General features: G+C 42.0%; 117 protein-coding genes, 1 pseudogene, 1 riboswitch and 2 other annotated features (2 of these 121 running past the window's edge). Of the genes and pseudogenes, 95 read left to right on the top strand and 23 right to left on the bottom strand.

What is annotated here, in order from left to right; all coding sequences use genetic code 11:
• From FLK61_RS13280 to FLK61_RS13270, 3 genes are all read left to right on the top strand, one after another.
• A protein-coding gene (locus FLK61_RS13280) for a phage holin family protein (RefSeq protein ID WP_176009875.1) crosses the window boundary here: on the top strand, positions 1-46 show its end. 437 nt of this gene lie to the left of the window's left edge; the window shows 46 of its 483 coding nt (coding positions 438-483); the start codon falls outside the window, past its left edge; its stop codon occupies positions 44-46.
• A complete protein-coding gene (locus FLK61_RS13275) occupies positions 43-654 on the top strand; it encodes an N-acetylmuramoyl-L-alanine amidase (RefSeq protein ID WP_176009874.1) in 612 nt (203 codons plus the stop codon). The genes FLK61_RS13280 and FLK61_RS13275 overlap by 4 nt, the downstream gene beginning before the upstream one ends.
• Before the next feature lie 94 nt (positions 655-748).
• Complete coding sequence (locus FLK61_RS13270; protein WP_176009873.1) at positions 749-1,102, top strand: hypothetical protein; 354 nt, start codon at positions 749-751, stop codon at positions 1,100-1,102.
• A gap of 15 nt (positions 1,103-1,117) precedes the next feature.
• Here the strand turns inward: FLK61_RS13270 and FLK61_RS13265 are convergent, their stop codons facing one another.
• Complete coding sequence (locus tag FLK61_RS13265; protein WP_176009872.1) at positions 1,118-1,384, bottom strand: hypothetical protein; 267 nt, start codon at positions 1,382-1,384, stop codon at positions 1,118-1,120.
• Between the two features lie 420 nt (positions 1,385-1,804).
• On the opposite strand from FLK61_RS13265, the gene FLK61_RS13260 reads away from it, so the two are divergent.
• The 12 genes from FLK61_RS13260 (at position 1,805) to hemL (ending at position 17,156) form a co-directional block, all read left to right on the top strand.
• Positions 1,805-2,842 (top strand): tetratricopeptide repeat protein, encoded by a 1,038-nt coding sequence (locus tag FLK61_RS13260; RefSeq protein ID WP_176009871.1) that lies wholly within the window; start codon positions 1,805-1,807, stop codon positions 2,840-2,842.
• A 107-nt stretch (positions 2,843-2,949) separates the two neighbouring features.
• Positions 2,950-4,242: a trigger factor gene (gene tig, locus FLK61_RS13255; protein WP_176009870.1), complete on the top strand. Its 1,293-nt coding sequence runs from the start codon at positions 2,950-2,952 to the stop codon at positions 4,240-4,242.
• 333 nt (positions 4,243-4,575) lie between these two features.
• Positions 4,576-5,847, top strand: coding sequence for an ATP-dependent protease ATP-binding subunit ClpX (gene clpX / locus FLK61_RS13250; protein ID WP_176009869.1), 1,272 nt, complete (start codon positions 4,576-4,578; stop codon positions 5,845-5,847).
• 510 nt (positions 5,848-6,357) lie between these two features.
• Positions 6,358-8,682, top strand: a complete 2,325-nt coding sequence (gene lon, locus FLK61_RS13245) for an endopeptidase La (RefSeq protein ID WP_176009868.1) — start codon at positions 6,358-6,360, stop codon at positions 8,680-8,682.
• Positions 8,679-9,266 (top strand): ribosome biogenesis GTP-binding protein YihA/YsxC, encoded by a 588-nt coding sequence (yihA, locus tag FLK61_RS13240; protein WP_176009867.1) that lies wholly within the window; start codon positions 8,679-8,681, stop codon positions 9,264-9,266. Before lon ends, yihA begins: the two co-directional genes overlap by 4 nt.
• Positions 9,267-9,276: 10 nt before the next feature.
• Positions 9,277-10,011, top strand: a complete 735-nt coding sequence (locus tag FLK61_RS13235) for an amino acid ABC transporter ATP-binding protein (protein ID WP_176009866.1) — start codon at positions 9,277-9,279, stop codon at positions 10,009-10,011.
• Positions 10,012-10,932: 921 nt separating this feature from the next.
• On the top strand, positions 10,933-12,324 hold the full coding sequence (gene hemA, locus FLK61_RS13230) for a glutamyl-tRNA reductase (protein ID WP_176009865.1): 1,392 nt from the start codon (positions 10,933-10,935) through the stop codon (positions 12,322-12,324).
• Positions 12,325-12,336: 12 nt separating this feature from the next.
• Positions 12,337-13,152, top strand: coding sequence for a cytochrome C assembly family protein (locus tag FLK61_RS13225; RefSeq protein WP_249777598.1), 816 nt, complete (start codon positions 12,337-12,339; stop codon positions 13,150-13,152).
• 41 nt (positions 13,153-13,193) lie between these two features.
• Complete coding sequence (gene hemC, locus FLK61_RS13220; protein WP_176009864.1) at positions 13,194-14,126, top strand: hydroxymethylbilane synthase; 933 nt, start codon at positions 13,194-13,196, stop codon at positions 14,124-14,126.
• Positions 14,127-14,139: 13 nt separating this feature from the next.
• The gene (locus tag FLK61_RS13215) at positions 14,140-14,883 is read left to right on the top strand and encodes a uroporphyrinogen-III synthase (protein WP_176009863.1); all 744 of its coding nucleotides are present in this window, start codon (positions 14,140-14,142) and stop codon (positions 14,881-14,883) included.
• Positions 14,876-15,880, top strand: coding sequence for a porphobilinogen synthase (hemB, locus tag FLK61_RS13210; protein ID WP_176009862.1), 1,005 nt, complete (start codon positions 14,876-14,878; stop codon positions 15,878-15,880). The genes FLK61_RS13215 and hemB overlap by 8 nt, the downstream gene beginning before the upstream one ends.
• A complete protein-coding gene (gene hemL / locus FLK61_RS13205) occupies positions 15,873-17,156 on the top strand; it encodes a glutamate-1-semialdehyde 2,1-aminomutase (RefSeq protein ID WP_176009861.1) in 1,284 nt (427 codons plus the stop codon). Before hemB ends, hemL begins: the two co-directional genes overlap by 8 nt.
• A 517-nt stretch (positions 17,157-17,673) precedes the next feature.
• Here the strand turns inward: hemL and FLK61_RS13200 are convergent.
• Genes FLK61_RS13200 through FLK61_RS13190 form a run of 3 tightly spaced genes read right to left on the bottom strand, consistent with a single transcriptional unit; the run spans position 17,674 to position 21,196 of the window.
• Positions 17,674-19,209 carry a DUF4179 domain-containing protein gene (locus FLK61_RS13200; RefSeq protein ID WP_176009860.1) on the bottom strand — a complete coding sequence of 512 codons (1,536 nt, stop codon included), beginning with the start codon at positions 19,207-19,209 and terminating at the stop codon, positions 17,674-17,676.
• Positions 19,210-19,222: 13 nt separating this feature from the next.
• Positions 19,223-20,812 (bottom strand): DUF4179 domain-containing protein, encoded by a 1,590-nt coding sequence (locus FLK61_RS13195; protein WP_176009859.1) that lies wholly within the window; start codon positions 20,810-20,812, stop codon positions 19,223-19,225.
• Positions 20,813-21,196, bottom strand: coding sequence for a hypothetical protein (locus FLK61_RS13190; protein ID WP_176009858.1), 384 nt, complete (start codon positions 21,194-21,196; stop codon positions 20,813-20,815).
• Positions 21,197-21,298: 102 nt separating this feature from the next.
• On the opposite strand from FLK61_RS13190, the gene FLK61_RS13185 reads away from it, so the two are divergent.
• The 3 genes from FLK61_RS13185 (at position 21,299) to FLK61_RS13175 (ending at position 23,799) form a co-directional block, all read left to right on the top strand.
• Positions 21,299-21,766 carry an NUDIX hydrolase gene (locus tag FLK61_RS13185; RefSeq protein WP_176009857.1) on the top strand — a complete coding sequence of 156 codons (468 nt, stop codon included), beginning with the start codon at positions 21,299-21,301 and terminating at the stop codon, positions 21,764-21,766.
• A 66-nt stretch (positions 21,767-21,832) separates the two neighbouring features.
• A complete protein-coding gene (locus tag FLK61_RS13180) occupies positions 21,833-22,828 on the top strand; it encodes a LysM peptidoglycan-binding domain-containing protein (protein ID WP_176009856.1) in 996 nt (331 codons plus the stop codon).
• On the top strand, positions 22,825-23,799 hold the full coding sequence (locus FLK61_RS13175; protein WP_488260116.1) for a hypothetical protein: 975 nt from the start codon (positions 22,825-22,827) through the stop codon (positions 23,797-23,799). The genes FLK61_RS13180 and FLK61_RS13175 overlap by 4 nt, the downstream gene beginning before the upstream one ends.
• Here the strand turns inward: FLK61_RS13175 and FLK61_RS20375 are convergent.
• On the bottom strand, positions 23,741-23,920 hold the full coding sequence (locus FLK61_RS20375; RefSeq protein ID WP_488260115.1) for a hypothetical protein: 180 nt from the start codon (positions 23,918-23,920) through the stop codon (positions 23,741-23,743). The two genes, FLK61_RS13175 and FLK61_RS20375, sit on opposite strands and share 59 nt — an antisense overlap.
• Positions 23,921-24,001: 81 nt before the next feature.
• Positions 24,002-24,244: a binding site (T-box leader), on the top strand.
• A gap of 45 nt (positions 24,245-24,289) precedes the next feature.
• On the opposite strand from FLK61_RS20375, the gene FLK61_RS13170 reads away from it, so the two are divergent.
• The 7 genes from FLK61_RS13170 (at position 24,290) to FLK61_RS13140 (ending at position 32,896) form a co-directional block, all read left to right on the top strand.
• Positions 24,290-26,935 carry a valine--tRNA ligase gene (locus FLK61_RS13170; RefSeq protein ID WP_176009854.1) on the top strand — a complete coding sequence of 882 codons (2,646 nt, stop codon included), beginning with the start codon at positions 24,290-24,292 and terminating at the stop codon, positions 26,933-26,935.
• Positions 26,936-27,453: 518 nt separating this feature from the next.
• Positions 27,454-27,553: riboswitch (purine riboswitch) on the top strand.
• Positions 27,554-27,562: 9 nt separating this feature from the next.
• A complete protein-coding gene (locus FLK61_RS13165; RefSeq protein WP_176009853.1) occupies positions 27,563-28,852 on the top strand; it encodes an NCS2 family permease in 1,290 nt (429 codons plus the stop codon).
• Between the two features lie 666 nt (positions 28,853-29,518).
• On the top strand, positions 29,519-29,866 hold the full coding sequence (locus FLK61_RS13160; RefSeq protein ID WP_176009852.1) for a lmo0954 family membrane protein: 348 nt from the start codon (positions 29,519-29,521) through the stop codon (positions 29,864-29,866).
• 21 nt (positions 29,867-29,887) lie between these two features.
• Positions 29,888-30,499, top strand: a complete 612-nt coding sequence (locus FLK61_RS13155; RefSeq protein WP_176009851.1) for a PspA/IM30 family protein — start codon at positions 29,888-29,890, stop codon at positions 30,497-30,499.
• A 34-nt stretch (positions 30,500-30,533) separates the two neighbouring features.
• Entirely contained in the window at positions 30,534-31,259 is a 726-nt protein-coding gene (gene liaF, locus FLK61_RS13150; RefSeq protein ID WP_176009850.1) for a cell wall-active antibiotics response protein LiaF, read from the top strand.
• Positions 31,256-32,269 (top strand): sensor histidine kinase, encoded by a 1,014-nt coding sequence (locus tag FLK61_RS13145; protein WP_176009849.1) that lies wholly within the window; start codon positions 31,256-31,258, stop codon positions 32,267-32,269. Before liaF ends, FLK61_RS13145 begins: the two co-directional genes overlap by 4 nt.
• A complete protein-coding gene (locus FLK61_RS13140; protein WP_176009848.1) occupies positions 32,270-32,896 on the top strand; it encodes a response regulator in 627 nt (208 codons plus the stop codon).
• On the opposite strand, the gene FLK61_RS13135 is transcribed toward FLK61_RS13140, so the two are convergent.
• The gene (locus FLK61_RS13135) at positions 32,893-33,735 is read right to left on the bottom strand and encodes an ATP-grasp domain-containing protein (RefSeq protein WP_176009847.1); all 843 of its coding nucleotides are present in this window, start codon (positions 33,733-33,735) and stop codon (positions 32,893-32,895) included. The two genes, FLK61_RS13140 and FLK61_RS13135, sit on opposite strands and share 4 nt — an antisense overlap.
• Positions 33,732-34,628 (bottom strand): ATP-grasp domain-containing protein, encoded by an 897-nt coding sequence (locus FLK61_RS13130; RefSeq protein ID WP_176009846.1) that lies wholly within the window; start codon positions 34,626-34,628, stop codon positions 33,732-33,734. Before FLK61_RS13130 ends, FLK61_RS13135 begins: the two co-directional genes overlap by 4 nt.
• Positions 34,629-34,731: 103 nt before the next feature.
• Here FLK61_RS13130 and FLK61_RS13125 point away from each other — a divergent pair, with 103 nt between their 5' ends.
• The 32 genes and pseudogenes from FLK61_RS13125 (at position 34,732) to FLK61_RS12970 (ending at position 66,455) form a co-directional block, all read left to right on the top strand.
• The gene (locus FLK61_RS13125; RefSeq protein WP_176009845.1) at positions 34,732-35,934 is read left to right on the top strand and encodes a bifunctional folylpolyglutamate synthase/dihydrofolate synthase; all 1,203 of its coding nucleotides are present in this window, start codon (positions 34,732-34,734) and stop codon (positions 35,932-35,934) included.
• Positions 35,935-36,074: 140 nt separating this feature from the next.
• Positions 36,075-36,704: a hypothetical protein gene (locus tag FLK61_RS13120; protein WP_176009844.1), complete on the top strand. Its 630-nt coding sequence runs from the start codon at positions 36,075-36,077 to the stop codon at positions 36,702-36,704.
• A gap of 15 nt (positions 36,705-36,719) precedes the next feature.
• Positions 36,720-38,444 carry a VanW family protein gene (locus FLK61_RS13115; RefSeq protein ID WP_176009843.1) on the top strand — a complete coding sequence of 575 codons (1,725 nt, stop codon included), beginning with the start codon at positions 36,720-36,722 and terminating at the stop codon, positions 38,442-38,444.
• A gap of 17 nt (positions 38,445-38,461) precedes the next feature.
• Positions 38,462-40,123, top strand: coding sequence for a GspE/PulE family protein (locus FLK61_RS13110; protein WP_176009842.1), 1,662 nt, complete (start codon positions 38,462-38,464; stop codon positions 40,121-40,123).
• A 19-nt stretch (positions 40,124-40,142) separates the two neighbouring features.
• Positions 40,143-41,168, top strand: a complete 1,026-nt coding sequence (locus tag FLK61_RS13105; protein WP_176009841.1) for a type IV pilus twitching motility protein PilT — start codon at positions 40,143-40,145, stop codon at positions 41,166-41,168.
• A 10-nt stretch (positions 41,169-41,178) separates the two neighbouring features.
• Positions 41,179-42,384 (top strand): type II secretion system F family protein, encoded by a 1,206-nt coding sequence (locus FLK61_RS13100; RefSeq protein WP_176009840.1) that lies wholly within the window; start codon positions 41,179-41,181, stop codon positions 42,382-42,384.
• 193 nt (positions 42,385-42,577) lie between these two features.
• Positions 42,578-43,051, top strand: coding sequence for a prepilin-type N-terminal cleavage/methylation domain-containing protein (locus FLK61_RS13095; protein ID WP_249777597.1), 474 nt, complete (start codon positions 42,578-42,580; stop codon positions 43,049-43,051).
• A 414-nt stretch (positions 43,052-43,465) separates the two neighbouring features.
• Positions 43,466-44,227, top strand: coding sequence for a prepilin peptidase (locus FLK61_RS13090; protein WP_176009839.1), 762 nt, complete (start codon positions 43,466-43,468; stop codon positions 44,225-44,227).
• 21 nt (positions 44,228-44,248) lie between these two features.
• On the top strand, positions 44,249-45,217 hold the full coding sequence (pilM, locus tag FLK61_RS13085) for a type IV pilus biogenesis protein PilM (RefSeq protein ID WP_176009838.1): 969 nt from the start codon (positions 44,249-44,251) through the stop codon (positions 45,215-45,217).
• A 2-nt stretch (positions 45,218-45,219) separates the two neighbouring features.
• Complete coding sequence (locus FLK61_RS13080) at positions 45,220-45,834, top strand: PilN domain-containing protein (RefSeq protein ID WP_176009837.1); 615 nt, start codon at positions 45,220-45,222, stop codon at positions 45,832-45,834.
• A complete protein-coding gene (locus FLK61_RS13075) occupies positions 45,831-46,724 on the top strand; it encodes a hypothetical protein (protein WP_176009836.1) in 894 nt (297 codons plus the stop codon). Before FLK61_RS13080 ends, FLK61_RS13075 begins: the two co-directional genes overlap by 4 nt.
• Positions 46,725-46,842: 118 nt before the next feature.
• Positions 46,843-47,616 (top strand): hypothetical protein, encoded by a 774-nt coding sequence (locus FLK61_RS13070; protein WP_176009835.1) that lies wholly within the window; start codon positions 46,843-46,845, stop codon positions 47,614-47,616.
• Positions 47,617-47,724: 108 nt separating this feature from the next.
• Complete coding sequence (locus FLK61_RS13065) at positions 47,725-48,288, top strand: Maf family protein (protein ID WP_176009834.1); 564 nt, start codon at positions 47,725-47,727, stop codon at positions 48,286-48,288.
• An 18-nt stretch (positions 48,289-48,306) separates the two neighbouring features.
• A complete protein-coding gene (gene radC / locus FLK61_RS13060) occupies positions 48,307-48,888 on the top strand; it encodes a RadC family protein (RefSeq protein ID WP_176009833.1) in 582 nt (193 codons plus the stop codon).
• Positions 48,889-49,286: 398 nt separating this feature from the next.
• The gene (locus FLK61_RS13055; protein WP_176009832.1) at positions 49,287-50,075 is read left to right on the top strand and encodes a hypothetical protein; all 789 of its coding nucleotides are present in this window, start codon (positions 49,287-49,289) and stop codon (positions 50,073-50,075) included.
• Positions 50,076-50,170: 95 nt separating this feature from the next.
• Positions 50,171-50,311 (top strand): annotated as a pseudogene (locus FLK61_RS13050) (JAB domain-containing protein); the annotation flags it as partial.
• A 1,450-nt stretch (positions 50,312-51,761) separates the two neighbouring features.
• Complete coding sequence (locus FLK61_RS13045; RefSeq protein WP_176009831.1) at positions 51,762-52,802, top strand: rod shape-determining protein; 1,041 nt, start codon at positions 51,762-51,764, stop codon at positions 52,800-52,802.
• Positions 52,803-52,815: 13 nt separating this feature from the next.
• Positions 52,816-53,694 (top strand): rod shape-determining protein MreC, encoded by an 879-nt coding sequence (gene mreC / locus FLK61_RS13040; protein WP_176009830.1) that lies wholly within the window; start codon positions 52,816-52,818, stop codon positions 53,692-53,694.
• Positions 53,694-54,215 carry a rod shape-determining protein MreD gene (gene mreD, locus FLK61_RS13035; protein WP_176009829.1) on the top strand — a complete coding sequence of 174 codons (522 nt, stop codon included), beginning with the start codon at positions 53,694-53,696 and terminating at the stop codon, positions 54,213-54,215. Before mreC ends, mreD begins: the two co-directional genes overlap by 1 nt.
• 28 nt (positions 54,216-54,243) lie before the next feature.
• Positions 54,244-54,921, top strand: coding sequence for a septum site-determining protein MinC (gene minC / locus FLK61_RS13030; protein WP_176009828.1), 678 nt, complete (start codon positions 54,244-54,246; stop codon positions 54,919-54,921).
• 80 nt (positions 54,922-55,001) lie between these two features.
• Complete coding sequence (gene minD / locus FLK61_RS13025; protein ID WP_176009827.1) at positions 55,002-55,802, top strand: septum site-determining protein MinD; 801 nt, start codon at positions 55,002-55,004, stop codon at positions 55,800-55,802.
• A gap of 387 nt (positions 55,803-56,189) precedes the next feature.
• Positions 56,190-57,593 (top strand): ABC transporter substrate-binding protein, encoded by a 1,404-nt coding sequence (locus FLK61_RS13020; RefSeq protein ID WP_176009826.1) that lies wholly within the window; start codon positions 56,190-56,192, stop codon positions 57,591-57,593.
• Between the two features lie 80 nt (positions 57,594-57,673).
• Complete coding sequence (locus tag FLK61_RS13015) at positions 57,674-58,663, top strand: LacI family DNA-binding transcriptional regulator (protein WP_176009825.1); 990 nt, start codon at positions 57,674-57,676, stop codon at positions 58,661-58,663.
• Between the two features lie 101 nt (positions 58,664-58,764).
• Positions 58,765-60,096, top strand: a complete 1,332-nt coding sequence (locus tag FLK61_RS13010; RefSeq protein WP_176009824.1) for a carbohydrate ABC transporter permease — start codon at positions 58,765-58,767, stop codon at positions 60,094-60,096.
• Between the two features lie 15 nt (positions 60,097-60,111).
• Positions 60,112-60,933, top strand: a complete 822-nt coding sequence (locus FLK61_RS13005; protein ID WP_176009823.1) for a carbohydrate ABC transporter permease — start codon at positions 60,112-60,114, stop codon at positions 60,931-60,933.
• A gap of 439 nt (positions 60,934-61,372) precedes the next feature.
• A complete protein-coding gene (locus FLK61_RS13000) occupies positions 61,373-62,077 on the top strand; it encodes a M23 family metallopeptidase (RefSeq protein ID WP_176009822.1) in 705 nt (234 codons plus the stop codon).
• Positions 62,078-62,144: 67 nt separating this feature from the next.
• Positions 62,145-62,915, top strand: a complete 771-nt coding sequence (locus FLK61_RS12995; RefSeq protein ID WP_176009821.1) for a M50 family metallopeptidase — start codon at positions 62,145-62,147, stop codon at positions 62,913-62,915.
• A 42-nt stretch (positions 62,916-62,957) separates the two neighbouring features.
• Complete coding sequence (locus tag FLK61_RS12990; RefSeq protein ID WP_176009820.1) at positions 62,958-64,349, top strand: ribonuclease E/G; 1,392 nt, start codon at positions 62,958-62,960, stop codon at positions 64,347-64,349.
• A gap of 54 nt (positions 64,350-64,403) precedes the next feature.
• Positions 64,404-64,477 (top strand) — a sequence feature (ribosomal protein L21 leader region).
• A gap of 13 nt (positions 64,478-64,490) precedes the next feature.
• The gene (gene rplU / locus FLK61_RS12985) at positions 64,491-64,799 is read left to right on the top strand and encodes a 50S ribosomal protein L21 (protein WP_176009819.1); all 309 of its coding nucleotides are present in this window, start codon (positions 64,491-64,493) and stop codon (positions 64,797-64,799) included.
• 10 nt (positions 64,800-64,809) lie between these two features.
• A complete protein-coding gene (locus tag FLK61_RS12980) occupies positions 64,810-65,142 on the top strand; it encodes a ribosomal-processing cysteine protease Prp (RefSeq protein WP_176009818.1) in 333 nt (110 codons plus the stop codon).
• A 17-nt stretch (positions 65,143-65,159) separates the two neighbouring features.
• On the top strand, positions 65,160-65,453 hold the full coding sequence (gene rpmA, locus FLK61_RS12975) for a 50S ribosomal protein L27 (RefSeq protein WP_176009817.1): 294 nt from the start codon (positions 65,160-65,162) through the stop codon (positions 65,451-65,453).
• Positions 65,454-65,723: 270 nt separating this feature from the next.
• Complete coding sequence (locus FLK61_RS12970) at positions 65,724-66,455, top strand: MBL fold metallo-hydrolase (RefSeq protein ID WP_176009816.1); 732 nt, start codon at positions 65,724-65,726, stop codon at positions 66,453-66,455.
• 5 nt (positions 66,456-66,460) lie between these two features.
• Here the strand turns inward: FLK61_RS12970 and FLK61_RS12965 are convergent, their stop codons facing one another.
• Positions 66,461-66,685, bottom strand: a complete 225-nt coding sequence (locus tag FLK61_RS12965; RefSeq protein WP_176009815.1) for a hypothetical protein — start codon at positions 66,683-66,685, stop codon at positions 66,461-66,463.
• A gap of 402 nt (positions 66,686-67,087) precedes the next feature.
• On the opposite strand from FLK61_RS12965, the gene FLK61_RS12960 reads away from it, so the two are divergent.
• From FLK61_RS12960 to FLK61_RS12925, 8 genes are all read left to right on the top strand, one after another.
• Positions 67,088-68,161, top strand: coding sequence for a PstS family phosphate ABC transporter substrate-binding protein (locus tag FLK61_RS12960; RefSeq protein ID WP_249777596.1), 1,074 nt, complete (start codon positions 67,088-67,090; stop codon positions 68,159-68,161).
• A 107-nt stretch (positions 68,162-68,268) separates the two neighbouring features.
• A complete protein-coding gene (pstC, locus tag FLK61_RS12955; RefSeq protein ID WP_176009814.1) occupies positions 68,269-69,189 on the top strand; it encodes a phosphate ABC transporter permease subunit PstC in 921 nt (306 codons plus the stop codon).
• The gene (pstA, locus tag FLK61_RS12950; protein ID WP_176009813.1) at positions 69,189-70,079 is read left to right on the top strand and encodes a phosphate ABC transporter permease PstA; all 891 of its coding nucleotides are present in this window, start codon (positions 69,189-69,191) and stop codon (positions 70,077-70,079) included. Before pstC ends, pstA begins: the two co-directional genes overlap by 1 nt.
• Before the next feature lie 23 nt (positions 70,080-70,102).
• Positions 70,103-70,930 (top strand): phosphate ABC transporter ATP-binding protein PstB, encoded by an 828-nt coding sequence (pstB, locus tag FLK61_RS12945; RefSeq protein WP_176009812.1) that lies wholly within the window; start codon positions 70,103-70,105, stop codon positions 70,928-70,930.
• An 11-nt stretch (positions 70,931-70,941) separates the two neighbouring features.
• A complete protein-coding gene (gene phoU, locus FLK61_RS12940) occupies positions 70,942-71,601 on the top strand; it encodes a phosphate signaling complex protein PhoU (protein WP_176009811.1) in 660 nt (219 codons plus the stop codon).
• A 22-nt stretch (positions 71,602-71,623) separates the two neighbouring features.
• Complete coding sequence (locus FLK61_RS12935; RefSeq protein ID WP_176009810.1) at positions 71,624-72,385, top strand: response regulator transcription factor; 762 nt, start codon at positions 71,624-71,626, stop codon at positions 72,383-72,385.
• A 71-nt stretch (positions 72,386-72,456) separates the two neighbouring features.
• Positions 72,457-72,816: a YisL family protein gene (locus tag FLK61_RS12930; RefSeq protein WP_176009809.1), complete on the top strand. Its 360-nt coding sequence runs from the start codon at positions 72,457-72,459 to the stop codon at positions 72,814-72,816.
• A 98-nt stretch (positions 72,817-72,914) separates the two neighbouring features.
• The gene (locus FLK61_RS12925; RefSeq protein WP_176009808.1) at positions 72,915-74,462 is read left to right on the top strand and encodes a DUF6930 domain-containing protein; all 1,548 of its coding nucleotides are present in this window, start codon (positions 72,915-72,917) and stop codon (positions 74,460-74,462) included.
• Positions 74,463-74,505: 43 nt separating this feature from the next.
• Here the strand turns inward: FLK61_RS12925 and FLK61_RS12920 are convergent, their stop codons facing one another.
• The 4 genes from FLK61_RS12920 to FLK61_RS12905 all read right to left on the bottom strand — a co-directional run bounded on the left by FLK61_RS12920 (position 74,506) and on the right by FLK61_RS12905 (position 77,452).
• A complete protein-coding gene (locus FLK61_RS12920; protein WP_176008054.1) occupies positions 74,506-75,372 on the bottom strand; it encodes an IS3 family transposase in 867 nt (288 codons plus the stop codon).
• Positions 75,336-75,899 carry a helix-turn-helix domain-containing protein gene (locus FLK61_RS12915; RefSeq protein ID WP_176007880.1) on the bottom strand — a complete coding sequence of 188 codons (564 nt, stop codon included), beginning with the start codon at positions 75,897-75,899 and terminating at the stop codon, positions 75,336-75,338. Before FLK61_RS12915 ends, FLK61_RS12920 begins: the two co-directional genes overlap by 37 nt.
• Before the next feature lie 90 nt (positions 75,900-75,989).
• Positions 75,990-77,114: an alanine dehydrogenase gene (ald, locus tag FLK61_RS12910; RefSeq protein ID WP_176009807.1), complete on the bottom strand. Its 1,125-nt coding sequence runs from the start codon at positions 77,112-77,114 to the stop codon at positions 75,990-75,992.
• Positions 77,115-77,248: 134 nt separating this feature from the next.
• Entirely contained in the window at positions 77,249-77,452 is a 204-nt protein-coding gene (locus FLK61_RS12905; protein WP_176009806.1) for a KTSC domain-containing protein, read from the bottom strand.
• A gap of 244 nt (positions 77,453-77,696) precedes the next feature.
• Between FLK61_RS12905 and FLK61_RS12900 the strand changes: the two genes are divergently transcribed.
• The 6 genes from FLK61_RS12900 (at position 77,697) to FLK61_RS12875 (ending at position 85,433) form a co-directional block, all read left to right on the top strand.
• The gene (locus tag FLK61_RS12900; RefSeq protein ID WP_176009805.1) at positions 77,697-79,418 is read left to right on the top strand and encodes a putative bifunctional diguanylate cyclase/phosphodiesterase; all 1,722 of its coding nucleotides are present in this window, start codon (positions 77,697-77,699) and stop codon (positions 79,416-79,418) included.
• Positions 79,419-79,529: 111 nt separating this feature from the next.
• Complete coding sequence (locus FLK61_RS12895) at positions 79,530-79,793, top strand: hypothetical protein (RefSeq protein WP_176009804.1); 264 nt, start codon at positions 79,530-79,532, stop codon at positions 79,791-79,793.
• A 208-nt stretch (positions 79,794-80,001) separates the two neighbouring features.
• Complete coding sequence (locus FLK61_RS12890; RefSeq protein WP_176009803.1) at positions 80,002-80,463, top strand: MarR family winged helix-turn-helix transcriptional regulator; 462 nt, start codon at positions 80,002-80,004, stop codon at positions 80,461-80,463.
• Complete coding sequence (locus tag FLK61_RS12885) at positions 80,450-83,833, top strand: efflux RND transporter permease subunit (RefSeq protein ID WP_176009802.1); 3,384 nt, start codon at positions 80,450-80,452, stop codon at positions 83,831-83,833. The genes FLK61_RS12890 and FLK61_RS12885 overlap by 14 nt, the downstream gene beginning before the upstream one ends.
• Before the next feature lie 599 nt (positions 83,834-84,432).
• The gene (locus tag FLK61_RS12880) at positions 84,433-84,675 is read left to right on the top strand and encodes a hypothetical protein (RefSeq protein WP_176009801.1); all 243 of its coding nucleotides are present in this window, start codon (positions 84,433-84,435) and stop codon (positions 84,673-84,675) included.
• Between the two features lie 119 nt (positions 84,676-84,794).
• Positions 84,795-85,433, top strand: coding sequence for an MreC domain-containing protein (locus FLK61_RS12875; RefSeq protein WP_176009800.1), 639 nt, complete (start codon positions 84,795-84,797; stop codon positions 85,431-85,433).
• Between the two features lie 31 nt (positions 85,434-85,464).
• Here the strand turns inward: FLK61_RS12875 and FLK61_RS12870 are convergent, their stop codons facing one another.
• The 3 genes from FLK61_RS12870 to FLK61_RS12860 form a co-directional block, all read right to left on the bottom strand.
• Positions 85,465-85,620 carry a YvrJ family protein gene (locus tag FLK61_RS12870; RefSeq protein WP_430708757.1) on the bottom strand — a complete coding sequence of 52 codons (156 nt, stop codon included), beginning with the start codon at positions 85,618-85,620 and terminating at the stop codon, positions 85,465-85,467.
• Between the two features lie 66 nt (positions 85,621-85,686).
• Positions 85,687-85,911, bottom strand: coding sequence for a DUF2922 domain-containing protein (locus FLK61_RS12865; RefSeq protein WP_347338964.1), 225 nt, complete (start codon positions 85,909-85,911; stop codon positions 85,687-85,689).
• A gap of 24 nt (positions 85,912-85,935) precedes the next feature.
• Complete coding sequence (locus FLK61_RS12860; RefSeq protein WP_176009799.1) at positions 85,936-86,151, bottom strand: DUF1659 domain-containing protein; 216 nt, start codon at positions 86,149-86,151, stop codon at positions 85,936-85,938.
• Between the two features lie 117 nt (positions 86,152-86,268).
• Between FLK61_RS12860 and FLK61_RS12855 the strand changes: the two genes are divergently transcribed.
• The 3 genes from FLK61_RS12855 (at position 86,269) to arsC (ending at position 87,737) form a co-directional block, all read left to right on the top strand.
• Positions 86,269-86,889: a pyroglutamyl-peptidase I gene (locus tag FLK61_RS12855; RefSeq protein WP_176009798.1), complete on the top strand. Its 621-nt coding sequence runs from the start codon at positions 86,269-86,271 to the stop codon at positions 86,887-86,889.
• Complete coding sequence (locus FLK61_RS12850; RefSeq protein ID WP_176009797.1) at positions 86,886-87,230, top strand: ArsR/SmtB family transcription factor; 345 nt, start codon at positions 86,886-86,888, stop codon at positions 87,228-87,230. The genes FLK61_RS12855 and FLK61_RS12850 overlap by 4 nt, the downstream gene beginning before the upstream one ends.
• 87 nt (positions 87,231-87,317) lie before the next feature.
• Positions 87,318-87,737, top strand: coding sequence for an arsenate reductase (thioredoxin) (gene arsC, locus FLK61_RS12845; protein ID WP_176009796.1), 420 nt, complete (start codon positions 87,318-87,320; stop codon positions 87,735-87,737).
• A 49-nt stretch (positions 87,738-87,786) separates the two neighbouring features.
• Here the strand turns inward: arsC and FLK61_RS12840 are convergent, their stop codons facing one another.
• Both FLK61_RS12840 and FLK61_RS12835 read right to left on the bottom strand, forming a co-directional pair.
• Positions 87,787-88,305, bottom strand: a complete 519-nt coding sequence (locus tag FLK61_RS12840; protein ID WP_176009795.1) for a DUF5673 domain-containing protein — start codon at positions 88,303-88,305, stop codon at positions 87,787-87,789.
• 84 nt (positions 88,306-88,389) lie between these two features.
• On the bottom strand, positions 88,390-88,677 hold the full coding sequence (locus FLK61_RS12835; RefSeq protein WP_176009794.1) for a 4a-hydroxytetrahydrobiopterin dehydratase: 288 nt from the start codon (positions 88,675-88,677) through the stop codon (positions 88,390-88,392).
• 238 nt (positions 88,678-88,915) lie between these two features.
• Between FLK61_RS12835 and FLK61_RS12830 the strand changes: the two genes are divergently transcribed.
• The 3 genes from FLK61_RS12830 to FLK61_RS12820 all read left to right on the top strand — a co-directional run bounded on the left by FLK61_RS12830 (position 88,916) and on the right by FLK61_RS12820 (position 91,451).
• Positions 88,916-89,965 (top strand): EAL domain-containing protein, encoded by a 1,050-nt coding sequence (locus tag FLK61_RS12830; protein ID WP_176009793.1) that lies wholly within the window; start codon positions 88,916-88,918, stop codon positions 89,963-89,965.
• Between the two features lie 62 nt (positions 89,966-90,027).
• The gene (locus FLK61_RS12825; RefSeq protein ID WP_176009792.1) at positions 90,028-90,603 is read left to right on the top strand and encodes an NAD(P)H-dependent oxidoreductase; all 576 of its coding nucleotides are present in this window, start codon (positions 90,028-90,030) and stop codon (positions 90,601-90,603) included.
• Between the two features lie 35 nt (positions 90,604-90,638).
• Positions 90,639-91,451, top strand: a complete 813-nt coding sequence (locus FLK61_RS12820; RefSeq protein WP_176009791.1) for an STAS domain-containing protein — start codon at positions 90,639-90,641, stop codon at positions 91,449-91,451.
• Positions 91,452-91,468: 17 nt separating this feature from the next.
• Here the strand turns inward: FLK61_RS12820 and FLK61_RS12815 are convergent, their stop codons facing one another.
• Together FLK61_RS12815 and FLK61_RS12810 are read right to left on the bottom strand one after the other, a co-directional pair.
• A complete protein-coding gene (locus FLK61_RS12815; RefSeq protein WP_176009790.1) occupies positions 91,469-92,224 on the bottom strand; it encodes a hypothetical protein in 756 nt (251 codons plus the stop codon).
• A 125-nt stretch (positions 92,225-92,349) separates the two neighbouring features.
• Positions 92,350-93,519, bottom strand: coding sequence for a KamA family radical SAM protein (locus FLK61_RS12810; protein ID WP_176009789.1), 1,170 nt, complete (start codon positions 93,517-93,519; stop codon positions 92,350-92,352).
• 172 nt (positions 93,520-93,691) lie between these two features.
• Between FLK61_RS12810 and FLK61_RS12805 the strand changes: the two genes are divergently transcribed.
• Positions 93,692-94,546, top strand: coding sequence for a MurR/RpiR family transcriptional regulator (locus FLK61_RS12805; RefSeq protein WP_176009788.1), 855 nt, complete (start codon positions 93,692-93,694; stop codon positions 94,544-94,546).
• A gap of 42 nt (positions 94,547-94,588) precedes the next feature.
• Here FLK61_RS12805 and FLK61_RS12800 read toward each other — a convergent pair whose 3' ends face one another.
• From FLK61_RS12800 to FLK61_RS12790, 3 genes are all read right to left on the bottom strand, one after another.
• Positions 94,589-96,559 (bottom strand): TRAP transporter permease, encoded by a 1,971-nt coding sequence (locus tag FLK61_RS12800; RefSeq protein ID WP_176009787.1) that lies wholly within the window; start codon positions 96,557-96,559, stop codon positions 94,589-94,591.
• A gap of 218 nt (positions 96,560-96,777) precedes the next feature.
• Positions 96,778-97,845 (bottom strand): TAXI family TRAP transporter solute-binding subunit, encoded by a 1,068-nt coding sequence (locus FLK61_RS12795; protein WP_176009786.1) that lies wholly within the window; start codon positions 97,843-97,845, stop codon positions 96,778-96,780.
• Between the two features lie 331 nt (positions 97,846-98,176).
• Positions 98,177-99,568, bottom strand: coding sequence for an MATE family efflux transporter (locus tag FLK61_RS12790; protein WP_430708755.1), 1,392 nt, complete (start codon positions 99,566-99,568; stop codon positions 98,177-98,179).
• A gap of 109 nt (positions 99,569-99,677) precedes the next feature.
• On the opposite strand from FLK61_RS12790, the gene FLK61_RS12785 reads away from it, so the two are divergent.
• The 17 genes from FLK61_RS12785 (at position 99,678) to FLK61_RS12705 (ending at position 115,287) form a co-directional block, all read left to right on the top strand.
• Positions 99,678-100,550 (top strand): helix-turn-helix domain-containing protein, encoded by an 873-nt coding sequence (locus FLK61_RS12785; RefSeq protein WP_176009784.1) that lies wholly within the window; start codon positions 99,678-99,680, stop codon positions 100,548-100,550.
• Positions 100,551-100,685: 135 nt separating this feature from the next.
• Complete coding sequence (locus FLK61_RS12780; RefSeq protein ID WP_176009783.1) at positions 100,686-102,416, top strand: methyl-accepting chemotaxis protein; 1,731 nt, start codon at positions 100,686-100,688, stop codon at positions 102,414-102,416.
• 299 nt (positions 102,417-102,715) lie between these two features.
• Entirely contained in the window at positions 102,716-104,065 is a 1,350-nt protein-coding gene (locus tag FLK61_RS12775) for a sugar ABC transporter substrate-binding protein (RefSeq protein ID WP_176009782.1), read from the top strand.
• A gap of 64 nt (positions 104,066-104,129) precedes the next feature.
• Positions 104,130-105,440: a sugar ABC transporter permease gene (locus FLK61_RS12770; RefSeq protein WP_176009781.1), complete on the top strand. Its 1,311-nt coding sequence runs from the start codon at positions 104,130-104,132 to the stop codon at positions 105,438-105,440.
• Positions 105,441-105,469: 29 nt separating this feature from the next.
• Positions 105,470-106,312 (top strand): sugar ABC transporter permease, encoded by an 843-nt coding sequence (locus FLK61_RS12765; protein WP_176011238.1) that lies wholly within the window; start codon positions 105,470-105,472, stop codon positions 106,310-106,312.
• 223 nt (positions 106,313-106,535) lie between these two features.
• The gene (locus FLK61_RS12760) at positions 106,536-107,588 is read left to right on the top strand and encodes a LacI family DNA-binding transcriptional regulator (RefSeq protein WP_176009780.1); all 1,053 of its coding nucleotides are present in this window, start codon (positions 106,536-106,538) and stop codon (positions 107,586-107,588) included.
• A gap of 314 nt (positions 107,589-107,902) precedes the next feature.
• Positions 107,903-109,513, top strand: coding sequence for a glutathione ABC transporter substrate-binding protein (locus FLK61_RS12755; RefSeq protein ID WP_347338962.1), 1,611 nt, complete (start codon positions 107,903-107,905; stop codon positions 109,511-109,513).
• Between the two features lie 68 nt (positions 109,514-109,581).
• Entirely contained in the window at positions 109,582-109,962 is a 381-nt protein-coding gene (locus FLK61_RS12750; RefSeq protein ID WP_176009779.1) for a rhodanese-like domain-containing protein, read from the top strand.
• A gap of 328 nt (positions 109,963-110,290) precedes the next feature.
• Complete coding sequence (locus FLK61_RS12745) at positions 110,291-110,434, top strand: lmo0937 family membrane protein (RefSeq protein ID WP_176009778.1); 144 nt, start codon at positions 110,291-110,293, stop codon at positions 110,432-110,434.
• Between the two features lie 35 nt (positions 110,435-110,469).
• Positions 110,470-110,751, top strand: a complete 282-nt coding sequence (locus tag FLK61_RS12740; protein WP_176009777.1) for a hypothetical protein — start codon at positions 110,470-110,472, stop codon at positions 110,749-110,751.
• Positions 110,752-110,897: 146 nt separating this feature from the next.
• Complete coding sequence (gene dhaK, locus FLK61_RS12735; protein WP_176009776.1) at positions 110,898-111,899, top strand: dihydroxyacetone kinase subunit DhaK; 1,002 nt, start codon at positions 110,898-110,900, stop codon at positions 111,897-111,899.
• 2 nt (positions 111,900-111,901) lie between these two features.
• The gene (gene dhaL, locus FLK61_RS12730) at positions 111,902-112,522 is read left to right on the top strand and encodes a dihydroxyacetone kinase subunit DhaL (protein ID WP_176009775.1); all 621 of its coding nucleotides are present in this window, start codon (positions 111,902-111,904) and stop codon (positions 112,520-112,522) included.
• Positions 112,519-112,917 carry a dihydroxyacetone kinase phosphoryl donor subunit DhaM gene (dhaM, locus tag FLK61_RS12725; protein WP_176009774.1) on the top strand — a complete coding sequence of 133 codons (399 nt, stop codon included), beginning with the start codon at positions 112,519-112,521 and terminating at the stop codon, positions 112,915-112,917. Before dhaL ends, dhaM begins: the two co-directional genes overlap by 4 nt.
• 72 nt (positions 112,918-112,989) lie before the next feature.
• On the top strand, positions 112,990-113,547 hold the full coding sequence (locus tag FLK61_RS12720) for a BsuPI-related putative proteinase inhibitor (protein ID WP_176009773.1): 558 nt from the start codon (positions 112,990-112,992) through the stop codon (positions 113,545-113,547).
• Between the two features lie 377 nt (positions 113,548-113,924).
• A complete protein-coding gene (locus tag FLK61_RS12715; RefSeq protein ID WP_176009772.1) occupies positions 113,925-114,194 on the top strand; it encodes a NifU N-terminal domain-containing protein in 270 nt (89 codons plus the stop codon).
• A gap of 78 nt (positions 114,195-114,272) precedes the next feature.
• Positions 114,273-114,983 (top strand): AzlC family ABC transporter permease, encoded by a 711-nt coding sequence (locus FLK61_RS12710; protein ID WP_249777595.1) that lies wholly within the window; start codon positions 114,273-114,275, stop codon positions 114,981-114,983.
• Complete coding sequence (locus tag FLK61_RS12705; protein ID WP_176009770.1) at positions 114,973-115,287, top strand: AzlD domain-containing protein; 315 nt, start codon at positions 114,973-114,975, stop codon at positions 115,285-115,287. The genes FLK61_RS12710 and FLK61_RS12705 overlap by 11 nt, the downstream gene beginning before the upstream one ends.
• Here the strand turns inward: FLK61_RS12705 and FLK61_RS12700 are convergent.
• Positions 115,284-115,343: the 3' portion of a GNAT family N-acetyltransferase gene (locus FLK61_RS12700; RefSeq protein WP_176009769.1), read on the bottom strand. It continues 393 nt past the right edge of the window; the window shows 60 of its 453 coding nt (coding positions 394-453); its start codon lies off the right edge, out of view — the gene reads right to left on this strand; the stop codon is at positions 115,284-115,286. The genes FLK61_RS12705 and FLK61_RS12700 overlap by 4 nt on opposite strands.

Raw genomic sequence — 115,343 nt, 5'->3', positions numbered from 1 at the left:
TGAAAGTAAAGATGAGTCAAAAAAAGATAAGGATGGTGTAGCATGACTAAAACACAGGACATTCGCAGTCGTACACCCAAACGGTCAAGCAGGCGTCAAGAATCTGACGTCACCGTCATTGCTCGTCATCATAGCGCAACGGATGATGGCGACTTCGATACATTTTGGAACTACTGGAAGACTCTCGAATGGATAACAGGAGGCTATCACGAAATTATACTTCGCGATGGAACTGTGCAGATTTGCTATGACGCTAACATGGTCACGAACGGCGTAGGCAATCATAACAGTTATACGTATCATATTTGTTTGGTGGGCAATGGTAGCTTTACAAATGCTCAAGAAAAGGCGTGGCGCGAGCGTTGCCAACTCGCCATGGATAGACTTAAAATCACAGTTAATAATGTCAAAGGTCATAATGAGTTTACTGGTGCTCGAACGGCATGCCCAGGTACAAGCATGGTGAGAGTTAGACAACAATTAAGGGAGGCGTTAACAGTGAGCAATCAACCGACAAACGAACCAAGTCCTTGGGCAAGAAGTGTATGGGTAAAAGCGACGCAAGCAGGTATTGTAGATGGAAAACGACCACAAGAGCCGATGACGCGCCAAGAAATGGCTGCTATGTTAGATCGACTAGGCTTGATAAAATAAAAAAGGGGCAGTGCCCCTTTCATACATAAGTTGATAATTTACAATTGGATAACAACCCCCTCTAGTGTATAGTAATGGTAAAAGGAGTGGGCGCATGAATGTTGATGGAATCAGATCGTTTGCATTTGGGTTAGGTGTAATTATTATGATAGTAGGAGTGTTGGGAGCTATCGGTATAGGCTTCTTTCTATATACAGTGCCTCCCTATAGCGTGGGCGATATGACAATTGACGAGGGAGTTTTACACCCATTGCGCTGGTGGATCGCAGGAGCTTCTTTACTTAGTTCGTTAGTGTTCGGTGCAATACTAATGGGCATTGCTGCTATTATTGCAACCTTACAAGGTGATACAGAAGTAAAAGAAGATCCTTACCAAAAGCCTGATTACAGCCAACTTAAGCATAATGATATAGATTACAACCCTGCATTAGATGACAGTGTTAGATAAAAAAAGAGGGGTATTTTACCCCTTCGTACCTTTATTTCGTTCACTAGATTCACGTTCCCAACGTGCCCGTTTCTCATGACCATATTCTTCTATTAACATTGCTACCTTGCCTGCGTAATCAACCTCTATTTTACCCTTTTCTTCTAAAGACCTCAGCACATTCACTAATTCGTTTCTATTCTTACCTGTATAAATCTCTAGAAATCGAAATGTCGCTTTGCGATCTTTCTGTTGGTACATATTAGTTATGATACGCATTAACTTGCGCTCTGCATCTGTCATAATTAACACCTCGTGTTATAATTCAGTACAGCAAGTTTACATCATATAAAGTCTAAACAACACATTAGATACTAATCTTTCTATACAAATTCTATACAAGAACGGACAAGAACCTTTATATAAAGCTAGTTTCTTCCTTATATATACGTCCTCCTGGGACGCCATACTTAACTTTTAACTCCTTTATTTGAAGGGGTTTTTTTGTTGTTGAAAAACAGATCAGGTTTTTAAAAGAACAAACTATTTAAACGAACCAAACGTACAACGTTTATTTTCCACGAAAATAGTGAATACTATTTTGAGGTGAATTATCATACTATTGGAGGAGGAACTCACGGTAAAACAAGTGTTTGTCTTTCCGAATGTAAATTGATACACTATAGCTAGGTAAATATGTTTACGAAAAAGGTGGGTAGTAGCATGGCGAAACGTGCAGATGATCGCGAGGATAATGTGATTCTTTTTCCTGGTCTTGTCTCGAAGCTAGTAGATAGAGGGATGAGTGCGTTAAAAGAGAAAAAGTATTTTGATGCGTTAACCTACTTTCAACAATCAACAGATCTCGAACCAGAGCATCCGCAGGCTAGGTATGGACTTGTTATCACGAATATTGAGTTAAATCGCCTTCAGGAAGCGCGTCTTCACTGTGAATCCATGCTTAATGAAGGTATCGGAGAATATTATGATATCGTCAAAGTGTATGTCTCTTTATTAATACAAATTGGAGACTATCAGCAGGTGGTTGATATTTTAGAAGGGTTGCTTGAAGAAGACAAGCTTCCATCTTCTATGGCAGAGTCGTTTTTCCATATCCTTTCATTTGCAAGACAAATGACAGAAAATGACGAGCCGATAGTGGAGGAAGATCGTGCAGTTTTTTCAACACCGAAGGAAGATTTGCTTACGATGCTTGAGGACGGTAGCGTCGATCAGCAATGGGGTGCCATTCAGCAGCTGAGTAACTATGAGCTTCAGGATGTCATTGAAGCGTACCGTGTTTTCTTAAAGGGAAAGCAAAACAACCCTGTGTTAAAAAGCTATGTCTTGCAAATGCTTAAAGAGCTTGACGCGGACGAACGAGTAGACGTACATAAGTTTGGTCAGGATTATCAAGTAGATATTGCGACGCTAGAGAACGTCTTCCACGAGGATTTTGGAAAGGCGGTTTTAGATCGGCTCGAAGAAGTGTTAAATCAAAAGAACCCTTCTTTATTAGAGGTTATCCAGCAGGTTTGGTGGCACTATTTGTTTGCGCTTTATCCTAAAAAGCCAGTTCCTGCAGATATTGATAGCTGGGCATGTTCATTACATATAACAGGATTTACAATGCTAGGGTTTGAGGAAGAGGAAGAATCAATAATTGGCGAGTATGATACAGACAAAGAGAGAGTTGCTTACGTAGTTTCTCAATTAAAAGAAGTAGAAGGGGTTATGTTTAGCCCTGGTCTAGATAGCTAATACATAGGTGAAGTATTAAGCGTTGAAATGAAAGATGTCTATGTTATAATATAAGGGTTGTAATCAACTGAACAGAGAAATGATTATTGTTGGAGGGAATAACTAGTATGTCAGTAAACTGGGAAAAACAAGAAGGTAACACAGGTGTCTTGACTGTCGAAGTAGACAGCAAGCGCGTAGACAATGCATTAGATCAAGCGTTCAAAAAGGTAGCGAAGCAGGTTAACGTACCTGGATTCCGTAAGGGGAAGATTCCTCGTCCGATTTTTGAACAACGTTTTGGCGTAGAAGCACTATTCCAAGATGCTTTAGATATCTTGCTTCCACAAGCATATTCAGAAGCTGTAGAAGAAGCAGGAATTGACCCTGTAGATCGTCCAGACATCGATATCGATGATATGGCGAAAGGTCAATCATTAACATTCCGCGCAACTGTTACAGTGAAGCCGGAAGTTGAGCTTGGCGAGTACAAAGGTCTTGAAGTTGAAGCTGCAACTGCAGAAGTTACAGACGAAGAAGTTACGGAAGAAATCACTCGTTTACAAAACGAGCATGCTGACCTAGTAGCAATCGAAGACGGAGAAGTACAAGATGGCGATACAGTCGTTCTTGACTTTGAAGGATTTGTTAACGGTGAAGCTTTCGAAGGTGGACAAGCGGATAACTACTCTCTAGAAATCGGATCTGGATCATTCATTCCAGGATTTGAAGAGCAGCTAGTAGGTGTGAAAGCTGGAGAAGAGAAAGATGTTGAAGTGGAATTCCCTGAAGAATACCACGCTCCAGAATTAGCTGGTAAGCCGGCTACATTCAAAGTGAAGCTACACGACATTAAGCGTAAAGAGCTTCCAGAGCTTGACGATGAGTTTGCAAAAGACGTAAACGAAGAGTATGAGTCATTCGAAGGAATGAAATCAGCACTTCGTGAGCGCCTAGAAAACGACAAGAAGCAAGAAGCGGAAATGAGCATGAAGGACGCTCTTGTTGAAAAAGCAACTGAAAATGCAACGATCGATCTTCCAAAAGCAATGGTAGATACAGAGATTGACAGAATGCTACAAGAGTTTGGTCAGCGTCTACAGTCTCAAGGTATGTCTCTAGACATGTACTACCAATTCGCTCAAACAGACGAAGAAGGCATGAAGGCTCAATTTGCTGATGATGCAGAAAAGCGCGTTCGCATGAACCTAACGCTTGAAGCAATTTCAAACGCAGAGAACCTTGAAGCATCTGAAGAAGATGTAAAAGCAGAGCTTCAAAACATGGCTGACATGTACAAGCGTCCAGTTGAAGAGATTGAGCAACTTCTTGCTATGCAAGGTGGAACAGATACACTTAAAGGTGATCTAAAAGTTCGCAAAGCGATCGACTTCCTTGTAGACAACAGCAAACAAAAATAAGCAGTAGCATAACCATTTGGCAAGGCGCGAATTCGCGCCTTGCTTTATACATAATTTAAACGGATGTCAGGATGGTTGACAGAACGTTTTCTAATCAATTATCCTATATTGAATTCACGCAATAGCTTTTCTTATGAAGATACACATCGTTGTGATACAATTAATGCCAGAAGTAGCCAGAACGACTTTCTTCTATATTAAGAGAAAGAGTTTTTGTTTAAGATGATTAATTTAGATTAGCAAGACGTACAATATAGTTGTAGAAACTAAAAACATATTGCTTGGATATTTTTCATCTGTGTGTTTCAATCATTCAAAGAGGGGTGAACATTTATGTTCAAATTTAACGAAGAAAAAGGACAGCTAAAGTGTTCTTTTTGCGGTAAAACACAAGACCAAGTTCGAAAATTAGTTGCCGGTCCTGGAGTTTATATTTGCGACGAGTGTATTGAGCTATGCACAGAGATCGTGGAAGAAGAGCTAGGGACAGAGGAAGAAGTGGAAATGGAGGACATTCCAAAGCCACAGGAAATCCGTGATATTCTTAATGATTACGTTATCGGTCAGGATCAAGCGAAAAAGACGCTTTCTGTAGCCGTTTACAATCACTATAAGCGTATTAATGCATCTAGCAAAAACGACGAAGTAGAGCTTGCTAAGAGTAACATTTGTCTACTAGGTCCTACAGGAAGCGGTAAAACACTTCTTGCTCAGACGTTAGCTAGAATTCTAAATGTACCATTTGCTATTGCGGATGCAACTTCATTAACAGAGGCTGGTTATGTTGGGGAAGACGTTGAGAACATCCTCCTAAAGCTAATCCAAGCAGCTGATTATGATGTTGAAAAAGCGGAGCGAGGCATCATTTACATTGATGAAATCGATAAGGTAGCACGTAAGTCTGAAAATCCATCTATTACACGTGATGTATCAGGTGAAGGTGTTCAGCAGGCGCTTCTAAAAATTCTTGAAGGTACGCAAGCAAGCGTTCCTCCACAAGGTGGACGTAAGCATCCTCATCAAGAATTTATCCAGATTGATACAACAAATGTTCTCTTCATTGTTGGTGGAGCATTTGACGGAATCGATCAAATTATCAAGCGTCGTCTTGGTAAGAAAGTAATTGGCTTCGGCTCTGACGTACAAAACGGCGAGCTTGAAGAGCACCAATACCTATCGAAGATTTTACCTGAGGATTTACTTCGCTACGGACTAATCCCAGAGTTTATCGGTCGTCTACCAGTTATTGCGAGCCTAGAGTATTTAGATGAAGCTGCTCTTGTTGAAATATTAACGCAGCCTAAAAATGCCTTAGTCAAACAGTATCAGAAGCTTCTTGACTTAGATGATGTAGAACTAGAGTTTACTGATGAAGCACTTCGTGAAGTTGCTAAGTTAGCAATTGAACGTAAAACAGGTGCTCGTGGACTTAGATCCATCATTGAATCCATGATGCTTGATGTTATGTACGAGCTTCCATCTCGTGATGACATTTCTAAGTGTATTATCACTGACGAAACAGTTCGTGATAAAAAGCGTCCGATGCTATTAGATGAACAGGGCGAAGAAATTATCGATAAAGAGGAACCGAAAGAGAGCGCGTAAGTCGCCCTCCTCACTTTCTCTCTGGTGCTGTCCCAATTAAGGTTGGGGCAGCACTTTTTTTTACAGATGGACAAGCTTGACATCTAGATAGTGATGGCCGCGTGTTAAATAGGGTTGATTTGAGGTTAGGTTATGTAAGGTAATAGAGATCGATGTGCCAGACGCAAACGAATATTAGTAAGTGACGCAACAGCTCGTGCAAGTGGCGCTTATGAAGAATCAACTGACGCAAACGATCCTTCAACCGAGGCAAAAACCTCCGATTCGTTCGTGCGAAGCTATACCTAAGTATCCCAGCATTCGAACCGTTCCTTTTTGCATGTATCTCCACCTTTTATCGCTACAACGTTTAGCAACTACCCATCAAGGCAATAGCAATAAGGCGGTGCGTTAGACAACCTAACGTCAAAAGGCTAAAATGGAAGAACAATTAGAAGAAATGATGAAAGAATATTGCATGATTTTCTCCTTAGGAGGAAATACCAAGATATACACGGAGGTGCATTCAAAGTGAGCAAAAAAACAGCAACGAAACTCCCAGTACTCCCACTTCGAGGACTACTAGTATACCCAACAATGGTCCTGCACTTAGACGTTGGCAGGAAAAAATCAGTCAGTGCTCTCGAGAAAGCAATGGTAGAGGATAATCAAATCTTTTTAGTTACGCAAAAAGAGGTATCCACGGAAGAGCCTGAAGAAGCAGATATGTACACAATTGGTACAGTTGCGACAGTTAAGCAAATGCTTAAACTGCCTAACGGTACGATTCGCGTACTTGTGGAAGGATTATACAGAGGCCGAATTGAAAGCTTTCAGCAATCGGAAGAATACGATACTGTTGGCATTGAGAAGATTGATGAGCGTCAGGAAGCGACTGTTGAAGAGCAGGCGTTAATGCGAAATGTGCTAGAGCAGTTTGAACAATATATTCAGCTGTCTAAGAAAATTTCTCAAGAAACTTATGCGACAGTTGCAGATATTAGTGAGCCAGGAAGATTAGCTGATATCGTGGCTTCACACCTACCGCTCAAAATGGTTCAAAAGCAAGAGGTGTTGGAGACATTAACGCTAGAAGAGCGACTAAAGCTCATCTTGCGCACGCTTAGCAATGAGCGCGAAGTGCTTGGTCTTGAGAAGAAAATCGGACAGCGCGTGAAGAAATCGATGGAACGCACGCAAAAAGAGTACTACTTGCGCGAGCAAATGAAGGCGATTCAAAAAGAGCTCGGAGATCGCGAGGGGAAAGAAGGCGAGACCGAAGAGCTTCGTGAGCGCATTTATGATGCAAGTATGCCAGAAGCTATCGAAGAAAAGGCCTTGAAGGAACTACAGCGCTACGAAAAAATGCCGGCTAACGCAGCGGAAAGCTCTGTGATCCGCAACTATATCGATTGGCTCGTGCAACTCCCTTGGAATGATGAGACAGAAGATCTTCACAACATTAAACGTTCCGAAAGCATCTTGAATGAAGATCATTATGGTCTTGAAAAAGTGAAAGAGCGTGTGTTGGAATATCTAGCTGTCCAACAGCTAACAAAAGAGCTGAAGGGTCCTATTTTATGCCTTGCAGGACCTCCTGGAGTGGGGAAGACGTCTCTAGCACGCTCTATTGCTCGCTCACTTGGTCGTAACTTCGTTCGAATGTCATTAGGTGGCGTGAGAGACGAAGCGGAGATTCGAGGACACAGACGCACGTACGTAGGCGCTATGCCAGGTCGAGTTATTCAAGGAATGAAAAAAGCGGGTACTACAAATCCTGTTTTCTTATTAGACGAGATCGATAAAATGGCGAATGATTTCCGCGGAGATCCGTCAGCGGCACTTTTAGAAGTGTTAGATCCAGAGCAAAACAATACGTTTAGCGATCATTTTATCGAAGATCCATATGATTTATCGAAAGTCATGTTTGTCACGACAGCAAATAATATTTCTACCATTCCGGCTCCTTTAAGAGACAGAATGGAGATTATCAACATTAGCGGATATACAGAGGTAGAGAAACTAGAGATCTCCAAAGGCTATTTGTTACCAAAGCAAATTAAGGATCACGGGCTTTCCAAGTCACAGTTGCAAATGCGTGATGACGCCATTCTTGAAGTCGTTAGATACTACACGCGAGAAGCGGGTGTCCGTAATCTGGAGCGCCAGCTTGCGACAGTTGCTCGCAAGGCAGCTAAAATGATTGTTTCGGAAGAGAAGAAGCGAGTAGTTGTTACTCCTAAGAATATTGAATCGATGCTTGGTAAACGTTACTTCCGCTACGGCAAAGCCGAGCTTGAGGACCAAATTGGAGCAGCAACAGGACTTGCTTATACAGTTGCAGGCGGAGATACGTTACAAATCGAAGTCGCGCTTTCACCGGGTGATGGAAAGCTAACTTTAACTGGTAAGCTTGGTGATGTAATGAAAGAATCTGCTCAGGCAGCATTTAGCTACATCAGGTCGAAGTCAGGTGAACTGTCTGTAGCTCCTGATTTTAATAAAAAGCATGACATTCATATTCACGTTCCGGAAGGCGCAACACCTAAGGATGGGCCATCTGCCGGAATTACGATGGCGACTGCCCTCATCTCTGCGTTAACAAACCAGCCAGTGAAGAAAGAAGTAGGCATGACTGGTGAGATTACGTTAAGAGGACGCGTACTTCCAATTGGTGGATTGAAAGAAAAAGCTATGAGTGCTCACCGAGCAGGGTTGACACATATCATCATGCCAAAGGATAATGAAAAGGATCTTGATGATATTCCGGAGAGCGTCAAAAAGGATTTAACGTTCCTTCCTGTCTCTCATCTTGACGAAGTCTTAAAACATGCATTAGTGAGGGATAGTAAATGAAGGTAACAGATGTTGAATTAACAATAAGTGCAGCAAAACCGGATCAATTTCCAAAAGGGCTCTTCCCAGAAGTAGCCCTTTCTGGACGTTCAAACGTAGGGAAATCCTCGTTTATTAATACGCTTTTACAACGAAAAGGGATGGCGAGAACGTCACAGCGACCAGGTAAAACACAAACGTTAAACTACTACTGGATTAATGATCGTTTTCACTTTGTTGATGTACCTGGATATGGCTATGCAAAAGTGTCAAAGTCAGAGCGTGAAGCATGGGGTCGCGTCATGGAGGTATACTTCCAAGAACGTGAGCAACTAAAGGGTGTTGTCCAGTTAGTTGATGTTAGACACAAGCCAACTGAGGACGACGTAATGATGTACGAATGGTTAAAGTACCACGAGCTTCCTGTGATCGTTATAGCAACTAAGGCCGATAAAATCGGTCGGTCAAAATGGGCAGCGCACGTGGACCGTGTTAAAAAAGAGCTTCAAGTAGTAGAGGACGACCCTGTTATTCTCTTTTCCTCTGAAACAGGTTTAGGCAAAGAGAAGGCTTGGTCGGCTATCACGGAGAAGCTATTTAGCTGAGGTGAGCGCAGTGTCTGAGTTAATTACAATTCACAATTTGCACAAATCTTTTGGTGATAATCACGTATTACGAGGCGTGGATTTATCGGTAGAGCGGGGCGAAGTAGTTTGCTTAATTGGGGCCAGCGGCTCTGGTAAAAGTACGCTTTTACGCTGCATTAATTATTTGGAGCAAAAGGATGAAGGTACGATTGAGTTTGAGGGGAAATCTATTCTACCAAAGGCGAAATCGATTAAAGAGCTAAGACAAAAAGTTGGCATGGTGTTTCAGCACTTTCACCTTTTCCCACATAAGACGGTCCTTGAGAATGTCATGGAAGCCCCTGTTCACGTGAAGGGTGTATCTAAAAAAGAGGCAATTGCAGAAGGCAAGCAACTACTTGATAAGGTAGGACTTCAAGATAAATATGAGGCGTATCCTTCTAGTTTATCTGGTGGTCAGCAACAGCGCGTCGCAATAGCGCGAGCACTGGCTATGAAGCCCACACTCATGCTATTTGACGAACCAACATCCGCGCTAGATCCAGAGCTAGTTGGCGAAGTTCTAGATACGATGAAACAATTGGCGAAGGAAGGCATGACGATGATTATTGTCACACATGAAATGGGTTTTGCGCGTGAAGTAGCCAATAAAACCGTGTTTATGCATGATGGTGTCATTATCGAAGGTGGTCCCTCCAAAGAGTTTTTTGCAAATCCAAAAGAGCTACGCACAAAAGAGTTCTTAGGAAAGGTTTTATCTTAATACGTTTTGGGAACACTCTAAGTTAATAGGAGTGTTTCAAAACGCTAAAAGTCTCCTAGTCCATTAACGGCTAGGGGGCTTTTTTTATGGTGGAGTAGTAAAGTGCTAACTAGTTACTTCTAGCTCTTCGATCTTTGATTGCTAAAGTGCTAACTAGTTTCTTTCAGTTTTACTGGCTGTAATTAATAATAGGAGTCAGCTCTTCGAATACCCTACGACATTAGCAGGGTCAGGACCTGAGCCTATTCCTGCTAATTGTCTCCGGGCATTCTACGAGTCTGCCTCCTCAAGAGCTTCTAAATAGAAAGAATTGATTATTTTAAAATCGTTAAAAACTAGCTTTAAACATAATTAATTAGAATAAGTATGAAAGGAGAAAGAGCAATTTTTACATTCTTTAGCTATAATTTTTAATATTAGAAGCTTTATTAAAGCTCTATAATTAAATTTATTTTTTTCATTCTTGTGTTTTTTAAATCAAACAGAGAGCTGGCAGACCCGGAGGACATTCGGAGACAATCCATAGGGGAAAGAGGTTTTTGAGATCCCACAGGAGGCGTCTAGGGTAAGGCGACAGCCGCACCCTGCCGACGAGGAAGCTCAAAGGCCGGCCCTATGGATGTCGTAGAGTGTCCACAGGGCTGACAGCTCGGAGTGCCGATTTAACTAGTTAGCCCTTCATTAAATTCAGCTCGAAGAGCTGAGAGCTAAGGTTTAGATTTTAGCTCTTATATCAACAAAAGAAGATTCCAAAAAGCCCTGTGAATGAAGTCACAAATTATTCAATACTCCATGAGTACATATACTGACAGAGCTTAATTAAAAATGTTATAATGTAATACGAATGATAAATAGGAAACGTGACAGATTCTCAAAATCCGTGTAAAATAAATAACGGTTTTGAATCAGGGGGTGACCTTTATGCATATATTAGTGACAAGCTTAAACTATAAAACAACGCCAGTAGAGATCCGAGAGAACTTTGCGTTCAAAGAGTCGGAATTAGCAGAGGCGTTAGCAGAATTACGTGGCTCTAAGAGCATCTTAGAGTGCGTGCTTATTTCAACATGTAATCGAACAGAGCTGTATGTGGTTGCAGACCAAGTGCATACAGGTCGTTATTATACGAAGTTATTTTTAGAGAATTGGTTTGGTGTGCCTAAAGAAGACTTTAGTCATCATCTTCACGTACGTGAGGACGAGCATGCTATTGAGCACTTGTTCCGTGTAGCCTGTGGACTAGATTCGATGGTGTTAGGTGAGACTCAAATTCTTGGGCAGGTTCGAGATAGCTTCCAGCTTGCACAAGCGCAACAAACGACAGGTACGATATTTAATGAGTTATTCAAGCAGGCTATTACACTTGCGAAACGTGCTCACTCTGAGACGGCAATTGGCGAGAACGCAGTATCTGTTTCCTATGCTGCAGTAGAGCTTGGCAAGAAGATTTTTGGTGATTTCGCAGATAAAAAAGTACTCGTAATGGGTGCTGGTAAAATGAGCGAATTAACGGCTAAAAACTTAACATCTAATGGAATCGCCGATATTACCGTCATGAACCGTACGAAGGAGAGAGCCGAAGAATTAGCCGCTAAATTTAGTGGTCAAGCTCAAGGTATGGACAAGCTACATGATTCACTAATTGAAGCGGATATTATGATCAGCTCGACTGGATCTTCTGATTACATTTTACGTAAAGAAGACGTGAAGCAGCTTATTAAAAAGCGCAAAGGTAGACCATTATTCTTAGTAGATATTGCGGTACCTAGAGACTTAGATCCAGCTTTAGCGGAACTTGATAATATTTATCTTTATGACATTGATGATCTTCAAGGAATCGTTGCAGCTAACTTAGAAGAGCGTAAGCAAGAAGCAGAAAAAATCGAGCTTATGATTGAAGAGGATCTTGTGTCCTTTAGTCATTGGTTAGATACACTTGGTGTTGTTCCTGCGATTACAGCACTTCGTAACAAGGCGACAACAATTCAAGAGCAAACAATGGAGAGCTTAGAGCGAAAGCTATCAAGCCTATCTGAGCGCGAGAAAAAGGTTGTTAGAAAGCACATGAAGAGCATTATTAATCAGCTTTTACGCGATCCGATTACAGCACTCAAAGAGATCCCAGCTGAAGAAAATCCTGAAGAATTACTCGCTTATATGACGAAGGTATTCGGCATTGAAGAGGAAATTAATAGTCAGGAAAAGACGATGTCTTACAATATACAAATCAATAAAGTAGAGCGAGAGTGGAGCATTGAGAAGCGCAAGCTACAGCTAGCAAAACGCGAAGCCGTTGTTTCGCGTTCTGTGTAAAGGAATAGACACGTGATAGATATCTATTTCTTCCTTATGCTAGCGGTTTATGCAACTAGCGTCGGATTCTATTTTATTGGATTTCTTAAAAACAACCAGAAGGTGACGCGTCTTGCCTTCTGGTTGCTTTCTATTGTTTGGGTATCTCAAACTGCGCTACTTGTGCTTCGGACGATCGAATTTGGTCGATTCCCAGTCATGACTGTTTTTGAGGGTATGTTCTTTTACGTTTGGATCCTCGTCTCTATTTCGCTCATTGTTCACTGGATGTATCTATCTGGTCTTTTGCAAGCGTTTATTAATTTACTCGGCTGGGCTTTATTACTCACATACACATTAGCGCCTGAGGGCAATATTTCGACTAGACTCATGGAGCTATTTATATTCGAGCTACTGTTTGTTCACGTGACATTTTTAATTTTATCGTATGCCGTATTCACTATATCCTTTGGTTTTTCGATGCTTTATTTCCTTCAGCACCATTTACTCAAAAGGAAGCTGTGGGGCAAATGGATGGGCAAAATAGGGGATTTATATAAGCTCGAAAAATGGTCGTATCGATTTGCGTTAGTTGGATTCCCTATGTTAGCAGGAGGGCTGATTTTAGGAGTGATATGGTCGTTCCAAACAGTAGGCTACGTTCCGTGGCTCGATAGTAAAGTACTTACGTCTCTACTTGTCCTACTAAGCTATGGATTTTATCTCTTTCAATATATCGTAAATTCACGAAGAGGCTATGGAATGGTTCTCGTCAACATTGCATCATTTTTAGTCGTACTCATCAACTATTTTTTATCAAGTCTATTCACGAACTTTCACATCTGGTAAAAAACACGTTACAATGGATAAGGATTATAAAGGAGGCTACTATGAGGAAAATAGTAATTGGATCAAGACGAAGCAATCTTGCGTTAACACAAACAAAATGGGTGATCAAGAAGCTAGAAGCACTAGGATTACCATATGAATTTGAAATTAAAGAAATCGTCACAAAGGGCGACAAAATATTAGATGTTATGCTTTCTAAAGTTGGTGGCAAGGGTCTGTTTGTGAAAGAGATTGAGCAGGCAATGTACGACGGAGAAATCGACATGGCTGTTCACAGCATGAAGGATTTACCGTCTGTTATTGCGGAAGGCCTTACGATTGGTGCAGTACCAGAGCGTGAGGACCCACGCGACGCGTTTATCTCTAATAGTGGACAACCTTTAGCGGAGCTTCCCGAGGGAGCTATCGTCGGAACAAGCAGTTTACGACGTTCCTCTCAAGTGTTGATGCAGCGTCCAGATATTAAAATTCAGTGGATTCGAGGCAATATCGAGACTCGTTTACGTAAATGTCGCGAAGAGGACTATGATGCGATTATTTTAGCTGCTGCCGGATTATCTCGAGTAGGCTGGGATAGCAGCATCGTATCGGAATTTATGTCTCCAGAGACATCTGTTCCTGCTGTCGGCCAAGGTGCTCTCGGTATCGAATGTCGCGCAGATGATCAAGAGCTACTTGATTTACTTGCTCATATTAATGACGAAAATACAGCAAGAACTGTAGCAGCTGAACGCTCGTTCCTCCATACAGTAGAAGGCGGTTGTCAGGTGCCAATTGCAGGCTATGCAACGCTTAATGATAATAATGACGTGACGCTCACAGCATTAGTTGCTTCTCCGGATGGAAAAGAAGTATATAAAGAAACTATTACGGGTAGTGACCCAGTAGCGATTGGGAAACAAGCAGCAGAAAAAATGCTTTCTGAAGGGGCAAAAGAGCTACTTGATAAGGTGAAAGCGGAACTAGACGAATAGAGGACGTGATGGCATGTCTTTACAAGGTCGGCATGTTTTAAATACACGAGCACGTCATCAAGCAACCACTTTAACGAATAAGCTTGAAAGCTATGGAGCGGTTAGTATCGAAGTACCGCTCATTACAATAAAGCAAGCCTACAACGAGACAGATATTCGAGCAGGGTTATCCTGCGACTGGATTGTGTTTACGAGCGTAAATAGCTACACGTTTTTAATGAAGGCCATGCAGGAGTTTTCTATCCCAAAAGAGTCATTGTCTCAGATGCACATCGCAGCTGTCGGTAAAAAGACGAAGCAGCTGTTAGAAGCAGAGGGGCTACACGTTGCTATTATGCCGAGTGAGTATCATGCAGAGGCACTCGTCTGTGCAATGAAGCCTGCTTTGGGTGATGTATTTTATCCGAGAAGTAAGGTGGCAAGAAAAACGCTCACAGAAGGCTTACGGGCTCAAGGCAAGCTCGTCGTAGAGGCGATTTTATATGAAACTGTGACGAATGAATCTGTTCAGGCAGAGCTCTCTTTGGCATTGCCCAAAATCGATACCGTCATATTTGCAAGCCCTTCTGCTGTAAGAGCCTTCAAGGAGCTTGCAGGCGGAGATGCTCTGCAAGATAAACTAGTTGGCGCGATTGGGCACATTACTGAACAGGCGTTACAGGGAATAGCAGTTAAAGCGCTCGTTACTCCGCATGAATCAACAATAGAATCCTTATTAGAAGAAATACACGTAAAGGTAGGAGATATATGTGACTAAAGCTACTTTTGATCGACATCGTCGACTTCGTTCGTCGGCTCAAATTCGATCTTCTATTAGAGAAAATCATGTCCGTGTTGAGGACTTAATTTACCCGATCTTTGTAAAAGAAGGGGAGAATATTAAAAATGAAGTGGCGTCTATGCCTGGTGTTTACCAGTGGTCATTAGATCGCTTAGAGGAAGAGCTACAAGAGGTTGTTCGTCGTGGCATCTCTTCTATCATTCTTTTTGGCGTACCGAAGGAGAAGGATGACGTTGGTTCAAGCGCTTATTCGGATGAAGGAATTGTCCAACAAGGAATTCGTTTTGTGAAAGAACGATATCCGAATCTTACGGTCATTGCAGATACGTGCCTTTGTCAGTTCACCGACCACGGTCACTGTGGTGTGGTGCATGATGGCGAGATTTTAAATGATCAGTCTTTAGAGCTATTAACGAAAACAGCAGTTTCTCAAGCACAAGCAGGAGCAGATATTATCGCTCCATCTAATATGATGGACGGCTTTGTTGCGGCTATTCGAAAAGGGTTGGACGAAGCTGGCTTTGTTCACACGCCAATCATGAGCTATGCCGTTAAATACGCGTCGGCGTTTTACGGACCATTCCGTGATGCTGCGCACTCTTCGCCTAAGTCAGGCGATCGTAAAACGTATCAAATGGATCCAGCAAACCGTCGTGAAGCATTCCGAGAGGCGGCGTCTGACGTAGAGGAAGGTGCGGACTACTTGATCGTGAAGCCTGCGCTCTCTTACCTTGATATCATTCGTGATGTACGCGAGCGTGAGGATCTTCCGATCGTGGCGTATAACGTTAGCGGAGAATATTCGATGATCAAAGCAGCTGCTCAAAATGGCTGGGTCAACGAAGAGGCGATTGTGATGGAAAAAATGGTCAGCATGAAGCGAGCTGGAGCAGATCTTATTTTAACGTACTTTGCAAAAGACGTAGCGGACTATCTTCAACAAGGGGAAAACGGAGGGACAAGCGATGAATAATCAAAAATCTCAAGAGGCGTTTCAAAAAGCAAAGCCACTCATGCCAGGTGGTGTAAACAGTCCTGTTCGAGCATTTAAATCTGTCGGTATGGATCCCGTTTACATGGAGCGAGGAGAAGGCTCTCACATTTGGGATTTAGATGGAAACGAATATATTGACTACGTGCTTTCATGGGGACCATTAATTCATGGTCACGCGGACAAGCAAGTCATTGAAGCAGTAAAGGCAATGGCCGATAAAGGTACAAGCTTTGGTGCGCCACACGAAATGGAAACGAAGCTTGCTGAGCTTGTTATTGAGCGAGTTCCTTCTGTTGAAGTAGTACGCATGGTAAGCTCCGGTACGGAGGCTACGATGAGTGCGCTTCGTTTAGCACGTGGCTATACAGGTCGCAATAAGATTTTGAAGTTTGAGGGCTGCTACCACGGACACGGGGACTCTCTTTTAATTAAAGCGGGGTCTGGCGTTGCGACTCTTGGTCTGCCTGATAGCCCAGGTGTTCCTGAATCGGTTGCGTCGAACACGTTAACCGTTCCATTTAATGATATGGACAGTCTTCGTCTTGCTTTCGAAAAGTTTGGTGACGATATTGCAGGAGTTATTATGGAGCCTGTTACAGGGAATATGGGTGTCGTTCGTCCAAAGGAAGGCTATTTAGAAGGAGTTCGTGAACTAACAAAAGAGTACGGTTCTCTTCTCATTTTTGATGAAGTAATGACTGGTTTCCGCGTTGGCTATAACTGTGCCCAAGGAGAGCTTGGGGTAACACCTGACTTAACGTGCTTAGGTAAAGTAATCGGCGGTGGTTTACCAGCTGGAGCCTTCGGTGGTAAGCGTGAGATTATGGAGCAAATCGCGCCAGCAGGTAACATTTATCAAGCAGGTACACTATCTGGTAATCCACTTGCTATGACAGCTGGATACGAGACAATCAGCCAGCTAACAAAAGAATCGTATGAGCATTTTGATCACATCGGAGCAATGCTTGAAACAGGTTTACGTGAGGCAGCGGAGAAGCACGGTATTCCGTGTCACACTACTCGAGCTGGATCAATGATTGGTTTCTTCTTTACGAATGAAGAAGTGGTGGACTTTAAAACTGCTCAAACGTCTGATCTAGACATGTTTAAGCGCTACTTCCAGCAAATGCTCGAGAACGGTGTATCTGTACCACCTTCTCAGTTTGAAGGATTATTCCTATCTACTAAGCATACAGAAGCAGATATTCAAGCTACTATCGAGGCAGCAGACAAGGCGTTTGCGGCGATTAAATAAGTAGTGTTGTGGGATTGTAGATGGGGAAATAGATGATTTGTTTAGAATAGGGAGAGAGGAACCGAAGTGTGATGTCGGTTCCTCTTTTTTGTGGTGGGGAGAATGCGTGTTGGCGAGGGGGGATGCGCGCTGTTGACCTGAAAATGTGAATGGTTAAAATAAATGCACACTGGCAGGGTAAAAATGCACGCCGCGGCCCTCAAAATGCAGACAGTCAAAATAAATGCACACGAGCAAGAGTGAAATGCAGACAGCGCGAGCATAAATGCACACGAGCAAGGTGGAAATGCACGCCGCGGCCCTCAAAATGCAGACAGTCAAAAAAAATGCACACGACCGAGGGTGAAATGCAGACAACGCGAAAGAGAATGCACACGAGCAAGGTGGAAATGCACGCCGCGGACCTCGAAATGCACACAGTCAACGAAACGCCCCCAAAAACCTTCTCACACGCAAAAGAAGCCAGAACAAATGCAAACCATCTGTTCTAGCTTCTTTTTACTGTTAAACAGGATAATTAGTGAACGCGTGTAGCTTCAATGTCGAACGATTCCCCGATTTCAACTCGTGGAATGAGACTGTTTACTATCAGGTGTTCAATTTCTGTATCAGGTGGTCCAGAGTAAGTAAATATATGCGTTGGATAATGGTAATCCCTCGTTTCCTCTGTAAATAGTCTCTCGGCAGGTGGGATCGTATCGCCATCATGTGTCATCATGGCGTTAATAACTTGCTGAGATTGAAAGGATTGATTGCCTCTTTCTCGTCTAGGACGAAGCTCTAACCATTCATACTCTCGATCTTCATGAAGTTCATGTTCAATTACATAAATAGACTCATCATCGCTAACAGGAATTTCATCTATTAACCTAAATCGTTCATTATACAGATGAAATGTGTTAGTCCCATCGTTAATCGCTATTTCGGAGCGCTGGCCTGAGTGATAAAAATCTAAATAGGAATCAAACTCGATCGTTAGATCACTAATTTGGTGATAATAAAGAGAGGGAAAAATCGCTTGTCGATACCCATCCCGCATAGGGAGAGAATCATTAAGTTGATTGACAAAACGTTCCTTATTAACATCTACATGCGTAGGCGCAACTTTATTCAAGCCAATACTTCCAGTCCCTTGAATGTGATAAAGTACTAAGCTTCCGGTCGGTCCTACTAGAAGCGTATGATACGTATAAGGAGTTTCACTTAACGTGTGCTCGCCATCAAGGCGGTATGCTTTCGTGGGTGCTTTCTCGACCTCGAATGAAAAAGCCCATTCTCCATCAGTTCGACCTGACTCGTCACTTAATAAAAAAGGAGAAGAGGTCTGCTGGACAACGACATCTATATCGCTGAGCTGAGAAATGCTAAAGTCAATCTGACCTTCTGCTGATGGCGGTATAGTGATGCGACCTCTTAACAAATCTGCAGAATCTTCAAGCACAATCGTATCCCAAAGTAGCTCCCATTGTTGCATGTGTTCAATAGGAGTATCCAACTCGACAAATGAATCTGGATTCGTGATAGCAAAGCCGTAATTGCTATTAATAGCAAGACTTCTGCCATCAGCAAGATCTTCAATTTCATAGTAAATGATCGTTTGCACGTCATCTGCAATCGCATGCGTCAATGTGACCTCGATATCATTATCTACTGCAACTTCGTTAATTTCCGTCATGTGCCCGTCCGCCATGAGCCGATCTTCCTCGGAATATGCGATTGGAGTAACCCCGCCTAACCAATACATAAAGCTACTGGACGTAGCAAGTAAAAATACGGTTGCAGCTAGCACAACTGCAAATGCAGTAGCGCCAAAAGTAAGACGCTTTTTCTTTGACTTTTTGCTCATCTCCACCTGTTTTTCTTGGATCAAGTGGGTTGGGTGCTTATCCACAGGCACCTGTTGCTTTTCTTGCGATACTTTTTGTGAAAATAATTGGAACTCTTCAAACTTTGTTTTACAGCTTCTGCACGTTTCAAGGTGCTTCTGAAATGCCTCATCATGAGTATCGTTTGAGGCTTCTTGAATGAGTTTTTTGTCTGTAGGACAAGTCATTTTAAAAACCTCCTTAATCGAATAGTTGATAAGATAAATCGACATCCTCTACATATTGCATTTCTGTAATAGATAAGCGGTTGATATCGCTGATATCGATGTCATTTTCAAATGTGACTAAGTAATTACGAGATAGTTCGACTTGATCATAGTTATCCATGATCGAATAAAAGATGTTACCCTCTATCAATTCTGTTCGCTCAAGGTTCGTATATGCAACGTTTGTCGCCATGTTCATCGAATAGGTGTCGCTTTCTAACTCAGGTCTAATTGATAAGAAATCATATTTTCTGTCGTCGTGCATCTCGTGTTCTAGATGAACGTTCGTATCCCCATCTTCCTCAAATATCTCTACAATTTGGATACGTTCGTCTTCAAAAGCAAATGTAGTGTCATCGATTCTCTCAAAATAATCTGTCTCAGGACTAATTTGTTCATAGATCCTTACATAATCGTACTTGATTGCTATGTCCTCTATGGAATCAAAGTAAGTAGATTCAAAATAGACGTTCATCGTTCTAGTAGATTGTTCAAATGGATCTGGCATTGCAGTAAGAAACGAGTGTTCCTCCCCATTTACATCTAGATGCTGTGGGTAAGATGTATATGATAGGCCATAATCAGTGAAGTGATCAAATTCCATTCGGAGCTTTGTTCCCGCTGGACCGACCCATACATCTGTTACGTTAGCAAAAAAGAAATCATTTTGGATTGCCTTATCTACCTCATAATGCGTAGCAGATCTTTTTTGATAAGGAATATCAGCAGTCCATTGACCAGAGATAAACGGGTCCTCCATGTCTAATTCATACATATCCCACCAGTTATCTAAGTCATTAAACTGATCCTCCTCATAGCTATATAAGTAGCCAATCATCAACTCGATGGTTCCTGTTTCTGGCTCAGGAGAATCTAAAACAATAACACCTGTTGTGTGGCCTGGGTTAGACTCGAGAACCTTCACTCGTGAATGATCGTAATACTCTAGACCAGTATTACTTTCAAGCTCTGTCCAAAGTGAGTGCCCGTTGCGAATTTCTACTCCACTAAAAGGATTTATAAATAATACTCGATCCCGCTCTAAGTCCGTTATCTCAAAATGGATGTGTGCTTGAGCATCGTCAACTACAATATCGGTAAAGGTAAATTCCACACCATCATTCGTTTCTGAGATCCCAATCTCATCCGCATAGCCTGATGCGACTAGTCGATCCATATGCGTGTATGTGTAAGGTGTAAAGCTCGCTACCCATTGATGGAAACCTGGTGAGGTTGCGGCGATCGCAACGCCTATAAAGAGGGCGATAATCGCGATACCTAAAAATGGTGCGATGCGCTTTTTCTTTTGAACAGGCTTATCTGCTGTTGCCGCCTCGGTGTCTTGCTTTGAGGTTGCATTCGTTGCAGTGCGGGGCTCTCTTGTCGTAAGCTCTTCAAGAAAAGGTTGTGGGTGGATGGTGGAAGCCTCTGTATTCGCTGCTCGTATAAATGGCTGGATTTCACGAGCGACTTCTTTACAAGATCCGCACGTTTTAAGGTGATTCTCGCAATCTTCAGATAGCTTATTGTGTAGTAACTCTCTTATACAAGCTTGGCAATCCATTTACGACACCTCTCCAAAGCATGTGTGTATATACTGAATACCACGCGTAATTTTTTCGGCATAAGGAGCGCGGAAGTACGCATCAATGTCGTCTAACGAATAATCACCGTATGTCAGCATCACGATCGCGAGTTTTGTTTTTGGGTCCACCACATAAAGTCGTCCGCGAATTTGATCGGTTGAGAGCTCACTGTCTACCGATTCGCAGATTTCGATAAAATTCGTAAAAACTTGCTCATCTTGCATAGTCGTTGCAGATTCTGTTCTTTCTATTAGTTTTTCAAGTACATGAACGAGCTTTTCTCCTTCTACGCCATATGCCCATGCGATGCGCGTATAGCGCGTTTCGTTCGCTTCAAACCATTGCTTAACACGTTGCATCATGTATTCCCCCTTGTCTTATGTACGAATGACTAGGTGGTAGGTTCCAAAATTGTCACTCCCTTGTCTAGTATATGATACTCTAAGTAAAAAGGGGGACTATCCATGGAATACTATAAAAAACTTAGACAACAAGTAGGGAAACAAGAGCTTTTGTTACCGGGAGCGGCGATCATCATCTATCAGGACGATCGCGTATTGTTACAGCATCGTGACGATGGCGATTGGGGATTACCAGGTGGACTGATGGAGCTAGGCGAGAGCTTTCAGCAAACCGTAGGGCGAGAAGTAAGAGAGGAGACTGGGCTTGAGCTAAGGTCCGTCACGCTTTTCGGTCTCTTTTCTGGAGAAAACTATTACGTGGAGGCTCCAAATGGAGATCCGTACTATGCGGTTACAGCCTTATACATATCCGAGGACGTAGAAGGGGAGTTGCAACCAGAAAGTGAGGAGACACTAGATCTCCAGTACTTTTCTATGAACGCCCTCCCAACCAATTTACGTCGCTCCCATGCGCATTTTTTAACCCTTTTTAAAGACCGTGAGCACGGAGTGGTACTCGACGAAGGATAAATCGTTCTACTCTCTTTTCTCCTGAGTATGTATGTACAAGACGCGTTTAGAAAGGGGAGAGTTCGATTGAAGGGATTATCATTTACGGTGACAGATACTGTGTGGTTAAAAAAGGAGCATCGCTCGCTTGTGTCCATTACGCTTGAACCCTATGTTTCGACTACAGAAAGAGATGAGGACTATCAGATTCACGGAAAGTTATTGATAGAGGGTGAGGTCAGGCAGACGAACTCGGAGCATGATTATATTAAGCATGAGTTCCCAATCGACGTATCGATCCCAAAAGAACGGGCGAACGAAGAAGTGACGCTTTATGTTGAGGGCTTTGACTATGATTTGCAAGAAGACGGTAGGCTAACGATTGAAGCAGATCTTGTTATAGCCGGTGCCGAAGAGCCTGAAGTAACACATGCCATCATTGAAGTGACGGATTTACCGAGCTTTCAATTTGAAGATACACTGCCTGCTGTAGTTGTTCAGGAAGATCAGGAAGAAACGATGGAGGAAGAGGAAAGAGAACCTTATCTTGAATTAGACGAAGACGAAGACGAACCTTCAGAGGTGGAGGATTACGAGGAGCAAGAGGAAGAACGTTATCAAGACGAAGAACGTGAGCAAGAAGAATTTGCATCATTTGAAGAAGTGGAGTCAGCTCCAGAGCCTACCTATGAATATGTCGAGGAAGAGCCAATTGAAGAGGAAGAAGTCGAGCCAGTAAGGAATACGCAGGAGACGAACCTCCATGAAGCACGTGCACGTGAGTTTCAGCAGCTGCATGTACCTCAGGAGGTAGTAGAGGTCGAACCGGTCAGAGAGGAAGCTGTGGATGCGTTGGAGCCAGAGCCTGCGCAAGAAAAGAAAGGGGCGTCCGTGTATTTGACGAGCATGATGCGGAATGAGGAGGAAGCATCTGCTTCAATGAGGATATGTATCGTCCAAGAGGGTGACACATTACATTCAATTGCCTCTCACTACGAGCTTACGACGACGCAGCTTATGAGAACCAATCGTCTTACGGATGAGAAAGTAGAGCCAGGACAACTAATCTCTATACCGAGATGAACGTAAGAGAAGCATTAGAGGAATACTACGAGGTATATCCGACTAAGTGGGAAGAATTCGGCAATGTGGTTAAGGTATCAGAGGGGGAAGAAGCATACGCATGTAAAGTGATTCGATCAGAATCGAGTTTTCTTATCAGGCGATTGGAGAGATTCTATTATCCTAATATGCTAAGGCAGATCCCAACGAAATTTGGAGAGCCGTTTGTTGAGACAGATGATGAATGTCTTCAGGTAACTCGTTGGATTGACCCGACCCCTAGTCGCTATGCGTATGAAAAAGAAGAGGCGATGCTCGTAAGCTTAGCAGACCTCCATCACCGGTCAAAAGTACTCGAATTCGGTTCGAAGGAGTGGCTTACGGCGCGCTATGCGAAGTGGGAGGAAAATCGTGAGTGGTTTGGTGAAGTAGTGAGGGAGCTTGAAGAAGTCATTTACTATTCGCCATTTCAGCTAAATGTGCTCATGCAAGCTCCTTTCATTGAGCAGTTGATGCACCATGCTATAGAGGAATTGAACGCTGTATTAGATCAAGAAGATACGATATCAACGTGCATCGTGCACGGGGCACCTACGTATGAGCACTTTATTCTGTCAGGCGATGGAAGTGGGTATTGGATTGCCTTATCCTCCTCCTATTTTGGAGCAGCACCATTAGATTTAGCTGTTTTGTGTCGGGAAATTGCGCTTCACGATCCGTATTCGGAGCATTCCTTAGCTCCTATTGTTGGTGCCTATTCACGAATCAATGAATTTATGCCAGCAGAGTGGCGCTTATTTATTGCCGAGCTTCTTTATCCGATTCCGTTAATACGTATCATGACAAATTATGTGAAGGAAGCGGAAACAATTGCTGCAGTGAAATGGGAGCGAGCATTAGCCGCTCAAAAGAGACTTATGATGCTAGCAGAGCTCATTTCAGCGGAACAATCCGAGATGCGTAACAAAACAGAAGCAGAAAGAGAAGGATAATATCAAATACAGTAGGGAAAAGGATGACTCGCATTACCTGAAATAAAATTAGTGGAAATAAGAGTTGATAAAAGCAGGCAATGATTTTGGGGAAAAACGGTGGGCGATGGCGCTTGTGCATGAAGACACACCTCCTTTTTACTTTTACCTTATGCAGGCTATTGATTCTTTGTGAAAGTCAGTGTAAGATAAGAAAGAAAATTAGTGAACAAAGAAAGAGAAGAGTACCATATGGAATCCTTTTAGAGAGGATAGCTGGCTTACCTGCCGCTGCGAGGCTATCTAAGGAAGAAAGTGGGAATGTCGCTCTGGAGTTCGGTTAGCTGAAATATGAGTAGGTTAATCCGTGTAAGCCGCGTTAAGGCTCCTTAAGTGTATTGCACGTTTTTTTGTGCAATAAACAAAGGTGGTACCGCGAGGATCTATAGCCCTCTTCGTCCTTTGACGATTGAGGGCTTTTTGTATGCAATTTTATAGAGGAGTGAAACCAATGAGTGAAAACAATCAAGTAACAATGCCTCCAAAGTACGATCCACAGGCAACAGAAGCAAAATGGTATCCGTATTGGGTAAATGGGAAGTTTTTTGAAGCATCAGGTAAAGGAGATAAGGAGCCTTATACAATTGTGATCCCGCCTCCCAACGTAACGGGCAAGCTACACTTAGGCCACGCCTGGGATACGACGCTTCAAGATATCCTTATTCGTGTCAAGCGCATGCAAGGCTACGATGCGCTTTGGTTACCTGGAATGGACCACGCTGGTATTGCAACGCAGGCGAAGGTGGAAGGCAGATTAAAGGAGCAGGGCACATCTCGCTATGAGCTTGGTCGCGAAAAATTCTTAGAGAAATCTTGGGAGTGGAAGGAAGAGTATGCGGACTTTATTCGTCAGCAGTGGTCCAAGCTTGGCCTATCTCTAGACTATTCAAGAGAGCGATTCACGTTGGATGAAGGACTCTCTGATGCGGTACGTGAAGTATTCGTTCGTCTATACGAGGAAGGCTTAATTTATCGTGGCGAATACATCATCAACTGGGATCCGCAGACGAAAACGGCCCTTTCTGACATTGAAGTAATTTATAAAGATGTAAAAGGTGCCTTTTATCATATGAACTATCCACTTACAGATGGTTCAGGATCGATTGAAGTCGCAACGACACGCCCAGAGACGATGCTAGGTGATACAGCGGTTGCGGTACATCCTAAGGACGAGCGTTACCAGCACTTAATTGGTAAGACAGTAACTCTTCCAATCGTAGGTCGTGAGATTCCGATTGTCGCTGACGACTATGTGGACCGCGAATTCGGATCAGGTGCCGTTAAAATTACGCCAGCCCACGATCCAAATGACTTTGAGATTGGGAATCGCCATGACTTAGAGCGAATTCTCGTTATGGACGAGTCTGGTACGATGAACGACCTCGCTGGTCCTTACGAAGGCTTAGATCGTTTTGATTGCCGCAAGCAGATTGTCAAGGACCTACAAGAACAAGGCGTTCTCTTTAAAATCGAAGAGCATGATCATAGCGTTGGTCACTCCGAGCGAAGTGGTGCAGTTGTCGAGCCTTACCTGTCTACACAGTGGTTCGTTAAAATGGGCCCACTAGCCGAGCAAGCAATCGAGCTACAAAAGCAAGAGGATAAAGTTAATTTCGTCCCTGAGCGCTTTGAGAAAACGTATAGCCACTGGATCGAAAATATTCGCGACTGGTGTATTTCTCGTCAGCTATGGTGGGGACACCGAATTCCTGCGTGGCACCATAAAGAGACTGGTGAAATCTATGTAGGACGCACAGAGCCTACTGACATCGAGAACTGGGAGCAGGATGAAGACGTGTTAGATACGTGGTTTAGCTCCGCGTTATGGCCATTCTCCACACTTGGTTGGCCGAACGAAGAAGCGTCTGACTTTAAGCGCTTCTACTCAACGGACGTTCTTGTAACGGGCTACGATATCATTTACTTCTGGGTTGCGCGTATGATCTTCCAAGGTCAGCACTTTACAGACAAGCGTCCATTCAAAGACGTTCTCATTCACGGACTAGTACGCGATGAGCAGGGTCGTAAAATGAGTAAGTCTCTAGGTAACGGTGTTGATCCGATGGACGTTATCGACAAGTACGGAGCGGATGCCCTGCGTTTCTTCCTGAGCACGGGTAGCACGCCTGGTAATGACCTACGTTTTTATTGGGAAAAGGTAGAGGCAAACTGGAATTTTGGTAACAAGATTTGGAACGCGTCTCGCTTTGCCCTCATGAATATGGACGGGCTAAAGTACGAAGAGATCGACATTACAGGAAAGAAGTCAATCGCAGATGAGTGGATTTTAACACGTTTAAATGAAACGATTGAGCACGTAACGAAGTTTATTGATGCCTACGAGTTCGGCGAAGTTGGACGAGCACTATATGCATTTATCTGGGATGATTTCTGTGACTGGTACATTGAAATGGCGAAGCTTCCATTAAACGGAGAGGACGATGAGGCAAAGCACACAACGCGCTCGATTCTAGCCTATGTGCTTGATCAAACGATGCGACTCTTGCACCCATTCATGCCGTTTATCACAGAGGAAGTATGGCAGCACCTTCCGCACGAAGGCGATTCCATTACAGTTGCTGCATGGCCAACAAAGCAAGACGATCAGATCAATAAGCAATCTGTGAAGGATATGAAAGTTGTTCAAGATATCATTCGTTCTGTACGTAATACAAGATCCGAGTTAAACGTACCGATGAGCCGCGAAATTACGCTACACGTAAGCGCAGCTTCAGACGACGTATTATCTCAGCTTGAGCGCGCGAAGAGCTATTTAGAGCGATTCTGTAACCCATCTGAGCTAGTACTAGGTGTCAACCTACCAGCTCCAGAGAAGTCCATGAGCTCCGTTCTAGAAAGCGTAGAGCTTTACCTGCCACTAGCGGGTCTTCTTGATTTAGATGCAGAGATGAAGCGTCTAGAGGGCGAGATTAAGCGATTAGATGGCGAAGTCCTCCGAGTGGAGAAAAAGCTTTCTAACGAAGGCTTTGTGGCGAAAGCACCTCAACACGTTGTAGACGAAGAACGCGCTAAGGCAAAGAGCTACAGCGAGCAACGCGAGAAGGTTGCGGCGCGTTTAGAAGAGTTGAAGAATTAAATAGAAGTATAGAGAGGCGCACCGGCTTATGTCGGTGCGTTTTTTTGTGTGGGGAGGTAGAGCGTGATTAATTTAGCAGGGGTGGTGCTGAAACGAGAGGGCGGTGTGCAAAAACGTCGAGCTGGCGTGCTAAAACGAAGGAGAGTTGTGCCAAAATTAGCGAAGGTTGTGCAAAATTGGGCGTGGATTTCCAAGTGGAGATAGAATTAGGGCATACAATGAGGACCTACACAGTGCTGTAGGGTGACGAGATTTTAAACGAAGATCAAGGTGAATTCAAGCGTTATCTGATAATGGTAAAACCAAATTGCCAGACGCAAGCGACTAACAGTAACCGCCCTTCAATCACGTTATTCTCCTGATACAACATAAAGACAAGTTATCCTAACCCCGAATTATCCTGCATGTAATCGTCATCATTGTACGATAAATACCATTATAATGTTTCTGTCAATAAAAATAACGCGTGTAAATCCACTAAAATACGAACGAATCCTATTGACACCTTTATATCGTTCGGGTTAAGATACATGACGTCCCGTATAATTCCGGTAATAAGGATCGGAAGTTCCTACCAGACACCGTAAATGTCTGACTACGCAAATTAACTGTACGGGGGTACATACATTGAACAACTTCTTTAAGCTACAAGAACGTGGCACGACTGTTAAAACAGAGGCACTGGCAGGCTTCACGACCTTTATGACGATGGTTTATATCGTCGTGGTAAATCCCGCGATCCTCTCATCTGTCGGCATTCCATTCGAGCAAGTGTTTATGGCAACGATTTTTGCTGCTGTTATCGGCTCACTCATTATGGGATTACTTGCGAATTATCCGATCGCTATCGCACCAGGCATGGGCCTCAACGCGTATTTTGTCAGCGTCGTTGCGATAAACGGAGTCTCGTATCAAACGGTTTTAGGCGCTGTCTTTTTAGCAGGTCTTTTATTTATCATTCTTACCTTCACCCCATTCCGTGAAATGCTCCTTCGCGCGATCCCAGCATCCGTAAAGTACGGGATCACCGCAGGTATCGGGCTGTTTATTGCCTTTATCGGACTTCGTATGTCCGGTATTGTCGTCCCGAATGAAGAGACATTTGTCACGCTAGGCGACTTAACAACGCCAAATGCCGGACTCACAATTGCAGGACTTTTTATTACACTTATTCTTTTAGTGAGAAACGTCAAAGGCGCTCTTTTCATCGGGATGCTAATCACAGCGATCGCAGGTTACTTTCTTCAGTACCTACCATTTGAAGGGCTCGTGTCGACGCCACCTGCACCAGTATTTTTTGACGCAGACATCGCTGGCGTATTTACAAATGGCTTATATATCGTCGTTATCGCATTTTTACTAGTGACACTATTTGATACAACTGGAACGATGATAGGTGTAGCAGAACAGGCTAACTTAACAAAGAACGGTGTTTTCCCACGAGCAAAGCAAGCTCTAGCTGCGGATGCATTTGCGACGACAGCCGGTGCGGCAATGGGAACGAGCCCTTCTACGGCCTACATTGAGTCATCGTCAGGCGTCGCATCAGGTGGACGCACCGGACTCACTGCCATCGTTGTTGCTATTCTATTCCTATTAACCATGTTTTTCTCTCCGCTAGTCGGAGCAATCGCAGGGTTACCAGCCATTACGGCACCAGTATTAATTATCGTAGGGAGTTTCATGATGGCGGGCCTCTCTAAGATCACTTGGACAAAGCTCGATGAGGCGTTCCCAGCGTTCGCCATCCTTTTAACGATGCCACTTACCTCAAGCATCGCAACAGGCATCGCGGTTGGCTTCATCACCTACCCATTCTTAAAGCTTGTTAGCGGAAAATGGAGAGAGGCTCATCCAATTATTTATTTCTTCGGTATCGTATTTATTTTACAGCTTGTGTTTTTCCCGGCGCATTAAATTATTTAAGACTTGGACAGATCAAGCTTTCTGTCTAAGTCTTTTTTTATATGAATAAAAAGTGATAGGAGGAAAACAGTAATTATGCGCGGTCTGCATTTTAAAGTCCGCGGCGTGCATTTCCATGATGCTGGTGTGCATTCTTCATTGCGCAGTCTGCAATTCACCCTCGCTCGTGTGCATTAATTTAGGGTGTCTGCATTTTGTGGTCCGCGGCGCGCATTTCCATGATGCTTGTATGCATTCCTCATCACGTAGTCTGCAATTCACCTTGTTCTGTGTGCATTAATTCTGACCGTCTGCATTTTGTGGTCCGCGGCGCGCATTTCCGTGATGCTGGTGTGCATTCTTCATCGCGCAGTCTGCAATTCACCTTGCTCTGTGTGCATTTATTTTAACCGTCTGCATTTTGAGGTCCGCGGCGTGCATTTCCATGATGCTGGTATGCATTCTTCATCACGTAGTCTGCAATTCACCTCGTTCTGTGTGCATTAATTCTGACCGTCCACATTTCAAAACCCGCACCAGCCAACCCAGCAACCCCACCCCCAACAGGTCCTACATCCAATTACGCCTAAAGGCTTAGCAAGATTACTCCTCCGGCACATTATGGCAAATCACACCCCAAGGTACACTTAGGTTAATAAATGAAAGGAGGCTCACGCAATGAAAAAATTTCTGTTAATCGTTTTAGCTGTCATTGCTGCATTGACTGTCATCGCAAACTTAATACCGATGATCCTGCTCGCGATTGGAGGGTACTTACTTTATGTATGTATCAAGCAATTCAAGCGAACGACATCAACCGGCGCAAAAGTCATGTGGACGATCTTTGCTGTTTTAGTTGCAAGTGTCATTATTTCAAACATTTACGCGGTCATTGGAGTTGCTGCACTGTACTTCCTTTACGTCATGGTTCGTAGCTGGAAGACAGATGGCGCCATTGATGTACCAAAGAATGTGAATCCGTTCGAAGACTTCGACCGTGAATGGTCCAAATTAGCAAAAAAATAACCCACACGAGGAGTGAGAGAGATGACATCAATTTTCACACGAATGAAAGAGACGATTAAAAAAGATTGGCAAGGCATGCAAAGTGAGTATCAGGAGACGAATCCGTTAAAGTCGCTTCAACACTTTTTACAAAGCGGGGAGCAGGAAGCGGATAAAGTGAAGGCGTTAATTGCCAAGCAGTATGCGATTAAAGAAGAATTTACGGAGGAGCTTCAGCAGGCGGATGCGATGATTCAAAAGCGCTCGGAGCAACTAGTCGTGGCGGAGGAAGCGGAGGATGAAGAGTTGATTGCGTATGCAGAGAAGGATCTGCACGCTTACCAAGAGCGAGCGGAGCGATTAAAGCATGGGGAAGAAGAAGCAATCAAACAAATTCGTCACTTAGAGAGAAAGCTTGAAGAAATGAATCATAAGCTCGCGGATATGCGGATTCGTCAAATGGAGCTCAATTCTAGAGAGAATGTCTCTCGCGCCGAATCATACATGCGCCAAGCGACAGAGCAACGAGAAGCATCGTTTTTACCCGCGGATCAGCCATCGGACACAGAGCAAACGCCACAGCTGAAGCTCGCTGATCAAACATTTGACCAGAGAATTTTACTACTAAAAAATCAGCAGCAAAAAGACAACTAATGGTACACTAAAGAGAGTGAAAAGGGGGAGCAGCATGATAAGAAGAATTCAAACAAACACGTTTAACCGCATATTACTTATTGCGCTCGCTCTCCTTGCCTTAGAGGTTGTCATCTCTGGCGGGGGATTTTTAGTGGGCATTGGCATTTTTGCCTTCGTCATCTTTTTAGGATGGAAAAACTACGATTCTTCTTTTGGGAAGGTCGTTTTTTGGATTGGACTATTAGCACAAGTTCTACTCTTCCTATCTTTATTCGCTGTCCAATTCTTTATTGTAGCGATGCTCATTGTTTTCTTCTGGCAGTTTAGAAAACGACGTAAAGAGCCTGAGCTTGTAAAGCCATATTATAAAAATCCAGAGGACAGCAAGCATCGGTTAATAGAAGTAAGGCCGCTTATGGAGCAGCGCTTTATCGGAAGCGATCGCACGAGTGATGCGGCATACGAGTGGCGTGACATAAACATACAAGGAGCCGTAGGGGATAAAGTCATCGACCTTTCTAATACGGTAGTGGCGTACGATGCCATTGTCTCTGTCCGTCATTTCCTAGGAAATATTACGATCTATGTGCCGTATGATGTAGATGTGTCTATCCATACGAGCTTATTCTTTGGTAAAGTGACCATTTTTGATGAACTCGACAGGAAGCTATTAAATGAATCGGTTCACTACAAGACCGAGGGCTACGCCGATGCAACACAACGAATAAAAATTGTACTTTCATCAGTCAGCGGAGATGTTGAGGTGAGAAGACGATGAATCGACTCACCATTCAGCTGTATGTCACATCGATTTCGCTCGCTGTACTTATGATCACACTTGGACTATTAACATACATGACATTCCCGATTGAACTTGGTCTACTCTGGTCACAAACATTATTTAGCTTGCCGTATATTGTGACGATATCTCTTATTCTTCTCGGCGCCGCATTCTTTTTTGGACTTATTACCGTTTATTTTTGGCGCAAACAGGCGGGCGCTGTGAACAAATCATTAGATACGATCTTAGACGGACGAGAGCTCGAAGAGAATATGGAGCAAGCTGGACCAGATCTCCGACCAATTTTTGAGAAATTAACGACGCTACAGGAACGAGTAAACTACCAGCGAGAGCTGTCCCAACGCCTTGCCACACAGCAGGCGGAGGAACGCGAAGAAAGCTTGCAGCAAGTCGTTGCAGAAGAACGGAACAGATTAGCTCGTGAGCTACACGATTCTGTCAGTCAGCAACTATTTGCAGCATCGATGCTCATTGCTACAGCTAATGAAACACAGGAGCGAAGTGAACAATTAGAGCTTGTTGAAAAAATGGTGAACCAAGCGCAAACAGAGATGCGAGCATTACTTTTGCATCTCCGCCCAGCACAGTTAAAAGGGAAGCGACTTGACGAAGGTATACAAGGTCTTATTCAAGAGCTAGAGCAGCGTGTACCTGTTCGAATTATAGCGAAGCTCGAGAATTTGAGCTTAGCTAAAGGAACGGAAGACCATTTGTTTCGTATCGTACAAGAAGCGATGTCTAATACACTCCGCCACGCACAGGCGACGCAGATGGAGCTACTTCTTATGTATCGCGAAAACACCGTCATTTTACGAGTGACGGATAATGGCAAGGGCTTTGTGCCCGAAGAGACAGTGGCATCCTACGGACTACAAACGATGAAGGAGCGTGCTGAAGAAGTTGGTGGGACGCTTAAGGTTGTCAGCGTATTAAATCAAGGAACGAAACTTGAAGTGAAAATACCGATGGTGAAGGAGGCGACGTAAATGATTCGCGTACTTTTTGTTGATGACCATGAAATGGTACGAATTGGGGTTACTGCATACTTAAAAGCGCAAACAGACATTGAAGTCGTAGCAGAAGCGAGTGATGGAACCGAAGCAGTCGAACTCGCGGCAGAACACAGACCTGACATTATCCTCATGGATTTAGTCATGGAGCCAATGGATGGGATTGAAGCGACGAAAAGAATTATGGAATCGTGGCCAGAGGCAAAAATCATTATTATGACAAGCTTTATTGACGATGATAAAGTCTATCCTGCACTAGAAGCTGGAGCGCACAGCTACATACTAAAAACGTCACGTGCAGGAGAGATCGCAAAAGCAATTCGTGATACACATGCAGGAAAGGCCGTACTTGAACCAGAAATCGCAACAAAGCTCATGACGCGCGTAAGACAACCGAAGGTACATCCTCACGATCAGCTTACAGAGCGTGAGCGCGATGTATTAAAACTGATGACAGAAGGCATGTCTAACCAAGAGATTGCCGACGAGCTATTCATCGCGCTTAAGACCGTTAAGGTGCATGTGTCTAATATTCTTCATAAACTCGGCGTTCAAGATCGAACACAGGCCGTCATTTACGCATTAAAGCAGAAGATGTATTAAGACAACTCTTCTGCTACATGCCTCATAAAAATTGAGATGACATCTATGTCACTATTCATGTATAGGCTACGACAGCCAACGGCATCCTCCATCTCATTAAATAATAAGCCCCCGTCTTCTTTAATAAGGAAATCGAGTCCAACAAAATCAAGAGGGAGAGAAGCTGTAATTTTATTAATTAACACTTTCTCCTCTTCGTTCAACTCATACAGTCTAGCTTGACCACCGAGGGAGACATTTGCCCGAAAGCTCGTTTCTGATTCACGAAGAATACCTGCAATGATTTGCCCGCCGACGATATAAACTCGCAAGTCTTTACCTGGCTTTCCACCTACAGGCTGCCAAAGAAGCTCGTCATGAAGGCGATCGGATGTGCGATGTAGGTGCCGCATGCTCTCGATCCATTCGACTCCGGTACCACCTCGACCAGTAGGATCTTTTACAATAAAGGGGTAGGAGTTACTGCCTACTTCCACTAAACGATCCTTCGTCAATGCTTTTGATGGAAGCATAGGCACGCCGAGTCTCGACATAAATGCATGGCTGAGACGTTTATCGTTTGCAATCCTCGCTACGCCTGAGTGATTAAACACAGGGATATTGGATAGCTCTGCGGCTTCGTTTAGCCAAGGTGTGCAGGAGCGATTAATAATAAAGCTAGGTGCACCACTTGCTTCAGGCGAGTAAAAGCAGTCATGCTCTGTTACAGCAGCTTCAATAGATTCATAAGGAACAAGATCCAAGGGGAGCTCATACATATTTGCCGCTTCTAGCATCCACATAATAAAGCGTTTATTCCGTTCAATATCCTTCGTTCGATAAATGAGCCAGCCTGTCATGCGTTCGTTCGCCTCTCTCTCGTCTGGATAATATGATCGATCATGTCATATTCCACTTCAACACCTGTACAATCAAAGATGCTTTGTAAATGAGGGTTTGAATTTACCTCACAAATCACCGGTCCATTGTTCGTTTGTAAAAGGTCAACTCCTGCAAAATCGGTTCCGCATGCCTTCGCTGCAGCAATAGCTAAATCTTGCTCCGCTTGAGTAGGGGAGTAAACCTCTGCGCTACCTCCAGCAGTAATATTGGCTCGAAAGTCTGTCGTTGAATGCCGCTTCATCGAAGCCACGACTCGATCACCTACTACATTTAATCGGAGATCATTTCCGAGACTTTCCACGATAGCCTCCTGATAGAGATGTTCAACTGATGATAATTTCTCCGCGATCCTCTCTAATTCCTCTAAAGTTTCTACAAAATAAACCTGCTGTCCAAATGATCCATACGCTTCTTTTACAATGAGCGGCAGACCAATCGTTTTAACAATTGTATGTAAGTAGGTAGGGGTAGTGTGATGGTAGCGTTTAGGCGCTAAAATCGTCGTAGGCGTCGGGATTTGATGCTTATGTAAAACCTGATGCATCGTATTTTTATTGTCGCACGTCGCAATGCTGTGCGCCGAATTATAAACGGGGATCCCTTGAGATTCTAATGCCTGTGCGAGCGAGATATCCTTATCTGCGAAGAAAATAAAGTCAGGATGCGTAAAAGGTGTGGAGGCTGCGATATGTGTAGGGCCTGCTGTCATCACTAATAGGTCGTCATTTGCGACCTTTGTTAGGTGGATACCACGAGAAGTAGCTGCTCGCACAAATCGATCCTCGTTTGAGATAAATTTTTCGGTACGAAGGCCACCGTTATAAATAAGTAAGCCGTGAAGCGTCTGCATAATAAGTTACTCCTTTTCCTGCTCGTTGTAAGGTATACTAACCACTATAATCGTAATAGAACGAGAGAAGCAAGCTGTATTGATATGAAGGAGGCTGATGTGTGTGGGCTATGAGTCTTGTATACAAGAAAGAGAGAATGTAGGGATTTCCTACGATTTAGAGAGAATGGAAGAATTAATGAGTGAATTAGGAAGCCCTCAAGATCGGCTACCTATCATACATGTAGCCGGTACGAATGGAAAGGGTTCTACCAGTCTGTATTTAGAGGCTATTTATGCGGAAAACTATAAGGTTGGCGCATTTATCTCTCCGTCATTTGGCGCACCATATGAAATGATTCGATATAACGGAAAGCCGGTCTTAGAAGGATTAGTAGAGGCCTCCTATTTATTAATAGAGCTTGCGGTTGAGATCGTAGAGGAAAGACGAGGAGAAAAGCTAAGCTCTTTTGAAGTTTGGACAGCGCTTATGTTTATGCTGTTTGCAGAAGTGGTGGAAACAGATATTGTTATTGTGGAAGCGGGTCTCGGAGGCATGCTAGACTCAACGAACGTACACCCCATGCCTTTAGCCACTGTTATCACGTCAATCGGTATGGATCATCAGCAATTTTTAGGTCAATCAAGATATGAGATTGCGCAGCATAAAGCAGGGATTATGCGTCCGTTCGTTCCTACTTTTACAGGCTGTGACGAGGAAGCTAATGACTGGTTGCGTGATTTTGCTAAGCAAATGAAGGCTCGCTACCGTGCTCCGATGGAAGTTAGTTATCAAGCTCCAAACATAGTAAAGCTAGAGGGGGAAACGATTCCCTTACATGCTCCAGGAAAGCACCAGGCTCAAAATGCAACACTTGCGTGGCAAGTCGCGAGCCGATTAAAAAAACAATTTTCTGACGTGTCTATTCAGTCTTTGTCGGATTGCAAGCTACCTGGTCGATTTGAAAAGCTTCACGAGGAACCTGCCATCTATGTCGATACCGCACATAATATGGAGGCGATTCGAACTGTTATTCAAACGATAGAGGAATCATCTGATATAAACAATCCGTCGTTTCTTTTTTCTGCAATGAAGGATAAGCCGTTTAATGAAATGATGGACGAGTTAAAGGAGATTGGAGAGGTTACTGCCTACTGTATGGACCAGTCTAGGTCGATCCAAGTAGAAGATTTAGAGGGGTTAGAGGTAAATGTGACGAAGGATGCGTTACTGTTTATACAAGCATTTATAAAAAACCATCCTGACGAAACGCTAATTGTTACTGGTTCACACGCTTTCATTGCAGAAATAAAACAAGCTCTTTAAGTCGTAGCAATAGTGCATGAGAGGAGGGATTTTAAAAAGAATCCCTTCTCTTTTTAAACTTTGTCTTGGAAATCCTTCCAAAGTCTAAATTTGTAGGATAAAATGAAATTATGACTTATTACATAACGGAGGTTTAAACGTTGATATTTTTATATATGTTTATTGGTTACATACTATTTTTAGGGTTATTACTCATCATTCCATCCGTGTTTAGTAGAAAGCTTACCGCTATTCTTGTCACATTCGGATTTATTTTATCATTAATTGCGTATTCCGCATTTTCTACTTTAACCTGGTGGGGAGCGGTCCTTACGATGCTAGTCGTCGCCCTTTTGGCTGCCTACTTAGTGGCAAATCGTATGCCGACCTCGTTATTAGAAGAAGAGACCGAAGAGGATGCTATTTCCGAGGAAGCGGCAGCGTTAGAGGATGACGCACAGTCTGAGACAGTTGTGGAGGAGGAGCCGCCAGCAATGGGAAATGAGGACATACATACCGAAGAAGCGGCGGTAGTTTCTGAAGAAGAAGTAGGAAATAACCAACCAGAAGCCTCTGAGCAAGTGGAGGAATTGGTTAAAGAAGACACAGCAGAAGACGATTACTACCAACCGGTAGAAAGAAAGCCGCTTGAGGACGAGGAACCAGAAGAGATGGAAGAGGAAGAAGCTCTTCCTAGTAGAGTGGCGGATAAAACGGAAGAAGAGAAAAGCAGCGATAGCGTGATGTCACGTCGCAAAAAGCTTTTTGAGAAAATGGAGAAACGCGATTAATGGGGGTTACTACATATGTCTAAGAATCAATGGTTTGCTGCATCCTTCCTCGTCATGGCTGGAAGTATGCTGTTTATCCTCGTTTTTGCTTTTACAGCAAACCTCATGTACGAGTTTGCTTTTGGGGAAGAGAGATTTGAAGAGAATACGCAAATAGCATCTGTCGACGTGTCCGGAATGGGACGAACGGAAGCGATTGAAGTATTACAAGAGGAAGCAATGAAATGGCAAATGGATGCATCTATTTATGTGACATGGTTTGAAGAAACAGTCGAGATTCCATCTAGCGCTGTCACCGTAATGGTTGAGCCAACGGTTGATCGCATGCTCGAGACGAGACAAACGGATGGACAGCTCACTATGGCAATGAATCAAGCACAAGTGGCGGAGGCAATCGATCAATTTACCTTCCGTGAGAATATGCGTCAAGACGTGCGCATGGAGGGACTTATTGAAGCAATCGAGACCGAGATCTCATCCCTTCCAATGGACGAAACAACGGTTATGCTTCACGATCACTTAGAGCCGTATGCGATTCCAGAGCATGGTCTTATTTATAGCGCATTCCGTTCTCAAGTAGGCACACCTCTTTTAGAAGAGGCGATTGCGAATATGGATAGCATTGTGATCCCAGGAAAGTCCACCTTTTCTGTCCTCGAGCATTTAGAGGTGTTAGAGGATGAGGTAATTGAAGAGGAATCGTTGACGGCTCTTGGGTCAGCTATTTTTGAAGCACTTGCAAACACGAACTTTGCGGTTATTGAAAGACATGCAAGTGCACAGCTTTATGAGAGTGTACCAATTGGGTTTGATGCAAAGCTCGAAGAGAACAGACGTGATTTATCGTTTTATAACCCAAACGACTACGACTATGAAATTCAAGTATTTACAGACGGCTTTAATGTAGAAGTATTTGTGTATGGTCATGAGTTCCCTTACGAAATTGACGTGAATGTCGAAGAGCTTGCGGAGATTACGCCTCTAACACGTGTTAGATACTCGACGACGGCAGCAGAAGACAATCCATCTTCCGTCGACAGTGGGGAGTCTGGTTTTCAAGTTCAAACGATTCGTACGCTCAGCTATGAAAGTGAGCCTGAGCCAGTAGAAGAAATCATCGCGGAAGATTATTATGCACCAATTCATGCGATTGAAGAGCGTAATATTAATGATCGTTTAGTAGAAGAAGAGGAGCCAGAGTTTGAGGATCCTTTAGATCCACTAAACCCACTTCCAGACGATCCATTAAATCCCGATGACCCGTTTAATCCAGGAGACACGAATGGTGATGATGATCCATTTGGTGATACTCCAGATAATTCTAACGGTTTTGGAGACAACGGATCGAGTGACAATGATCAAAATGGAAGCAATAACGGATCATACGGTGATTCGAACGGAGATAACGGTTCTAACGGATCTGGCAGTGGTTCAAATGGCTCAAACGGGTCAAGCGGCTCTAGCGGAGGCTCCGGAGGTTCGAATGGTTCAGGATCAGGTGGAAGCTCTGGTAACGGATCAAACGGAGACTCTAACGGCAATGGCAACGGCAATGGCAATGGCAATGGCAACGGCAATGGCAATGGGTCAGGCAGTGGCAGTGGATCAGGTGGCTCTGGCAGTGGATCAAATGGTTCTGGCTCAGGAAATGGCAATGGCAACGGCTCCGGAGGATCAAACGGTGACTTCAATGATTGGTATGATGAAAACGGGGAGCCAATCAAAGGATACTCTAACTAGATGGAAGGTGAGGTCTGATGGCACAAGCACGTAAACGTCTTGGTGATCTCTTAGTTGAGGCAGGCCTACTAACAAAAGAACAAGTAGAATCAGTTGTAGCTAGTAAAGGAAAGCTAAAGCTCGGAGACGCACTCATTGAGCGAGGCTTAATCACCGAGCAACAGGTGATTGAGGTGTTAGAGTTTCAGCTAGGTATTCCACATATAAAGCTAAATCGATTTCCGATTGATCCACAGCTAACCACCTTAATTCCAAAGGAAATGGCGGAGAGAATGATCGTCTTTCCTTTGGAGCGTAAAGGTGGACAGCTTCGAGTAGCTATGGAAGACCCAATGGATTACGTGGCTTTAGATGATCTGCGTATGACCACAGGCTTTGAAATCGCTCCGGCTATTTCTGGACGTAAAGAAATACTCGAAGCGATTTATCAATACTACCAACCACTCCAAGGCGAAGACGTGGAAGTGGAGGAAGTCGAAGAAGTAGACTCTGTTGCGACTACCTTAACGGATGACGAGCAGGATGCTCCGATTATCCGCATTGTGAATCAGCTACTAGTAGGTGGATTACGTAAAAGCGCAAGTGATATCCACCTGGATCCTCATGAGAAACGCGTCTTAGTTCGCTATCGTATTGATGGCATGATGCGGACAGAAAAAGCGCTCGCAAAGCAAAATCAAAACGCAATCGTTGCTCGTATTAAAATTATGGCTAATTTAAACATCACAGAAACGCGCCTTCCTCAGGATGGGCGCGTAAAAGTTATTATTGATACGAAGCAGGTCGATCTTCGGATTTCGACCATGCCTACTATTTTTGGCGAAAAAATTGTGGTTCGTATTCTCGATACAGACCAATCGACGAAAACAATTGAGCAACTTGATTTCAATCCAGTGAACGAGGAAGCATTTCGTAAGCTGTTAAAAAAGCAGGCAGGGATGATTTTAGTAGCTGGTCCAACAGGTTCTGGTAAAACAACAACGCTTTACTCTGCCTTACATCAATTAAATACAGATGACGTCAACTTAATTACGATTGAAGATCCAGTTGAGTATCAAATAGAGGGGATCAACCAAGTGCAGGTAAACCCACGCATCGGTCTTACCTTTGCATCAGGGCTGCGAACCATTTTAAGGCAAGACCCTAACATTGTTATGGTTGGAGAAATACGTGATGGCGAAACAGCTCAAATTGCTATTCGAGCGTCTTTAACGGGTCACTTAGTTTTTAGTACGATCCATACAAATAGTGCTGTAGGAACAATCCCACGTTTGATCGATATGGGAATTGAGCCCTTTCTCGTCACATCTTCCTTAGCAGGCATCGTTAGCCAGCGGTTGATCCGTAAAGTATGCGAATCATGTAAAGAGGAGTATCAACCGACAGTGGTCGAGAAAAAACTATTTGAAGATCGCGGACTAGAAGTAGATACGCTAATTAGAGGTGCTGGATGTCAGGCTTGTAATCATTCCGGTTACAAAGGTCGAATGGCGATTCATGAACTATTAGTCGTTGATGATGAAGTACGTAAAATGGTTTTAAATAACGAATCTGTATCAAGCATTCGTCACTATTTACTAACGAACGATATGCTCTTTTTATTGGATGATGGCTTGTTTAAAGCAAAACAACATCACACATCCATTGATGAAGTATATCGCGTCGCAGGAGACGATTAGTGTTCATTGAGGTGAAAAAATGAAAGAGTTTATTGATGAGTTGCTACGGGACGCTTTTGCAAAAGGGGCGTCAGACGTACATATTACAGTTGGGGTTCCACCTATTATTCGTTTGCACGGCGATCTAATCAGAGTATCTGACGAAGTGATGAAGCCAGTTGCTACGGAATCTATCGCACGTGCGATGATACCTGAGGCACAGTGGAGTCGCTTTGAAAAAAAAGGGGAACTGGATTTTTCGTATAGTGTTCGAGGCGTCTCTCGTTTCCGAGTAAACGCCTATTTCCAAAGATCGTGTGTAAGTCTAGCTATCCGCGTTGTTCCAACAACGATTCCAACAATTGAAGAGCTAAAAATGCCAGATATTTTACGTGGCATTTCGAAGAGACAACAAGGGCTTATCCTCGTTACTGGTCCTACTGGATCAGGTAAATCAACGACACTTGCTGCCATGATTGATTTTATGAATAAAACGATGAATCGTCATATTATCACACTCGAGGATCCGATTGAATACTTACACAAGCACGGTAACTCGATCATTGACCAGCGAGAAATTGGGTTTGATACGCATAATTTCTCTAATGGCCTTCGCGCTGCCTTGAGACAAGATCCGGACGTTATCCTAGTTGGGGAAATGCGAGACTTAGAGACGATTAGTACGGCAATTACCGCAGCTGAAACGGGGCACCTTGTCCTTGGAACGCTCCATACATCCGATGCTGCATCCACCATTGATCGTATCATCGACGTGTTTCCTCCTGAGCAACAAGGTCAAATTCGCATTCAAGTGGCAACTGTTTTATCAGCCGTTATTTCACAACGACTGCTTCGCTCCGAAACGGGTCGAGTAGCTGCGACAGAGATTTTAGTCAGCAATGGCGCGATTAAAAACCTTATCCGAAGCGAAAAGATTTATCAAATTCCGAGTGTCATTCAGACGAGCAAAGCACAGGGCATGCACACACTCGAAATGTCCGTTAAAGAACTATTAAAACAAGGATCAATTTCAGCAGAGGTTGCATCCTATTTCTTGACAGAGTAGGTGATGAGACGTGCCGGTATTTAAATATTACGGCAGAAACGAAAAAGGGACTGCGGTAGAAGGAAAGCTTAAGGCAGGAACAGAGAGAGAAGTTCGAGACAAGCTGGAACGGCGCAAAATAAAGCCGAAGGAAGTACAAGAATTAACAGGTTGGATGTATAAAGAAATCCAGCTCTTTCAACGAGCAAAAACGAAAGACCTCGTCATCTTTTTAAGGCAAATGACGACGCTCATACAAGCCGGAGTCTCAATCGTAGACAGTATTCGCTTGTTAGGAGAGCAAACGAAGCAAAAATTGTGGCGTGAAGCGTTTCAACAGATCGAAGAAGAGGTTCGAGCTGGTAAGGAATTCTCCGCTACGTTAGAGTCCCATCGCAATTTATTCCCTGCCTTACTTACTAACATGATTAAAGCCGGTGAAGCTGGCGGTAACATTGATGAGGTTATGGAGCGATTAGCTGTGTATTACGAAAAACAGCATCAGCTTAAGCAAAAGGTCATTTCTGCAATTACCTATCCAGTGATTCTTGCAGTTATTTCATTGGGAGTAGTCTTATTCCTTTTAGCGGTTGTCGTGCCATCATTTGCAAGTATGTTTGCCGGATTTGGAGCGGAGTTACCTCTGATTACTCGTTTTGTTTTAGCGTCAGGTGATTTCTTAACAACGTGGATTTGGCTACTCATACCGGTAATCGGACTCGTTATTGCCGCTGTTGTTTACGCAAAACGAGACCCGAATATTGGCTATTACTTAGATTTACTTTTACTCCGGACTCCGATAATCGGAGGCGTGTTGCAAAAAGCAGCGATTGCTCGTATGTCTCGTACTTGGGCCTCTCTCTTTCAAAGCTCCGTCCCAGTTCTTCAGGCAACCGCGATCGTTGAGCGAGTTGTGGGGAATGAAGTACTAGCGCGAGTTATTCGTGAATCCAGAGTTGCTTTGGAGCGTGGAGAATCAATCGCAACACCAATGGAGGAGCATTGGATCTTTCCACCATTAGTCACACAGATGGTTGTTGTAGGAGAAAAGACAGGTGCTTTAGACAAAATGTTTGAAAAGGTCGCCGATTTTTACGAAACTGAAGTAGACCAGTCTACAGAGCGGTTAAAAAGTCTCCTTGAACCTCTATTGATAGCCTTTATGGCAGTGATAGTCGGGACTATTGTTGCATCAATTGCTATTCCGATGTTTGAAATATTTGAGACTATTCAATAATTTAGTTTGCATTTCATCAATATAGTGAATATAATAAATACAAAAGAACTATTTGATAGGTTAAAGTTTTGGATGTCGCTACCAGCATCGCACTCATTTACTATTTATCTGGTCCATAGGATATACATAGCGATCCTCCCATACTTAAATTGTTCAGAATGGTTCAATTGACTCAGAAACAGGAGGAATCATCATGAAAACATTAAAGAAACAGATGCAAAAAATGCTTAAGAATCAAAAAGGTTTAACACTTGTTGAGCTATTAGCAGTAATCGTTATTTTAGGTATTATTGCAGCGATTGCGATTCCGGCGATTGCAAACATTATTGATAACTCACGTAAAGATGCTCACATTGCAAACGCAGAAGCACTAGTAAATGCTTCGAGATTAGCGATCGCGGGTGAGAATATTGTAGGAGACGAGACTTTCGTTGTTGTTGGAGATACTGAGGGTGAAGACTTGGTAGAACTTGGTTATATGAATGATTCTTTAAGTGATCCAGACGGTGGAACTTATGATGATGCATATGTACGATATACTGCTGAAACTAACTCCTTTGAAGTTTTTCTCGATGATTACTTACGAGATGCAGCTGATAGCGACACTAACGGAGCTGATATCGAAGATCTTCGTGGTGAGAACGGAAGAGATAGAGTACAAAGATAAAGAGAAAAAAGGAAAAACCACATTTGCTTCGGCACGTGTGGTTTTTTCTTTTTACTATTATTAAATTTGCTTTTTAAAGAGGGGCTCAGAAACTTAATTAATTTTAAAGTTCAGAGCCTTCAGTCCCAAAGAGCCCCTAAGGACAATCCGTGAGAGTAGAAGGTTTTGGAGATCCCACAGTAGGCGTTTAGAGAAAGACGACAGTCGAACTCTGCCGACGAGGAAGCTCCGAGGCAACCCTCACAGATGTCGTAACGTGTCTGCAGGGGCGACAGCCCAAACACCGGTTTCTACTATTAAAATACACATTTCTTCAATCCCTCGCATTTCTCTACAAAAAACGGTTTATTCTTGCGCAGAAAAACTCTATAATAGGAAATAGTTGTAATGATTGCTGAATGTAGGAGAGACGCGATGGAGCTGTTTATATACATATATCTTTTTCTAGTCGGGATCACGTTAGGATCCTTTTATAATGTAGTCGGACTCAGGCTTCCAAAAGGGGAGTCAATCGTGACACCTAGATCGCACTGCACCACCTGTGATCGCACGCTCCATGCGACAGAGCTTATCCCAGTTTTTTCTTACCTCTTCCAAAGAGGCAAGTGCAAAGGTTGCAAAACAAAGATCTCTGCTCTTTATCCAACAATGGAGCTTTTAACGGGACTTTTATTCGCTTACAGCTATTATCACTTTGGCTTCACAGCAGAGCTCGTAGTCGCACTTTTACTTATATCGTTATTAGTTATTATCGTTGTATCGGATCTTTCATCGATGCTAATTTTAAATAAGGTACTTTTATTTTTCTTACCACTATTCGTAATACTACGATTTACGATAGCGCCATTAGAGCCAATATGGGATGCGCCACTCGGTGCAGCAGTTGGATTTGGGTTATTATTTCTCCTCGCCATTGTTTCTAAAGGCGGTATGGGTGGGGGAGATATTAAGCTATACGGCGTCATTGGGTTTGCGCTCGGACTAATGGGGACGCTCACCTCGCTCTTTATCGCGGCAATGCTCGGACTAGTCGTCGCTGTGATAAACCTTGCTTTTAAATCATTTGATAGAAAACGCGAAATACCGTTTGGACCATACATAGCTGTCGGTGCACTCATCGCGTACTTTTTTGGACAGCAGCTCGTAGATAGCTACCGAGCGTTATTCTTTTTTTAATGAGACAGGAAGGGGAAGACTATGAATCCTTTTACAAATACAACACGACATGCGCTTATTATTCATGATCACGTGATCCGTTTTGTTAAAGCAAAGCGTTCGTCACTGCGTGAAATAGAATTAATGGAGGAGCGCTTTATTCCTCAAGGAGTCCTTCAAAATGGACGTATTGTTGAGCTCGATACGTTCGCTACAATTTTGCAGGAAATCACAGATGAATGGAAGCTACGTAAAAAGAAAGTGATGTTTACCATTCCAGATTCCATGGCTGTTATTAGAAGACACCAAGTACCTATAACAGTTCATCAGGATGAGATTAGAAGTCACCTTTATATGGAGCTTGGCGAATCCCTCCATCTTCCTATCGAACAACCTGTTTTCCACGCGCACGAGATATCCGCTAATGAAGAGACGCGAGATATGCTGATCTTTGCTGCGCCAGAAGAAAATGTTGTCATGATCTCGAAGCTATTGAAGGAAGTACATATAAAGCCTGTCGTCGCGGATCTCGTGAATCTTTCTTTATTCCGTTTTTATGAGTTAATGGGGTTCAGAGAAGAAGAGCATATGATGATGCTTCAGGTGTATCCAACGCATGTTCACGCAACGATCTTTGATCACGAGTTACCGCTTGTTATGCGAACGATTCCACTTGAGTCAAATTCAGACAAGTGGAAGCTTGATTACGGTGAGCTTCGTTTTACCGGCGAATCAGAAGAGTTGTTATCTGGATGGCGAGATGCAGAGGACGAGATTGGAAAACTATTAAACTTTTATCAATATAACTACCAAAGTGGGCAATCAAGCGTTGGCAAGATTGTTGTAAGCGGAGATCATCCACTACTTGAAAAATTAACAGAGCTTGCCAAACAAACATTTACGCAAAAGGTTGTCGGCCTGTTCGAATTAGAAGCAGAAACAAAGCGCCAGGAGCGAATCGAAGCACGATTCTACGAAGCGGTTGGACTCGCAATGAAAAAAGAGGTGTAACAATGGCAGTTGAGATAAATTTATTACCACATCAGTCAAAACGTGATCGTACGTTTTCGCTTTCGCTCATACTTGTAGGAAGTATCGGAATCATCGGCCTAATTGTCCTTTTATTCCTTGGCAATCAAGTAGAAGATAATCGTATGGCGAAAGAAGCAGAGTTAACCGAGGCACGTGTAGAAACGACGATGCTAGAGCAAGAATTAAGTGAACTAGATCCTGCAGATGGAGGCGAACTCGGTCAAAAAATCGAGGAGCTCGAAAACAAGCGAGTACCTTCTTTTGCCGTTTTATCTACCATTGTTGCTGCGATGCCGGAGGAGGGCAACATTACATTATTTGATTACACGTTCCCTGCTGATATCGAGATGGAGATTGTATTAACAAGCATGTCTGATATCGCTCAGTTCCAATATAATCTAGAGCAGTCACCAATGATTCAAGAAGCAAATGTAGAAGCCGTTCTCGGGGAGGATATTGAAGAGGAAGTAGAAGAAGACCCATTCTGGTACGAAACGTACATTCCTCAATACTTCACAACCTACCGACTCGTCCTGCATCCAGATGCCGTTCGCGCATATTCAGACGAGCAGGAAGATGAGGTGGTGTTACCATGACACGAAAACATTACAGTATATTAGCAGGGTTAGCGGTTGTTATTATTATTGCTCTAATCGCCGTATTCTTCGTGCAGATTCAACCAGCAAGAGAGGCCTCTGCCACGCTTACAACGCAGGTTGATCAGGAGCGAGAGCTAATTGCACAGCTAGAGGATCAAGTAGAAGAGCAAACGTTAGAAGCTGCGACTCGTGACGATCGATCGACTGAATTACAGCGCCGCCTGCCGGTAGTTAAGCAAACGGATCAGTTCATTTTAGACATTAACCGAGCAGAAGAAGTTTCTGGCGTTCGCGTGCAGGACATGCTCATGGCTTATGACCTGCCTGTCTATGCGTATGAAACAATTGGCCCAGCGCTTCGCACCGATATCGAGGATCCAGCGTCTACAGCGGTAGATGTTCGCGTTGACGATGAGGAAAACGAAGAAAATGAAGAGTCTGTGAATAATACTTCAGAGTCAGCCAATGAGACAGCAGATGAAAACAATGAATTAACGGACACGGAAGAGCAACCTGTTGTGGACGACGAAGCAATTATTGAAAGGCAGCTTGAAGCGGGTGAAGAGCTTCCTCGTGGAGCTGTGCAACAAGGCCCGATCGATGGCGTCTTAAAACAAACAGCTACCATCACTCTGCATGTTAATAATTACGAGAGCCTATCAACCTTCTTACAACAGTTAGAAAATAGTGTGAGAATCTTAAATACGGAGTCTATCGTCTTTTTAGGTGAGGAAGAGGATCGGATTTTTGACGGTGAGACCAATATCTTTTATGAAGTACAAGTCTCAAGCTTCTATTACCCTGAGCTCGAAGAAGAATTAGAATCAGAAGCGCCAATTATTGATTACAGAGAGCAGGAAGAAAGAGAGCAACCGTTCTTAAACTAACTTATTCAACGCCATAACAGTTTTGTTATGGCGTTTTTGTTACAATAAAGATAACTAGTTCTAGCACGTATCGTTCATTCATAGACTACTACTAATCTATGAGAGGAGACTGATTCGCTTGCTACATCAAAAAAAGACAAAAACCATTTCATTTTCTAAAGAGAAAGAAAAGAGAGATGAGCTTAGACGCCCATCTATTGATAACGGAATAAGCTCTTTTAGACCGGGTATCCTCAAATGGAGTGTACCGATTAAACAGATGGTCGTATTTTTAGTAATCGCCTTGTTCGGCGCCTTATTAATAGGAGGAATACTAGGATATGTCATGCTCTCATTTGTAACAGCCGAGGGGAGTGGCGGCGATACGCAAGCAACTACTGTAAGCGCCACCACTACTCCTGCAGTCTCAGCAAATGACGCGTCACAAACATGGTACATTTTACAAAGTGGTGCCTTTCAAACCGATGAGATGTTAACCTCACACGAAGCTCTGCTACATCAGCAGGGCTTTCCAGTTATGCTTTTTAAAACTAATTTAACCTACGTATGGGTCGGCGCATCGACTGATCAGGAGCTACTAGCAGCTTGGTCTCAAGTAGCTGCGGATAAAGGTATACCAGTCTACGTCAAAAAAATAGATGTAGCGATTGATTCAAGCCTAGAGAAATCGGTACAATTATTAGATCAGCTCTCTCAAGTAAGCCTTGCTAAAATGCTTGGTAACGATATATCTGACGAAGCTCTGGGAGACGTTTCTGCCATTGTGCAGGCAGAGGGGAGCTCGTTTGATTGGTCAGAGGAAGCAATGGTACTATCTTTACTTAAGGATAATCCTTTAGAGCTACAAGTAAATATCATGCAAGAATTAGGCACATATGTGTCACGTGAATAATTCCAAAACAAATGTTCGCTTTTTTATTGCAGAAGGAAGAGATAGGTGCTATAATCATCCTATATCTTCCTTCTTTATCAATTTTTATTTGAGGAAGGATGATTCTACATGAAGCCGATTCTATTGGCCTCACAGTCTCCAAGACGTAAACAATTACTTGACCAGGTGGGTATCACTTTTACTGTCAAGCCAAGCGATTACGAGGAGGACCACTCATTAGCATTACCCCCTACAGAACTTGTTCAACAATTAGCCTATGAAAAAGCCCGTGACGTTTTTGTTCGTGAAGAAAAACAGAATTCTATTATCATTGGCGCTGATACCTTAGTAGCATTAGACGATGAGGTGCTTGGTAAGCCTCGAGACGATCATGATGCTAAACAAATGCTGATGCGTTTATCAGGGAAAAAACATCAGGTTCACACTGGTGTTGCCATTCTTTCTTCGACTCAAGAGTCACGCTTTACCGAATCGGCTGACGTTTACTTTTATCCCTTAACAGAAAGCGAAATAGATGCATACATAAAGAGCGGTGAACCAGCTGATAAAGCTGGAGCCTACGGTATTCAAGGCCTCGGAGCTACTCTCGTGGAGAGAATAGAAGGCGATTACTTTTCCATTGTGGGATTACCAATAGCAAAGGTTGTTCGTGTCATCAAAAACCACTACTAAAGCTCAAAGGAGGTTTTAATGGCAACACCTATGCTTATTCGTGATGTTCCAAAAAGTGAACGTCCCAGAGAAAGAATGATTCGAGAAGGTCCACACGTATTATCCAATCAAGAATTAATCGCCATCCTACTAGGTACAGGCACGCGCACAGAGCCTGTGCTACAGCTTGCAAATCGACTCCTTCATGAGTTCCATGGATTAAAGCTTCTACAAGATGCCTCGATCGCAGAGCTAAAAGACATTAAAGGAATAGGCGAGGCCAAGGCAGTTCAGCTGCGCGCAGCCTTAGAGCTTGGTCAAAGGCTCAGGCAGCTCTCGGTAGACGGTGACTTCGTCATCAGATCTCCAGAGAATGTTGCAGCCTATATGATGGAGGAAATGCGCCACTTAAAACAAGAGCATTTCATTGCACTATATCTCAACACAAAAAATAAAGTCATGCATAAAAAAACGCTCTTTATAGGTAGTTTAAATGCGTCAATCGTTCACCCTAGAGAACTTTTTAAAGAAGCTTTTCGCTATTCAGCCGCGTCACTTGTCTGCTTACACAATCATCCATCGGGTGTGCGCCTGAAGCTTGCGTTAACTAGCGACCATTAGGTTTAGAATTTCTCACAACATTCTATAGTCAGCACCTTACCTTTATCGGAAACGAGACAAGGGACAATAGCATGGTGTAAAAAGGGGGAACGAAGTCCCTCAGACTAAGCATAATAAGGTAAAAGCTATACTGCCTGAACTCTAGACTGTAGCGCGTAAGGATGCGCCAATAGTGACTGTCATACTTGTTATTCACCCGATAACGATTATAGTGAGAGACAGTCAGCGTCAAAGTCGAACGGAGTACCTACGTTATGCGTATCTAGTTGACTCAATCATTCAGGGATTGCCTAAGTAGCCACCGGCTATATGGTAACGGAGTCTCCATAGTACTCAACGTTTATTTGTAATGAATATAGCATGGGGAAGGGAGACAGGTTAAAAAGAGGAGGCATGAAGTGAGTACACGTTTGCCAAGTAAACTAGCTGCTATACCGTTCTCTATTATTCAGCTTGCGTTCAGCGAAGCGAGGGAGAAAAGAGGCTACTCAAATGATCACTATCACATTCGCACATTAGCTCATAATCCACTAGGTAAAAGAGCTCTGATTCATTTACCAATGAAGAAAAGTGGCTCGTTCCTAGTTACAAAGTTGCTGGGTCTTTATTCCGTATCCACGCTGACAACGAGTATACTCATGGACGTTTACGAAGATAGTGATCATCCGCTCTATAAAGATGTAGTAGCACTTGTTACATACCTTGTATTGGCTCAATCCTATGAACAATTTTGGTTTGATGGACAGTGTGTCGTTTTTTCTAAAGAAGAGACGTCTAGACATACTGCCATTCTAGCACCATTAACGTTCCTTCCTACTTCCACTAGGATAGAGCTTTTTGGCTATGAGCTGTCTGAGAGAGGATTATCGATCCCAAGACCCACTCTGCAAGCAATGGCTAAAAATCATGGATACGGGTGCTACTACTCCTTCACATCGACGCATCGCGCTTCTTTAGCTTCTTTGTCTGAAAAAGAGATAATAGCAAAATATGAGCAGGAGCTTCATCGTTTCAAAAAAACATTTCGCTACGTTCCCACTACGTATGCAGTGTCTAAGTTAACAGCACTTGCAGAAGCAAGTCTGTTAAAAACAATTGCATACAAACGATCTACAACATCTAAAAAAGCATACGCACTCCTGACACGTCTTGGTTTTAAACGACCACTTCTGTCTCGCTCTATGTAACTGGCGAGCCGTATACGGTGAAAGTCGTACGTACGGTTCTGAGGGAGGATCTTGAAACCGGCTTTAAGTAGCGCGGCGCAAGCATTCGACCCTACGATCCATCACCAAGTCAAGAAGACATTGATGTTACACAACGCATAGTAGAATGCGGAAAACTTCTAGGAATTGAGTTACTCGATCACATCATCATAGGAGACGATCAGTATTATTCACTAAAAGAAAAAGGGTATATTTAAGTATTAGAAACGAAGACTTTGAAAGCTAAAGTCTTCGTTTTTTCGTGCTTGGATTGCTGAAGTGCCAACTAGTTAAGAGATTCGAGCAGCTCTAACGAGATTTGGTTGCTGAAGGCCAAGTTGCTTCTTACAGTTTTCTTCGTGTTTGGAGTTAGAGGAGTCAGCTCTATGAATGCCCTACGACATTAGCAGGGTCAGGGCCTGAGCCTACTCGTCAGGCAGGAGTCGACTGTCGTCTCCTCCTAAACGCCCTTCTGCGTGGTCTCATTCCCTGCCTATTCCTGCTAATTGTCTTCGGGCATTCTCCGAGTCTGCCTCCTCTAGAGCTTCTAGAGGACTAGAGCAAATGCTGGGTAAGATCAAAACCGAAACCAAAAACGGCTTTACCTTTTAATACTGCTAAAGTGCCTAAGCAATAAAAGTTCGACTACGTCTTTCTGATCGAAGACCTCAATAGGAAAGAAGAAATTATGATGATATCGACTACTGAAGTGACACGGAAACTCGATCTTATGAAGAGCAAGTTGCCGGAAGTGATGTGCAAAGTGAGAGAAGTGACGAGAAAGCAAGCAGTGAAGCGAATCGCCACCGTTGTGAAGAGAAAGTCCGAGGTTAAGAAGAGCAAATTGCTGGAAGTGATGTGCAAAGTGAGAGAAGTGACGAGAAACATCGAAGTGAAATACTACTATTCTAAAGAAAGTTCTTCTCTTGTGAACTCTTTAAATTAAACGCAGAGCTGGCAGACCCGAAGGACATTCGGAGACAATCCATAGGGGAAAGAGGTTTTTGAGATCCCACAGGAGGCGATTAGGAGGAGACGGCAGTCGACTCCTGCCGACGAGGAAGCTCAAAGACCGGCCCTATGGATGTCGTAGAGTGTCCGAAGGGCTGACAGATCGGAGTGCAGATTTAAACTAGTAGGCACATAAGCAATTCCAGCCCGAAGAGCTGGGGAAGTTGCACTTAACTAGTAGGCACATAAGCAATTCCAGCCCGAAGAGCTGGGGAAGTTGCACTTAACTAGTTAGCACTTAAGCAATTCCAGCTCGAAGAGCTGGAGGAAGTTGCACTTAACTAGTAGGCACATAAGCAATTCCAGCCCGAAGAGCTGGGGAAGTTGCACTTAACTAGTAGGCACATAAGCAATTCCAGCCCGAAGAGCTGGGGAAGTTGCACTTAACTAGTTAGCACTCAAGCAATTCGAGCTCGAAGAGCTGAGGCACTTGCATTTAAACTAGTCAGCACTTCATCAATCTAGCTCGAAGAGCCGAAGCACTAAAAAGCTCCAAACATGAAGTGCATACAAATGACGCATATGTTAGGATGAATTGAGTAATTTTGTGACTCGTCGTAAAAATGCTACTCTTCTACCTGTAGATTGAGTATAATAAAACGTATGGGCAAATTAGATATGTCATGATTTTTGATAGATTGAAGGGAGTAACAATAGATGTTTTCAGGTTTTTCAAAGGATTTAGGAATTGATTTAGGGACAGCAAATACGCTCGTTTATGTAAAAGGAAAAGGTGTTATTTTACGCGAACCATCGGTAGTCGCGATTCGTTCGGACTCCGGTACTATAGAAGCAGTAGGGAACGATGCTAAAAATATGATCGGCCGTACGCCAGGTAATATCGTTGCGATTCGACCAATGAAGGACGGCGTTATCGCTGATTTTGATACGACGGCAACGATGATGAAGCACTTTATTAAACAAGCACTAAGCAAGCGTTCACCTTTCGCAGGTAAACCAAACGTAATGGTTTGTGTACCGTCCGGTATTACTGCAGTAGAGAAGCGCGCGGTTGAAGACGCAACAAAGCAAGCTGGAGCAAAGGAAGCTTATACAATTGAAGAGCCATTCGCAGCTGCAATTGGAGCAAATCTACCAGTCTGGGAACCGACAGGTAGTTTAATTGTTGATATCGGTGGAGGAACAACCGAGGTTGCGATCATTTCTCTAGGTGGTATCGTTACAAGCCAGTCCGTACGTGTAGCAGGCGACGAAATGGACGATGCAATTGTCCAGTACGTGAAGAAAACATATAGCCTTATGATTGGAGAACGCACAGCAGAAGCCATTAAATTCGAAATTGGGAATGCAGGCGTTGCTACAAAAGAAGAAACAATGGACATTCGTGGACGAGATCTCGTTTCAGGTCTTCCAAAAACAATTTCGATCTCAGCAGAAGAAATTGCAGGAGCATTAGCAGATACAGTTACGTCTATCGTCGAAGCAGTGAAGAATACGTTAGAGCAGGCACCGCCTGAGCTTGCAGCTGACATCATGGATCGCGGAATTGTGATTACTGGTGGAGGAGCATTGCTTCGTAATCTTGATAAAGTGTTGAGCGAGGAAACAAACATGCCAGTAATTATTTCGGAAGATCCGCTAGATTCTGTTGCTGTAGGCACAGGTAAAGCGCTTGAGAATCTTCACCTTTTCCGTTCTAAGGCAGGAATTACTTCTCGTTCAAGCCGCAAATCGTAAGTGGGTGTAAATCATGTCTCCATTCTTTTCTAACAGGCGACTAATTGTTTTACTCGTATGTATTATCCTTTTAGTAGGATTGATTGGATATTCAGTAAGTGAAAGACGAGGATTATCCTTCCCAGAGCAATTCGTGCAAGACTCTGTAGGACTCGGACAATCCTTGTTCTCTAGACCAGCTTACGTGCTATCAGGATTCGTCGATAACATCAATGATCTACGACACGTCTATGAGGAAAATAGAACGTTAAAGGCTCATTTGGATCAGTATGCTAGTTTACAAGTAGAGCTAAGCCAGCTACAAAGACGTAATCAAGAGCTTGAAGGTATGATGGAGCTTGATGATGACCTGTTAAGTTACACGACGAGACCGGCTATGGTTATCAATCGCTCTCCTGATCGCTGGAACCAGCTCATCGGGATCAACCAAGGTGCACAGGATGGTATTGAAGAAAATATGGCGGTTATTACCTCACAAGGGTTAATCGGTAAAATCAATCAAGTGTCTCAGTTTTCTTCAACGGTTCAATTACTGAGTGATCAGGATATAACGAATCGTATTTCTGCCATGGTAGATGCAGATGAAACGGTGTATGGGTTTATCGAAGGAATCGACTATGAATCAGGATTTTTACGATTTACGAAAATTGATATCGATATTGAAGTAGAGGTAGGACAAGTAGTATCTACTTCTGGACTCGGTGGCGTATTCCCGGACGGCCTTACGATCGGTGAAATTGTCTCTGTCGAAACGGATGAGTTTGGTCTAAGTCAAACCGCGCTAGTAGAGCCATCCGCAAACTTTTACCATCTTGATTATGTGATGGTTATTGAGCGTGATGCAGCCTCTATCGATGAAGATATCGATTTTGATACAGGAGAGGATGAATAATGTTAGTACGGGCATCCGTCATCCTCGTCTTGCTCTTTTTATTCTTATTTGAAGGAACCGTCTTTCAAATCTTCGCACCTGATTTAAGAGGTGCAGACTATCAGCTTATTCCTAGATTTATGTTTATGCTGATTCTCTTTACAGGCATCTTTAGAGGTAGAAGTCACGGTTTATTCTATGGAATTGTTTTAGGGTTACTTTATGATATTGTTTACTCACCTATACTCGGTATTTATACATTTGGGATGGGATTCACGGCGTACTTACTCTCAATCTCAACGATGTACGTCAAAAATCGACTTCCTCTAGTAGTTTTTATTATTGTAGATGGAGTAGTTATGCTTGAGTATTATGTGTACGGAATGATGTCATTACTTAGTATTACGGATCTTTCTCATGAAAATATCCTTACAATGAGATTTATTCCGTCATTTATTATGAACGGAGTCGTTATCGCTGTTTTAGCGTTCCCGCTTCGATTATGGTTTTATTACTTAGACGGTAGAGAGGAAGCAGACTAAGTTTACTTGTAAAGAAGGAGGGTACATAATGGGTGCAAAACAAGCTCGTCAAATCCAGCACGTTTGGATTAAAGGAACAAGAGACGGTCTCACGTTTCAATTAGATGACCAGTGCTCGTTTCAAACTATTAAAGCGGAGCTTCAGGACAGATTAGCAGAGCGACCGGAAACAGCTAATTCTGATGCAATGATTGAAGCGGATATTTCATTAGGAAATCGATATATAACGCAAAATCAACGACTGGAGTTGGAAGCTATTTTTGCCCAGTCCCTCCATATTCAAGTTGGTCAGTTTCACTCTAACGTTATCACAAAAGAAGAAGCGTTAAATGAGCAAAAAGAGAAGCAAGTGACCCAGCTTGTGAAAGTCATTCGATCAGGTCAGGTCGAAGAGTTCCACGGAGATGTCGTGTTAATTGGCGACGTCAATCAAGGAGCCACGCTTAAAGCTACTGGCAATATCCACATAGTCGGCTCACTTAGAGGAATTGCTCACGCTGGCTCTACAGGTCGCGAGGACGCGGTCATTTCCGCTTCCTTTATGAGACCTACTCAGCTTCGTATCGCCTCCATCATTAGACGTGCACCAGATGAAGAGGAATGGGGTGGATCGCTAGAGTTTGCTTATTTAAGTGAGGACGGCGATATTCACCTTGAGAAGGTGCAAAAGCTTGGGACAATTCGTCCTAAACTGCGTCATCATTAAAATTGTACGAGGAGATTTTGACTTTTACGCGAATTAATATGATAAAATAAGGTCAAACCTTTCAGAAAGGGGAGGATGTTATGGGAGAAGCGATCGTTGTAACGTCTGGTAAAGGCGGAGTTGGTAAAACAACTTCCTCAGCAAATATCGGTACAGCACTAGCTTTGTCAGGGAAAAAAGTTTGTTTAGTAGATACGGATATCGGACTCCGTAACCTCGACGTAGTAATGGGGCTTGAAAACCGCATTATTTATGATTTAGTAGATGTAGTTGAAGGGAACTGTCGTCTTCAGCAAGCCCTTATTAAAGATAAGCGCTTCGAATCCTTACACCTACTCCCAGCTGCCCAAACGAAAGACAAAACAGCAGTGGAGCCGGAACAAATGAAAGTTTTAATTGATGAATTAAAACAAGATTTTGATTACATAATTATTGATTGTCCAGCGGGTATTGAACAAGGCTATCGCAATGCAGTTGCAGGTGCTGATCAAGCAATTGTTGTTACAACACCGGAGATTTCTTCTGTAAGAGATGCAGACCGTATTATTGGCCTCCTTGAAAAAGAGCCAGGAATCGCACCACCAAAACTCGTTATTAATCGTATCCGTAACCACATGATGAAAACGGGAGAAGCAATGGACGTAGAAGAAATCGTATCAATTTTAGCGATTGACCTCTTGGGAATCGTTGTAGACGATGACCTCGTTATTAAGTCATCTAACAGTGGTGAACCTGTTGTTATGGACCCTAAAAGTAAGGCATCGATTGCTTACCGCAACATCGGTAGAAGAATCATGGGGGAGAACGTACCACTCATGACACTTGATGATGATAAAGGCATGTTTAGTAAAATGAAGAAGTTTTTAGGCATGAGAGGGTAATAGGTAGAGAGATCAAAGCAATAGATATTTCATTTACAAGGGAGGAGCTGATGGAAATTATCGGCTTCTCTTTTTATTGTTTAAGAGATGGTACAGCCTATACTTGACGTAGAGAAAATTGCCATACGTAAACAGAGACCTCGAATAGCATCCTCCTCCTAAATATTTAGTGCCCCTAAAAGAGTGTTTATAAAAGTCACGATTTTATAAAAAATTTCAGATTTTTAAAAATTCTTCTTGATAACGCTTACATACGTGATTATAATACAAGTATGAAAACGATTACATGATCCCGCATCTTGCCAAACCACACCGTTAGCAGGAATTTTTTATTCCGTTCATGAAATCGTTATCATATACCTACACATATTAAAAGGGGGATTTTTCATGCAACTTCGAAGACGAATGTTAACGAGTGCAATTGCTTTATCTATGGTAGGCTTACTTGCTGCTTGTGGTGGCGATAACGCAGAGAACACAACACCAACAAATGACGGTGGTACAAACGAGCCAGTAAACGAACCAGCAGACAATGGGGAAGCCAATGCGAACAACGGTAACGATGCGAACATGAATGAAGAAAATGGTGAAATGAATGATGCGGCTGGTGACGGTGAGCAGGTTACATTAACCTATGCTCGTGGACTTGATGCAACTGGTGCAACAGAAGTCCTTATCGAAGCATTTGAAGAACAAAATCCAAACATCACAGTCGAATTTAGAGAAATGCCAGCAGACACAGGAGCATCACGTGATCAGTATGTTACAGAGTTTAGTGCTGGGGATAATTCGATTGACGTATTCGATGCCGATGTTATCTGGCCAGCTGAATTTGCACAAGCAGGCTATGTATATGAATTAGATCGCTTTATTGAGCGAGATGGAATTGATATGAGTGAGTACTTTGAAGGAACAGTAGATTCAGGTACGTTCGACGGAAGACTGTGGGCAATGCCTAAGTTTACGGATGCAGGACTACTTTACTACCGTTCTGATATCGTTGACACACCTCCTGCTACGTGGGATGAGTTAATTGAAATGGCAGGGCAGTTTGCAGGAGAAGAAGGAACAGAGTTTGGTTACCTCATGCAAGCTAACCAATACGAAGGACTTGTCGTAAACGCAATTGAGTTTATGGGCGCATATGGTGCTGAAGTGTTAGACGCTGATCAAAATGTCACGATTAACTCGCCTGAAGCGGTTGCTGCCATCGAAAAAATGATGGAAATTGCTCAGTCTGATTTCGTACCAAGTAACATTTTAAACTTTGATGAGCCAGCAACTCACACAGCTTTCTTAGAAGGTCAAGCAGTATTTGCTCGTAACTGGCCTTATATGCAAGCGATGACGGAGGATGAGGGTCAATCTCAAGTAGTTGGTAACGTAGACTTTGCGCTTCTACCAGCTGGAGATGCAGGAAGTGCTGCTGGACTTGGTGGTTGGATGACGATGATCAACCGTAACTCAGAGCATCCTGAAGAAGCATGGGAGCTAGTGAAGTTCATGACGGGTCCTGAAGGACAAAAAATTACTGCTATTGATGGAGGATCTGCACCAACGCTTCGTGCACTCTATGATGACGAAGAAGTACAAAACGCTGCACCATTATTTGCTAACGAAGAATTTGTTTCGACGTTAGAAAATGCGGTTCCGCGTCCAGTATCGCCAATCTACCCACAGATCTCTGATATCATGCAAATTGAGCTATCACGTGCTCTAGCAGGTGAGATCACTGCTCAAGAAGCAGTAGAGAACATGGAGCAACAAATCGAAGCAGCATTAGCTGAATAATAGTCATACGGAAAGGGGTGGTGACGAGCCACCCCTTTTTTTAAAAGAGGTGCGTATAGGACAGGTGGTGACATCATATTGTGGCAACCATTAAAGAAGTAGCGGAGCGAACGGGTTTATCGTCTACAACGGTTTCGCGCGTTATTAATAATCACCCATATGTGGATGAATCAAAGAGACAACTCGTTCTAACGGCAATGGAAGAGCTTGGGTATGTACCTAATTCATCAGCAAGACGTTTAAGGGGGCAACGAACTCAAACGATTGCTGTTATTATTTCGCGAATTGTCAATCCATTTTTTAGTCACTTAGTAGACGCAATGGAGCGAACGGCTTCGGAGCTTGGGTACCAAATTATTTTATGCGATTCACGTTTAAACAAAAAACGGGAGCTTGCTCATTTAGAACTACTAAAAGCAAAACAGGTTGATGGGGTTATTTTAGCGTCCTTACAAAATAAGTGGGAGGATATTAAACCTTATACGCGATATGGTCCCATTATTTCTTGTAATGAGTATGATTCAATGGCAAAACTACCCATGATCATTTGCGATCAAGAAGCAGGTGGATATATTGGTACAAAACATCTCATTGATCGAGGTCATACACACATTGCATATGCTGGGGGAGCAGATCGAATCGAACTAACGCATGATCGTAAAAAAGGCTTTGTTCGTGCGATGGAGGAAGCAAACCTTCCTATCCTTCCAGAGTTTATGTTTCCGAGTAACTATGGCATTGAGGATGGCAAACGAATCTTTCAACGTATTTTTGCGATGGAAAACCGTCCGACAGCCATTTTTGCTGGTGGTGATGAAGTAGCAGCAGGGATTATTCAAGAGGCTAAACGCTTTGATTATTCTGTTCCAAGGCAACTAGCAGTTATTGGGTTCGATAATCAGCCAATTGCTGATTTGATTGATCCAGGCATCACAACGATCGATCAACCGATTGAGCTGATGGGATCAAGAGCAGTGGAGCTTATGGTAGATAGTATTAAACAAGATCGTACGCTATCGTACAACAAAGAGCTTTTACCATTGCAATTAATCATCAGACAATCTACTTAATAGATAGATAAGACGCAGTCAGACCCTTCGTTTTTATACAAGATTTGTTTTCATGAAAGGGATCTGATATCGATTTCATCTCGAACGAGGAGGTACAAAACATGGGGGAAAAAAAATCACGTTTTCAGCTTTCAGAAAAGCAGTTAGGCTATCTATTTGTACTCCCTGCACTAGTATTAATTACCGTCATTACCCTCTGGCCGGTAGCGCAATCCTTTTATAATAGTTTATTTGATTACAGGCTAAATGATCCGACAAGGAACCAAACAACCCTAAACTATCAAATCGACTTAGAGCGCTATGCCGATCACTACTTTTTTTATGGACGGGACATGGAAGCGGCAGTGGAAGCTAGTGTAGGGACAGAATTTGAGCAAGCCATTACTGACATTCAAGCTTCGATTCAAAATTATCACGAAGAGCTCACGACAGGAGAGTTACAAGAACAATATGAAATAGTCGATGAGATGGTGTTTAACTTTGAGGCAGTTAATGATACTGATTTAAAGTATGCGCAGCTTGAGGATGATGTAGCCGAAGGATACGTTTCCATATTTGACGAGGCGCAAGTGGTGTTTAGCGCTTTCCAAGAGTCAACAGAGGATGAAGACGTTTCAGAAGCTATTTCTGTCGCATCCTCCACGGTTGATCGGCTAGATCGCGCTATCGTAAGACCAAACTTTATTGGACTAACTAACTATGGCAAGTATTTAACGGATGCAAGAATGTGGAGTGCCATGGGAAATACGGTATTCTTCACAGTAGTTTCTGTATTCTTTGAATTAGTCATCGGGTTAGCAGTAGCACTTGTTTTGCATCGTGCCTTTATTGGGCGAGGCGCAGTTCGTGCAGCAGTATTAATTCCGTGGGCGATCCCAACCGCCGTTTCGGCCATGATGTGGTCGTACTTATATGACGGGCAAACAGGTATTGTTGCGCATTATTTTGCCCAGCTCGGCATTATCTCAGATCCCTCTGTGATGTTAAGTACAGGATCAGGGGCAATGGCTTCTATTATCTTGGCGGACGTCTGGAAGACGATGCCATATATGGCGCTTTTACTATTAGCAGGTCTTCAAACAATCTCCGACTCGCTTTATGAGGCTGCCGAGGTTGATGGAGCAGGTAAGATTCAGCAATTTTTCTATATCACGCTTCCAATGCTGAAGTCAGCTATTCTCGTCGCGTTACTTTTCCGAACGCTCGACGCCTTCCGCGTATTCGATTTAATCTTCGTATTAACCGGAGGCGGACCAGCAAACCGCACAGAGTCCATTTCTGTTTATGCGTATAAAGTACTCTTCGGTCAGCAGAATTTTGGAGAAGGTTCCGTGCTTTCGGTCATCGTGTTCGTCTCAGTCGCAATTATCAGCATCATCTTTATTAAGCTGATCGGATCTGAGCTATTCGAAGGCCGTACGGCGAGAAAATAAAAGGAGGCAATCGACATGAGAAAAAAGGCAGGAGTGCCATTTTATATCTTCTTAAGCATCTTTATCTTCGTCACCATGTTCCCGTTCTTATGGGTATTCTTAACGTCTATAAAGCCACCTATTGAGATATTTTCTGGCTTTAATTGGTTTACATCAAATCCAACGATGGACAACTACCAAAGTGCTGTCGAAACGAGACCATTATTTCGATACATTGGAAACAGTTTAGTTGTTGCTACTTTGACAACGGTGCTCGCAATCTCGGTAGCATCCTTAGCAGCTTATGCGCTAACAAGACTTCCTATTAAATTTAAAGGAACAATTTTAGGTATCGTACTTGCAGCAGCTATGTTTCCGCAGGTAGCGATCATTTCACCAATCTTTAACTTAGTGCAGGGTTTGGGACTACGTAACTCGTATATGGGACTCGTGATTCCTTACATTACAATCAGTCTGCCTCTTGCTATCTGGATCTTAGCAACATTCTTTCAAAAGATCCCGTTTGAACTAGAAGAGTCTGCCAAGCTAGACGGAGCTTCACCATTTCAAACATTCCGTAAAATTATTTTCCCACTAGCAGCACCGGGGGTATTTACGACTGCTATCCTCGTGTTTATTGCAGCGTGGAATGAATATTTATTTGCTTTAGTTATCAACCCTGACGACTCATGGCGAACGGTGCCAGTAGGATTATCCTTCTATCAATCACAGTTCACGATCCCATGGGGAGACATTACGGCCGCGACCGTACTCGTAACAATTCCGATTGTTATTATTGTACTCATCTTCCAACGTCGAATTGTAGCTGGACTGACGTCAGGATCTGTAAAAGAATAATTAAAGGAAAAGGAGTGCTACTGGTGCTCCTTTTTAATTTGGATAAAAGAGGGCGGAATAGGGGAGGCGGATGTGAAATGCGTCCGTCGAAGTGAATGCACACAGAGCGGGGTGAAATGCAGACAGCTCAAGGGGGAATGCACACTGACAAGGTGGAAATGCACGCCGTGGAGCTGGAAATGCAGACGGTCATAATTAATGCATACAGAGCGGGGTGAAATGCAGACAGCGTGAGGGAGAATGCACACCACCAAGGTGAAAATGCACGCCGCGGAGCACGAAATGCAGACGGCTAAATTAAATGCATGAAGCCAACATACATACCCTCAACAAAACTCTCTCCAATAGTAGGCACTTCATTAACTCCGCTCCGCCCCTTCTGTTCTACTCTAACCCTCCTTCTCATACGTTATAAAAAAATGAGAAGGAGGGCTCTCCTTTGTCCGACCGTAAAAAAAAGCTAGACCAACTTCTAATGGCAAATAAATATCGAGACAGATATAAAACAGCCTCACCATCAAAACAGCAGATAAACCCAGATGCTGAATTAGCCGCTGGCTTAAGCAAATTTAGAAAGCAGATCATCTTTAGTGTTCTTTTATTCTCAGGATTAACCGTACTTGCTACGACGCAAACAGAGCGATTAGTACCTGTTCAATCGTATGTTGTGTCATCCTTCGAGCAGGACCTGCCGTTCGACTATGTCGCAGAATTATATGAAGAGCAGTTCGGTCGACCGTTTGCGTTATTACCACCACAGCTTGATGAAGTCGCCTGGTTAGAAGAAGAGACCGCATTACCCGTTACTGGCGTTGTCTCTCAAACCTTTGCAGATACGGGGAGAGGGGTAGAAATCACGACAGAATCTGGACAAGCTCTTGCCTCTGTTAAATCAGGGGTCGTCACCTATGTCGGGATGGACTTAGCAAACAATAAAGGGCAACTAGTCATCGTCACGCATCGGGATGGGACAGAAGCTTGGTATGGCATGCTGGACGCGCCGACCGTGCAAGTAGAGGAAGAAGTCGAAGCAGGACAAGCTTTAGGATCTGTTTATACAGATGGGGATTCTGGTATTTATTATTATGCAACGAAACAGCACGGAGATTTTGTTGACCCGCTTGCAGAGGTAGAGATTGATTAACACCCTCAGGCTTTTGCATCTCCATCCGCTCCTTGCTTGCTTCATCATCTTAGCGAGCACAACAGGCATGATCAAAGAAGCGATTTTTTTAGTCGTGACCGTGTGTATCCATGAGCTAGGTCATGCCATTACTGCATCACTATTTGGATGGAAAATCACGAAGATCTCTCTTATGCCTTTTGGGGGAGAAATGGTGGTTGACTCGATGGAATCAAAGCCACTTAAAGAGGAAATCTTCGTCATAGTAGCTGGTCCACTCCAGCATGCGTGGATGATTCCACTTATAATCGGAAGCCACCACCTAGGCTTTATTTCGTCAACCGATTACACGCTACTCCTGTTTTATCAGATCAGCATTTTACTATTCAACCTTTTTCCCATTCTTCCGCTTGATGGCGGAAGGCTTCTTTATTGTTTGCTTCAGTCTCTTCTTTCTATTTATCACGCACAATCCTTTATGCTCGTGTTTAGTTGCTTCTTTTTAGGGGCACTGACGCTAATTACCATCACGATGTTTACCTTCCAGCTCAACTTTATTCTTATGCTTATCTTCCTGTGGATACACGTCATTTTACTCATTAAACAAGCTCCTTACTATTTAATACGAGTGTGGCTAACCCGATCCGAGCGTTCTCCTGCTAAGAAAAAAGTAAAACGGGTACCTCCATCGATCAGTATTCAAACTGGGCTTCGTATGATCAAAAGGCCTGTCACCACTGTCTTTACTGCAGGGGGTTATGAGGTTAACGAGAAGGAGATATGTAAGAGGTATTTTGCTGAGCACCATCAAAATAGCGTTTTTGGGCATGTGGGGAGTCGAGATCGTCGCATAAAATAGGTATACTGAGGGGAGATGTGTGTTAAAAGGGGATGTTTAGTGATGCAGGTAGTGTTGGATAAGGGGCCCGTGGGGCATAGAGGAGCGCTTATAGAGGGCGGGAACGTGGTGGAGTGGCTGTTTGATCAGCGGGACGAGCTACGCCAGGGCATGATTGTCGTTGGACGGATAGATCAGGTGCTAAAGGGGATGGATGCGGCATTTGTCGATGTTGGCGGCGAGCAGAATGGGTATTTGAATGTGAAGGAAACACGTGAATATCAAGAGGCGAAGCTAGGTGAGGAGGAGCCTCCTGCGCTTTCGTCGGTTTTAAAGGTAGGGGTCTATGTGCTAGCTCAGGTGAAGAAGGAGGCGGCGGGGACGAAGGGGCCTACGCTATCGCTCTTGCTTCAATTACCTGGCGTGTATACGGTGTATATGCCGTTTGGTGGCTATGTGGCGATATCTAAAAAGATGCAGAGTGAGGATACGCGTAAAGAGTGGCGAGCGGCACTTACTCCTTTGATGCAAGAGGGGGAGGGGATGATCCTTCGGACGAGTGCGGAGAATGTCGACTACGAGGTGATTGAGACGGAGATAAAGGAGCTTCGAGGCAAATATGAGGCGCTATCCACCGAGCATAAGCCTGGAACGATCTTGTATGATGAGTCGTCCGTCGAGCATCGTGTTGCGCGTGATTTTTTAGGCGATGAGCAAGTCGAGATTGTCACAAGCGATGCTGCTCTCGCTAAAAAGTGGCGGGGGAATGAGCGTGTGTCGTGGCAACGACAGTCGGTGTGGAAGACTTACGAGCTCCAACGCGCGTTAGAAAAAACGTTGCAGTCGCATGTTTGGTTACGTAACGGTGCTTCTTTACGAATTGAACAAACGGAAGCGATGACGATCATTGACGTGAATTCCACGAAGTTTACGGGAAAGACAAATTTAAATGAGACGGCGTTTCAGGTCAATAAAGAAGCGGCGGAGCAGGTCGCTCGTGAGTTAAGGAAGCGAAATCTTTCAGGGATCATTTTGATTGATTTTGTGGATATGAAGCATGAGAAGGAGCGACAAAAAATCATCGCTGCGATGCGTCAAGCGCTTCGAGCGGACAGTACCATCACAAATGTCATTGGATTTACGGCGCTTGGTATAATGGAGATGACGAGAAAAAAGACGAGTCCATCTATCTGGGAGCGGGTGACACGGAGTGTGAGAGAGGAGATTCCTTGGCGTTTGGAGGAGGAGCTTTGGCAACTAGAGCAAGAGCTTCTGGAGCTTGATGAGGATGTCCTTGTCATCGGGATGTCGAATCGCTTAAAGCAAGCATTTGAAGGATCTTTGCTAGCCCATGATGAGACGAGGCGGATCGTTGTGAAAGAACTGGATGATCGTGATCACTACCGCATTTTACAGACGGGATCACATGCTGAAATTGATGGCAATTCTCGTTGACAGTTTGGATAGCACTATGGTATGATTTTTGATGTTGGTTATTTGGGTGCGCCCAAAGAACTGTAACCGCACAGAACAGGTTTTAAGCATAGCAATATGCACCTAGGATGGCGAGTCTGAGTATAAGAAGGAGGTGCGCACATGTACGCGATTATTGAAACAGGTGGAAAGCAAGTTAAAGTAACTGAAGGTCAAGAGGTTTACGTTGAGAAATTAGACGTGACTGAAGGAGATACAGTTACATTTGACCGAGTACTACTAGTAGGTGGCGATGAGACGAAGGTTGGTTCTCCACTACTTGATGGTGCTACTGTAACAGCTAAAGTAGAAAAGCAAGGTCGCGGTAAGAAACTTACTGTCTTCAAATACAAGGCAAAGAAGAACTACCGTCGTAAGCAAGGTCACCGTCAGCCATACACAAAAGTAACGATCGAATCGATCAATGCGTAAGGTGTAGCGGATGATTCGAATTTCCTTCAATCGTAACGATAGAGGCTTGATTGACTCGTTCACTATGTCAGGACATGCGGAATCAGGTCCTTATGGACAAGATTTAGTATGTGCAGGCGCTTCCGCTGTATCCTTTGGATCAGTAAACGCCATCGCCGTGCTTTGTGATACAGAGCTCGAGGTTGACATGGAAGGTGACGGCGGATATTTATCTTGCCGAATACCGGATGGCCTTGATCCAAATACGTACGAAAAAATTCAACTAATACTCGACGCAATGCTCGTCTCCTTTCAAACGATGGAGGCTCAGTACGCCGAGTTTATCAAGATTACATCGCCATAATACAGGAGGTGAAGACAATGTTCTTAAACCTAGATCTTCAGTTTTTCGCACAGAAAAAAGGAGTAGGTAGTACAAAGAACGGTCGTGACTCAATCTCAAAACGCCTTGGTACAAAGCGTGGAGACGGTCAGGCTGTAACTGGTGGTTCTATCCTAGTTCGCCAGCGTGGAACTCGTATCTATCCTGGAGTTAACGTTGGTAAAGGTGGAGACGATACGCTATACGCAAAGATCGACGGCGTTGTGAAATTTGAGCGCGTAGGTCGTGACCGTAAGCAAGTATCTGTATACCCAGTAGCACAAGAAGCATAATAGATGAGCCGCATTGATTGTTTATTGCAATCAGTGCGGCTTTTTTTGTATATGATTTATAATTGGAGAAGGGTCAAGTGAGGTAGCGGGAGGAACAAGCAAGTGCAGCGGAGGGACGTATAAGGTAGTCGGAGGTGCAAAGAGAAGGCGGAAGAGAAAACGAGGTAGTCAGGCGCGCAAACGAACCACCAACGCTCACCCCCACAATGAGAAACTTTGCACCAAACTAAAATCAATCATCTCTACATATAGAATCAGGAGGTTACACTTATGACAACACTCACAGTTATTGGATTTTGGGGTGCTTACCCCGAACAGGATGAGGCGACCAGCTGCTATTTGCTCGAGAAAGACGGATGTCGCATTCTATTAGACATCGGCAGTGGAGCGATGGCCAAACTACCTCAGTTCGCCGCCCCAGAGACAATTGACGCTGTACTAGTTAGTCATCATCACTATGATCATATTGCGGACCTTGGAGCGCTCTCCTACAATCGAGTGGTGATGCAGGCTCTCAAGGAGAACATACCTGCTATTCAATTATTCGCGCCTGAGGAGTCTCAACTAGGCTCGTATCATCGTGATCATACAATGGAGATAACCGAATATAAAGAATCGGATAAAGTGGTAGTGGGTCCCTTTCACATTTCTTTCTACAAAACGAATCACCCTGCGCCGTGCTATGCCATGAAGGTTGTGACAAAGGACGCTACGATCGTTTATTCTGCCGATATGGTTTTTGATGAAACTATGGTTGAATTTATTAAAGGTGCTGACTTGTTCCTCGCGGAAACAAGTTTTTATAAAGGACAAGAAGCTGCAACGTTTGGTCATATGAATAGTGAGGAAGCAGGCAGACTTGCTAAGTTAGGAGGCGTTAGTGAGCTTGTCGTGACGCATTTACCTCACTTTGGGAATAAAGAGCAGTTAAAAGTGGAAGCGGAGGAAGCCTATCAGGGGAACGTATCGATCGCTAGTACAGGACTTACATGGAGATTTTAATACTTTCATTTTGGCATCAGGGCTACCTGGTGTTTTTTTGTTGGGTAAGAAAGTCTAAACCCCTTCGTTTCTGTGATAGCTTTTATATAGATGGAGCGTTTTATTTGTTTACTGATCGTCGATTCAACCAACAGGCGAAGTGACGCACTCATCGTTTGATTTAATGCAAACTCGTTCTCATTAGACGCATGCAGACTTTCACTTGACGTAAAGCAGATAAACATGCTCATAAAGCTCGAGAGTCCCCCTGAACGTCGTCCATGTATAAACCTCCTCAGAGTGAATCTTCTATATTACCTCCAAAAATCATTCGGTTACTTACAAATCTCCATTGATTTGTATAAGGAGAAAAACACTTTTTGTCCGTCCAATACCCAATTCCAAAATAAATGAAGCACGAAATCAAAAAAAATTAGACCTATTTGTAAATTCGTAGGTCGTGACTTTATCCTTAGAGCGGCATAGGATTTTGTGTAATATAAGAACGTAATGTGACGAAGTATCCAAACACCTTTACAAAGTATTTACATTCGGTTTATTTGTCCTTAATAAATCAAACTTATACTCAAGCTTGTGGTCAGGGAAATGACCGATAAAAAAATTGGGATTTAATTCTGAGGAGGATTTTTTCAGTGAAAAAGTTTAGTTTATCAATCGCAGCAGCAGCAAGCCTTATGGCATTAGCAGCATGTGGCAACAACGATGCAGACAATGGTGCAGTTAACAACGCTCCTGCAAACAACGGTGCAGCAAACGAAGCAACTGACAACATGAACGCAGACAACGGTGCTGACAACATGAACGAAGAGCCTAATAATGCTGGCAACGACGCAGCGGCTGAAGAACTTTCTGGAAGCATTGCAATCGATGGTTCTGGTACAGTTTACCCTCTTATGGCTCGTATTGCAGAAGAATACATGATCAATGAGCAACAAGGCGTAAGCGTAGAAGTAAGTCGCGCAGGAACTTCTGCTGGTATGCAACGTTTTGTAAACGGTGAAACTGATCTTTCAAACGCATCTCGTGAAATCCGCGATGAAGAGCTAGAAGAACTAGAAGCTAACGGAATTGAATCTATGGAATTAAAAGTAGCGTTAGATGGTCTAACACTAGTTACTCACCCTGATAACGACTGGGCAAGCGAAATGACGCAAGAAGATATCGAAACGCTATTCGTATCTGGTAACTTCGCTGACAACGACGAAGTTATGTGGTCAGACGTAAACCCTGAATGGCCAGAAGAGCAAATCAATTTCTACGGTCCTAACGAAAACCACGGTACGTATGAGTTCTTCGTAGATGAAATTATTGAAGAGCAAGACCTACCAAGCACAATTAACCTACAGCAAGAATATTCAACTCTAGTAGAACTTATCTCTGAAGATGAGAATTCACTTGGATTCTTCGGATTTGGATACTATGTAAATAACTCTGATCGTCTGCAAGCAGTAAGCGTAGACTTCGGTGAAGGTCCTGTTGAACCATCATTAGATACAATCGCGGAAGATGGCGAATACGGTCCTTACACTCGTCCTGTATTCACAAACGTTAGTGTTACAGCAGCTAACGAAAAGCCAGAAGTGATGGACTTTGTAACATATGTTCTTTCTGGTGCAGCTAACGAATTTGCTGGTGAAACTGGATTCGCTCCATTACCACAAGAAGAACAAGACGAAGCGTTAGAGCAGCTTCAGTCTATGCAATAAAAAGCTTCCTTGTCAGAGGGTGAAGAGCCTAACGCTTTTCATCCTTTCGACTTGTAAGTTAGAGCTACGCTCAGGGGGTTTATTTAACGTAGGAAAGGGGCAGCACAATGTCTAGCGTAAAAGATCTTATTGCAAAAAACCAAAAAGGTGGTAGACACAAGCTTGAGAAAGCTGTACCAGTTGGACTCTTTTTGGCAGCTATTATCTCGGTATTAACAACTGTCGGAATCGTTGGAACGCTCATTTATGAAACAGTTCTATTTTTCTCCGAAATTTCGTTTCGAGAATTTTTCTTTAGTACAGAGCTCCAACCATTAAATAGAAGTAATCCACAGTTTAGTATTTTACCATTATTATCTGCAACAATTTTATCTTCACTTATTGCCATGCTTGTTGCAATACCGGTTGGTTTAACGACTGCTATTTTCTTAAGCGAATATGCGTCAGAAAAGGTTCGTCGAACGCTTAAACCAATGGTAGAAGTTTTAGCAGGAATCCCAACAATCGTTTATGGATTCTTTGCATTTACGTTTGTAACACCGTTTTTGCGTGAAATCTTCCCGATTTTAGAGCGCACAAACATTTTGAGCCCAGGTATTGTAATGGGAATCATGATTATCCCAATGGTAGCGTCGTTATCTGAGGACGCGATGACCTCTGTACCAAATGCGATGCGCGAAGGTGCATTAGCAATGGGCGCAACGAAGCTAGAAGTTACATTCCGTGTTGTTATTCCTGCTGCAATTTCTGGAATAATTGCCTCCTTTGTACTTGGTATTTCTCGAGCAATCGGTGAGACAATGATCGTTACGATTGCAAGTGGAAGTAACAAAAATTTAACGTGGGATGTCACCCAGTCTATGCAGACGATGACCGCTTATATCGTCGAGGTAACGAGTGGTGATGCAGGTGCAGGTACGACGATTTACTATAGTCTATACGCTGTTGCCTTCACATTATTCGTCTTCACGTTAGCGATGAATATGCTCGCACGTTATATTACGAAGAGATACAGGGAGGTATATTAATGGCAACTGAATATATCAATCTTGAACGAGTAAAGGAACGCATGGAGAAGCGCCTCTTACTCAATAAAGCGTTAAAGTATGTGTTTTTAGCATCAACTCTATTTGGATTAGTCGTATTAGCTGTTTTATTATCAGACGTTATCGTTGATAGCTGGGGATTTTTAACGAGCGACTTCTTAACAGGTTTACTTTCAACTAGTGCGGAGCGCGCAGGAATTCGCGGCGCAATAGTTGGTACCGTTTGGCTCATGATTATTGTTGGACCAGTGACAATGACACTTGGAGTTTTAACAGCCATTTATCTTGAAGAATACGCAAAGAAGGGGAAGGTTCACTCCTTTATCCAAACGAACATCTCTAACTTAGCAGGTGTCCCATCTATCGTATTCGGTCTCTTAGGTTTAACCGTTTTTGCTCGTACGTTAGGTCTTGGCAATGGTGTACTAGCGGGGGGATTAACCATGTCCCTACTTGTATTACCCATTGTCGTAGTAGCTGCTCAAGAAGCTATTCGTGCGGTGCCAAGTCATTTACGTGAAGCATCCCTTGGAATGGGTGCTACAAAGTGGCAAACAGTTAAAAATGTTGTATTGCCGACATCACTACCAGGTATCTTAACTGGAGCGATCCTAGCGCTTTCAAGAGCGATTGGAGAAACTGCTCCACTTATTGCACTCGGAATTCCAGCCTTGTTAATTCCAGTGCCAACGAATCTCACGGACAGTTTTACTGCACTTCCAGTACAAGTGTATTACTGGACAGTTGACTCCGTATTAACCGCAGAATATGCAAACCTTGCTGCTGCAACAATTGTTGTGTTACTCGTGATTCTTTTCTTAATGAACTCGGTTGCGATCATCATTCGTAATAAGTTCCAAAAGCGTTATTAATTTTTATTAAGGGGATGAAAATAATGGTTAAATCAGTTTCACTAGAGGTAAGACAAGAGAGAAATGAACAGGTAGCAGAAGCGCCAGTACAAGACAAAAAAGTCGTCTATGATACTCGTGGCCTTAACCTTTGGTACGGCAATACGCATGCGCTAAAGGACATTAAGCTTGAAGTTCATGAGAACGAAGTAACTGCGATTATCGGACCATCTGGTTGCGGGAAATCAACGTACATTAAGACATTAAACAGAATGGTTGAATTAGTTCCGGAAGTGAAGATAACAGGGGAAATCATTTACCGTGACAAAAACATTTTTGATCGTTCATACCGAGTAGAAGAACTTCGTACACGTGTAGGGATGGTATTCCAAAAGCCAAATCCATTTCCAAAGTCTATTTTCGAGAATGTCGCATACGGACCAAAAATCCATGGCATTCGCGATAAAAAGACATTAAACGAAATCGTAGAGAAAAGCTTACGTGGGGCAGCTATTTGGGATGAAGTAAAAGATCGCCTGCACGAGAATGCTTACGGACTTTCTGGTGGTCAGCAGCAACGTCTTTGTATTGCAAGAGCGTTAGCGATTGAGCCAGACGTTATCCTAATGGACGAGCCAACTTCTGCTTTGGATCCTAAATCTACGTTAAAGGTAGAAGAACTCGTACAAGAATTAAAGTCTAACTACTCGATCATGATCGTGACACACAACATGCAACAGGCTGCTCGTATTTCTGATAAAACAGCATTCTTCTTAAACGGTGAAGTAGTAGAATTCGATGCTACAGACAAAATTTTCTCCAATCCAAGTGATAAGCGTACGGAAGACTATATCACTGGACGCTTCGGGTAAGGGATAATCGAATGGTTATGAGAGAAGCCTTTTTGACAGAGCTAAAGGATTTGAAGGATGAGATTCGTTTTTTAGGCGAGCGAGTTCAGGAATTTTACAAAGAAACGAATGCGTTAATTCTCGATAAAAACTTTCCAGCCATACAAGATATTATCGAGCAGGATGAAGAGATTAACCGCATTGAGCTTGATATAAACGAGAAGGTCACGCTTATGATTGCAAAGCAGCAGCCTGTAGCGTCTGATTTACGCAAAGTCATTGTAAGCTTAAAAGTCTCAAGTGATTTAGAGCGTATCGGAGATCTCACAGTCGATATGGGTAAAGCAGCTTTGCATATGAAGCAAACGAACTTACTTACGGAGAATCGTAGTACGCTATATGCAATGTCTCAAAAAGTAGGCTCGATGCTCGAACAAGTGTTAACAGCGTTCCAAACATCAAACGTATTAGCGGCTCAGCACATTGCTCAGTTAGACGATGAGATTGATCGAATGTATGGTGAGTTTGTAAAGCAACTTTTTGAATCAAATTCAACGAATCCTGACTGTATTGAGCAAGTGACCCAGCTAGCGTTTATCGCACGCTACCTAGAAAGAATTGCAGATTACGGAACAAATATTGCAGAATGGATTATTTACGAAGTTAATGGGCAAAGGTTTGATCTAAACTAGCTGATAAAGGATGCATGGTAGGATGAATACAACAACATCTTCAACTTCTTCAATCCTGATCGTGGAGCCAAATCAAGATATTCGCAATACTATCCAAGCAGGCTTTGAAAAACAGGGGTTCGACGTGTGGTCTGTTAATAAAAGTTCAGAGGCACTACGTGTACTTAAACACCTGCAGCCTGATGGAATAGTTGCGTCTATGGAGTTAGATGATACAACCGGAATCGAGCTTTGCCGTAATCTACGTAATGCCGATAATAATTGGGTTCCGTTTATACTACTAACGGAGCAACAAAATGAGCTCGAGGCCGTCGTTGGCCTCGAGCTTGGTGCGGATGATTACATGGTAAAGCCTGTTCGAACAAAAGAGTTAGTTGCTAGGATGAAATCGACTATCAGGCGTGGCACTATTTATACGAAGCAACTTAAAGTTGATAAATCAACATTTGCTTCTGTAGTCATTCAAAATGGAAATTTAACGCTTGATCCTAGCCAGTATGCACTATATAAAGATTCCGAATGGGTTGAAGTCACAAGGAAAGAATATGAACTGTTGCTTGTCTTTATGACGAATCAAGATAAAGCCTTTACGAGATCACAGCTTTTAGCGAAATGGAATACGCAGGATCGGGAGATGGATGAGCGCATTATTGATGTTTTTGTAAGTCGAATTAGACAAAAGATTGAGCCGAATAATCGGAATCCTCTGTATATAAAGACGGTTAGAAATGTCGGATATATGATGCGTGCCGTTAGTATAAAAGATTTTATCCATGTTCGATAAGATACTTTGCTTCCTAACCCTTTTTCCTATATACTTTTTATGGTGTAGAAAACTTTGAGGGAGGGGAATATATGAATTATGCCATTTTCCTGCATTCACATTCACTATTTTGGCTTTTAGCAGTCATTAGCTTTTTCGTTGCGATGACCTTGTATAATCGTGGAAAGCAAAAGCCAGGTAAAATCGTACATATGATTCTTCGTTTACTTTATTTACTATTGCTTGGAACAGGTATTACGATGATTATAATGAACACGTGGTGGGGAAGCATTGTAAAAGGAATATTAGCATTTTGGTTAATATTCACGATGGAACTATTAGCATCACGGACAGCTAAAGGAACATTAACTCCAAAAACGAAGCAACTTTTTTGGATTCAATTTATCATTGCTGTTGTAGTGGTTATTTATTTCGGATACTTTGTGAATTAATTGAAAGCTTGAAAGGTGCTTCAACTGTCAAAAATGACGGAAGGGGCATCTTTTTTGCTAATTATATGAATTAATTTTGATATAAAAGGGGAGAACGCATGCGGGTTTATACGGTAAAAGTAGAGTTAAAAAAAGTTCGTCCACCTGTATGGCGCAGGTTTAAAATTAGAGGGGACATTACGCTCCGGATGATTGCTTATGCTATATTGCGATCTTTTGAATGGAATAAAGAACTTGAAGCCTCTTGGGAAGAGAAGAACGGAAACGTTATTCCGTTAGAGAGTGAAGATGCGGAGAAACAATTGCAAGATATTTTCAATGGCAAAACGAAAAGTATTACTCTCCTTTACGGAGATGAAGAACACACGTCGATTCAACTTACAATGAAACAGGAACATGCAGAAGATTCGGATACGGAGGAACTTATTCAATGCACCGGAGCTAAAAGGCTAGCTCCTCAAGAAGAGGAATTTTCACAAAGCATGGAGGCAATGCGTGAACGAAGGGAATGGGTGGCAGAAATAGAGCCTCCATCTACAATGATCATCTCTAAAGTTAATGGCGAAATCCAAGAGCTTCTTGAATTAGAGGGAGAGCATAATCGCTTTGTGCAACACGTTGTTACCATGATCCATGATAACGAAGATCTGTTTCGTACGTATGTAGCCCTTATGGAGAATTACTATAAAGAAGCGCTTTGGAGTCGATTAAGTGGTAACGATGTGATCTGTGTAAAGCTTTCAAAGCGAGAGCGCTGGTATGTCTCCGTGTTAGGTAAGGAGCATGAGACCTATGGACTTGCAGCCTATGAAGGCATCGCCGGTAAACGTCTGTTTGAAAAGATGTTTCGAAATCAATTCTTTCCATTCGAACCCGGTGATGTCACTGGATGTATCGCCACTTTTACAGATGTATCGCTATTAAATCAGTTTGATTTTATCCTTCTCGATTACTTTGATAAAGTGAAGCTTCTAACAGATGAGCATTATCCTGGTGTACAAATGTTTGCATTCGGTGAGCTACATGAGTACCCAACAGTCGAGCAAATTAAGCGTCTATGTGCTATTTTGGAAGCCCTCATGCAGTTAGGTAAACAAATTAAAAGCAGCCAGTACGTTCCGATCGTTTCTAAAAATAGAGATGGTAAGTGGTTTGTGTCAGGAGAAGAACCCTTTTATTCGTTACGAGAGCTAGATGAGAAATGGCGTGGGGAGATTGCTTACGAGGAAGCTAGTCCATTATATATTAATGAAGTGCATTTACAACGGTTGAAAAAATTTCCTCGAGCAAATGAGTCTGTGCAAGTCGAGATGTTTTATCATCATACTCCGTTACAGGAAGGGTTCGACGCTGTATTCCCTGTATTTACAGTTATAATCGATCACGAATCAGGAGAGATTATTGAGCACGATATTAGTACCCGGAAAGCTGGACCCAAAAAACTTCAACACATGTTTGCTAATTGGTGTATAAAGAATGGGCAACTTCCTAGAGAAGTCATTATTCAAGACCCTAGATCAGAGGCATGGATATCTCCGCTTTTAGACAAGGTTCAAATCCCAATTAGGAGCGTATCAACGCTCACTCATATCAATGAATTTCGTCTTTCCTTACTTATGAAGGATTTAGATGATGAAATAGAATAAAAAAGAGCCTATTGGTGGCTACCCCTAAAAGTTAGAGTTTTTATTATGCAGCTAATTGGCTGGTTTGTGTTCGGTATTCGACTGGACTAAAACCAGCCAATTTTTCTTTTGATCGTATATGGTTGTACCAGTAAATATATTCTTCAATCTGCCTTTTTAATTCTTCGTAGCTCACTAATTTTTCTCCATAATACATTTCTTGTTTTAATATACCAAAGAAATTCTCTATTGAAGCATTGTCTGCGCAGGTTGCTTTACGTGACATGCTTTGAAATACTTTATTTTCTTTTAATGTCCTCACCCATTGGTTGTGCTGATAATGCCAGCCTTGATCGGAGTGGATAGTCGTACGATAGGTTGCCTGAGCTCCTAGTACTTCTATTGTTTCTTTTAAAGGTTCCATGACAAGATCTAATGTTGGACGTTTCTTGATACCAAACGCGATAATTTCCCCATTGTAAAGATCAAGGAGTGGATTTAAGTACAATTTCTCTTCTCCTAGACATTTGAATTCTGTAATGTCGGTTACTAATTTCTGAAAAGGAATAGGCGTGCTAAATCGGCGGGACAGTCGATTCTTCGCTACCTTTCCAACCTTACCCTTATAAGAATTGTATCTACGAGACTTCCTCATAAACTTTACGCATTTTAACCCTAATTCCCTCATAAGTCGATACACTTTTTTGTGATTAATACACCAGGCTGATTTCTTTAATTCCTTGGTAATGCGTTTATAACCATAACGTTCATGAAACGCCTTAAACAGCTCAGTAATGACTTCTTTTAGTTCTCTATCCGGATCTTCTTTCCCAAAGTTTTTCACATGATAGTGGTAGGTTGATTCTGGAATACCTACAATAACTAGAATATCTTTTAATCGGTATCCTTCTTCTTTGAGTTCGAACGCCACTGTTGCTTGTGCTTTTCGTGGAAGGCATTCGGATTCTCTCGAAAAGCTCTCAACTTTTTTAGGTAGGCATTTTCTAGCCGCAACAGTTCATTCTCGCGTTCTAGTTCGTCTTCACGTGTTAACTTCTTCTCTTCTTTTCCCTTTGATTTATTACTGTTTTTAGACATAGAAGGTCGCTCCTTTGATCTTGGTTTCAGGCCTCCTAATCCTTGTTCATTAAATGTTTTCATCCAACTGTAAATTAAAGCAGGATTATTCAATCTAAATTGTTCAGCAGTTTCCTGAAAAGAAGCACCTGTCTCAAGCATAAATTGTATCGTATCCACTTTAAATTGAACAGAGTACGCCTCATTCGTTCTTCTTCGTTTTAATCCTTCAACCCCTTGCGTTTTATAGGATCTTACCCAATTTTGTAGTGGAGTTCGAGAGGGCATATTATACTTTTTAGCTAATAATTTATACCCGAGATTTCCATTCAAATATTCGCTAACAAGTTTCATTTTAAATTCTTCACTATATTTGGCCATAAAAACACCCCCGAAAGTTAGATTATCTACTCTAACTTTCGGGGGTCGGTACCATTCTGCTAATTAGCGAATAGGCTCTTTTCAGCTACTTTAGTGTGTAATCGTCAATGCTTCTTCAACAGGCTTGTACGAATATCCTAGATCTCTAGCAACTGCTTCATACGTAATAAAACCGTTCGCAGTATTAACGCCCTTAAGTAATGCAGGAATACGTTCAACAGCAAGTTCCACGCCAAGATTCGCGATCTGAAGGGCATATGGAACTGTTACATTTGTTAATCCGATAGTAGAGGTTCTAGGTACAGCCCCTGGCATGTTTGCAACTGCATAGTGAACAACATCATGCTTCACATACGTAGGTGCATCGTGAGTCGTAATTCGATCTACAGTCTCAATTATTCCACCTTGATCGATTGCTACGTCAACGACAACGGAGCCTGGCTTCATCTTTTTGATCATTTCTTCGGTGACTAATTTAGGAGCCTTTGCACCAGGAATTAATACAGCACCAATTAATAAGTCAGATTGAGCCACTGCGTAATCAATATTAAGTGGGTTAGACATTAATGTATTAATGGCGTTCCCAAACATATCATCAATCTGTCGAAGGCGATCTGGACTTAAATCGATAATCGTTACATCAGCTCCAAGACCCATTGCAATCTTAGCAGCATTTGTACCTACGACGCCACCTCCTATAACGGTTACTTTCCCTCTAGACACTCCTGGAATACCAGAGAGTAAGACGCCACTTCCACCTTTCGGCTTCTCTAAAAACTGAGCGCCAATTTGAGATGCCATTCTTCCCGCTACCTCACTCATAGGAGTAAGAAGAGGTAATGTACGATTTACTTCTACAGTTTCGTATGCAATAGCAGTTACGTTATTATCCGTTAATGCTTTTGCTAATGCAGGCTCAGCGGCCAGGTGTAAATAAGTGAATAGGATTAAACCAGGTCGAAAATAGGCAAATTCTGATTCTAATGGTTCTTTTACCTTCATAACCATCTCAGAGTCCTGCCACACTTCAGCAGCACTCGTTCCGATGGATGCACCAGCAAAAGTATAATCTTCATTTGTAAAACCGCTACCGAGTCCAGCATCCGTTTCAACTACAACTTGGTGTCCGTCCTGCGTTAATGTCATTACCCCCGCTGGAGTAAGTGCCACTCGATTCTCATTATTTTTAATTTCTCTAGGTACCCCAATCTTCATAGAAAGCCCTCCTAAACGAATTTACTCTGTTCTTATCCTCATATATTGTAACTGACGACTCGTCCATTCGACTAGCCTTTTACAAGGATTTACATGTCCGTTATATGGAGGACTTTGTACTTGATACGCGGACATCACGCTAGATTAGCTTCGTATTTAGATGCAATCGTATCTTTTAAATACGAAGAAGGACTCGAAGATTCTAATAAAGCAATAAAATCATTTTTTTCTACTTCGTAATAAATGTAGTAGTCTCCTGTTTTTTTTATGTGTAACTGATGTAACATCTCATCGTAGCCTGCTTCAATTGCGCCGTCTTCTAAAGAACTCCATTCCATCAGCCTTTCACTCCTTTGTATAGATTATTCTACTCACTTAAGGGTTCCCTAAAAAACCATATATTAAAAGTACAAATAATTAATATAAAAAGCTAAAGCTAGTATGGTAATATAGAATTAGATCAAAAGACTAATTAAAGCGATGGATAATTAGATATTTATTAGTGGTTAATTGTTTATTTAGGGACTTTATACTATTTGTCGGATATGAAATGGATACTTTGGTGGTGTGGGAGGCAAGTAAATGAATAGGAAAAATACATCTTTAGAGGAATGGCTCATAGATCAAGTACATAATGAAGAAATCTCTACTCTTTATACATTCTTAACTATGCTTGAATCAATTTCGTCTATACTTGTAATAAATCAGCTTGATGAAATAGTGTTTTGTAGTGAAAGCTATGCAACTAAAATGCAAGCTAAACCAAGTGATTTAGTAGACTATTCGTACATGAATTTATTAAGTGATGATATGTCAATGGAGCAGATCGATCAAGTCGAGCATTTCATTAATGACAACTCATCAGAAATGGCTCTAGCTATTCATTCTTTTAATTCCAATCAAATAACTTTTGAAACGAAAGTGTTTCCACTTCAATTAAAAGATATATCTTACCGCATAATTACTCATCATGACGTTTCAGGATTGATGAAAGCTCAAGAAACTATAGAAGAGCTTGTCAAAGTAGACGTTCTGACAGGACTTCGTAACAGATTGCAATTGGAGCACGATATAGAAAGCTTAATCAAGAACGACAATCCTTTTGCTGTTATGTATATTGATCTCGACCGATTTAAATATTATAACGACACGTTAGGGCATTATACAGGTGATAAGTTAATTTTAGAAATATCTAGAGAGCTACAAAAGTTTGAGAACGCCTTTACCGATGTTTACCGCTACGGAGGAGACGAATTTATTATTCTCTTACAAAAAATCAAACTTGATGGCGCAGCTAGGCGTCTCACGGATAGACTTCTTAGTAGGTTCAAATCCATGTTTGTCATTGCGGAACAAGAATTGTTTGTCACAGCATCAATAGGGATCTCAGTCTTTCCGACTCACTCAGATACAAAAGAAATGCTTATCCAACAAGCCGAACAGGCAATGCAGTTTGCAAAGGAACAAGGTAAAAATGGTGCACAACAATTTAAATCAGGATTGAGAACGAAGTATGATGAAAAGTTAAAAATTGAAAAAAGGTTGCGTCGCGCTGTACGAAAAAAATTGTTTACACTTGTCTATCAACCTCAGCTTGATCTAATTAAACAGCGAGTCATTGGAGTAGAAGCTCTACTTAGGTGGGAAGATGAAGAGTTAGGACACGTTTCTCCCTTAACATTTATTCCTATAGCCGAAGAGACTGGACTAATCATTCATTTAGGTGACTGGGTCTTGGAAGAAGCTTGTTTACAGGCAAAGAAATGGTCGGAAGAAGGACTCGAACTAAGAATGGGCGTTAACATATCCCCACAGCAGTTCCAGCGACCTGATTTCGTCAATAAAGTGAAGCAAACCATTTCAAAGGTAGGCCTCGCGCCAAGACTTTTAGATTTAGAAATTACAGAGAATGATTTACTCTATAATCGCTCAGAGTGCATTAGAACGTTGCACCGATTAAAGGAAGAAGGAATTTGCATTTCTATAGATGATTTTGGAACGGGCTATAGCTCCCTTAGCTACTTACGACAATTCCCAGTCGATACGTTAAAAATTGATAAGTCCTTTATTAAAGAAGTCATCATAAATAAAAAAGACCAAGCAATCGTAACATCGATCATTCAATTAGCTCACAATATGAAGATGAAAGTGGTCGCTGAAGGGGTAGAGAATATAGACACCCTTCCTTTTTTAACAGAAAGACACTGTGATGAAATGCAGGGATATTTATATAGCAAGCCGTTAGTAGCTGAACGTGTGAAAGCATACTTAGAGGCGAAAAACCCTCAGTTGTTACTTGCATAGCTAGTCTACATAGCAATACTTTACATTCAGGATATACTTCGATATGATCAAAACACGTTATCTCGCTTTAAAAGCATCTAACGTTGAAGCTGAAATTATTTACAGGAGGCTATGATGAAACGATTAATTTTTTGGATTGGACTAAGTATATTTATTGGGTGGTCCATCTCCATTCTTGTTAATTATCCGGTCTACGTACAACAAACTAATTACACGCTGATCAATTCAATGGTAGAAGGTATTTTATTTATGGCTGTCATGCTTGGAATTTACTTTTTTATCATCCGAACAGTCGAAAAAAAGCCGAATCTTGCATCTATTCAACTGCTTGTAGGAGGAGTAGCATCTCTCATTTTAGCAGTTGTACTTCTCTAATGATTACAGATTTAATATCCTGTTAACGTATTGCGAAAGAGCACTGTGAACTTCTCACAGTGCTCTTTTATAATTAATTGTGAACAAATATTGACAAGGAGAAAAAAAGATTCGTTTCAAGCTTCTTAATTTTTGACTATACTGTCACAAAACGAATATAGTTAAGAAAGTTAATAGTTTAAAAACTAAATGATCAATGAGGTGAAGAATGAAAAAAGAGGACCAGTTGGAGCAAATACAGCAGCAGATCATCGACATTAGTCTTACGTTAACACATCGATTTGGACATCAACCAGAAAATAATTTGTCGCCTAATCAACAGCTACTGCTTTATTTGTTACATGCAAAAGATCTTAAACATGTGAAGGAATTAGCACACTACATGAACTTATCAGCAAGTGCAGTAAGCCAAATGGCTGCAAAACTAGAGCAACAAGGTTTACTTAAACGTGAAGTTGATCCTCAAAATCGTCGTAATACAATTTTAACTCTTGACGAGGAGGGAGTATCGACTATATCTAGGATGCTTGAGCGAAGACAAACGATCTTCTCCGACTATTTCGCAAAGCTACCAAACCAAGATATAACATCCATATGCGAAGCATTAGAAAAACTTCGCACCATTATTTTGAACCATCAGGAGGAGGGAGACCGTCATGAATCTAACTAACTTTTCGATTAAACGGCCAATTTTTACATTAGTAACGATGGCGCTATTTTTACTTTTAGGAGTGGTCTCGCTCACCAATATACCACTCAAACTTATTCCGGATATCGATGCACCAATTGCTGCGGTAGTCACAAGCTACGATAATGCCTCACCTCAAGAAGTCGTTGACGGAGTGTCTAGACCGATGGAGAATAGCCTTTCTACGATATCTGGTCTAAACAATATTAGCACCATCTCTATGGAGGGTTCTTCACTTACCATTCTGGAGTTCTCATGGACGACCTCCATTGATGATGTGGAGAACGATATTATCACTGCAATGAATCAAACACCCCTTGCTCAGGGAGCGGGTACGCCACAGTTTTTGAAGTTTGATCCATCGCAATTCCCAATTATTCAACTATCTCTATCAACGTTAGATGATACGAACTTAGATAATCTCGTACAACAGATGGAGCAACAACTACTCCGAATCGATGGGGTAGCAAGTATTGATCTTCTAGGAGATGCTGTTGATGAGATTGAAGTATCACTCAATCAAGAGTTACTTGAAGAGAATGGACTAGATCAAGCAGATATTGTCCAAGCCATCCAAGCTAATAATGTCACTGCTCCAGGAGGAGTTGTTTCTGACGAGAACAATCGTGAGATTAGCACGCGAGTTCTTTTTGATATGGTTAGTGTAGAAGACATACAAACGATCGTTCTAGCCAGTGACCCAGAGACTGGAGAAACGACTACCATTGATGACGTAGCTGATGTTGCGATCGGACCTGAGCCATCAGATGTTATCACCAGAACGAATCAAGACGATGCGATTTTACTTAGCGTACAACAACAGGCGGATGCAAATACTGCTCAAGTATCGAGAGATTTCATCGCGGAATTAGATGAGCTCCTTGAAGAGTCCACCTATAGCTCGATCGATTCTGCTGTATTGTTTAATCAAGGCGAATTTATCGATTCAGCGATTCAAAATGTTTCCCTAGCATTAGTAGGTGGGGGACTAATCGCGATGGCCGTGCTATTCCTTTTCTTAAGAAGCTTTAAAACTCCTTTATTAATAGGTATTGCCATACCGTTTAGTGTCATTGTGACGTTTGTTTTGTTATTCTTTACAAACTTCTCCCTTAATATCATGACTCTCGGTGGACTAGCGCTCGGGATCGGGATGCTTGTTGATAACTCCATCGTAGTTATCGAAAATATATATAGACACTTGGCTATGAAAAAATCACCAAAAGAAGCAGCGGCAGATGGAGCCAAAGAAGTTGCTGGTGCGATTACTGCGAGTACATTAACCACGGTATCTGTATTTTTACCGGTTGTATTCATAAGCGGGATCGTCGGTAACCTCTTTAGAGAATTTGCTTTAACCGTTGCATTTAGTTTATTAGCTTCTTTATTAGTAGCTTTAACAGTTGTACCGATGATCGCAAGCAGATGGCTGAAGCGACCTAAAGAGAACGAAGAAGCTAAGCGGAGAGACTCTTCCTTTATTCGTTTCTTTGACCGTTCTACTAGATGGTCGTTAAAGAATCGTATTGTCATTTTCTTAACTACACTAGGTCTATTAATAGCTGGTGGAGTTGGAATTACGACGGTCGGTACAGAGTTCCTACCTGCCTCTGACGAAAGCTTCTTTACGATTAACGTAGAGAACGAGACAGGTACGCCATTAGACGATACATTTACAGATGTTCAGGAAATTGAAGAGATTTTAGATGGACGAGCGGAAATTGATAATTATACAAGTGTTACTGGTTCAAGTGGACAAGATGGTCCAATGGGACAGAATTCGGTCGGTAATGAAGCAGTCATTTATGTTACATTAGTTCCTGTTTCAGAACGAAATGCCTCTACTGCTGATTTTGCAGAGACGATTAGACGTGATGCTGAGAGAGCAGCACCAGATGCTGACGTAAGTATTTCCATTGATGCATCCTTTGGTGGGGAGCCTAATACGTATAGCTTTGATTTAAGTGACCCTAACCCAGTAAGACTGCAAGAGACAGCTGATGAACTACTTGCAGAATTTGATTCAATGAATGAGTTTACGGAAGTATCAAACTCGTTTGAAGAAACAATTCCAGAACTGCAGATTTTAGTAGATAGTGAAGCGGCTCGTGATGTTGGTCTCACTCCAGCTCAAATTGCAGACTCTGTTGATACGAAGACAAGAGGGGCGCTTGCCACTCAAGTGGTGACAGAGGAAAACGACATTTATGAAGTAAATGTTCGCTACCAAGATGAGTTTATTGATACTTCTACTGCGCTTGAAGAGTTGCTCATTCGAGCAGGAGATGGAACGTTTATTCCACTTTCGGATGTTGCTACTTTAGAAGAGGGCACTAGTCCTGAAACAATCAATCGAATCAACCAAGAAGAGTCGATCCAATTTTCTCTCACGTATCGCTCAGATTTTAACCTAGGAGAAATCGACACACTTGTTACAGATGCCATTGATCGCGTCGACGTTCCAGATGAAGCGACAGTATCTCTAACAGGAGATCAACAGCTTTTAAACGATGCTATTGGAGATCTTACACTAGCTCTTATATTGGCAGTTGTGTTTGTCTACTTCGTATTAGCAGCACAGTTTGAGTCACTTAAGTATCCATTTGTCATTATGTTTACAGTACCTCTTGTTATCATTGGTGTAACAATTGGTTTGACAGTTACGCAAACACCGATTAGTGTGACGGCCTTTATAGGCTTCATTGTACTGGTGGGGATTGTAGTAAATAACGCTATTGTTCTCGTGGATTACATTAATAAGCGTAAAGAGAGTGGTTTAAAGAGTTATGATGCAATCATTGAGGGAGTAAAAGATCGTGCTCGTCCAATATTTATGACAGCATCTACAACTATTTTGGCTCTCGTACCATTAGCTCTTGGAATTGGAGAAGGATCTGAAATACAGCAGCCTCTAGCTATAACCGTTATTGGCGGTATGATCAGTGCAACCTTCTTAACACTATTTTTAATTCCAGTTGTGTATAGCTTCTTTGACCGAGACACACGTAACTTGAATAAAAAATATGTGACACCAGATGGACAAATTGTTCCGGCGTACTTATTAGAAGAGCGTACGTCAAAAGAGCAGGAAGAAAAACGTCACTTTATCGAAACAGCAACAAGTACGGAAGAGTACTATAAAGACTCGTCAGAAGTTCCAGACGAGAGCTTTGAGGAATCTATGCCGAAAGACGTCGAAGATATTCCTTATGAAGGAAGTATCTACGATGATCAAGAACAAAAAGAGTATGATCAAACTGGAAAGAAGCACTCCGATACGGCATCTAACATGTCTAAAGAAGAGCTTTTAGGATTACTTGAAGAAATAGTGAAGAGAAATTCTAAAAAATAGTTTTTGTGAGCAGGTGTCTTTTTACAGCACCTGCTTTTTTATTGTTGAAGCAAGTCTATAATCTTTATGTCTGTGAATAGTCCTGCGTTATGGGTAGAGTTTTAGTTTGTTTACTAACAGTTGGTTCAATTAGCAACTAATAAAAATCGAGCTAATGGACTCAAATGAAAGGCAACGTGATGCCAAGAAAGATGTGTTTGACCCATAAGAGGGCCTTAAGGACGCAAACAGCCTTGGATTTGATGCAGAGGAATATGCTTGACGCATATGAAGAAGGCCGGTGTGAAGCAACAGCCCCCTCGTTTGATGCATAATACACACAGCACTTTGACGCAAAGCAAATAAAATAAAAGCATGCGAAGGGTGAAAGGGAGGAGCGATCCCTAGATATGATTCGACCGAACGAACAAGCCAGTCACAAATTAATCGAATAATAAGCGGAATATTCGTGAGCTCGCTCATTCATTCAGGAAACGGTTTTATCCTTTCTGGAATAGTCTCTATTTATTTTTCATGTAAGAAGATACTAGTTAATCGAGATAGGTATACAAGCATGTCTTTACATCTTCCATAAGGTAGTATAAAGGAGGTTAGAAAAAATGAATCGAGACTACTATTATTCGCTATGTTGTCAGAATCATGGAAGACATGCAAATATCACTGATATTCAAGGTAATACGTTTTCAGGTAAAATCGTCAATGTAGACCAGCATAATGTGTATATTCAGCAAGGGAATAGATATGGCTATAATCCAAATTATTATGGCTATCAATCACCAGTTATTCCCGTTGCCCTTGCTGCGATTGGTGGCTTTGCGTTAGGCGCAGCATTCTTCTGGTAAAGGCGTGTCGAACAAGCTCGTACAAATAGGGTGGTTATTCTTAGAAGAAGCGTGTATAGTTAACAGAGGTAATAGATGGTTTACAATTTTTACAAAAGGGCAAGAAAAGGAGTTAACTTATGAAGATACACGCAAGCTACCTCTGGATATTACTACTTCTCATAATGACTGCTTGTTCGAACGATAGTTCTGATGGGGTATCTCAGCAGGAAGAGGATATGGCGTCTTTAATTGCGACCAACGATCGTCTTACTGAATCTCTTGAGCGGGAGTTAAAAGAAAAAGAGGCGTTACTCATAGAAATGAAAGAGGTTGAAGAGGAGAATCAACTATTAAAAGATAATATACTCACATATAAGCAGCAGGCTATTGAGCTCGAAGCTTCTTTCGAAAGTGAGATGGCTCAAAAGGCTCGTTTAGATCGTCAAACACTCTCTTTCCTCAAGGCCATGCATGAAGAGGATCACCTTGCATTAGAGACTCTCACTCAAGATCATTTTGAAATTGATAGAGAGAAAAATATTCTCACATTTGAAGAATCAGAAGGATTAACTCAATCCTTTCATTTTTTACAAATGCATCCAACCTATATGGTTCAACAACGACTTGCTACTTTAGAGGAAGGCGAGTATACAGTTGAGTATGAATTTTATTTAACGGATGAAGACTCGTTTGATTTAACTAGTACAGTTGAAATTAAGCTTGCTCAAAGTGATGAAGATACTTGGGCAGTGTCATCAGTGCGCTATACGCGATAAAAAAAGAACGGCTTTTTAAGCCGTTCTTTTTTTATGATACATGACGTTTTTGTAGAGGAATATTTAATCTTTGAATAGAAGAGTTAACAGTATCAAGTTTTTTCTCAATCCGATACAAAAGGTATAAGGTAACAGTCATCGGAAAGCCGAACTCACTCCATAGCTGCATGAATACGTCTATTTCCATTCTTTATCGCCTCCTTAACTAGTACAGAACGCGCTGTGAATTACTCACAGCGCGTTCTTGTTAGATTTACATAGAAATAGTAATTGGCTCGACTGTTCTTTCTACAATACGTGCACCGCGTTTTGAAACGAGATGACCAAAGTTCGATGTGAAAGCATCCTCGGCAAGAATTGTGTCCATGACTTGATTAACTAGCTCATCATTAACTGGATAAATAGGATCATCCACTGCAATAGTTACTGATCGATCTCCCTCGTTTGTAAATAATAATTCGAGTCGTTTGCTCATCATTATCGCTCTCCTTCATGATTAATATTATGCTAAAATTTCATACGTATTAGCTCGTTCGATTTTAACTAGCTGGTCTTGTGTAAGTGAAGCCATAGCAGTTGCAACAGCATGTAACGCTTCGGACGAAGCGTCTTCACGCAAATTTCGGATTTGACGAGTAGCAAATACTTCTTTATTATCCTCGTCTAATCCTTTAAAGAACGTCAGGTTTAATCTAGTTTCAGTAAGTAGTGTGTTCATTTTCTCACCCCCTTTCGCCACATAAGTACATCTTCACTAAATAGAAGGGGGAGAGTAGTTGAAAAAAATCCTGATAAAAGAGACAATAGAGAAGTAGAGAAGGAGTGTTGATGAACTGTGAAACTACTATTGACTGGATTTGAACCATTTGGAGAACTCGACCGTAATCCTACTGAAGAACTTGTAATTAAGATTAAAGAAGAAGGGTTTGAAGGAGTCGACATACGAAGTTTGGTGCTGCCTGTGGTATATGAGTCTTGCTTTGATGCTCTTAAAAAGAATATGGATGAATGGAAACCTGATGCGGTTCTTTCTTTAGGAGTAGCTGTAGGAAGATCTGCTATTTCCGTTGAAAGAATTGCTATTAATATTCAAGATGTTGCAGCGGACCGTTCTGATAATAATGGTCACGCTCCTGTTGATCGTAAAATTGATCCTGAAGGTCCTGACGCTATTTTTACTACATTACCGTATCGAACGATTGTTTCACGACTAGTAGAAGGTGGCATCCCTTCAGAGGTGTCTAATACGGCAGGTACGTATATATGTAATACCACGATGTACCAGGCGCTGGCTCATGCTAAAAATGTCTCTACTTGTCGCTTTACAGGCTTTATACATGTGCCGGCGAGTCCTGCAATGACAGTAGCTAAACCGCATCTAGCCTCAATGGATGTAGAAACTCAGCTCAAAGCAGTAAAGACAATTATACAAGTGTTAAAGGAGGAGTTATCATGATTAAAGAACAAATTTCCATTAATGATGCTGCATCGATCTTTAAACTGTTAGGAGATAAGACACGTTTACAAATGGTATCGCTTTTAGCAATTGACGAGATATGTGTATGTGAGTTTGTTGATATTTTTCAATCGAGTCAACCGTCTATTAGTCAACATTTACGCAAACTTCGAGATAAAGGTGTCGTCAAAGAGCGCAAACATGGACAATGGGTATACTATTCGTTAAATGTAGATTCTGAGTATTATGGTCTTATTAGCTGCTTAATAAAAGAGTTGCCAAATCCTAAGCCTCTTCTAGACGAGCTTGAAAGTAAGGGTCAACGAGTCTCTTGTTGCTAAGATAAACACAGTTAGATAAATGTTCATTTTTTTATGTTATTATATAAGTGTATTATTATATAAACATTAGAAGAGGAGCATGGTAGTATGGCTAAACCAATTATTTATTTTTTGTGCACAGGTAACTCTTGTCGAAGCCAAATGGCTGAAGGGTTTGGAAAGCATTATTTAAGCGATAAGTGGGATGTGTATTCAGCGGGAATTGAAGCACATGGGGTAAATCCAAATGCAGTACGTGCTATGAAGGAAGCTGGTGTTGACATCTCTAATCAAACATCCGATACGATAGATCCTGAACTTCTAGATAAAGCAGATTTTGTTGTCACACTATGTGGACATGCGAATGATGTTTGTCCTGCAACACCACCTCATAAAGAACGAGCTCATTGGGGATTTGATGACCCGGCTCAAGCGACAGGTTCAGAAGAGGAGAAGTGGGCATTCTTTGAGCGTGTTAGAGACGAAATTGCTGCAAGAATCGAAACCTTTGCCAGTACAGGTAAATAATAAAGACACAAAAAAGCAGGAGCACTCGCTCCTGCTTTTTTGTGTCAAATTATGTGTGCTTCGTTGCTTGAAATGACACATAGTCTTTTAATAAATCTTCAATTTCTGCTTTATGTTTTTCATCAACTGTCGTTTTGATTCGCTGTCCTTTTGCAAGCGTCATGATTAGCTGACGGCGATTACCTCTTTTTTTACCCCATTCAAGAAATTGAATGCGACCCCATTTTGCATAATATCCAGCAAAAATAAGAGCATCCCCTTGAACTTGAAAGATGCGATCAAGGGTCATTAAAACAAAAGCGCCAAGAGCTAAGACGGTAAAAAACAAAGCAGATGCTATTGTAAAACTGATAAACACTTCTATGACTAATACAAAGCTTAAAATAATCACTGCCCACGCTGCGATAACAGAAGCTTTATAAGTAGATGATGTCGTACTTAGCTTCTTTTTATCTTGAGGTGTGTAGATGATCATGTCATTTTGATTTTTTCTATGTCGATGTGTAAATAGGTGGTAAAGAGAGATTGCTCCCATTACCGCCGCCGTAAATAAATATAGCCACTCCATGTTCCATTCGCCCCCAAATTATCCAATACTTTAAGTATATCACATCATGAGTGGATAGAGGGTCACTCGGATAGAGTAACGAAATTATTCGTATTTTTTAACGAGTTTGTCATACGCATCTGCTGACTCAAAATCTTTTTGAGTTAAACCGCCTTCATCATTCGTAGTTAATTTGATTGTGACCTTCCGGTGATCAATAGTCATGTGCGGATGATGCTGCCTGTCTTCTGCTACATTCCCTAAAGCCTGTACAAATTGAAGTGCTTTAGGAAAGGATGAAAGCGTATATGACTTCACAATCTTTTGATCCTCTTGCTCCCAGCCCTTTGAATCCTCTAGATTTTCGTTAATTTCTTCTTGAGAAAGTACCATACTACTATCGCTCCTCTCAATTTATGAAAATTCAGTGATTTCTCGTATCATATCAGACATTGGTATATAATAAAAGGAAAAGCCTTAAAGTTAAAAGAAAGCGTTTTGTAAAATCATTTTTATGTGATTTAATAAATGAATAAGTGAATAAGTGAAGAATCTAACCAATTATACATTTAATAGCTTCACTAGCATGTTTTACCTAGGACAAAAGAGGGTACTTCATAAGCAACACTACATGGAAGTTGGTGACTATATGCAGTCTTGTCAGCTCTGTTCAGGAAGCATTCCTTTAAACGATAGCGGTACGTTAGTAGTGACTGCTACGGATAAGGAAATCATACCTGAGCTATGGAAATCATTACAGCAAACTACTCCTCAAGCAGAACATACAGAAGGTACTATTTCAATTTCTTACTCATCATGGAACGAACTCTTAGCCACAGTTACTGCAGTTACTGATTCACCATTACAAAAAAAGTCCGTTTACGGTAGTTTAGTACCACAAACAATGGAGTCATTCCAATCTAGAGTTGATTATCCGATATCACAGTTACAAAAACAAATTGAACATCCAAATTACGTAAAGATCATTCAAGAGCAGATCTTTCAATCAGCTATGCAACCGATTCTCTCAACGACTACTTCAGAGATATACGGTTACGAATTTCTTCTTAGAGCGAAAGATGATAAGTATCCATTTTATCCTGGAGAGCTTTTTGATTTTTCCCAAGAATCCGGGCTCCAATCACTATTAGATAGTCAAGCAAGAATAGCATCTATTAGAACTAGTTCTAAGCTACTGCCTAAAGGAATAAAGCGCTTTATTAATTTCTTGCCATCATCCATCTACGATCCTGCGCACTGCTTAAAGAGTACGTTTAGAGCGATTGAAAAATATCAAGTAGACCCTGCTGACCTCGTTTTTGAAGTTGTCGAAACGGAAAAAATTCAAGACATTAAGCATTTGCAATACATTTTTGATGAATATAAAAAAGCTGGAGTATCTGTTGCACTTGATGATATTGGCTCCGGCTATGCAACAATAGATGTGTTAAAGCAATTAAAGCCTAACGTGGCTAAAATAGATCGAGAACTAGTAAAAGACTGTCATAAGGATAGTAGTAAACTAGATAGAATCAAACTTTATCGAGATATCACACACGAATTTGGAGCTACGTTATTAGCTGAGGGTATTGAGACTCCAGAAGAATACGAAGCCGTTAGAGGGTACGTCGATTTTGTTCAAGGATACTATTTCGGTAAGCCAATGATGAAGCCACTTTAATTCGATGTTCGTGCAGACGTCCTGTCTGCGCGGCATCTTTGTGTAAAGAGAAGGAGCGAAATATGAGTAAATATTTGATTGTCTATATGCACCCCAGTACCGATAGTTTTAATGGAGCTATTTTGCAAACATTACAAGAAGAGCTTGGAGAGACGTCGAATGTTCGTAACCTAGCCGAGATCTCATTTATCCCTCATCTTACAAAAGAAGAATATGAGCTCACTCAGAAAGGGATCTATTCGTCTGATGTTGAAAGAGAGTGGGCATTTATTCATGAAGCTGAGCATATTCTATTTGTTTTTCCGCTTTGGTGGGGGAGCTTTCCTGCTATAGGGAAGGGGTACCTTGATAGAGTATTAGCTTTTGGTAAAGCTTATGAGCTAGATGGTGAAGAGCCTGTGCCTTTGATGAGTAACAAAAAAGCCTCGCTCATTTTTACTACGGGCACGCCGAAAGAGGATTTCATGAAGGAAGGGCTTTATGAGCAAGTGGTCCATTTAATTGAACAGCATATTTTTACTTTTTGTGGATTGAAACTTGAAAACGTGCTACACTTTGGTGATGTTATTCAATCGAGTGATAGTGATAGAAAAAAGATGCTTGAAGATATAGTGTCATTTGCCAAGCAATTAGATTAACAGGTGAAATAGTCAGAGAGAGTAGGGAGTAAGTGATGACAAAGACAGATCTTTTTCATGATGACACACTTCGCGTCTTAAATACGCTAACAGATAATGTGTTTTTATGCGATACATCCTTGAAGCTACTATGGATGAATGACGCAGCAAAAAATATAATAACGCTCTTTACAGACCGACTGGCCATCACTCATCCAGAGGAATTGATCACAAAATCACTAAAGGAGATCCATGATAGTTCATCTTCGTTTCATAAAGTGGTACACAAAGATGGAATGTTTCCTCACCAAGCAAAGATAACTATTTTTGAAGATTATGTTGCAAGCATTATGGTAAATAAGGTGCATAATTCAAAGGACCAACATATCGGATACATTTTGTACTGGCAGGATGTAACTTTTGAGGCAAGAGAGAAAGCCCAGGATAAACAGCTAATCGAGGAATTATCAACGCCGGTTCTACCAACTGTTCTAGAAAATACGCTGCTTATTCCCTTATCAGGGACGTTTACACATAGCAGAATGAGTCACCTGACATCGAAGGTGTTAAACGAAATCACAAGAAAAGACGCAGATCACTGCATCTTTGATTTATCAAGTCTGACGTTAGTAGAAGTAGAGGACTTTGCTAATAACTTAATTAAGCTCGTTGATACCGTCCATGTTATTGGGGCGAATGCATTTATAGTGGGTATTAAAAATGAACACGCTAGCTATTTTGCCTCCGTTGCAAAACAAATTCGCTCTATCACTTTTTTAAACTTTCGAGAAGCCATGCATCATCTATTCGAACTTGAAGAGCTTGAAATCACATCTAAAAAGTCAAAGAAAAACACTGGAAGGGATTGATCCAACCAGTGTTTTTTTTATTCACCTTCTGCTATGACAAAAGTAAATCGCCACTCTGGTAAGCTCGCGGTGGTGCGATCAATCTGAAATCTATCATTTGGAGAAATAGGTTCAGCAAATTCTAACTCCACGCGAACTGGGCTTGATGAATCATCTATCCGAGAAAAAAGAGGATAAACTTCTTGTTCATCTGAGATCCGAGTAAACAAGTATTGTAAATTTCGGTTCGAACTATCAGGATGGTTGTCAACCATATCAAATTGTATTGTACTGTCATCAATTGCAACGTTATAAAGAGAAATATCGCCGACTACTAATGGAGATGCATTTTCAGAAGGAGAAAATGGATAGCCCGCTTCATACAACCGAGGCACCATATAAAAAGGGATGCTAAGTCTGTTAGTTTCTAAATCAACAGGCGGAGGCGATAACTTCATCGTTATACCCATCTCATAGTCATTTAATGATTCATCGCTAAGTTCAGATGAAGTGGCTACGGATTCAACTTTATAAGCAATTCCTTCACTGTCATACACGTACGAAGGCCATTGGAATTGATAGGCTTCTTTTGTTAAAGCAGATTGATCTGTGTGACTCGCTAAAAAGGTAAGAGTCAGCTCGCTAGTTGTTTTGATCATGTCTTCATATGTAATTAGAAGAGGAGGACGTGTAATACTTTCCACTATAGGAAGGCGTTGTTGCTCATCTGCTTCCGTAATCGAAAGCTCACAGCCTAGTAAAAAAAGTAAACTAAATAAAACTACTACCTTCATGATGGACCCCCTTTCGAGCTACCTTTATTGTACTAAATAAAAGTAAGTCTTTCATGAGGCTTTTTTAGATGAAAAAAAAGATTGGCACGCGCATAAGCATGCCAATCTTTCTTATGATATTCAGATCATGTTGTAGAGGAAGCTTCTTTTTCGGTAATTTTTTCATTAGCACCTTTAAAATCATTCCACTTCTTTTGAGGTGGAGTCCAGTAGTTTTCGTTACCTGGTAGATCATCGAACCAAGCAGCGTTATCTGGACAATCAAGTACCATGAATTTACCGTAATTGCCGTCGCGAGACTGGTGATATTTTAAATAAGCTTTTCCGTCTTCGATAGCTAGGATTTCTACTTTACCAGACGTGTGGCTCATGGAGAGACGTACACGCTTTCCTAAACCAGAAGTGCGTGATTTTGCTTCTTCCACAATTTCATATGCTTCTTTCAGTGAAAGGACGAAATCATTGTTACCAGCTACTGGGCGGTTAATAAAGAAGTAGTAAGGCGTAACTCCAGCCCAAGATAGCTTGTCTAGCAGTTCCCCGAGTACACGTGGATCGTCATTGATTCCTCTTAATACTGGTGTCTGGTTAACGACAATAGCTCCTGCTTGGTGAAGAGCATCGAAGCCTCGTTTTGCTTCTTCCGTAATTTCTCTTGGATGATTAATATGAGCCATTACATAAATGCGCTGCTCAGGGGTAGAGTACTCACTGATAAGCTTTAATAGCTCTTCATCTTCGTAAATTCTCATTGGGTTAAACACAGGCATTTTAGATCCTAAACGAATGATCTTCACGTGTGGGATCTCGCGAAGCTGTTCGATAATACCGCGCAGCTTTCGAGTAGCTAAAATGAGCGAGTCTCCACCTGTAAGTAACACGTTCGTAATCTCTGGATGATTGCGAATATACTCGATTCCAGGTGAAACATCAGACATTGCTTCTTTAATATCATTTCGGAATAAACGCTTTCTAAAGCAATAACGACAATAAGCGCCACATACTTCAGAAACGATAAGAAGGGCAGTTTGCTCGTATTTATGCTGACAGCCAGGCACGACGTAATTCGTATCTTCATCGGATGCATCCCAACGGCCATATTCTTCAAGCTCTCCTTCATTCGGAATAACGAGCTTACGAATTGGGTCTGCTGGATCTGCCCAATCAATTAATCCTAAATAATACTCATTCACACGGAAAACAAACTTCTCCGTAATTTGTTTTAGTTTTTGTTTTTCCTCGTCAGATAGGTGAGGTACTTTTTCAATATTCATGATGTATTTAGGTTGTGCCATAGCTAATCTCCCCTTTCATAGTGCATATATACATTTAATCATAAACGACAAAATTGGTCAAAAATGGATTATAAGAATTATTTCCAAGAAAAAAATGAAAGAAATATTTCAAATAGTAAGCGTTTTCCTAATCAATTAGGTGTAAAATGAAGTGGTAGGGGAGGGAAATATATTGTCTGAAGTAGACGTATACAAGCGAATTGGGGAGAATCGGCACAAGCTGAGTAAATCTCACAAAAAAATAGCGAACTATTTAGTCGAGCATCGCGAATCTGTCCCTTTTTTAACAGCGGCCAAGTTAGCTACTCTAACGGGAGTTGGGGAAGCGACTGTTATTCGATTTGCTGTCTTTTTAGGATATAAAGGTTATCCGGATTTGCAACGCCACCTACAGGAAGCGATGCAAAAAAAGCTAACTTCTGCTGAGGTTTTAGCGAGAACCATTGGAGATAATGAAGAGCCAAAATATGTGTTAAATGAAGTAATGACAGATGATGTGCACAATTTAAAAGCTACGATGCAAGATATAGATCCAGAAACGTTTGAGACAGTTATAAATGAACTTATCCAGGCGAGGAGAATCTATATTGTTGCTTATAGAAGTACAGCCAGTATAGGGTCTTTCTTAGCATTCTATTTAGATCTCGTTCTTCAAAACACGGAGTTAATTAGGGAAGCTGACGGTGTATCTGAGCACTTATTAGATATAACGAGCGAGGATGTTGTTATAGGCCTAGGATTCTCAAGGTATACAAAGAGGACTGTGGAAGTTATGAAGTACGTGCAGTCAAGAGAGGCGAAAACGGTCGTTATCACGGATCATGTGTTAAGCCCATTAATTCCGTATGGCGATCATCGGTTTATTACGGCTACTGAAATCAATTCATTTATCGACTCCTACGCGGCCCCTATGAGCTTAGCAAATGCCATAATTACGGCATTAACAAGATCGGAGCATAAAAAAATTGAGGCAAGACTGCAAGAGCTTGAAGAGCTGTGGCAAACCTTTGATGTATTTTGGGATTAAAAAAGAGCTGGTCCAAATTATTGGACCAGCTCTTTTCTTGCGTTAAGCTGTTTGTGGTTCTTCTGTCTTCTTTTTACGTGCTCGTTGAATGAGTGCAATTGCAATGAAGAGTGCAAGGCCACTTAATTCGATGACATAGTCACCTGGGTAAACGAGCATGATACCGGATGCAAATAGAAGAATGCGTTCATACCACTTAAATGTGTTAAAGAAGTAACCCATCATAGAAGCACTAATCGCTGCCATTCCAAGCAGTGCTGTGATCAGTAGTAAGATAACTGTAAAGACTTCAGCCTCTACTAACAATAGTTGCGGGTTATAAACAAATACATATGGAATAATAAACCCAGCTATCGCGAGCTTGAAGGCGGTCACCCCTGCCCTCATAGGGTTTGCCCTGGCTATACCGGCTCCGGCGTAGGCGGCGAGACATACAGGTGGTGTAATATCCGCTACAATACCGAAGTAGAAGACAAACATGTGAGCAGCAATATCTTCAACACCGAATGTCATTAGTGCTGGAGCAGCAATAGATGCTGTTACCACATAGTTTGCCGTCGTTGGTAGACCCATACCAAGTAAGATACATGCGATCATCGTGAAGAATAGAAGTAGGAAAAGGTTAGTGCCTGCAAGTTCTAATAGACCTCCAGCTACTTTTCCTCCTAGACCAGTGAAGACGACAATTCCAACGATAATACCTGCGGACGCACAGGCTGCAATTACTGGTAAAGCGATACGTGCTCCTTGCTCGAATGCATCAAAAATATCGAAAGGCTTCATGCGAGTTTCTTTCTTTACATAGCTTACGAGAAGGGCAGTACCAATACCAGCTAGAGCGGCATAGGTTGGAGTAAATCCATTGACTAACATCGAAATAATCACGACAAGTGGTGCTAAAAGATACGCATCTTTTAATAGTCCTTTGCTAGAGGGAAGTTCACTCTTAGGAAGTCCTTTAATGCCAGCGCGTTTAGCTTCAAAGTGAGTCCCGAAGAACACACCGGTGAAGTATAGTACCGCTGGTATAATACCAATAATAATGATGTCACTGTAGCTAACACTCGCAACATATTCCGCCATAATAAAAGCGGCAGCTCCCATAATAGGAGGCATGATTTGTCCGCCGGTAGAAGCAGAAGCTTCTGCAGCAGCAGCAAACTCTGGTCTAAAACCAGCGCGCTTCATCATTGGAATCGTGAAAGAACCAGATGCAACTGTGTTTGCAACAGAGCTTCCGGTAACGGTACCTTGAAGCGCAGATGCTGCTACGGCTGCTTTTGCAGTACCTCCAGTAAATCTACCAGTAGCACCAAATGCTAAATCGTTAAAATATTGTCCTACTCCTGTTTTGGTTAACATAACCCCAAAGAAGAGGAACAAATAAATATACGTAGAGGATATTTGGATCGGCGTACCAAAGATTGCATCAGACGAGAAGAATAATCGTCTCGATAAGCCTTCCCATGTAAAACCACCGTGTCCAAAGTAAGGAATGTTCGTTCCAAAAAGTCCATATAAAATTGCAAGTACGGCAATGACAACAATCGGCATACCGACTGCTCGTCTTGTCGCCTCAAGTAGTAAGACAATTCCAATAGTTGCAACAATTATATCAAGCGTAGTGAAGCCTAATATTCTAGCAGCTCCTGTTATCCAATCATATCGGAATAAAATGTAGTAGGCAGATCCCATACCAAGGAATGCTAAAACAACATCATACCAAGGGACACCAACTTTTTTTAGTCCCGAGCGTTTAAAGGGATAAAGTAAAAAGATAAGACCCATTGCAGTACCTAAGTGAACAGCACCTTGCATAAGTGACACAAGAGGGCCACCTACCTGAGGTAAAGCTCTGTATAAATGGAAAGCAGTTAATGATACCGCTAAAAAGGCGATTACCCATCTCCATTTACCCGTGTCTGTTCGATACGAGGATTCCTTATCGTACTTCGCAATCATTTCTTGTTGCTCTTTTTCTGACATAATCTGATCAGATTTGACTTCTGTCATGATGGTCACCTCACTTAATCTCATTCATTATGAAAATACAATATGTAGAAGAATCGACGAAAAGGTAGGAGATTCTCCTGCATTTTCGTCGACGTTCTGCAAGAAGCAGAGCTTAATAAACTTTTTGTTTTCTACATGCGTATATACGGAAACAACGAGACCGGACATAGAAATAAGAGGTCCGGCCTCGAGCTTGTCTCAGTATGATAAAAAACGTACTATTCTAAAATTCCAGCTTCTTCGAAGTAACGCTCAGCACCAGGGTGCATTGGAAGATCATCAGAACCGAGAAGCGCATTCTCAGTCGTTAAGTTAGCGCCTTGTGGGTGAGTGATGTCTCCGCTGTTTTCGAATAGAGCTTTTGTAATTGCGTAACCAAGGTCTTCGCTGATTGTATCAGTAGAACCAACTAAAACAGCATAAGCAGTCATAGCTTGAACATCTTCTTCTAGGAAGTCGTAAGAATCAGCAGAGATTGATAGTGAACCGTACCCGCTGTTCTCCTCAATGTACGCCATTCCTTCGTCGCTGATTGGAATAAGCGTAATATCACGAGAAATAGATAGTTCTTCAATGCTGCTATCAGGTAAACCTAAAAGACCGAATGATGCGTCTAGGTTACCATCTTGTAGACGACCAGCAGCGTCGCCAAAACCTTCTTCAAACGGCTCATAGTCGCCATCTTCTAATCCATAAGCTTCAAGGATTAAACGAGCAGCTGCTTGAGTACCAGATCCTGGAGGACCGATATTGATAGAAGCTCCTTCTAAATCTGCAATAGACTCAATTCCTGAATCAGCAGTAGTTACGATTTGCATAACCTCTGGATAGATGTGACCCATAAACCCGAAGTTATCAACTTCTACGCCTTCAAAATCGCCTGCGCCAGTTAGAGAGTCAACAGCAGGAAGGTGAACCGTCATACCAAGGTCCATTTCTCCTTGAAGAATTCCAACGATGTTATCAACAGATGCACCAGAAGATACTGCACTTAGGTCAAACCCGTCAAAACCTTCGATGTTGTTTGAAATAGTTGTAGCCATTTCCTGACCTAGAGGATAGTAAGTACCACCAACAGAACCAGTTCCAAGCTGAAGGTTGTTTACGTCAACGTCGCCAGAAGCGGCATTACCGTTGTTTCCTTCGTTAGCGTCATTTGCTTCATTCACTTCATTTGCAGGACCATTCTCTGTGTTCCCTGCATTACCGTCATCATTGCCACAAGCTGCTAATAGAAGTGAACCTGTAGCAACTAGAGCAAACATGGATGTAAATTTCTTACTCATTTACATTCCCCCTTAGAATTGTAATTGAATTTAAATATACACGTGTGCATATTCCTCTTTAATTTAAGCAGAATCATGGGAGATTGTCAAAAGTTTAAGTAACTTGGTGGATGGGTATGATTAAATCTAGAGAAAGTTCGTAAGATTATCTGTCGTAGTAATAGCTTTAGAGCTATAAATGTCTCAAACTAATAGGCTAATTTAGTTTGAATTTACTTGGTCTACAATCGTGTCTTCATTCATACAGTGCAATATGTCCCATTCATTCTATTGACTTCTTATACAATAGGACCATTTTACGTATATTAAAAAAGACGGCACACGCCGTCTTTTAGTTTGCCTTTCTTTCTCCTTCATCTATTTCTTCGGTCTTATGATTGACAAAGGCCATGTTTACCCATTTTTTTGATCGCCATCTTCGAAGCATGAGTAAGCCTCGAAGCCATTCATCAGCAATTTGCGCGATCCAAACTCCTATTAACCCTAAACCGAATACAATTCCGGCCGTGTATGATAGAGTTACTGCTACTCCCCACATAGATAAAATTCCTATGTAGACGGGATATCTTACGTCACCGGCAGCTCGAAGTGAATTGATGACAATTAGGTTAAAGGCTCTTCCAGGTTCTAAGATAATCGTTAATAGTAAAAGGAGAGATCCTAGCTGAATGATTTCGTTATTATCTGTAAAGATGGCAAAAATCGTGTCGCCAAATACATAAAACATCGATGCGACAAAGGTTGAGACGGACATTCCTATCCAAAGGCTCTTAAGACAACGCTGATACGCCTCTTTATGGCGTCGTTCACCAATTAAATAGCCGACTAAAATTTGCGTACCTTGCCCGATTGCAATGGCAAAAAGAAATGCAAACATAATGATGTTTAATGTATAAACGCGAGTAGTTAGCGCTACGGTTCCCATAGAAGCGATAAAATAGGTGATCACAACTTGCGACGTATTGTAGGCAAGGTGTTCTCCAGCTGAAGGAATCCCGATTTTTAAAAGATCTCGTACTTCTTGTTTAGGGAAAGAGGTTTTTAAGAACGTCCATGAAAGTGTTCCTTGAACTCTCTTATAAAGAAGGAAAAGCATCCAAAGAGTCCCAATACCTCGACTGACCGCTGTACTTATTGCTACTCCTGTTACACCAAGTTCAGGTGCACCAAATGCACCGAAAATAAGGATGTAGTTTCCAATTACATTAAATACGTTCATACCGAGTGTCACGTACATGGCATCTTTTGTGAATCCGTGACTTTTGATAATTGCGGAGATCGTCATGATTAACGCTTGAACAAACGCAAAACCTCCTACAATCTGAAGGTAAATCAATGCCTGATCCATCAATTCTATCGGAAGGTTCATGGCAAGTAGGATTTGCTCACCGAATACAAGTAAGGCAATACTCAACAATAGTCCAAATATAATATTTAAAATGATGGATACAACCGCGATTCTATTAGCGTGAGTGTCGTCACCGGCGCCTTTATATTGAGCAATTAAAACGGTAGTCCCAGTTGCGACAAATCCAAACATCACAATAATAACACTCATGAGTTGGTTAGAGACGCCAACAGCTGCAACAGCGTTATCATTATATTGACTTAACATGAGTGTGTCTGCATTTCCCATTAGCATATGAAGCATGATTTCAATAAAAATCGGCCATGTTAACGCAAATAATGTAAGCTTTGTTGCCTGTTTTTTTGACATTGCCATTCACCACCTTTTCTGTGCACGTTTACTATCATACATAATTACTACGCTTGTTATTAGACAGAAAAGCCGATAAAATTGTACAAAAACGACTTTAAGGGGTTGGTCAATAATGCTGTTAAAAGCCAAGCTACCACCATTACCAACATTTATAAAATGCGGAAATGCGACTTTTGCAAGCGGGAAGTCGCATTTCGGTCGGACATTTCATTTATTTGATATGTTATTTGTGACAAAAGGCACCATATATATGAAAGAAGAAAATCAAGAGTATGAGATTAAGGCAGGAGAATATTTAATTTTAGCCCCAGGGCTCTATCATAAAGGGTATAAAGGATGCGAGGAGGAATCCGCTTTTTATTGGGCACATTTTTCCTTCCCAAATTCCTATCGTCTCGAAGAGGAGGGGGAGATTAATTGGGCAGCTATTTTTTTAAAAACGAATACGCATGTTACACCAGATATTTTTGAACTATGCTTGCCTAGATATAAACGGATGGAACATCCTGAACAGGTAATCGCGCTTTTTGAAAAGCTTTTAGCTGCGGAGCGCTCAAGTGATTTGACGGAGAGAATGAAGCAACAGTCTTATTTTTTTGATATTCTTGTGTATTTGCAAAAAAGTGCTATTGAATTGCCCAGTCGATCGCAGGAAATTGCTCATTCATGTATGACGTATATTCACGCGCATTTCCATCGTGACGATTTTCAAGTTAGAGACATGGCGAAAGAACTTCTATTTCATCCAGATCATCTTACTAGGGCTATGAAAAAGGCAACTGGTCTTACCCCACTTCAATATTTGCACCAAGTAAGGTTCCGTCATGCTAAACAACTGTTAGAAAAGGGAGTATTAGATTTAACTACGATAGCAATAGCTACAGGATTTAAAGATGTCAGCTATTTCGCAAGACTTTTTAAAGAGAAAGAAGGGATGACTCCTGGGCAGTATAGGCGGATTCCTACATACGAGAGAGAAAAATAAAATATAGTTCGAAGTCTTCTTTATTTTTCAATTATATTGGAAAAAGAATCTAGTCATGAACCCTTAATCATGGTACTATTGTAATTGCAAACGATTGCGCAACTTGTACAATCTGTATTATGAAGGGGGATTCATATGGGAAAGAAGGGTGTAAAGAGGGGAAGGCAGTCTTTAGTAAGGCTATTGTATGGAGTTATTTGTATTACGTTACTTGTCACAATCTGTTCTGGTGGACTAATTTATTATTTTAATAACGAGGTGCAGACGCAAACAAATACATTAGATGAAGTAGCTGATTTCCAACAAAGCTATAATGATCTTTTAAGCAATATAAACGAAGTTAGCTCGTTGAAGCTTCAGTTAGTCTCAACAGGCTATCGTGAGAATCAAGTAAGTCGGATGGAATCGCTCCTAGTAAATTCTGCTGAAGAGGTAGAAGGTCTTCGCCAAAGGGCTTCTGATCGGGAGGGGATCGATCATTATTTTGATACAATTGAAAGCGCTATCAATGCGTATTCTATTCAATATGAAACGTACTTTTCGTCTATTTTTGTAGGTGATGAAATTGAGCAGATACGGACAAGGATTGTACCTGTTGTTACAAGAACCGAAGAACAGCTCATTAATGTAGACGAAAGAATGCAAAATTATTTACTCACTGAAAGGGAAGAAGCTAATTTAGCGCTTCAAGAAGCAATGTCTATGTCCCAATTAGTTACTGGTATCGGGTTAGTTATTATTGTCGTTATTCCTTTTGTGACACTCGTTTTGTTTGCGCAAGTGTTTAAAAAAGGTGTTCGTCATATTTTAGCAAGAGTACGAGCTTACAAGGGTGGGGAGTTTGGTTTCCACCATGTTTCTAACAGAAGAGATGAATTAGCGCACGTGGATGCTGAGCTTGCTAACATGGGGCGAGAACTGCACCATTTACTCGGAGAAGCTGACCGGATTAGCAATCAGGTGATGGATGTTGCAAATGGTACGGCCATAAAATCCGCGGAGCAATTTAAGGCGATGCAAGCCATTCAGCTAACTACCGATGAATTATTATCTGGAATAAAAGAGCAATCTGATCATACTACTTCTATATCAGCTACGACAGAAGAAGTCTCAGCCAGCGCTCAGGATATTTATGAAGCGATTGCGTATATGAGCGAAAAAATGCGAGCATTGGACCAAACATCGCAGGAGGGACTTGTAACTGTTAAATCACTCGAGGATCATATGGAGGAACTTGCTAACAAAACGGTTCAGACAGCAACAGATATGACAACGATGCAAAAACAAATGCAAGAAATGACGTCATTCTTGGCCGGAATTGATTCCATTGCAGATCAAACCAACTTAGTTGCCATCAATGCGTCTATAGAGGCAGCTAAAGCCGGAAGCTTTGGCAATAGTTTTGCAGTAGTAGCAAATGAAATACGAAAGCTGTCCAAACAAGCAAGTGATTTTTCTGACCAGACGAAGCAAACATTATCTGCCCTGCTAGTAGAAACGACTGAAGCAGTCGAGGGATTTAACAAATTTTCTGAACAGACAACTGTAATGAAAGAGCACACATCAAAGACGTCAAGCCTATTCCGAACCATTCTGGATGAAAATATGGAAGTGACAAGAAGCCAAATGGAATCGAAGGAAGCGGTCAATGATATTAATCATGCGCTTGAGGGGGTTGTCGGAGATATCGGTAAATTAGCAGATAGTGCAACCGTGTTGCTTGAAAAAAGTGGAAAAGTAAGAGTGATCGTTCACGATCAAACGGAAAGACAACAAGCGCTAGCAAACGAAGTTGGATCCTTAGAAGAGACTGCTGGAATGCTTAAAAAACATAAGAAAAGAGCTAATTCTATGCAGGCTTCCTAAAAAGATTTGGAAGAAGTTTAAAAAAAGTGTTGTGTTTTTTAAAAAGCTAATAGTATAATGAGTTCATAAAGTGATGCAAACGATTTCACGAGTGACTCACACTGGTGAAATTATTTTATCACTCTTTATGCAAACGGTTGTCTGTGCACAAGTTAATAGCTCAGATAAAAGACGCTTACGTATCAAGGGATTACATACTGCCTTTTACGAAAACGTTATCAAATGTCTGTACATGTTAATTCGTCTCACTCAGTCGTCTTGCTAAAAGAACTTACTAATTTATCAAGGGGGAAATACAAATGCAAAAAAGTAAGTCTCTAAAGTATTCATTAGCTCTAGCTGCTCTGTCAGTAACGCTTGTAGCATGCGGTGGGAACGACGAAGCTAACACAGGTACGGATGCAAACGAGCCGGCTAATGAGCCAGCAAATGAAGAACCAGCGAACACAGATGCAGCTAACAACGAAGAGCCAGCAAACGGTGATGGAAATACAGCTGCTGAAGGCGATGCTCCTGAAAAGCCTGAATCACTAGCTATGTGGGTAAACGATGAGGATGCACAGCTTGACGCTTATGAAGAAATTACAGCTCGTTTTGAAGAAGAGCACGGAATTGAAGTAAATATCACTCCTTACTCGATGCTTGAGCAAACAGAAGGTATGTCACTTGATGGACCATCTGGTCAAGGTCCTGATCTATTTTTCCAGCCACATGACAGAATGGGTGACATTCACCTACAAGGTCTAGCAGCAGAGTTAGAGTTAACTGAAGATCAGCAAGCACGTTTAGCTGAATATAATGAAGAAGCAGTTACAGCTTTTAGCTTCGAAGGAATCCAGTACGGAATTCCAGCAGTAGTAGAAACATATGCTTTATTCCGTAACACAGAGCTTGTACCAGATGCTCCAGAGACAATGGATGATCTAATGGCAACAGCTCGCGAATTGACAGACGGAAGCACATACGGATTCTTAATGGAAGCAACAAACTTCTATTTCTCTTATCCTTTCTTAACAGCACCAGGTGGATATGTATTCGGTCAAGACGCTGATGGCGTTTATGACTCCGAAGATATCGGTCTTAACTCTGAAGGCGCTGTTCAAGGTGCGGAAGTAATCGGATCTTGGTTTGAAGAAGGCTTAATGCCAATGGGAATTGACGGTGACGTAATGAACGGTCTCTTCACAGATGGGCAAGCTGGTATGGTAGTAACTGGACCATGGGCTATTCCTGACTATGAGGCTGCACTAGGTGAGAACCTTGCAGTATCAACGCTACCAACACAAGACGGCGAGACACTAAGCTCGTTCTCAGGTAACAAAGGTTGGTTAGTAAACTTTTACACAGATCACGAGTACTGGGCTACAGAGCTTGCTCTATTCCTAACAAACCCAGAAAGCTCTGCAACATACTTCGAGATGGCTGGTGAGCTTCCTGCGCACACAGCTGTAGAAATCGACGATGAGTTCATGTCTCCGATCTTTGATCAGACACAATACGCGGAGCCAATGCCAAACATTCCTGAAATGAGTCAGGTTTGGGAGCCAATCGCTGACGCATTAAACTTCATCGCACAAGGGGAAGACCCACAGGAAGTATTAGATGAAGCTGTACAACAAATTCGCGATCAAATCGTAATTATGCAATAAATTTCAAGGAGGGATGGGGGCTTCGCCCCCAATCCTGCCTTTATAAGATTTGGAGGAAGCATTTATGGCTGCAACGAACAAAAATGACAAACACGATTTACTCGTAAACAAAAAGCATAATCCTACTGTAGCTGCATTGCTATCCATTATTCCGGGGCTTGGGCAAGCGTACAACAAGCGCTTTTTAAAAGGTGCTGCCTTATTCATTCTCTTTGCTGCTTTCGTCGTAGCATTTACTGAACTGATTAGTGCCGGACTACAAGGATTAGTTACTCTCGGAGAAGTACCACGAGAAGACGATTCCCGTATCTTTTTAAGTAACGGTATCTTGTCTTTAATCTTTACGGCATTTTTCTTATCATTTTATATTTTAAACATTCAGGATGCGTTTAAGGACGCAAAGAGAATTCAATTAGGCTGGAAGGTTCCAAACATCCGCGAAGGATTTAGGAATGCTTGGGATAATAGCTTCCCATACTTATTAATTGGACCAGGTCTCTTCCTATTAATATTCGTTGTTATTTTCCCACTATTATTCATGGTCTTCTTAGCATTCACAAACTACAACCTTTACAATGCACCACCTAGAAACTTATTAGAATGGGTAGGGTTCGAAAATTTCGTAACGCTATTTACGATTAATGAGTGGAGAACGACATTCTTTAACGTATTATCTTGGACATTAATTTGGACATTTGTAGCTACAACACTACAAATCGGTCTTGCGCTATTCTTAGCAGTACTCGTAAACGACCCTCGAGTTCGCTTTAAAAAGCTTATCCGTACCGTACTTATTTTACCTTGGGCAGTTCCAGGGTTCGTAACAATCATTATCTTTAGTGCACTCTTTAATGATAACTTTGGTGCGATTAACCTACAGATCATTGAGCCATTATTTGGTCAGAGGGTGCCTTGGTTAACAGATGCAACTGCAACTCGAGTCGCTATTATAATGATCCAGGTTTGGCTTGGTTTCCCATTCGTTTACGCCTTGTTTACTGGAGTTCTACAAGGAATTTCCGCAGACTGGTATGAGGCTGCTGACATGGATGGTGCTAACAGATGGCAAAAATTCCGCAACATTACGTTCCCTCACGTTATGTTTGCAACTGCTCCACTTCTTATCATGCAATATGCAGGGAACTTTAATAACTTTAACATCATCTATTTATTCAACCAGGGTGGTCCAGCAGTTCGAGGACAGACCGCCGGTGGTACCGATATTTTAATCTCTTGGATTTACGGATTAACATTCACGAACCAGCAGTTTAATATGGCTGCCGCGATATCGATTATTTTAGGAATACTTGTAGCAGGATTTGCATTCTTCCAATTCCGTCGCTCACGTTCCTTTAAAGAGGAGGGGACATTCTAATGGCAGAGCAAAAGAAAAAAAGACAGCCAATGAGTAAAAAGCGTAAAAATATGCTTGAAATGATTGGTATTTATACAATCATAGGTATTATGTTTGTCATCATTTTGTACCCACTTCTGTGGGCGTTTGGACTATCTTTAAATCCAAGCAGCGGTTTATTCGGGGCACAGATGATTCCAGACAACTGGTCACTTGTGCACTATCAATGGCTCTTCTTTGATCCAAGAAGTAACTACCTACTATGGTATCGAAACACATTAGTAGTAGCTGTATCGACGTCTCTCATTGCAACATTTATGGTTGGTCTTACAGCATACGCGTTCTCTCGTTACCGCTTTAAGGGGCGTACGAATGGACTCTATGCGTTCTTACTACTTCAAATGTTCCCAGTATTAATGGGGATGGTTGCACTTTACATCCTTCTTAACACAGTAAACATGCTAGACAGCCTTCTTGGTCTAATCATCATTTACGTAGGTGGAGCAATACCAATGAACGCTTTCCTAGTTAAGGGATACTTTGATACGATTCCGCGTGAGCTAGACGAATCAGCTAAGATTGATGGAGCAGGACATTTTCGGATATTCTTTACGATCATGCTTCCATTAGCGAAGCCGATCTTAGCCGTAGTTGCATTATTTAACTTCATGGCGCCATTTATGGACTTTTTACTACCGCGTATCGTCCTTAGAAGTCCAGAGAATTTCACGCTAGCACTTGGTCTCTTTAACTTCGTAAACGATCAGTTTGCTAACAACTTCACTCGATTTGCAGCTGGAGCAATTCTCATTGCAATCCCAATATCTCTTGTATACCTCTTCTTACAAAGATACTTAATCTCCGGATTAACAGCTGGAGCAACAAAAGGATAATCACAGGTTTAGAAGGGGGAGGATGCTGATTTGCACTCCCCCGTTTTTTATGAACAAAAAGTAATTACCTATATGAATTCTTATAAATATGCCCTATACTGAGTTTTAATAAGATCAGCTATGGGGAAAATAAGAGTATATATACGTAAATACTGGATATTTATTTTGTCAATAAATAATAAATAGAGCGCACTTAGCGAACTATCTGAAGGGATTGAAAGATATGGCGATTACAATAAAAGATGTTGCTAAAGCCGCTAAGGTGGCCCCTTCAACTGTCTCACGAGTCATCTCGAATAGTCCTAGAATCAGTGAAAAGACAAAGGAACGCGTTCGAGAAGCGATGAAGGAGCTTGGATACCATCCCAACTTTAATGCTCGAAGTCTGGCGAATAAGTCGACAAAGACAATTGGGCTTGTTATGCCAAACTCGGCCAATAAGACCTTCCAAAATCCCTTCTTCCCTGAAGTAATTAGAGGGATAAGCGCAAAAGTGCATCAGTTGGATTATGGTTTATATTTATCTACTGGCCAGTCGGAGGATGAGATATTTGAGGAAGTACAGGACATGGTCCAGGGTAGAAGAGTCGATGGAATTATACTTCTCTATTCAAAAGTAGAGGATCGTGTTATTAAATACTTGCATGAAGAGCAGTTTCCTTTTGTCATTATTGGCAGGCCATACGACGATACATTAAAAGGGATCACGTATGTGAATAATGATAACTTTAAAGCAGCGAAAACAGTTACGGAGTATTTACTGCTACTTGGTCACAAATGTATTGCATTTATCGGTGGTAATTTAGACTTTGTTGTTACGATTGACCATATGCAAGGCTATGATCGTGCATTAAGGAACGCTGGCATTGAGCCAAGGGATGACTATATTGTTTTCCATGAGGAGCTTCAGGAGGGTGGTCAAGAAGCTGTTATTGACTTAATGAGTCTACCTGAGCGTCCGACTGCGCTTATTGTAGCAGACGATATTATGACGTTTGGTGTCATGCGTATGTTAAATGAGATGGAGATTCACGTGCCAGATGATATCTCGATCATAAGCTTTAATAATGTGATGATTTCTGAATTATCCACGCCACCTATGACTACCGTGGATATTAATATTTATAATCTTGGATACGAGGGAGCCAACTGCTTAATTGATCTTATTTTGCACCCAGACATTGGAGCTCGGAAGGTTATTATTCCTCACAAGATGATTAAAAGACAAACGACGCAGCGTTTAGCTACGAATGCTGTAGCACCAGAAGTTAATTAACTATTTATAGATGAAGTGCCTGGGACAGAAGCAATTAATCTGTCCTAGGCACTTTTTTTCGTGGATAGGTAGAAGTTATCCGTTCAAGACATGCGGTTATCCGGAAATGTGTAGAGGTTATCCGCTTAGAGCATGTATTTATCCGTTAGCTATTAATCAAGTTCCCTGCTATATATATCGCCGAACATATTCACGAAATCCTTTTCCACGATTCCTGAGCACAACCGTTGACTTTACCTCGTTATTTGCTATACTTTCAGTTGGCATATAAAACATATCAACTTACTAAGGATTAAACATAGGGGGATTTTATTTTGAAAAAAGCAATGGTTGGATTATCCGCATTAGCGCTGTTAGCAGCTTGTGCGAGTGAGCCAAATAATGATGGTACAACAAATGATCAGCTAGACACAAATGCAAACGATAGTGCAACAACGATCGAAGGTGGAAATGAAGACTTCTTGCAAGTCGGATTAATGTCAAACCCAGTCTCTCTTGACCCACATGGAGCGAACGAAAACGTATCAAACTCTATTAATACAAATATATATGACCGATTAGTCTATACGAATCAAGATTTAGAAATCACACCAGGACTTGCATCAAGCTTTGAGCAAGTAGAAGATACCGTTTGGGAAGCAACCATCCGTGAAGGAGTAACGTTCCATGATGGAGAAGAGCTTAATGCAGAGGTTGTGAAGCAAAATTTTGATCGTATCTTAGATCCAGCCATTTCTTCACCGATTGCCTTTATTTTCGATATGATCGAAGAGGTTCGTGTTGTAGATGAGTACACGGTAGAGTTTGAGACAGCATTCCCGTTTGCTTCGTTACCATCTCACATGGCGCACCCTGGCGGCAGTATCATTAGCCCCGCTATTATTGAGCAGTCCTATGAGGATATGGAAAATGGTGGTCAACCGTTTGACGCAGCTAACGAAAATCCTATTGGTACTGGATTCTTCCAATTTGAAGAATACCAGCCAGGTAACTTTGTAGAGCTTTCAAAAAACGAAAACTACTGGGATGAGTCTGACGCACAGGTAGATGGCGTCACATTCCGCATCGTACCAGAAGGCTTAACGCGTATTGCAGAGCTTGAGACAGAAACGCTAGATATTATTTATCCAGTAAACCCAGGTGATGTGACTCGTCTAGAAGAGGCGGAAGGAGTAGGTGTTTATCAAGCTCCAAGTACAAGAATGGCGTATCTTGGTTTTAACACTGAGGTAGAGCCTTTCAATGATCCATTAGTAAGACGTGCTATTCATATGGCGCTTAATAAAGAAGATTTAATTGAAGGAGTATTAGACGGTACTGGTAGTGTAGCAAACAGTCCAATCGCACCGGATGTGTTTGGCTACAGCGAAGATCTTGAACCGATAGACTACGATTTAGACGAAGCAAGAGAACTTTTAGCAGAAGCTGGATATGAAGACGGATTCCAAACGACATTATTAACAGATGATGATCGCGAGCGTGAGGATTCTTCTCAGCTTATTCAAGCTCAACTTGCTGAAATTGGTATTGATGTAGAGATTGAAATGGTAGAGTTTGGTGTTTACTTAGAGCGCGCTGGTGCTGGTGAAACAGATATGTTTGTAGGTAGCTGGGGTACAGTAACAATGGACGCGGATTATGGATTATACCCTGTTTTCCATTCAAGTAATAAAGGCTCTGCAGGTAACCGATCCTACTATGAGAATGACGAAGTGGACGCACTGTTAGTGGAAGCTAGACAGTCTTCGGATGACGCTGAACGTTTGGCACTGTATGAAGAGGCGCAACAGCTCATTATCGAAGATTCTCCATACGCATTTATGTATTATCCAGACCTCATTACGGGGCTGAATGATGATGTGGAAGGCTTCTGGCAACTACCGAGTAGCTTTCTATATCTAAGAGACGTATCTCTTAATCGCTAAAACACCTTCTCATTTGCATCAGTCGTTGGTATAGTTATACATGATGTCTTAACTTTGGAGGCGATACTGTGAGCTACGAATTAGATGGTGTGAAGCAATATAGTAAAGAGGAATTAAAGGAACTATTAGTAAACCCGGGGAATAAAGTCATTATTGATGTGAGAGAAGAAGAGGAGTACACGAATGGTCATATTCCTAGTGTTCCACTTGCGCCGATGGGGACAATTCCAGACCTTATCAGCGGCTTCCAAGATGACAAAGAATATGTATTCGTTTGTCGTAGTGGGAATCGCTCGCAACGTGTATCACAATTCTTACAGCAACAAGGATTAACCAATGTTGCTAATTATGAGGGTGGTATGCTCGTTTGGGATGGTGACACACTCCAAGGTGATGAAAAGCAACTACAGTCTGCAGAGGAACTAGCAGACTACTCGGGAAAAGAATAATGGGAAAAAACCAGCGCCCCTATCATAGGTGCGCTGGTTTTTTATTTATAGAATACAGTTTCATGTTTTTATCTCTAGATTGCAATGGCTCTTCTTTAAATAAGTTCTACTCCTTACTTCAACGAATAGTTATTCTCGTACAGCTTTGTTCCATTAAGCATCAAAAAAGAGAGGAGCGTTTATCGTTTTAATGAGTCTAATTACTAAAAAAATACAATGTATTGTATGTAAAAAGAATCATAAATGATACCCGATCTTCTTTATAGGTTTATAATTCTCAAATTAGGCAAAATGAACATCGTACTATAAAAATGAAGGAGTGATATACATGATTTGGACTATTGTTGGAATACTAATTATACTATGGCTTTTAGGATTTAGCTTTGATGTAGGTGGCGGACTTATTCACACACTTATTGTAATTGCTCTTATCGTTGCGATCGTTAATTTAATTTTAGGGCGTAGAGCCTGACGATAGAGAATTTACTAAAGGAGGGTTTTGAAGGCATGCTAAACAAATTTACAACCTCTGCTTTAGCTGCTACTGCAGTTGCTGCAGCGAGCTATTTCCTAGGTAAAGAAGAAAACCGCACGAAGATCAAGCAGGAGTTTAACCGCGTGAAGGCACAGCTAGTTCACCAAACGAAAGAGGATACAGATAAAGCATACGAAGAAAAAGTAGGTTTTTCTGATCCTTATGATATTCAAGACAATTCGATGGTGGACGAGGGAGCCGTATACTCGGTTAACTACTACAATGAACACAAAAAGGACGAGGAAGAAAAATAACGTCCTACTTCTTACTTGAGGCTACGGCATATTGTCGTAGCCTGTTTTTTATTTTCTGAAGAAAGCGCTCTATTATTAGCAGGAATTGTCGAGAGCAACCGCAAATAGAGTAAGGGTAGATAAATAATTATTCTTAGGAGGCTAGTATGAAGAAAATACTCAATGACATCGATCAATTGGTAGAGGACATGCTAAATGGAATGGTTGCTGCGCATCCGAACGAGCTGAAAAGAGTCCCTAATACGACGGTGCTTACAAGGAAAAAATCTCCTGAGTCCGGAAAGGTTGGGTTAGTTAGTGGAGGTGGGAGTGGGCATGAGCCTGCACATGCAGGATTTATTGGAGATGGGATGCTTGATGCCGCTGTTGCAGGAGAAGTATTTACATCTCCGACTCCCGATCAAGTGTTAGAAGGAATCAAGGCCGCGGACACTGGCAAAGGTGTCTTATTAATTATTAAAAATTACACAGGAGATGTCATGAACTTTGAGATGGCTGCTGAGCTTGCGGAAGCGGAAGGAATAAACGTTAAGTCTGTTATCGTCAATGACGATGTAGCCGTTGAGGATAGTTCCTTTACAACTGGTCGCAGAGGAATTGCTGGCACCGTGCTCGTGCATAAAATTGCTGGAGCAGCAGCAATGCGAGGAGCGGAGCTTGAAGAGGTAAAACTGGTTGCTGAGAAAGTCATTAAGCAGGTTAAATCAATGGGCGTGTCACTCAGCCCTTGTACAGTGCCGGCCTCAGGCAAACCAGGGTATTCGCTTGGAGATAATGAGATGGAGATCGGTACGGGCATTCATGGTGAGCCTGGGATTGAGCGCACCTCTATTATGACAGCCCAAGAGATTGCATCGACCTTGTTTGAAAAAATCAATCACGATCTAGATTTAGCTAGCGGAGATCGAGTTAGTTTATTAGTTAATGGCTTAGGAGCGACTCCGTTAATGGAGCTTTATATTTTAAATAATAGTTTATCAGCATTATTGAAAGAAAAGCAGATTATTGTAGTAGACACGATTATCGGCGAATGGATGACGTCACTAGAGATGTCTGGAGCGTCCATCACGCTACTGAAGGTCGATGATGAGCTAGAAGATCTATTATTAGAAAAAGCAGATACGGTTGCATTTAAAAGGGGTGTATAAGCATGAAATTTGGAGCAGATGAAGCAGTAGCATGGTTAATTGCTTTTCAAGGAAAGGTTAGCGAGAATAAAACGTACTTAACAGAGCTAGACCAAGCGATTGGTGACGGTGACCACGGTATTAATTTAGCGAGAGGTGTAAAAGAGTTAGCCAATGTGTTTGAGGCGAGTAGTTTTGAGAGCGCAAGCGACGTTCTAAAGGCGGCTTCTATGACATTTATTAGTAAAGTAGGCGGAGCCTCAGGCCCTTTATATGGCTCCGCGTTTTTAAAAATGTCAATGAAGTGGAAAGAGGTTGATAAGGACATTACTATGTCCGAATTAGCTTCTATTCTTCAAGAAGGTGAGGAATCAATTAAAGCGCGTGGAAAGGCTGATGTTGGGGAAAAAACGATGCTTGATGTTTGGCATCCAGTTGTGCAAGCGTGTAGTGAGTCAGACGATGCTGATCACTTTCTTCAGGTTGCCAAAGAAGCAATGGAAGGGACAAAAGAAATTCGAGCAACTAAAGGAAGGGCGGCCTACTTAGGGGACCGTTCAATCGGTCATATTGATGCAGGCGCCATGTCTTCCTATTATTTATTTGAAGCATTAAATGAAACGATAAAGGAGAAGGTAGTATGAGCCAAGTAAGTCTCATTCTTGTTTCACATAGCAAGGAGTTAGTGACAGGGCTTAAGGATCTCCTCTTACAAATGCAGCCAGAAGCGCAAATTGCGATATCTGGCGGAGAGGCGGATGGTGGCATCGGAACGAATGCGTTTGATATTAAAGATGCTATTGAATCCGTATATAGTGAGAAGGGCTCTGTTGTGTTTTTTGATTTAGGGAGCGCTAGGATCAATTCAGAGCTTGCAATAGAGATGGTTGAGGATAAGAATATTGTCTTAGTTGATGCGCCATTAGTAGAGGGGGCATTTACAGCAGCAATTGAAGCGGGATTCGGGCACGATTTAGAGACTGTTGTGAAAGCTGCGGAAAAAGCGCGTGACAGCAGAAAAATGCCTGAGGATAATTAACCTTGCATCATCGTGAAACCAATTTTAGTAAACATCGTCTAATTAGGTACTAGAAGAAAGGCGGTGGCTAATGTGATACGTTTAGTCATGTTAATTGGGTTACTCTTATTTTTAGTAGCTTGTGGTCAAGGGGAGAATAACAATAATGACGCAACAAATGTGTCAGATGATACGAATACGAGTAACGAACCGGCTGATGATATGAACAATGATAATGCAACTAGCGGGAACGAGGAGGCATCTGACGTGGATGTGCAAGATAGTGTTGTTGAACATGGCTTATCCTTTGAGGCTGAGGTAACGGAAAGTGGAGGGCTTTATACAGTCACAGCAGAGCTTCAAAACGTGTCAGATGATGATAAAGAAGTGATGTTTACATCGGGACACCAATTTGATCTCTCCGTAAACAGTACAGACGGTCAGGAGCTTTATAATTGGGCAGCTGATAAAATGTTTACGCAAGCCATTAGCTACGAAACGATAGCACCAGGAGACAGCTTAACCTTTGAAGAAACATGGCAGCCAACCGTTGAAGCAGAAGGCTATATTTTTACAGTAGGAATACTAGCTGCTGAAGTAGACGGCCAAGCAACAGATGGATCATACCGAGTTGAGCTTACAGTGGAATAAATTTGAGTTAAGATAAGCTTGGACATAGAGAGGAATCGATGCAACCAATCGGTTCCTCTCTATTATTGTTTACAAAATCTATGGGTGTATATCTACATTTATTAAGAGAGTTTAATGGATGAACACATTTCGGATCAAGGTATGGAAGCTTCATCTCTATATAATGATTCTCTGTTTTGTTGTATGGAGAATCGTTGAACAGGTAATCTGTGTATCAAGCACTTTTTCTTTTTAAAATCATATTCAACGAAGAACTGAGTCAATAAAACTAGTTAGCACTTATAAACCTAGCTCTCAGAGCTTTTTCGGGTATTGCTAGAATTTTATCAGCTACACGTGGTACACTATGCATATACATATTGAAGGAGTGAAGTAAAATGGCAATTGACGTACGAGCGGATGTAACACCTAATCCAAACGCAATGAAGTTTACAGCAAACAAAGTATTATTCGAAGGATCTGGAAGTGCTTCTTTTAAACAAGGAGACGAGCCCGAACTTCCATTAGCAAAAGAACTTTTAGCTCTAGAAGGCGTAGACAACATCTTCGGCTTCCAAGATTTTGTTACAGTAAACAAGCTTCCTGAAGCTGATTGGGATACACTACTTCCGAAGGTTCACGAGACTTTCGAAAAAATCTACGGATAAACGATACGTTAGCCGCTATGAGGGAGACCTTGTAGCGGTCTTTTCGTGCGATTTTAATAATAGAAAGAGGAAATGATCATGACATATAAAAAATCTTGGAGCGAGGAGAGTCGGGCAGGAGCGGTGCAAGGCGTACCGATTGCTTTTGGATATATGCCGGTGGCGCTAACGTTTGGGTTAATTGCTGCGACGACTGGTCTAACGTTTATAGAAGCGGTCATGATGAGTATCGTCGTCTTTGCTGGCGCGGCTCAATACATGGCGCTGACGATGATTGCCCTGCAGTCTAGTGCAGCTGAAATTGTCTTTTCTACATTTGTTGTGAATTTACGTCATGTGTTGATGAGCGCATCAATAAAAGAACGAGCGGATCATTCGTCAAAAACGATGAGAGCTCTTTACGGCTTCTTCTTAACCGATGAAGTATTTGCAGTAGCATCGGTAAAAGAGGCACCTATCAAAGCACCATATATTCTTGGCGTAGGTGTCGTCGCATATAGTAGCTGGGTCGTATTTACTGGGGTTGGCTTTTACGCAGGAGCTATCTTGCCCGATGTGATGCAGGAGAGTATGGGAATCGCTTTATATGCGTTATTTATCGCCTTACTCATACCATCAGTGAAGTCTCAAGGTGCTTCGGTAATGGTGTTAGCGGTTTTAGGCGGAGGATTTCACCTCATCTTGCAACAGTGGCTGTCTACGGGATGGGCAATCATGGGCGCCACCATACTAGCCGTGTGTGTCTACGAGGGGATTGATCAAATGAGGAGGGTGAGCAATGACAAGTAACATGATCTGGATCATTATTGGGATGGGGCTCGTCACGTACATACCTAGAATCCTCCCACTAATCGTTTTACATACAGAAACATGGCCGGATGTTGTACGTAGAATGCTAGCGAGAGTTCCTTATGCGGTATTAGGAGCGCTCATCTTCCCAGGTATTCTGTTTGCGTATGACGCCATTTGGTACGGACTTATCGGAGGCGCGGTCGCGATCTTGCTTGCGTCCATTGGAACGCCTCTTATTGTTGTCGTAGGTGGGGCAATTGTTGTATTAGCTGGAATTCAACTTATGCCAACCCTTTTTTAGAGCTGTCTGCCGTAGCGTTTTGAAATAATGTCGTAAAAGCCAAGTGCATTATAGAG

It is taken from the genome of Paenalkalicoccus suaedae (assembly GCF_006965545.2).
Lineage (GTDB): Bacteria > Bacillota > Bacilli > Bacillales > Salisediminibacteriaceae > Paenalkalicoccus > Paenalkalicoccus suaedae.
The sequence above is the reverse complement of the archived record's forward strand: the minus strand, read 5'-3'. Positions and strand labels throughout refer to the sequence as shown.

Coding starts and splice junctions, on each gene's coding strand:
- FLK61_RS12925 (WP_176009808.1), top strand. CDS start 72,915: ATGCGGGTTTATACGGTAAAAGTAGAGTTAAAAAAAGTTCGTCCACCT.
- radC (WP_176009833.1), top strand. CDS start 48,307: ATGGCAACACCTATGCTTATTCGTGATGTTCCAAAAAGTGAACGTCCC.
- FLK61_RS13135 (WP_176009847.1), bottom strand. CDS start 33,735: ATGACAGGCTGGCTCATTTATCGAACGAAGGATATTGAACGGAATAAA.
- FLK61_RS13075 (WP_176009836.1), top strand. CDS start 45,831: ATGACACGAAAACATTACAGTATATTAGCAGGGTTAGCGGTTGTTATT.
- FLK61_RS12770 (WP_176009781.1), top strand. CDS start 104,130: ATGGCTGCAACGAACAAAAATGACAAACACGATTTACTCGTAAACAAA.
- FLK61_RS12835 (WP_176009794.1), bottom strand. CDS start 88,677: ATGGTACTTTCTCAAGAAGAAATTAACGAAAATCTAGAGGATTCAAAG.
- FLK61_RS12980 (WP_176009818.1), top strand. CDS start 64,810: ATGATTCGAATTTCCTTCAATCGTAACGATAGAGGCTTGATTGACTCG.
- FLK61_RS12885 (WP_176009802.1), top strand. CDS start 80,450: ATGAATCTAACTAACTTTTCGATTAAACGGCCAATTTTTACATTAGTA.
- FLK61_RS13020 (WP_176009826.1), top strand. CDS start 56,190: ATGCAACTTCGAAGACGAATGTTAACGAGTGCAATTGCTTTATCTATG.
- ald (WP_176009807.1), bottom strand. CDS start 77,114: ATGAAGATTGGGGTACCTAGAGAAATTAAAAATAATGAGAATCGAGTG.
- FLK61_RS12785 (WP_176009784.1), top strand. CDS start 99,678: ATGCTGTTAAAAGCCAAGCTACCACCATTACCAACATTTATAAAATGC.
- FLK61_RS13155 (WP_176009851.1), top strand. CDS start 29,888: ATGACATCAATTTTCACACGAATGAAAGAGACGATTAAAAAAGATTGG.
- FLK61_RS13140 (WP_176009848.1), top strand. CDS start 32,270: ATGATTCGCGTACTTTTTGTTGATGACCATGAAATGGTACGAATTGGG.
- FLK61_RS13170 (WP_176009854.1), top strand. CDS start 24,290: ATGAGTGAAAACAATCAAGTAACAATGCCTCCAAAGTACGATCCACAG.
- hemA (WP_176009865.1), top strand. CDS start 10,933: ATGCATATATTAGTGACAAGCTTAAACTATAAAACAACGCCAGTAGAG.
- FLK61_RS13105 (WP_176009841.1), top strand. CDS start 40,143: ATGAAAGAGTTTATTGATGAGTTGCTACGGGACGCTTTTGCAAAAGGG.
- rpmA (WP_176009817.1), top strand. CDS start 65,160: ATGTTCTTAAACCTAGATCTTCAGTTTTTCGCACAGAAAAAAGGAGTA.
- FLK61_RS13175 (WP_488260116.1), top strand. CDS start 22,825: ATGAACGTAAGAGAAGCATTAGAGGAATACTACGAGGTATATCCGACT.
- FLK61_RS13130 (WP_176009846.1), bottom strand. CDS start 34,628: ATGCAGACGCTTCACGGCTTACTTATTTATAACGGTGGCCTTCGTACC.
- FLK61_RS12715 (WP_176009772.1), top strand. CDS start 113,925: ATGGCAATTGACGTACGAGCGGATGTAACACCTAATCCAAACGCAATG.
- mreC (WP_176009830.1), top strand. CDS start 52,816: ATGTCTCCATTCTTTTCTAACAGGCGACTAATTGTTTTACTCGTATGT.
- FLK61_RS12890 (WP_176009803.1), top strand. CDS start 80,002: ATGAAAAAAGAGGACCAGTTGGAGCAAATACAGCAGCAGATCATCGAC.
- FLK61_RS13215 (WP_176009863.1), top strand. CDS start 14,140: ATGTCTTTACAAGGTCGGCATGTTTTAAATACACGAGCACGTCATCAA.
- FLK61_RS12930 (WP_176009809.1), top strand. CDS start 72,457: ATGAATTATGCCATTTTCCTGCATTCACATTCACTATTTTGGCTTTTA.
- hemC (WP_176009864.1), top strand. CDS start 13,194: ATGAGGAAAATAGTAATTGGATCAAGACGAAGCAATCTTGCGTTAACA.
- FLK61_RS20375 (WP_488260115.1), bottom strand. CDS start 23,920: ATGCACAAGCGCCATCGCCCACCGTTTTTCCCCAAAATCATTGCCTGC.
- liaF (WP_176009850.1), top strand. CDS start 30,534: ATGATAAGAAGAATTCAAACAAACACGTTTAACCGCATATTACTTATT.
- FLK61_RS12820 (WP_176009791.1), top strand. CDS start 90,639: ATGACAAAGACAGATCTTTTTCATGATGACACACTTCGCGTCTTAAAT.
- FLK61_RS13065 (WP_176009834.1), top strand. CDS start 47,725: ATGAAGCCGATTCTATTGGCCTCACAGTCTCCAAGACGTAAACAATTA.
- FLK61_RS12825 (WP_176009792.1), top strand. CDS start 90,028: ATGAGTAAATATTTGATTGTCTATATGCACCCCAGTACCGATAGTTTT.
- clpX (WP_176009869.1), top strand. CDS start 4,576: ATGTTCAAATTTAACGAAGAAAAAGGACAGCTAAAGTGTTCTTTTTGC.
- FLK61_RS13095 (WP_249777597.1), top strand. CDS start 42,578: ATGAAAACATTAAAGAAACAGATGCAAAAAATGCTTAAGAATCAAAAA.
- FLK61_RS13275 (WP_176009874.1), top strand. CDS start 43: ATGACTAAAACACAGGACATTCGCAGTCGTACACCCAAACGGTCAAGC.
- FLK61_RS12780 (WP_176009783.1), top strand. CDS start 100,686: ATGGGAAAGAAGGGTGTAAAGAGGGGAAGGCAGTCTTTAGTAAGGCTA.
- FLK61_RS13005 (WP_176009823.1), top strand. CDS start 60,112: ATGAGAAAAAAGGCAGGAGTGCCATTTTATATCTTCTTAAGCATCTTT.
- dhaM (WP_176009774.1), top strand. CDS start 112,519: ATGAGCCAAGTAAGTCTCATTCTTGTTTCACATAGCAAGGAGTTAGTG.
- yihA (WP_176009867.1), top strand. CDS start 8,679: ATGAAGGTAACAGATGTTGAATTAACAATAAGTGCAGCAAAACCGGAT.
- FLK61_RS12895 (WP_176009804.1), top strand. CDS start 79,530: ATGATGAAACGATTAATTTTTTGGATTGGACTAAGTATATTTATTGGG.
- FLK61_RS12970 (WP_176009816.1), top strand. CDS start 65,724: ATGACAACACTCACAGTTATTGGATTTTGGGGTGCTTACCCCGAACAG.
- FLK61_RS12860 (WP_176009799.1), bottom strand. CDS start 86,151: ATGAACACACTACTTACTGAAACTAGATTAAACCTGACGTTCTTTAAA.
- FLK61_RS12880 (WP_176009801.1), top strand. CDS start 84,433: ATGAATCGAGACTACTATTATTCGCTATGTTGTCAGAATCATGGAAGA.
- FLK61_RS12745 (WP_176009778.1), top strand. CDS start 110,291: ATGATTTGGACTATTGTTGGAATACTAATTATACTATGGCTTTTAGGA.
- pilM (WP_176009838.1), top strand. CDS start 44,249: ATGAATCCTTTTACAAATACAACACGACATGCGCTTATTATTCATGAT.
- FLK61_RS12995 (WP_176009821.1), top strand. CDS start 62,145: ATGATCAAAGAAGCGATTTTTTTAGTCGTGACCGTGTGTATCCATGAG.
- FLK61_RS12865 (WP_347338964.1), bottom strand. CDS start 85,911: ATGATGAGCAAACGACTCGAATTATTATTTACAAACGAGGGAGATCGA.
- FLK61_RS13090 (WP_176009839.1), top strand. CDS start 43,466: ATGGAGCTGTTTATATACATATATCTTTTTCTAGTCGGGATCACGTTA.
- FLK61_RS13080 (WP_176009837.1), top strand. CDS start 45,220: ATGGCAGTTGAGATAAATTTATTACCACATCAGTCAAAACGTGATCGT.
- FLK61_RS12900 (WP_176009805.1), top strand. CDS start 77,697: ATGAATAGGAAAAATACATCTTTAGAGGAATGGCTCATAGATCAAGTA.
- FLK61_RS12915 (WP_176007880.1), bottom strand. CDS start 75,899: ATGGCCAAATATAGTGAAGAATTTAAAATGAAACTTGTTAGCGAATAT.
- FLK61_RS13110 (WP_176009842.1), top strand. CDS start 38,462: ATGGCACAAGCACGTAAACGTCTTGGTGATCTCTTAGTTGAGGCAGGC.
- pstC (WP_176009814.1), top strand. CDS start 68,269: ATGTCTAGCGTAAAAGATCTTATTGCAAAAAACCAAAAAGGTGGTAGA.
- FLK61_RS12935 (WP_176009810.1), top strand. CDS start 71,624: ATGAATACAACAACATCTTCAACTTCTTCAATCCTGATCGTGGAGCCA.
- FLK61_RS12740 (WP_176009777.1), top strand. CDS start 110,470: ATGCTAAACAAATTTACAACCTCTGCTTTAGCTGCTACTGCAGTTGCT.
- FLK61_RS12830 (WP_176009793.1), top strand. CDS start 88,916: ATGGAAGTTGGTGACTATATGCAGTCTTGTCAGCTCTGTTCAGGAAGC.
- FLK61_RS12810 (WP_176009789.1), bottom strand. CDS start 93,519: ATGGCACAACCTAAATACATCATGAATATTGAAAAAGTACCTCACCTA.
- mreD (WP_176009829.1), top strand. CDS start 53,694: ATGTTAGTACGGGCATCCGTCATCCTCGTCTTGCTCTTTTTATTCTTA.
- FLK61_RS12795 (WP_176009786.1), bottom strand. CDS start 97,845: ATGAGTAAGAAATTTACATCCATGTTTGCTCTAGTTGCTACAGGTTCA.
- FLK61_RS13270 (WP_176009873.1), top strand. CDS start 749: ATGAATGTTGATGGAATCAGATCGTTTGCATTTGGGTTAGGTGTAATT.
- FLK61_RS12965 (WP_176009815.1), bottom strand. CDS start 66,685: ATGAGCATGTTTATCTGCTTTACGTCAAGTGAAAGTCTGCATGCGTCT.
- FLK61_RS13195 (WP_176009859.1), bottom strand. CDS start 20,812: ATGGATTGCCAAGCTTGTATAAGAGAGTTACTACACAATAAGCTATCT.
- phoU (WP_176009811.1), top strand. CDS start 70,942: ATGGTTATGAGAGAAGCCTTTTTGACAGAGCTAAAGGATTTGAAGGAT.
- FLK61_RS13145 (WP_176009849.1), top strand. CDS start 31,256: ATGAATCGACTCACCATTCAGCTGTATGTCACATCGATTTCGCTCGCT.
- FLK61_RS13045 (WP_176009831.1), top strand. CDS start 51,762: ATGTTTTCAGGTTTTTCAAAGGATTTAGGAATTGATTTAGGGACAGCA.
- FLK61_RS13265 (WP_176009872.1), bottom strand. CDS start 1,384: ATGACAGATGCAGAGCGCAAGTTAATGCGTATCATAACTAATATGTAC.
- pstB (WP_176009812.1), top strand. CDS start 70,103: ATGGTTAAATCAGTTTCACTAGAGGTAAGACAAGAGAGAAATGAACAG.
- FLK61_RS13200 (WP_176009860.1), bottom strand. CDS start 19,209: ATGACTTGTCCTACAGACAAAAAACTCATTCAAGAAGCCTCAAACGAT.
- hemL (WP_176009861.1), top strand. CDS start 15,873: ATGAATAATCAAAAATCTCAAGAGGCGTTTCAAAAAGCAAAGCCACTC.
- minD (WP_176009827.1), top strand. CDS start 55,002: ATGGGAGAAGCGATCGTTGTAACGTCTGGTAAAGGCGGAGTTGGTAAA.
- FLK61_RS12840 (WP_176009795.1), bottom strand. CDS start 88,305: ATGGAGTGGCTATATTTATTTACGGCGGCGGTAATGGGAGCAATCTCT.
- FLK61_RS12850 (WP_176009797.1), top strand. CDS start 86,886: ATGATTAAAGAACAAATTTCCATTAATGATGCTGCATCGATCTTTAAA.
- FLK61_RS13185 (WP_176009857.1), top strand. CDS start 21,299: ATGGAATACTATAAAAAACTTAGACAACAAGTAGGGAAACAAGAGCTT.
- FLK61_RS12875 (WP_176009800.1), top strand. CDS start 84,795: ATGAAGATACACGCAAGCTACCTCTGGATATTACTACTTCTCATAATG.
- FLK61_RS13160 (WP_176009852.1), top strand. CDS start 29,519: ATGAAAAAATTTCTGTTAATCGTTTTAGCTGTCATTGCTGCATTGACT.
- FLK61_RS12760 (WP_176009780.1), top strand. CDS start 106,536: ATGGCGATTACAATAAAAGATGTTGCTAAAGCCGCTAAGGTGGCCCCT.
- rplU (WP_176009819.1), top strand. CDS start 64,491: ATGTACGCGATTATTGAAACAGGTGGAAAGCAAGTTAAAGTAACTGAA.
- FLK61_RS12710 (WP_249777595.1), top strand. CDS start 114,273: ATGACATATAAAAAATCTTGGAGCGAGGAGAGTCGGGCAGGAGCGGTG.
- FLK61_RS12790 (WP_430708755.1), bottom strand. CDS start 99,568: ATGGCAATGTCAAAAAAACAGGCAACAAAGCTTACATTATTTGCGTTA.
- FLK61_RS12905 (WP_176009806.1), bottom strand. CDS start 77,452: ATGGAATGGAGTTCTTTAGAAGACGGCGCAATTGAAGCAGGCTACGAT.
- dhaL (WP_176009775.1), top strand. CDS start 111,902: ATGAAATTTGGAGCAGATGAAGCAGTAGCATGGTTAATTGCTTTTCAA.
- FLK61_RS13190 (WP_176009858.1), bottom strand. CDS start 21,196: ATGATGCAACGTGTTAAGCAATGGTTTGAAGCGAACGAAACGCGCTAT.
- FLK61_RS12765 (WP_176011238.1), top strand. CDS start 105,470: ATGAGTAAAAAGCGTAAAAATATGCTTGAAATGATTGGTATTTATACA.
- dhaK (WP_176009776.1), top strand. CDS start 110,898: ATGAAGAAAATACTCAATGACATCGATCAATTGGTAGAGGACATGCTA.
- pstA (WP_176009813.1), top strand. CDS start 69,189: ATGGCAACTGAATATATCAATCTTGAACGAGTAAAGGAACGCATGGAG.
- FLK61_RS12990 (WP_176009820.1), top strand. CDS start 62,958: ATGCAGGTAGTGTTGGATAAGGGGCCCGTGGGGCATAGAGGAGCGCTT.
- FLK61_RS13260 (WP_176009871.1), top strand. CDS start 1,805: ATGGCGAAACGTGCAGATGATCGCGAGGATAATGTGATTCTTTTTCCT.
- FLK61_RS13010 (WP_176009824.1), top strand. CDS start 58,765: ATGGGGGAAAAAAAATCACGTTTTCAGCTTTCAGAAAAGCAGTTAGGC.
- tig (WP_176009870.1), top strand. CDS start 2,950: ATGTCAGTAAACTGGGAAAAACAAGAAGGTAACACAGGTGTCTTGACT.
- FLK61_RS12775 (WP_176009782.1), top strand. CDS start 102,716: ATGCAAAAAAGTAAGTCTCTAAAGTATTCATTAGCTCTAGCTGCTCTG.
- FLK61_RS13115 (WP_176009843.1), top strand. CDS start 36,720: ATGTCTAAGAATCAATGGTTTGCTGCATCCTTCCTCGTCATGGCTGGA.
- minC (WP_176009828.1), top strand. CDS start 54,244: ATGGGTGCAAAACAAGCTCGTCAAATCCAGCACGTTTGGATTAAAGGA.
- FLK61_RS12705 (WP_176009770.1), top strand. CDS start 114,973: ATGACAAGTAACATGATCTGGATCATTATTGGGATGGGGCTCGTCACG.
- arsC (WP_176009796.1), top strand. CDS start 87,318: ATGGCTAAACCAATTATTTATTTTTTGTGCACAGGTAACTCTTGTCGA.
- FLK61_RS12800 (WP_176009787.1), bottom strand. CDS start 96,559: ATGACAGAAGTCAAATCTGATCAGATTATGTCAGAAAAAGAGCAACAA.
- FLK61_RS12815 (WP_176009790.1), bottom strand. CDS start 92,224: ATGAAGGTAGTAGTTTTATTTAGTTTACTTTTTTTACTAGGCTGTGAG.
- FLK61_RS12870 (WP_430708757.1), bottom strand. CDS start 85,620: ATGGAAATAGACGTATTCATGCAGCTATGGAGTGAGTTCGGCTTTCCG.